This is a genomic window from Gordonia paraffinivorans NBRC 108238 (assembly GCF_000344155.1).
Lineage (GTDB): Bacteria > Actinomycetota > Actinomycetes > Mycobacteriales > Mycobacteriaceae > Gordonia > Gordonia paraffinivorans.
In genome coordinates this window covers 1-81370 of sequence record NZ_BAOQ01000004.1, presented here as the reverse complement: position 1 = coordinate 81370, position 81370 = coordinate 1, and the positions used below count along the sequence as shown (strand labels likewise).

Here is an 81370-nt window from a genome sequence, read left to right as displayed (position 1 = left end):
GCGGCCGCGAGCCGCTGACCACCACGCGCGGACGGCCGGTCCGCGGCCGCGATGCGAGCCCCTCGGTGGGCTCGACGGCGGTGTCGTCGTCGACGTAGGTCACCCCGAGCGCGGGCAGCGCGACGGCACCGGCGACGAGCCCGCCCGACGCGGACCAGAGCGCGACGTGCACGGCCCAGTCGGCTCGGCCCCCGCCGTTCTCGTAGGTCCCGTACTCGCGGGTGCCGTCGACCGGATCGACGATCCAGACGCGTTCGGCGGACAGCCGTGTCTTGTCGTCGGCCGACTCCTCCGACAGCACGGCGTCGCCGGGACGCTCCTCTGCCAGTCGCCGCAGCAGGAACTCGTTGGACCGGAGGTCGCCGGCCTTGCCCAGTTCCTTGCCGACCAGACCGCTGGTCTTGCGGATGTCCAGCAGGAGTTCGCCTGCCGCGGTGGCGAGTTCGCCCGCCAGTGCTCGATCGTCGGTCACGCCTGATCCTCTCTGGCCCGGCAGGTGCCGGGGTCGGCCGGGTCCGTGCTCCTACAGCCCCAGGTTACGGATCACCATGTCAGCGACCTCTGCCGGCGCGCCGTCGGCGGGGGTTATGACCAGCTCGGGGTCCTCCGGCCGCTCGTAGGGCGAGTCGATGCCGGTGAACTGGCCGATCTCCCCGCGCCGCGCCCGGCGGTACAGGCCCTTGGGGTCGCGGCGTTCGCATTCCTCGAGCGGGGTGTCGATGAAGATCTCGTAGAACGGCAGGCCGCGCTCGGCGTGGATCTCGCGGGCGCGTCGCCGTTCCTCGGCGAACGGGCTGATCAGCGAGACGATCGCGACCGCGCCCGAGTCGGCGAACAGCGCGGCGACCTCGCTGGTGCGACGGATGTTCTCGCGCCGGTCGTCGTCGGAGAAGCCGAGGTCGGAGTTGAGGCCGTGCCGCAGGTTGTCGCCGTCCATCAGGTAGGCCGGCCGCCCCTCGGCGACGAATCGCCGCTCCAGTTCCACGGCCAGCGACGACTTGCCCGACCCGGACAGGCCGGTCAGCCAGATTGTGGCGCCGCGGTGCGGGCGGTGTTCCCGCGAGACCTTGGAGGCCTGCCAGACGACGTGGCTGTCGTGACTCACCGGGGCCGTGATCATGCCGGCCGCGACCGTCCGGTTGGTCGCCTCGTCGATGAGGATGAAGCTGCCGGTGTCCCGGTTGCGCCGGTAGGAGTCGAACATCACCGGCTCCTGCGTGTGCAGGGTGATCCGACCGATCTCGTTGAGGGACAATCCGTCCGCCTGCTCGTCGCGATGCAGGGTGTTGACGTCGAGTCGGTAGTTCAGCCCGCTGATCTGCGCACGCGTCAACCGGGTGCCGCACAGCATCTGATAGCGGTTGTGCGGACGCAGTTCGGCGTCCTCGGCGAACCAGCACACCATCGCGTCGATGTCGCGGCCGACGTAGGGACGGTTGTTGGGCCGGGCGAGCATGTCTCCGCGCACGATGTCGATCTCGTCGGCGAGCTCGACCGAGACGGCCATCGAGGCGAACGCCTCATCGACCGTTTGGCCCCCGGGGCCCCAGATCGCCGTGATCGTGGTGCTGAATCCGCTTGGCAGGACCACGATCTCATCACCCTTGGTGAACACGCCGCCGGCGACGGTGCCCGCGTACGCGCGATGGTCGAGGCCGTCGCTGCGCTGCGGGCGGATCACGTACTGCACGGGCAGACGCGCGTCGATCAGGTTGCGGTCGGAGGCGATGTAGACGTTCTCCAGATGGCTGAGCAGCGGTCGGCCCTCGTACCACGGCATGGCAGAGGAGGATTCGACGACGTTGTCGCCGCGCAGGGCCGAGATCGGGATGAACGTCACGTCGGCGACGTTGAGTTTCGCCGCGAATTCGACGAATTCGGCACAGATCTCGTCGAAGCGCTCCTGCGACCAGTCCACCAGGTCCATCTTGTTGACGCACACCGTCAGGTGCGGGATGCCGAGCAACGACGACAGGAAGGCGTGCCGACGGGTCTGTTCGAGGACCCCCTTGCGGGCGTCGATGAGGATGATCGCGAGATCCGCGGTCGACGCCCCGGTCACCATGTTGCGGGTGTACTGGGTGTGGCCCGGGGTGTCGGCGATGATGAACTTCCGCTTGGGCGTGGCGAAGTAGCGGTACGCGACGTCGATGGTGATGCCCTGCTCGCGCTCGGCGCGCAGGCCGTCGGTCAACAGGGCGAGGTCAGCGTACTCGTCGCCGCGGGCCGCGCTGGTGCGTTCGATCGCCTCGAGTTGATCGGCGAAGATCGCCTTCGAGTCGTAGAGCAGCCGCCCGATCAGCGTCGACTTGCCGTCGTCGACCGATCCCGCCGTGGCGAGCCGCAACAGTTCGGTGGCACCCCGGTGATCTCCGTCCATCAGAAGTACCCCTCCTTCTTGCGATCCTCCATGCCGGACTCCGAGATCCGGTCGTCGGCGCGCGTCGCGCCGCGCTCGGTCAGCCGGGTGACCTCGATCTCGGCGATCACCTTCGCCACGTCATCGGCGTCCGACACCACGCACCCGGTGCAGGTCGCGTCGCCGACGGTGCGGAACCGCACGGTCTCCACGCGCACCTCCTCCCCCGGAAGCGGCTGCAGGAAACGCGTTTTCGCCAGCAGCATGCCGTCGCGTGGGATCACCTCGCGTTGATGCGCGTAGTAGATCGAGGGCAGCTCGATGTCCTCCTGCGCGATGTACTGCCAGATGTCGAGTTCGGTCCAGTTCGACAGCGGGAAGACGCGGATGTGCTCGCCCTTGTGGTGGCGCCCGTTGTAGAGCCGCCACAGCTCGGGACGCTGGTCACGCGGATTCCACGCGCCGAACTCGTCGCGGAAGCTGAACACGCGCTCCTTGGCGCGCGCCTTCTCCTCGTCTCGGCGGGCGCCGCCGAACACCGCGTCGAACCGGTTCTCGGAGATCCCGCGCAGAAGCGCCGTGGTCTGCAGGCGGTTGCGGCTCGCACCGGGACCGGTGGGCTCGACGACCCGCCCGGCGTCGATGTCGTCCTGGACCGAGCTCACGATCAGCCGGACGCCCGTCTTCTCGACGATCCGGTCGCGATAGTCGATGACCTCGTCGAAGTTGTGGCCGGTGTCGACGTGCATCAGCGGGAACGGGATCGGCGCCGGCCAGAACGCCTTGCGCGCGATGTGGAACATCACCACCGAGTCCTTGCCCCCGGAGAAGAGCAGGACCGGACGTTCGAATGTCGCCGCGACCTCGCGGAAGATGTGCACCGACTCGGCCTCGAGTTCCGCGAGGTGCGACAGCTCGTAGCCGTGATGTGTCGGCGGGCGCGCAGGACTTCCGTCCTGGTTCCCGGTGTCGGTCGTGCTGGTCACCGCGCGCAACCCCCTTGACATGTCGAATATTCGACACTAAGTGTTGACAATGTGACACCGACGGTAGGTGACCCCTCGCAGACGCGTCAACCGGCGCGCCCCGCGTCGCCCCCGACCGCCCGCGTGGTCCACATCGTCGAACTCCTGGCCGAGTCGGACCGGCAATCGCTGACCCTTGCCGAGATCGTCCGCCACACCTCGCTCTCGCGCGCCACGGCGCACGCGATCGTCTCGGAACTGACCGCACGCGGATGGCTCAGCCGCGATCCGGGGAGCGGGCGCTACGGCATCGGGCCGGACTTCCTCGCACTGGCCCGCAAGGCGGGTGGCGCCGACCACCTGCAGCGATGGGCCGCAACCGAGACCCGGGCGCTCTGCGATCGCTTCGGCATCCCGTTCTTCGTGGCACGACGCTCCTCGTCGGATGTCCTGACCCTCGCCGCGCACGCCTTCCCGCCGCACCTCACCCCCGGGTCCGAACCCCACCCGTGGCTCCGGGACGGGAGCCGCATCCGGATCCGTCCGCCGATCTGCCGCGAGTTCGTCGCCTTCGATCCCCCCGCCGACCGTGAGGCCTGGGTCGCCCGGGCCTCGGAGTCCTCCCGCACCCGGCTCCGCGTCGTGCTCGACGTGGTCGCCGAGCGCGGCTACTCGATCGAGCGCATGACCGACGACCACGTGGCCGTCATCGAGGCCCTCGGATCGCTCGACACCATGCCCGAGACCCTGCGGAACCGCGTGGGCGACCTGCTCACCGAGCTCTCCGTCGTCGACTACCTTCCCGAGGAGCTCGAATCGGCTGCGGCAGAAGAAATCCCGGTTGTCACGATCGGTGCGCCGGTCTTCGGCGAGAACCGGCGGGTGGTCGCGGCCATGGTCGCCTGCCCGAACACGACGCTGCCCCTGCCCGAGCTGCGCACCCTCGCCGAGGCCACCCGGGCCAGCGCCGCCGCGATCTCGACGCATCTGCCCTGAACCGCTCCTTCGCGTCGGCCGATCGTCCGGGTGCCCGTGTTCGGATCCGCCCAACCCGCCACGTCGCGGCAGCACAAGCACGACAATGCAGGAGAGTGCCCGATCCGATGTGAGGAGCTCTGCATGACCCGAAACACGACGTTCGCCAGGCTCGCCGCGGTCGCGCTCTCGGTCGCCGCCGCCACAGGCCTCGGTCTCGCGGGAGCCGGGCACGCCGGCGCCGCCCCCTCCCGGGAATACCCCTTGTCGACGTGCGTCGGGCTGTCCCCCAACGTCGCCGACATCCCGTTCCTGGCCCGACGCGCCATCGTCAGCACCTATGGCGGCAACGCCTACATCGCCACCGACTTCCCGAGCCTCTTTCCCGGCGGCTACCAGTCGACGGCCCGGCTCGACTGGCACAACACCGCCACCAAGAAGCGCGGCAGCAAGGTCAGCAGCACCCGGGTGAACCCGCCCTATCAGGGCGTCCACTACTTCGTGATCCCGCTGAACCAGATCGGCCGGGGCACGGTGAACGTCACCTTCAGCGCGGTCAACCGCAACGCGCTGTGGGCGATCCCGTCCACGAGCTGCACCGGGACCATCCACATCCCCTGAGGCTACCAACCAAGCACTTGCTAGGTTAGGCTCGTGGCATGAGTGATGCCGTGATCCCGCCCGCACTCGGGCCCGACGACCTCGGCCCGGACACCACGCCGGTCGCCTATGAGGTCGGCGGACCCGACTCCGCGGTCGCGTACGTGACGCTGAACCGACCCGAGTACCGCAACGCCCAGAACTCGGTGATGACCTATTCGCTCGACGCCGCCTTCCGCAAGGCCGTCGACGATCCGTCGGTCAAGGTGATCGTGCTGCGCGCCAACGGCAAGCACTTCTCGGCCGGCCACGACATCGGCACCCCCGAACGCGACTTCGACACCTACTACGACAACGTCGCCGTCCTGCACTGGGACCACACCGACAAGACCGGCGCCGACCAGCGTCTCGCCCGCGAGATGGAGGTCTACATGGGGATGTGCCGCCGCTGGCGCGACATCCCCAAGCCGCTGATCGCCCAGGTCCACGGCGCCTGCATCGCCGGCGGCCTGATGCTCGCCTGGATCTGCGACTTCATCGTCGCCTCCGACGACGCCTTCTTCTCCGACCCGGTCGCCCGCATGGGCATCCCCGGTGTCGAGTACTTCGCCCACGCCTACGTGCTCGGCCCGCGCCGAGCCAAGGAGATCCTGTTCACCGGCGAGCGTTTCACCGCCACCCAGGCCGCCGACTGGGGCATGGTCAACCACGTCGTCCCGCGCGACCAGCTGGATACGAAGGTGAACGAGATCGCCGAGAAGGCCGTGGCGATGCCGATGCAGGGCCTGTTCCTCAGCAAGAAGGCCGTGAACATCTGCGAGGACCAGATGGGCATGCGCAATGCCATGGACTCGGTGTTCGGGTGGCACCACTTCGCGCACTCGGCCAACGCCGAGGCCGGTGGCGACTCGCTCGGCGGCATGGACGCCAAGTCGATGAAGGCCGCCGGTTCGTCCGCCTCGTCGAGCCCCCGGGCAGGTGGCTGACATGGACCTTCTCTTCGACTCCGCAGCAGAGGAGTTCCGCGCCGAGGTCCGCGCCTGGCTCGCCGAACACGTGCCGCGCGAACCGCTCCCGTCCATGGACACCGCGGAGGGCTTCGAGGCCCACCGCGAGTGGGAACGCGAGATGGCCGCAGACCGCATGTCCGTCGTCAGCTGGCCGGAGGAGTTCGGCGGGCGCGACGCGCCCCTGCTCCACTGGGTCATCTTCGAGGAGGAGTACTACCGGTCCGGCGCGCCGGGCCGGGTCAGCCAGAACGGCATCTTCCTGCTCGCGCCCACGCTGTTCGAACACGCCCATCCGGCACAACTCGAGCGCATCATGCCGAGAATGGCGCGCGCCGACGACATCTGGGGACAGGCGTGGAGTGAGCCGGAGGCCGGCAGCGACCTGGCCTCGCTGCGCTCGACCGCCACGCGCACCGACGGCGGCTGGCTGCTCAACGGTCAGAAGACCTGGAGCTCCCGGTCGAGTTTCGCCGACCGCGCCTTCGGCCTGTTCCGCACCGACAAGGAGGCCCAGCGCCACAAGGGGCTGACCTACTTCATGTTCGACCTGCGCGCCGAGGGCGTCACGGTCCGACCGATCGCCCAGCTCGACGGCGAACCCGGCTTCGCGGAGCTGTTCCTGGAGAACGTCTTCGTGCCCGACGACCCGGACAATCCCGGTGAGTCCGGGGTGATCGGCAAGGTCAACGACGGCTGGCGGGTGGCGATGAGCACCGCCGCCAACGAACGCGGCCTCTCGCTGCGTGCCCCCGGCCGCTTCCTGGCCACCACCGACCGGCTGGTCGAACTGTGGCGCGCGCGTCGCGACGAGGTGCCGCCGACCGCCAACGTCGACGCACGCGTGGCCGATGCGTGGATCGGTTCACGCGCCTACGAGCTGTCGACCTGGCAGACCGTGAGCCGCCTGGCCTCCGGCGGACAGCTGGGCATGGAGTCGTCGATCAACAAGGTGTTCTGGTCCCAGTGGGACATCGCGGCCCACGAGACCGCGCTCGACCTGCAAGGACCCGACGCCGAGCTCGACGATTCGTGGATGGACGGCTACCTGTTCTCCCTCTCGGGCCCGATCTATGCGGGCACCAACGAGATCCAACGCAATGTCATCGCCGAGCGCCTGCTCGGCCTTCCCCGCGGAGACCGCTGACCTCATGGACTTCCAACTCTCCGACATCCACACCGACCTGGCCGCGACCGTCGACGCCATGCTCGGCAAGGCCGACATGCCGACCGCGGCGCGCGCCTGGGCGGCCGGTGACCGCACGGCCGTCGCCAAGGTGTACTCGCAGCTCGCCGACGCGGGGATCTGCGGCCTGCTCATCGACGAGTCCCACGGCGGCAGCAGCGCCGGCGCCGTGGAGATGGTGGTCGCCGTCGAACAACTCGGCCGCCACTGCGCACCCGGGCCGATCGTCGAAAGCGTTGCGGTGCTGCCGGTCCTCCTCCGCGACGCGGACGTCAACGGACCGCTCAACGACCTCGCCGAGGGGCGGCTGGCGACGGTGGCGATCGGGCCGCTGCAGCCGCTGGCCGCCGATGTCGAGTCCGCCGACGTCTACGTCGTCGTCGACGGGGTCCTCTCCACCGGCCGGGTCATCAGCACCGAGAAGACCGTCGACCCCACCCGCACGCTGTCGCGGGTCGAGCCGGACCGGGAGCTCGCCACCGGGATCGACACATCCGATGCCGCCGACGCCGGCGCGCTCGCCACTGCCGCGGAACTCCTCGGACTGGGTCAGACGATGATGGACATCGCGAGCGAGTACGCCCGGTCCCGCAAGCAGTTCGGTCGCCCGATCGGGTCCTTCCAGGCGGTCAAGCACCACCTGGCCGATGTCGCCATCGCCCTCGAGATGGCGCGTCCGCTCGTCCATGCGGCCGCCCTCGGGATCGACGGGCAGGTGCCCGAGGGGACCAACGTCTCCCGGGATGTCTCCGCCGCGAAGGTCGCCGCCGCCGACGCCGCGCACCTCTCGGCCCGTCGCGCGCTGCAGGTGCTCGGTGCCATCGGATACACCGCCGAGCACGACCTCTCCCTGTACATCACCAAGACGCGCGCGCTCCTGACCGCCTGGGGTTCGCCCGCCGTCCACCGTCAACGCATCCTGGAGACGCTGTGACCACCGATACCCTCCCGATCTCCGCCGAGGAACGCGAGGCGCTCGCCGAGGCCGTGCGAGACCTGCTGCGCCGTCGTGGCGACACCGCAGCGGTCCGCAAGGAGATGGCCTCCGACGGACGCATCGACCGGGGCCTGTGGCAGACGTTGTGCACCGAGATCGGCGTCGCCGCACTGCCCATTCCCGAGGACGCCGGTGGCGCCGGCGCGTCGTGGGCCGAGTCGGCCGCGGTGCTGGAGGAGCTCGGCGCCGCGCTGAGCCCGGTCCCGTCATTCGGGTCCGCGGTGCTGGCGACCGGCGCCCTGCTGCTCGCCCCCGACTCGGAGCCGTCCGCACGACTGCTCCCCGAACTCGCCACCGGCGAGCGCACGGCCGCGCTCTGCTGGGCCGGGGAACGGGGCTGGGACACACCGGGTGTGCAGGCCGACGCCGGACTGCTCTCGGGGACCGCAGGATTCGTGGTCGACGCGGAGACCGCCGACACCCTGGTGGTGCTGGCGTCGGGCCCCGGCGAGCACATCACGGTGCACGAGGTCGCCGCCGATGCCGACGGGGTGACGATCTCGCCGTTGCCGCTGTTGGACCCGACGCGCAGCCTGTCAACGGTGCGGTTCGACGAGGTGGCCTCGAACGTCATCCCGACGCCGGCGGACCTGGTGTCGCGACTGCGCACGCTGGGCTGGGCCCTGTTGTCGGCCGAGCAGGTCGGCGGCGCACAGCGCGCGCTCGACCTCACCGTCGAGTACACGAAGTCGCGCAAGCAGTTCGGCCGCACGATCGGATCGTTCCAGGCGCTCAAGCACCGGATGGCGGACATGTACGTGCTCGTCGAGACGGCCCGGTCGATCTCGCGTGCCGCGGTGGCCGCGGTCGCCGTGGATGCGCCGGACGCCGCGGACCTGGCGCTCGCGGCACACGTATACTGCTCGGACGCCTACCGGACGATCACCGGTGAGGCCATCCAGCTGCACGGCGGCATCGGCATCACCTGGGAACACGACATCCAGCTCTACTTCAAACGCGCCCAGGCGTCGTCGCAGATGTTCGGCGCGCCCCACCGCGCGGTCGCCGAGGTCGCAGCGCGTCTCCGGTAGCCGGCTCAGGCGTCCGTCCCGCGCGCGCGGGCGATCAGCCGTTCGATGGGATCGGTGAGGAAGAGCAGCAACAGCGGCCAGTTGCCGCTTCTCGGGTCGACCAGCGCGACGATCAACGCGACCGCCAGCGCGATGACGGTCCCCCATCCCCCGGACGTCTTGACCCAGACATCGGTCATCTCGTCGTCGACGAGCAGATCACGATGGTGTTTGCCCCACTGCCCGATACCCACCAGTGCGGCCACCGCGGCCGCGAGGACGCCGATGTAGAGCACGCTGCCCCACTCGACCCGGCTGTCGTCGACGATCGCCGTGGCGAACGGCAGCACCACGATGGTGAGCAGCCAGACGAAGTGGAGGTTGATCAGGACCGAGTCGTAGCTGCGGAAGTACTCCATCGTCCGGTGGTGCTGCCGCCACAGGACCCAGATCACCACGAAGCTCACGAAGAAGCTGGTGATCTCCAGCGAGTGGTCGCTCACCACCTCGGCGACCGAGGTCTCGTCGTCCTCGCGTAGGTCGTTGGCGATGTCCACCAACGGGAGGACCAGGAGGGTGAGCGCGATCGCCACGACGGCGTCCGCGAAGGCGATCAGTCGGCCCAGGCCCTCGGACGAGCGCAGGTTCTCCGGTTCTGCCATGGAGAGAATGTAGATCCGCCACAGGCGGTCCGCGCGGCGATCGAGCCTCCGGGCACCGGATTCTCGAGATCGGGGTCTCCTCGCGCAGTCTCCATTCCCGCAATGTCGCCTACTCCCCGCTCATCGGATCCGATCGGCGGGAAGGAAACCGATCCAGCGTGAAGGGAATCGCCGGACGAGGGAGCTCAGTCTCCGAACGCCTCGGCGACCGTCTTCTCGTCGAGCCCGTAGTCGGACAGCTGGTAGCGGTGCTGCGGCTTGCGGGGTCCGGACCTGCTCTCCTCGTCGAGCGCGACCACCGCGGCGCGGGCGGCGTCGGTCATCGGCGTGCCGAGGGCGTCGTAGACGCGCTCGACGGTGCCGAGCGGGTCCGTGCGCAGGTCGTCGAACTCGATGTCGAGGAACTGTGCGGGGTCGTACTTCTGCCGGGCCTGCGAGAACTCGCGCAATCCGCGCGACCACAGCTCGAACTGGTCGCGTCCGATCTGCTCGCCCACGAACGTCGTCGAGTAGCCGCGGGTCGCGTGGTCGGCGAGGCTGCACATCGACGCGATGATCGTCGACGGGGCGCGGTGGGTCTGGATCACCAGCGCGTCCGGGTAGGCCTCCATCAGCGCGTCGAGCGCGAACAGGTGACTCGGGTTCTTCAGCACCCAGCGCTTGCCGGGGTCGTTGAGCCCGATCAGCTGCAGGTTCTTGCGGTGCCGACGGTATGCCGGCGTCCAGTCCTGCTCCGACAGCCACCGCGAGTAGGTCGGGATGTGTGCCAGCGACTCGTAGGAGATCGACATGACCGACTGCCGCAGCAGCTGCCAGCACTCCTCGACCTCGGCGGCGTCCATGTAGTGCAACCCCATGAACTCGGGGTTCTCGACGTGGTGCTGGGCGAAACCGGCCTGGATCTGCGCGAAGACCGGGTTGTCCTCCCAGGTGTCGCGCGGCGGGCGCGGCTGCGGGAACTCCGCGAGCCACATCTCGACGCCCTGATGGTCCGGGTCGGCCGCCAGGAGACGATGCAGGGCGGTGGTGCCGGTGCGCGGCAGGCCGGTCACGAAGATCGGCCGGGTGATCTCCACGTCGGCGTGCTCCGGGTGCGCCTTCCACGATGCCTCGCTCAGCAGCCGCGCGACGAGCGCACCCTTGAGGAAGTACCGGAACATCTTGCTGCCCAGCTCGGTCAGCCCGGCCTCGTTGCGATACGAGTCGAGCAGGATGCCCAGGGGCTCGAGGTAGTCGGTGTCGCCGAAGTCCTCGAGGCCGGTGGCACGGGTGGCCGAGGCGTGCAGGTCCTCGATGGTCCCGACGTCGGTGCGAGCAGCATTAGTCATGGTATTCACCGCAATTCACGTCCAGGGTGTGGCCGGTGATCGCCCGCGCCATCGGCGAGGCGAGGAACACGACCGCATCGGCGATCTCGTCCGGTTCGGGGAGTCGTTTCAGATCGGACTTCGACGCGGTCTGCTCGTAGACCTGTTCCGACGTGATGCCGTACTTCTTGGCGATCTCGCCGAAGTACCACTTGAGCTGGTCGTCCCAGATGTAGCCGGGTGCAACGGAGTTGACGCGGATGCCCTTGTCTCCCAGTTCGGTGGCGAGGGTCTGCGACATCGCGAGCAGCGCCGACTTGGCGATCTTGTAGCTGCCGTAGCGGGGCTCGGAGTGGCGGATCACCATCGAGTTGATGTTGACGATCGAGCCCTTCGACGCGGCCAGCGCGTCGGTGAACGCCTTGATGACCCTCAGCGTCCCGACGACGGTGACCTCCAGGCTCTGGGTGATCTGATCGAAGTCGGTGCGCCCCAACGGCTTCATGGACGGCAGCGCGAAGGCGTTGTTGACCAGGACGTCGACCCGGCCGAACTCCGCGATCGTGGCCGAGACCAGATTCTCCACCGCGGCCTCGTCGGTGATGTCGGTCGGCACGACGAGACTCGTCCCGCCGGCCGCGTCGACCTCGGCGGCGAGCTCCTTCAGCCGCGATTCGGTCCGTGCCGCCAGCACGACCCGCGCACCTTCGGCGGCCGACCGCAGGCAGATCGACCTGCCCAGACCGGGCCCCACCCCGGACACGACCACGACCTGATCCTCGAGCAGGCCGCTGCCGGGCATCGCGCTCATCCGAGCATCCTCTCCGCGAACGCCCGCTGCCGCGCCGCGATCCGCTGCCGCCAACCGGCCTCGTCGATCTTGTTCTGTTCGTAATAGGGCAGGTGTGCGGCCACCTCGTCGACGGGCACGACGACCGCGGTCGGGCCGAGCTCCGGCCCGATCGGCGAATCCACCCGCTGCCAGCGGAACTGCAGGATGCCCTTGCGCCTGCCGGTCGTCTCGATCCAGTTGGCGACGCCCGGGTCGCGGTGGGAGACCACCATCCGGATGACGCCGTCCGGGTCGACCTGCGCCTGTGCCGAATTGAGGCTCGTCTGGTGATTGACGTAGTCGAGCGAGATGTACCACATGCTCCCGAGCTGGAAACCCTGGTACGGCGCATCCGATTTCGGGATGGAGATGACCATCGCGTCATCGGGGCCGAGGTCGTAATGACCGACCGAGGAGAACTGGGTGCTCAGACCGCCCGGGGTCTGCCGCGGCGGGGTGAAGGTGTTCACCGGTTCGTCGAGGTAGAACCACTTGGGGAAGTTGAACCACGTGTTGATGCGGGCGAGCAGCATCTTGCCGGCGGTCGAGTACCGGCGGGCCACCCGCGCGAGGTCGGGCTCGTCCGGCGCGGTGCCGACGGTGTCGACACGCTCGATGGTGATCGACCCCTTGCGTTCGGTCCAGTCCGAGTAGACCTCCCGGACCGCGAGCATCGACGCACCCTCGCCGAGGACGAAGTAGTCGTCCCCGGCGTCGGGGATTGCCGGACCGAAGGTCAGCTCGAACGATCCGTCCTCGGCGATCTGCAACCGCCGGTCGTCGAAGGCGTCCTCGCCGCCGGGAACGGTCGACGGAGTGTAGTCACCGCGCAACACCTGGAAGCTGAGATCGGTTGTGGTGCCACGACGCCCGCGGACGACATAGGTACCGGTCGGCTCGACGTCGGCGTGGTAGTAGAGCGTGTCCGGGTTGTCGAGCCCCATCTTCGTCATCGGCCCGGTCGAGGTGACGAAGTTCGGGTGCGACAAGGACCGCGCCCGCACCAACTGGACGATCGCCGCGATGCTGCCCGCGAGGTAGTCGTACCCCTCCGCGAGATCCTGGTCGGTCTCCGCGAATTCCGCCGAGGCCACGAGCTTCTCGGCCTCCGCGATCGCGTCGGTGAGCGGCGCCGTGATGTCATGCGGTACAGCGGATTCGCGCGGACTCATAGCCAGGTGTCTCCTCCGGTCCAGGTCAGGAAGTGTTCGAGCTCGGCTTGTGCCGGCGTCACCCGCGGATGTTCGGTGGACAGATAGCCACCACGGTAGAACAACAGGGGCCGGTCCTGGAGCACCTCGCCGAGAACCTGCACCCGCCCGATGACGATGTGGTGGTCGCCGCCGTCGGTGACGCGCTCGATGTCGCACTCGACCCAGGTGAGCCCGTGCCGGATCACCGGCAACCCGGCCGGCGACGGGTCCCAGGTGATGTTGCGGAACTTGTCGTCGCCTGGTGCGCCGAACGCGGCGCTGACGTCCTGCTGCCGGTTGGACAGCACGTTGACGACGAATTTCCCCTTGCGCTCGATGGCCTTCCAGCTGCGGGAGGTCTTCATCGGGCAGAAGAGCACCAGGGGCGGGTCGAGCGAGAGCGCGACGAACGACTGGCAGGCGAACCCGACCGGCCGGTCATCGTCGTCGACGGTGGTGATCACCGTGACGCCGGTGCAGAACTGCCCCATCGCGGTACGGAACTGACGAGAATCGAAGTCCTCGGTTCCGTAGGGTGTCTGCGCCATCTCAGTTCTTGAATCCGACGCTGAAGTCGTGCCCCCAGAGACTGACGGCCGTGCTCTCGCGGGCGACCCACTCGTCGTCGTTGACGGTCCGTCCCTCGCAACCGAATTCGACGTCGAACCCACCGGGTGTCTTCATGTAGAACGACAGCATCAGGTCGTTGACGTGCCGGCCGAGCGTGGCCGACATCGGCACCTTCCGGCGCAGGGCGCGGTCGAGACACAGCCCGACGTCGTCGGAGTTCTCCACCTCGACCATGAGGTGGACGATCCCGGTGCTGTTGGGGATCGGCAGGAACGCCAGCGAGTGGTGACGCGGGTTGCAGCCGAGGAAGCGCAGCCACGGGACCTCGTCGCCCTCCTCGCGGCCGACGACCTGCGGGGGCAGCCGCATCGAGTCACGCAGCTTGAAGCCGAGGACGTCGCGGTAGAACTCGAGTGCGGCCTTGTCGTCGGTGCAGGTCAGCACCACGTGGCCGAGACCCTGTTCCTCGGTGACGAACCGGTGACCGTACGGGCTGACCACCCGGCGGTGCTCGAGCGCGGCACCGTGGAAGACCTCGAGGGTGTTGCCGGCCGGGTCGGTGAAGGAGATGAGTTCGGCGACGCGGCGGTCGGCGATCTCCTCGTCCTTGCCCTCCCGGTAGACCACGCCCGCACGGGACAGCCGGTCCCGGACCTCCTGCAGGCCCGCGGCGTTCGCGACCTCCCAGCCGGAGCAGGCCAGCCGGTCGTGCTCGGACGGCACGATCACCAGCCGCGCCGGGAAGTCGTCCATCCGGAGGTACAGCGCTCCCTCGGTGAGCCCCTTGCCCTCGACCATGCCGAGGACCTTCAGTCCGAACTCACGCCATGCGGGGACGTCCGTCGCCTCGATCCTCATGTATCCCAATGATCGGATCGGACAGTCACTCATCTCCACGACTCTCCTCGTGTGGTTGTGGTCAGGGGTCTGCGCATCACACCATCGTGTCGCCGATGGGAATCCCGAACTCGCCGTTGCCGAATGCGACGTAGGCGCGCTCGGGGTCATTGGCGGCGTGGACCCGGCCCGCGTGGGCGTCGCGCCAGAAGCGCTGGATCGGGGTGCCGTTCTCGAGCGCGTGGGCGCCCGAGTTCTCGAAGAGCCGGTCGATGGCCGAGATCGCCCGCCCGGTGGCGCGCACCTGGTCGCGTCGTGCGGCGAGGCGCAGCTCCATCGGGATCTCCTCGCCGGCGAGGATCAGGTCGTACTCGGCCTGCAGGTTGCCCGACAGCTGGCGCCATGCGGCGTCGATGTCGCTGGCGGCCTCGGCGATGCGGACCTTGGCGAACGGGTCGTCCTTGGCCTTCTCGCCGGCGTAGGCGGCGCGGACGCGCTTGCCCTGGTGTTCGACGTGGGCCCGGTAGGCGCCGTAGGCCATGCCGACGATCGGGGTCGAGATGGTGCTGGGATGGATGGTGCCCCAGGGCATCTTGTAGACCGGCGCGGTGTTGACCTCCAGGCCGGGGCTCTGGCCCATCGACATCGTGCGCATGCTCAGCGTGCGGTGACGCGGGACGAAGACGTCCTTGACCTCGAGGGTGTTGGACCCGGTGCCGCGCAGGCCGACCACGTTCCACACGTCCTTGATGGTGTAGTCCTCGCGCGGGATCAGGTAGCTCACGAAGTCGACCGGCCGGCCGTCCTTGATGACCGGACCGCCGACGAACGTCCAGTCCGCGATCTCGCAGCCGGACGACCACGCCCAGGACCCGTTGACCTTGTAGCCGCCGTCGACGACCTCGCCCATGCCCATCGGCGCGTAGGACGACGAGATCCGGACGTTGGGGTCCTTGCCCCACACGTCCACCTGCGCCTGCTGGTCGAAGAGGGCGAGGTGCCAGTTGTGGATACCGATGATGCCCGCAACCCAGCCGGTCGAGCCGCATGCGGACGCGATCCTGCGGACCGCCTCGTAGAAGGTCACCGGATCGACCTGGTGGCCGCCCCACTGTTCGGGCTGCATCAGCTTGAAGAAGCCCGCCGTCTCGAGGCTGGACACGGTCTCGTCGGGGATCCGACGCAGATCCTCGGTGGCCTGGGCACGCTGCTCGATCTCCGGGAGCAGCGCGTTGATCTTCTCCAGGACCTGCTCGGCGGCTTCGCTCCGTTGTGCTGGCATCTCGCCTGCTCCTACCTGTCTCTCCTCGGTCGGACCGGCCGACCGCTTACCCATCGGGTTCGAGATTAGAACACGTTCTCATTTCTGTCGAGCACTGGGACTTTGCGCCCATGTACAGGCCCGATCGTCGATCCGGCACACGATCGCCCCGGAAAATTTGAAACGTGTTCTAGTATCGAGGCAGTGGTTCTTTCGCGACACCAGTCACAGACAGGAGAGGGCATATGTCATCTGCACCCGACACGATGAGCCCGAGCACCCCCGGTTCGCGCGGCGACGAGGCGGGCATCCGGGAGATCGACACCGGCGCGCCGCCCACCCGGTTCGCCCGCGGGTGGCACTGCCTCGGCCTGCTGCGGGAGTTCGACGACGGCAAGCCGCACTCGGTGCAGGTCTTCGGCACCAAGTTGGTCGTCTGGATCGACACCAAGGGCGAGCTCAACATCCTCGACGCCTACTGCCGCCACATGGGCGCGGACCTGTCGCAGGGCAAGCTCGACGGCGACAACGTCGCCTGCCCGTTCCACGGTTGGAAGTGGAAGGGCAACGGCCGCTGCGCCGACGTCCCCTATGCCAAGCGCAACCCGAAGCTGGCCAAGACCCGCTCGTGGCCGTCGATGCTCCGCAACGGCCAGGTCTTCGTCTACAACGACCCGGAGGGCGACCCGCCGCCGGAGGAGATCATCATCCCGGCGCTCGACGAGTACGGCTCCGACGAGTGGACCGACTGGACGTGGAACCGCATCGTCATCGAGGGCTCCAACTGCCGCGAGATCATCGACAACGTCGTCGACATGGCGCATTTCTTCTATGTGCACTTCGCGCTGCCGGACTACTTCAAGAACGTCTTCGAGGGCGAGATCGCCGCGCAATACATGAATTCGCATGGCCGCCCCGACGTCAGTCTCGGCACCAATTACGGCGACAGCCGGCTGGAATCGATCGCGGCGTACTACGGCCCGTCCTACATGCTCAACCCGATGGTCCAGTACTATGGCGGCTACGCGGTCGAGACGATCCTCACCAATTGCCATTACCCGATCGACGAGAACAGCTTCGTCCTCATGTACGGCGTGATGGCGAAGGTGCCCGAGGGACTCACCGCCGAACAGGCATCGAAGATGGCGTACAAGATCAGCAAGGGCGTCGAGGTCGGCTTCCTGCAGGACGTCGAGATCTGGAAGCACAAGACCCGTATCGAGAACCCGCTCCTCGTCGAGGAGGACGGACCGGTCTACCAGCTCCGTCGTTGGTACCAGCAGTTCTACGTCGACAAGGCCGATGTCACCGAGGAGATGACCGGCCGGTTCGAGTACGAGATCGACACCTCCAAGGCCCTCGAGAGCTGGAACGTCGAGATCCAGGAGAACCTGCGCCGCCAGCAGGAGGAGAAGGAGGCCGCCGAGAAGGCCGGCGTCGATTCGACGGAAACAGCGGAGGTCTGACGATGACCCGGGCCGCACCACGGACACGCGGATGGGCCAAGGCGCCGGATTTCAGCAACGATCCGGAGCGTGCGGCCCGGGTACACGCCGCGACGGAACGCGACCGCGAGCACTATCTCCGCGGCGGGATGCGCGAGATCGAGTGCCGCGCCTGTCACGCGTGCGTCCTGGTGAAGAAGACCAGCCCGTCCCACACGACGGTGCAGTGGAACGCCGATGCGCGCCGACGCTGCCACGGCCTCGACCAGATGCGCGCCGGCGGCGACGACGGCAACGGCCCGCTCCTGCCGGGCGCGATGATGCCGACGTGCGTCCGCCTGTCGGCGAGCATCGATCACGCGGTGGCAGAGGGGATCATTCCGGCGGAATCCCCCGAACACGACCCAGACGGCTATTGGTGAACGAGACGAATCGGCGATGATCGTCTGTAGCGATCGTTAATCGCATTAAGAGACATTTGTCCCAAACATCACATCGGTCACGCCTTCATCACACGTCGAAAACCACCGGCGACAGCCGGATGTGAATCCGCCAGTGTTTTCGGCATGTCCGTTTTGCGAACCCGCACAAGGCAGGTCACCTGCGCTGTCGCCCTGTCCGCCGCCTTGTCCGTGGGAGTTCCGTTCATCGGCACGCCGTTCACCGATACCGGGCAGGCCGCTGCTGCCGGCTCGAGCTCCGGTTCGAGCTCGGGCTCCAGTGACACGACCGGATCGGTGCCGATCCACCTCCCCATTCCGACTCCCGAAGGGATCACCGCACTCGGTGCGGCGATGACCCAGATCGGCAAGCCGTACCGCTGGGGCGGAACCGGCCCGCATTCGTGGGACTGCTCCGGTCTGGTCCAATGGGCGTTCTCGGTGGCCGGGGTGAAGCTCCCCCGTACCAGCCAGCAGCAGGCGAAGGTCGGTCACGCGATCCCGTTCTACGCGCTGGCGCCGGGCGACATCATCATCTTCCGGCGCGACGCCGGACACGTCGGGATCTACGCCGGGGCCGGGCGGGTGTTCAACGCCTACGGCACCGGCGTCCCGGTCGGCTTCACCAAGCTCAAGGACTTCGGCTACATCAAGACGATCCGTCGCCTGGGGTGAGTCGCCGCTCCGGCGCTCGCGGCCTGATCATCGACGCGATCGCCGACACGGCGACGACGATCAACCCGGCCGCGACGGCCACGGTCCCGATCAGCCCGTACCCCGGGTCCATCCGCGGCAGCTCGGAATCGAGCGCTCGGGCCACGCGATCGGTGAAGAGGTGGGCCGCCGGATCGGCCAGCACCATGGCCCCGGCCACCAGCGCCACCGCCGACGCCACCCCGATCACACCGATCGCCGCGGGACGGAGGCGCTCCCGCCACCATCCCAGCGCGGCGGCCACCGCGACGACGATGTCGGCGACCAGCACGGTGAGACCGGGACGATCGGTGTTGTCGGCGAAGAAGTAGGCCACGTCCTCGTCGCTCGCCCCCGGCACGGTGACGCGCCCGAGGCCGGTGATGGACGGCTGCACGCCCTCGTCGGTGCTTCCCCACTCCACCTGTGCGAACAGCACCAGGAGGAGTCCACCGGCGAGGGCGGCAGGCCACACCCACCTCCGCAGTCCCTCCACGAACTCCCGTTGCGTCGTCATGGCATCAAGGTTGCCATCCCGGCCCCTCGGCGATGAGTTTGCGAGACGCTCGATGTCTGCACTGTGACAGCACGTCGACATGACCACCGCACATCGAGAGGGACATGACATGGCCGACTACGCAGCACCATCCGGGGCCCCGATCTGGTTCGACCTGATGAGCAGCGACACCGCGAGGGCAGAACGGTTCTACGGCGAGATCTTCGGCTGGGAGGCCGAGGCGCCCGACGAGGAGATGGGCGGATATCGGAACTTCACCAGGAACGGCCGCCGCGTCGCGGGCCTGAGCCCGGTGATGGAGGGCGCGGGCGCACCGTCGGATGTCTGGTCGGTCTACCTGCACACCGAGGACGCCGAGGCCACCGCGCGGGCCGTCGAGGCGGCCGGTGGCAATGTCGTGTTCCCGCCGATGAAGATCGGCGAGGAGGGCACCATGCTGCTCGTCGCCGACGCCGCAGGAGCGGTCGTCGGCTTCTGGCAACCGGATCGGCACACCGGCTACTCCGAGTACGGCGTCCACGGCACGCCCTACTGGTTCGAGACCCATTCCAAGGACTACGCGAAATCGGTCGACTTCTACCGCGCGGTGCTCGGCGCGCGCATCGAGGAGGTGGGCACCGGCGGCGACCCGGACGCGGTGGGTCCCGACCGTTACGGTCAGATCTTCTTCGGCGAGATGTCCTACGCCGGGATCATGGACGCGGCCTCGATGTACCCGGCCGAGGTGCCGTCCTTCTGGCACGTGTACATCACCGTCGACGACGTCGCGGCGACGGTGCGCCAGGTGGAATCACTGGGCGGGGAGGTCGTCATGCCCGGCGAGCAGACGCCCTACGGCACCCTCGCCACCGTCAAGGACCCGATGGGCGCGCTGATCTGTCTGGGGCATCCGCCGGCCGGTATGTGACAAGCGGCAATCGGTAGAAATCGTTGGCGCACAGCGCCATCGATTTCTACCGAATGCCGCGAATGGGCTACTCGTCTACCGGCGGATAGTCGTCCGAGTCGTCGGAGCCGACCGGGATGGACTGTTCGACGAGGTCGGCGGGGTTCACCTCGAGGCCGGGTGTGGGGACCTCCTCGACGACGGGCGCCTCGGGGTCCAGATCGGACGGTTCGACCGGGATCGTCTGCTCGGCGACGTCCGCATCGTTGGCGGCATCGATGGTCCAGGGTTCCTCGGCTGCCATCACGACTCCTTCGGTGTGACTCCCTCGGTGCCGGGGGTCGGCACCATCGACGGCGAACCCGCCGTCCGGTGTGTCATCGATGGTAGGAGGCCCACGGCGGGCGTCAACCGCCTTCCTCTCACCTGCGGGGATCGTCCTCCAGGTCGACGCCGTGAGCGCCGGCGGCGAGGAGCCGGTGCGCCTCGGGGTTCCCGTCCAGCGCTCGGCTCGTGCGTCGCGCGACCTTCCAGCCGTCGTCCGTCCGGACGAACCGCCAGTGGTGTGCGGTGGCGCGCAGGACTCGGAAGCCCTTGCCCTCGGCGGCGAGCACGAGCAGCGAGTGACTGGCGGCGAGGGCCTCGTCACCGTGCAGGTTCACGTGGACCGCGCCCTGCAGGTGGGTGCACCCGCGCCGGATCAACCCCTGATGGGCGTCCGAGCGGACCATCGCGACGATGTCGTCGCGGCCCTGCATGTACAGGCCGTCGACGTCGTAGACGCCGTCGGGCGTCCAGAGCCCGGCGACCGCGTCGGCGTCACCGCTGTCGACGAGGGGGCCGTAGGCGGTGACGAGCCGGGTGATCTCCCGCTCGTCGGCGAGTGTCCGCACGGTCGCCTCGAGCGCGGCGAGTCTCTGCTCGACGGTGTCCACCTCTCACCTCTCCCCGGTCGGTTTCAGCCCGGCCAGGTCGGCGAGCCGTCGCAGCTTGTCGACGTGGTCGCCGGCCGAGTCCGCGCGGATCGTCACGCCGATGATCGTGGCACCCGCCCGCCGCGTCTTCTCGAGCACGGCGGCGGTGGCCTGTTCGTCGGTGGGATCGAGCGGCCCGGCCGGCAACACCACCTCGAAATCGTCGGGCGGCGACACCGAGTCGAGCATCTCGGCCAACTGCCCGCGCCCCAGGCCGAACGGCACCCATCCGTCGCCGAGTTCGACGGCACGTCGCAGCGACCGCCTGGTTCGCCCGCCCACCCAGATCGGCACGTGCGGCTGCACCGCGTGCGGTTCGACGAGCATCCCGCCGTACCGGTACGCGGAACCCTCATATGCGGGCTCGGGCACCGACAACGACGCGCGCAACGCCCGGAGGGCGTCGTCGGCCAGGGCACCGCGACCGGCGAACTCGGCGCCGAGCAACTCGAATTCCTCACGGAGGGAACCGACCCCGACGCCCAGCGTGAGTCGTCCACCGCTGATGGTGTCGAGGGTGCCGTAGCGCTTGGCGATCTCCAGCGGATGGTGGTAGCCGAGCACCAGAACCTGCGTGACGAACCGGATTCGCCGGGTGCGCGCGGCCAGGAAACCGAAGGTCGACAGCGGGTCCCAGTAGGTGCCGCCGCGTTGTGCGGCGACCCCGGTGGGCACGGCGACGTGTTCGCTGCAGGTCAGGTACTCGAAGCCGAGTTCCTCTGCGGCAACCGCGATGTCGGCCAGTTCGGCGATTCCCGCGCTCGCCTCCCAACCGCCGGCGACGCCGGGCAGCCGGGTGACGATCGGGCTGGTGAGGCCGAGGCGCAGAGAACTCAACGAGCAGCGTCCTCCTTCTGCGGGAACAGCTTCGCCATCGCCTCGTGCTGGGCGAGGATCAGGCCCCGGCGGTCGGGGCCGTTGATCTTCTCGGCGCGCCGCGCGTTGCCGCCGGCGATCCAGACCGGACCGTCGGCGAGGTGCGCGAGCCCCTCCCGTGCGACGTCGTCGGGTTCGTCGGCCTTGAACGCTCCGCCGAAGTTCAGCCCGGCACGTTCCATCGCCGGGGTGCGCGTGACGCCGAGGACGAGTTCGAGGACGTCGACCCCGTGCTCCCTCAGTTCCAGCCACAGCGACTCGGCGAAGACCCGCCCGAAGGCCTTGACCCCGCCGTAGACCGACAGGTGACGACCACCGAGGTAGCCGCTCATCGAGCCGACCAGCAGCAGCCCGCCCCGTCCCCGATCCCTCAACCGGCGGCCGAAATGCTGGACGAGCGCGAGTTGCGCGGTGATGTTGAGGTCGATGACCTTCTGGAATCCCGCGAGGTCGCCGTCGACGAAGTCGGCGCCGTAGGTGTTGGCCCCGGCGTTGTAGATCAGGAGACCGACGTCGAGACCCTCGGTCGCCGAGACGATCTCATCGATCGCCGCCAGCTCGGTCAGGTCGAGCGAGAGGGTCACTGCCTGCACTCCCCTGGCCCGTACCGCCTCCGCGGTCTCCTGCAGGGGTCCCGGCTTGCGGGCGAGGAGCACGACGTTGATGCCGGCGTCGGCGAGCTGGTGGGCGAACGACGCACCCACCCCTTCCGAACCGCCGGCGATCACCGCCCACGGGCCGTACCTGCCCGGATCGAACCCCGTCGACTCCCCCGACGTGAGCTCAGACCCCGGCATTCGCGTCTTGCTTCTTCTTCAGCTCGAGCGCGATGTCGATGAGCTGGTCCTCCTGGCCGCCGACCAGCTTGCGGTTGCCGGCCTCGATGAGGATGTCCGCCGCGGAGACGCCGTACCGCTCCGCGTGGCTCTCGGCGTGCTTGAGGAACGAGCTGTAGCAGCCCGCGTAGCCCATCATCATCGACGGACGGTCGACCAGGCACTCGGTCGGCATCGCCGGACGGACGACGTCCTGCGCCGCGTCGGCGATCTTCATGAAGTCGATGCCGGTCTTGATGCCGAGCTTGTCGCACACGCCGACGAGGGCCTCGGTCGGGGTGTTGCCCGCACCGGCGCCGAAGCGGCGGACCGAACCGTCGATCTGCTGGGCGCCCGCGCGGATCGCGTGGATGGAGTTGGCGATCGCGATGTCGAGGTTCTCGTGGCCGTGGAAGCCGATCTGCGCGTCGTCGCCGAGCTCGGCACGCAGCGCCTCCACCCGCAGTGTCACGTCCTCGAGGACGAGGGCGCCCGCGGAGTCGACGACGTAGACGCACTGGCAGCCGGCGTCGGCCATGATGCGGCCCTGCTTGGCGATGACCTCCGGCGGCTGGCTGTGGCTCATCATCAGGAAGCCGACGGTCTCGAGGCCGAGGTCGCGGGCGAGGCCGAAGTGCTGGATCGACACGTCCGCCTCGGTGCAGTGGGTGGCGATGCGGCAGATCTGGCCGCCGTTGTCCTGCGCGGCGCGGATGTCGTCCTTGGTGCCGAGGCCCGGGAGCATGAGGAAGGCGATCTTGGCGCGCTTGGCGGTGTCCGCCGCGGCCGCGATGAGCTGCTGCTCCGGGGTCTTGGAGAAGCCGTAGTTGAACGACGAGCCGCCGAGTCCGTCACCGTGGGTCACCTCGATGACCGGCACGCCGGCCTCGTCGAGGGCGCCGACGATCGCGCGCACCTCTTCCTCGGTGAACTGGTGCCGCTTGTGGTGGCTGCCGTCGCGCAGCGAGGAGTCGGTGACGCGGATGTCGAGTTCGTCGGAGAACTTGCGCGCGTTCGCCATCAGCTTCGGGTCGTGCTGCCTGGGGGCGACGTTGGTGCTCATGCGGGGACTCCCAACTTCTTCTTGGCGAGTTCTTCGCCGACCTTGGTGGCGGCGGCGGTCATGATGTCGAGGTTTCCGGCGTAGGGCGGCAGGAAGTCTCCCGCGCCCTCGACCTCCACGAAGATGGACACGCGGGCGAAACCGCCGTTGATGACGCTCGGCGGGTCGAACTGCGGCTCCTGCAGCAGCCGGTAACCCGGCACGTACTCCTGGATCTCCTTCTCCCGCTTGTGGATCGACTCGGCGATCGCGTCGGTGTCGGCATCCTCGGGGATCGCGCAGAAGATGGTGTCGCGCATGATCATCGGCGGGTCGGCCGGGTTCAGGATGATGATGGCCTTGCCGCGGTCGGCACCGCCGATCGTCTCGATGCCCTTCGACGTGGTGCGGGTGAACTCGTCGATGTTCGCGCGGGTGCCCGGACCCGCCGACACGGATGCGACCGATGCGACGATCTCCGCGTACGGAACCGGGACGACCGAACTGACCGCGTGCACCATCGGGATGGTGGCCTGACCGCCGCACGTGATCATGTTGGTGTTGGGGGCGTCGAGGTGCTCACGCAGGTTCGCCGGCGGGACCACTGCGGGTCCGACCGCGGCCGGGGTGAGGTCGATGGCGGTGATCCCCGCCGCCTCGTACTTGGGCGCGTACTCGCGGTGCACGTAGGCCGAGGTCGCCTCGAAGATGAGGTCGGGCTTCTCCTGCGAGGCGAGGAGTTCGTCCGCGCCGCCGCTCATGGTGATGAGGCCGTGGTCGGCGGCGCGCTTCATCCCCTCGGAGTCGGGATCGATACCGACCATCCATCGCGGATCGATGACCTCCGAACGCTCCAGCTTGTACATCAGATCGGTGCCGATGTTGCCCGATCCGATGATCGCCGCGGTCAGCTTTGCCGCCACGTGAACCCTCCTTGTGCTCGTGAAAAGTCTGGTGAATCAGGTGAAATCGAGAGTGACCGAGCCGAGTCCGGCGAACTCGGCGACGAAGTGGTCCCCGGCGGCGATGTCGATGGCCCGCGTCGCGGTGCCCGGCAGGATGACGTCGCCCTTGCGCAGCCGCACCCCGAAGCCGTCGACCTTGCGCGCCAGCCACGACACCGCGTTGAGCGGATGACCCAGCACCGCCGAGGAGTTGCCATTCGCGACGATCTCGCCGTTGCGGTGCAGCACCGCGTCGATGTCGCCGGTGTCGATCTCGCTGATCGGCACACGCTCCTTACCGAGGATCCAGCCGCACGACGACGCGTTGTCGGCGATCGTGTCGCACAGGGTGATCTTCCAGTCCTTGATGCGCGAGTCGATGAGCTCGATCGCCGGGACCACCCACTCGACCGCCGCGATGACGTCCTCGTTGGTGCACCCCTCGCCCGGCAGGTCCTCGCCGAGGATGTACCCGACCTCGACCTCGACGCGCGGGAAGCACAGCGTCTTCGCGTCGATAGGGGTGTCCTCGAAGTACTGCATCTCGTCGAGGAGGTGCCCGTAGTCGGGCTCGTCGACCCCCATCATCTTCTGCATCGCCTCGGAGGCGAGGCCGACCTTGTGCCCGGCCACCTTCGCGCCGGCGTCGAGCCGCTTGCGGATGTTGATCAGCTGGATCTCGTAAGCGTCGACCACGTCGAGGTCGGGATGGGTGTCGGTGGGACGGTCGATCGCCGTCGCCGTCTGCTCCGCGTTCCACAGATCTGCGGCGATCTGCTCTCGAACCTGCTGGTCAACCGCCATGGATTCCTCGCCTTCCGAAAGTGAACGTGTTCTAGTTTAGAACAGGTTCCAGTATTGCGACACCGGCTGTCCGCCGACCGGGTCGTCGATCCCCCGTGATTGCACTACGACGCCCCCGCACGCCGGGACCGAAAGCCCGGTCGGCCACGCCGTCGAACAACCACCCCTCCTGCTGTCTGCATCCGCCGCCCTACGGCCGGTGCCGATCGCCTTCCGCCGCACAGGAGCGCCGCAGTGATCCCCGGCGAGCGGACCCTTCCAACTCAGCGGGTGACCGATCCCCGCCGGCACGGACGTCCCAGCCAGCGGTCGAATCGGATACGGCCCAGCATCCGCTCTTGTACGTTCGGCGCATGACCACCGAAGGAACAACCAACCCCTCCGCGTCCGGGTCGGGTCCGACCCGGACGACCTCCGCCGAGGCCGACGGTCCGGCCATTCTCACCTCGTTCACCGACGGCGTGGCGCGACTGACCCTGACCAACCCCCGGCGCAAGAACGCGATCAACCTCGAGATGGCCGCGGCCATCGAGGAGTTCTGCGATCGGGTCGCCGACGACGCGAGCGTCGGCGTGGTCGTCGTCGACGCCGCGGGGCAGTACTTCTGCAGTGGGGCCGACACCCGCGACCTGGCCAGCTCGTCGGCCGACCCGGCCTCGCCGGAGGCGGTCGCGCGGACGTCGGCGGTGTACGGCGCATTCGTCCGTGTCGGAAGCCTGCCCGTACCGACCATCTCCGTCGTGATCGGCGGCGCGGTGGGTGCCGGACTGAACCTGGCCATGGCGACCGACATCATGGTGACCACCCCCGACGCCGTGCTCGACAGCGGCTTCCTGACACGCAGCATCCACCCCGGCGGAGGCCATCTCTCCCTGCTCGGACGAGCGGTCGGCTGGTCCGCCACGATCGCGCTGGCGGCGTGCGGGCAGAGCCTGACCGGCGAGCAGGCCGTGGCGCGCGGGCTCGCCTACGCCGCGGCACCGGCGGAGGAGCTGCCGGCACTCGTCGACGGGCTGACCGGACCGGCCGCCCGCGACCCCGAGCTGACCCGGCGGGTCATGACCAGCGCCCGCCTCGAGCTCGGCCCGCCGGCGGTCAGCTGGGCCTCGGCGCTCGAGATCGAGCGCGGCGTGCAGATGTGGTCGATGTCGCGGAAGGGCAAGCAGGCCTGGTCTTCCCGGGGGCCGGAGCGCAGATGACGGGCACCATCACCGAGACCCGGGCCGTCACCCGCGACGACCTGGAGGCATTGCGCGCCGACGTCCGAGCCTTCCTGCGCGACGAGATCGATCGCGGCGCCTTCGAGCCCGATGTCGACAGCTGGATGACCGGTTTCGACCCGGAGTTCAGCCGGAGGCTCGGCGAGCGCGGTTGGCTCGGGATGACCATCCCGCAGGCCTACGGCGGCCGGGGGCGCACCGCGACGGAGCGGTTCGTGATCACCGAGGAGTTGCTCGCCCACGGGGCCCCGGTGGCCGCGCACTGGATCGCCGACCGGCAGATGGCGCCGGGCATCCTCGCCAACGGCACCGAGGAGCAGAAGCAGCGCTATCTGCCCGGGATCGCGGCCGGGACGTCGTTCTTCGCGATCGGCATGAGCGAGCCGGACGCCGGCTCCGACCTCGCCGCGGTCCGGACCCGCGCCGTCGCGGGCGGCGACTCCTGGACGATCAGCGGCACCAAGGTGTGGACGACGGGTGCGCATCTCGCCCACGCGATGGTGCTGCTCGCGCGCACCGACGGTCGCCCGGAGGACCGGCACGAGGGTCTGTCCCAGCTCGTCATCGACCTCCCCCACCCCGACATCGAGATCCGTCCGCTGGAGAGCATCGACGGGCAGGCCCACTTCAACGAGGTCATCTTCCACGACGCGGTCGTCGACTCGTCGGCTCTGCTGGGCGAGCGCGGAAAGGGATGGTCGCAGGTGATGCGCGAGCTGGCCTTCGAGCGTTCCGGACCCGAGCGCTACCTCAGCACGATGCCGTTGCTGCGCGCCTGGGCCGACGAACTGCGCACGCACGGCGCGACGGAGGAACAGCGCGTGACGCTGGGCACGCTCACCGCGCGCGCCTGGGCGCTGCGGTCGATGTCGCTGCAGGTGGCCGACGAGCTGTCGGCCGGGCGGCGCCCCGATGTCCTGGCCGCCATGGTGAAGGACCTGGGCTCGACGTTCGAGGGCGACCTGGTCGACGCGATCCGCAGCTCCTCGGGAGTTGCGGCACGGTGCTCCGGCGGTTCGCGCATGGAGCGTCTGATGGCCCAGAGCGTCCTGCACACACCGGCTTTCACGCTGCGCGGCGGCACCAACGAGATCTTGCGCGGGATCGTGGCGCGCGGCTTGGGGATTCGATGAGCGAGATGTCGGCGGACCTGGTGTCCGCAGTGCGTTCGATGATCGAGCGGATCGAGATCGACACCCGGACACCGGCCGAGCACACCGACGACGCGCTGTGGGAGGCGCTGCGTGAGTCGGGTTTCACCTCGATCGACGTCCCGGAAGCGGCCGGAGGGCACGGCGGCGACACCGCGGACGCGATGTCCGTGCTCACGACGATCACCGAGAGCGGGGCGCTGGTCCCCTACGCCGAACACGCGATGCTGGCCGCGTGGCTGGCCGGCTCCGCCGGCCACGAACTCCCGGACGCGACCGCGACGATCGCGGTCGCCGACGCGGACCTCGCCCTCGATGCCGACGGCGAGCAGGCGTACGTCACCGGCGTCCTGCGCGACGTCGTCCACGTCTCGGCGGCGTCGGTGGTCGTGGCCCTGGTACCCGGCGACGGCGATCGCCCCGCACAGGTGGCGACGCTCCCGCTCGATCACCCCGGTGTGTCGGTGAGCGCCGGGGCCGACCTCCTCGGGGCGTCGATCGGCGACGTGACGCTCGACCGGGTCCCGGCGATCGGGGTCGCCGAGACCCCCGTCGACGCCGAGCGACTGCGCGAGCGGGGCGCCCTCGTCTACGCGGCGGCGCTCGCCGCCGCGGCGCGCGCAGTGTGCGACCGGACGGTGCAGTACGCATCGGAGCGTGTGCAGTTCGGCCGTCCGCTCACCAAGTTCCAGGCCGTGCAGCAGAGACTCGCCACGCTGGCCGCGCTGGCGACCATGATGGAGGTCGCCTCGTCGCGGGCCGTCGCCGCCGGCGACGGCAACCCGGTCCTCGCGGAGGTCTCGACCGCCGTCGCCAAGGTGGTGACCTCGCTCTACGGCCACGCCGTCGCCGCGGCCGGCCATCAGATCCACGGCGCGATCGGGTTCACCTCCGAGCATTCGCTGGGCCGGTTCACCACCGCGCTGTGGACGTGGCGCGACCGCCACGGCACCGAGCGCGAATGGGCCTCCGCCCTTGCCGGACGCATCCTGGACGACGGACTCGACCCGTGGGACCTGATCACCGGCACCGTCGACGACGCGAACCGATCGACGTCATGACCTTCGACGAGGACGGGCTCATCACCTCGATGCGGGCGTTCTGGTCTCCGGCCGACGTCGCGGTGACCCAGGGCGACCGGTGAGGGGCCGCCGCTCGCCGGTACCCATGACCTCCCACCCTGGCGGTCCATTTCTGTAACGTGTTCTAATTCAGGGAGTAGAACACGTTACAGCTGCGTCGCACGAAGGGGACCCCATGGCCGGCTCGACCGATCCACAGCAGACCAGCCCAGAGCAGACCGGCACCGCACCGGAGACCTACGACGTCGTCGTCGTGGGCGCGGGCGGCGCCGGCATGAGCGCCGCGATCACCGCGGCCCGCAAGGGCCTGAAGACCGTCCTGATCGAGAAGTCGCCCTACTGGGGCGGCTCGACCTCGCGCTCGGGCGGCGGTGTGTGGATCCCGAACAACTCGGTGCTGCGCCGCGACGGCGTCGTCGACTCGCCGGAGAAGGCCCGCGAGTACGTGCACGCGATCATCGGCGAGCACGCGCCCGCCGACCGCATCGACGCCTACATCGACCGCGGACCCGAGGCGCTCGATTTCCTGATGAAGTACGCGCCCCTCGACCTCGAGTGGGTCAAGGGCTACTCCGACTACTACCCGGAGGCGCCCGGCGGCCGGCTCGAGGGCCGTTCGGTGGAGCCGCGTCCGTTCGACGCGCGCCGCCTCGGCGACGACCTGAAGACCCTGCACCCGCAGTACACCAAGGCGCCGCTGAACATGGTCGTGCTGCAGTCGGACTACCGCTGGCTCAACACCGGCCTGCGCCACTGGCGCGGCCCGCTGCGCATGGCCAAGGTCGGCGGCAGGTTCTTCTGGGCCCGCAGCCGGGGCAAGAAGCTCATCGCGATGGGCGCCGCGCTCGCCGCCGAACTCCTCATCGGGGTCCGCGAGGCCGGCGTGCCGCTGCGCCTGAACACCGGTCTGGTCGACCTGATCACCGAGGACGACCGGGTGGTCGGCGTGATCGCCGAGTCCGACGGCCGCCAGTTCGAGATCCGCGCCCGCCACGGCGTGATCCTGGCCTGCGGCGGCTTCGAGCACAACGCGGAGATGCGCAAGAAATACCAGCGCGAGCCCATCGGCTCCGAGTGGACCACCGGCGCGCCGAGCAACACCGGCGACGGCATCAACGCCGGCCTCAAGGTCGGCGCCGCGGTCTCGCTCATGGACGACGCCTGGTGGGGTCCGACGATCCCGCTGCCGCGCGGCCCCTGGTTCGCGTTGTCGGAGCGTTCGGTTCCGGGCACGTTCATCGTCAACCTGCGCGGCAAGCGCTACATGAACGAGTCGCTGCCCTACGTGGAGGCGGTGCACCACATGTACGGCGGCGAGTTCGGACACGGCGAGGGCCCCGGCGAGAACGTGCCGTCGTGGCTGATCTTCGACCAGCGGTGCCGCAACCGGTATCTGTTCGCCGGGATCAACGCCCGTCAGCCGTTGCCCAAGAAGTGGTTCGACTCGGGTGTGGTCGTCAAGGCCGGCAGCATCCGCGAGCTCGCGGAGAAGATCGGCGTGCCCGCCGACGAACTCGAGGCGACCACCGAGCGCTTCAACGGCTTCGCCCGCTCTGGCGTCGACGAGGACTTCCACCGCGGCGAGAGCGGCTACGACCACTACTACGGCGACATCACCAACAAGCCGAACCCCAGCCTGGGCGAGGTCTCCAAGCCGCCGTTCTACGCGGTGAAGATGGTGCCGGGCGACCTCGGCACCAAGGGCGGCATCAACGCCGACGCCGCCGGCCGCGCACTGCGCGCCGACGGCTCGGTCATCGAGGGCCTCTACGCCGCAGGCAACACCAGCGCCCCGGTGATGGGCCACACCTACGCCGGCCCGGGCGCGACCATCGGACCCGCGATGGTCTTCGGGTACCTCGCCGCCTCCGACATCGCCGAGAAGGCCACCGCCGGCGACGAGAACCGCACGCCGGCCACGACACCGCAGACAGGAGCCTGAGAATGCCGATCGATCCCGCCGTCGCCGTCGGAGCCGAGCTGCCCGAGGTCTCGTTCGAGTGGTCGGCGTCGGATGTCGCGCTCTACCACCTCGCGGTGGGCGCGGCCGCCGACCCGATGGACGCCAGTGGCCTTGCCTACGTGCACGATTCCGACCCCAAGGTGCTGCCGTCGTTCGCGACGGTGGCCGCGTCGTTCCACGCGACCGAGCCGCCCAAGGTCTCCTTCCCGGGCATCGACATCGACCTGGCGAAGGTCGTCCACGGCAGCCAGCGAATCACCGCTCACCGGCCGCTGCCGCCGAGCGGCAAGGCCACCACGCGGACCCGCATCGCCGAGGTCCAGGACAAGGGCTCGGCGGCGGTGATCATCCAGGAGTCGGTGACCACCGACGACTCCGGACAGACCCTGTGGACCGCGCGATCGTCGATCTTCGCCAAGGGCGAGGGCGGATTCGGCGGCGAGCGAGGGCAGTCGGAGAAGGTCGCCTACCCAGAGCGCGAACCCGACCACCGCCTGACGGTGCCGACCCTGCCGAACCAGGCGCTGCTGTACCGCCTCTGCGGCGACCGCAACCCGCTGCACTCGGATCCCGAGTTCGCGAAGCGGGCCGGGTTCCCGCGACCGATCCTGCACGGCCTGTGCACGTACGGATCGGTGTGCCGCGCGATCGTCGACGAGCTGCTCGACGGCGACGTCACCGCGGTGGCCGACTTCTCGGCGAGCTTCGCCGGGGTCGTCTTCCCGGGCGAGACCCTGCAGGTCGACGTGTGGGAGGACGGATCGCGCCTGCTGGCCACCGCGAGCGTCGTGGAACGGGAGGGCGCGAAGGCCCTCGCCAATGTGGTGTGCGCGCGTAGCTGACGCGCCCGCGGCGGCCGCGTTGCGCGGTCACCGGGGGCCAGTACTCTGTCCACGCGGTCCGGCAATCGGGCCGCGTGGACCACTACGTCGCATATCCCCAAGGAGACCGCATGAGCGATTCGCTGACGCCCCTTCTCGCCGACAACCGCAGCGCCCTGGTGACCGACCTGGTCGGTGTCATCGACGCGGAGGTTGCCGACCAGTCGGGACTGAGCGGCGCCGCTGTGAAGACCGCGTACGCCGCGGTCCAGAAGGTGAAGCCGAACGTGGTGCACAGCGCCACGGATGTGCTGGCCGAGGACTTCCTGACGGCCCTGGCGCCGTTCTGGGACTCGAAGCCGGCGGGGGTCTCCTTCGCCGATCACCTCTCGGCCAACGGCGACGCCGCGGCCGAGGCGCTGCTGGCGGTCACCGACGCCCAGGCCGACACCGCACGTCCGGCACTGGCGAAGGCCTACAACTCGCTGCGCGGCAAGGCCAAGAACTATGTGGTCGCCGCCCTGCCGCGAGTGGGCGCAACCATCGAGAAGCACGCCCTCTGACGTGCGCCGGTCGCGTCGTCGGCGATCAGACCGCCGACGACGCGATCACCACGAGTGCCACGACCACGCCGATGAGCGCCGCGAGCATCGACAGCACTCGCCAGACGTGCACGCGGGCCGGTGACATCTCGACACGGTCCGATGTGGTCGGGGTCGCGCCGGTGCCCGACGCAACCGGACTCGACACCGCAGTGGTGGACGCGACGGAATTCGACGCGATGTGGGGTGAGGCCATGACCTGTCACCACTTTCGATTGTCCGGGGCCGACTTCGACCATTGCGGTCTGCAGTCCAAGGATCGGTTCGATCTGCGATCTCGCACTGGCAGGCGGGATCTGGGCTTCGCCCGGAATTGGTACTGCAGTGACAAATGTGTCACAAGTTACCCCGGATACGAAGTCTCCCGCCGGGCGTGTCGCGACAACGCAACCACGACGAGACGGCCGGCAGGACTGCCTCCCCACGCACTCCTCCCCGAGACCAGGAGCGGATCATGAAACTGCCGATCGGCGTCCGGATGGATTGGCGCTCCTCCTGGTTGGTCCTCATCGCCTGCCTGTCGGTGAGCATGGTGGTCGCCGCGATGGCGGCCCTCAACACGGCGCTGCCGGACATCGCGATCGACACCGGCGCCGACGCCGGCCAGATGACCTGGATCGTGGACGGTTACACCCTCGCGCTCGCCGCGCTGCTGCTCCCCGCGGGCGCGATCGGCGACCGTCTGGGGCGCCGCGAGGTCCTGATCGTCGGGCTCGTGCTGTTCGGCGTCGCGTCGCTGGCCGCGATCTGGGTGAACGGGCCCGAACAACTGATCCTCACGCGCTGCCTGGCCGGTGCGGCCGCCGCGCTGATCATGCCGACGACGTTGTCGCTCATCACCTCCGGCATGCCCGACGGGCAGCGCGCACTCGGCATCAGCATCTGGTCGGCCATCGCCGGCGGCGGCGCGATCGCCGGCTTCCTCGTCACCGGCCTGCTCCTGGAGTTCTTCTCCTGGCACTCGATCTTCATCACCTTCGCCGCCTCGTCGGCGGTGTCGGCGGTTCTCTGCTTCACCATCGGCACGAGCAAGGACAGCGATCCCGGCCGCTTCGACATCCCGGGCAGCCTGTGCTCGGTCCTCGCCGTCACCGGCATCGTCTTCGGCCTGCTCGAGGCCCCCCACCGCGGATGGGACGACGCCCTCGTGCTGATCTGCCTGATCGGCGGAATCCTGCTGGGCGTGTTGTTCGTCGTGGTCGAGCTGCGTTCGGCCTCGCCGCTTTTCGACATCCGCCTGATGCGCAACCGCGCGTTCGGCTCGGGGTCGCTGTCGGTGGCGGTGCAGTTCCTCGCCTCGTTCGGCATGTTCTACCTCGTGCTCCAGCTGCTGCAGCTGGTCTTCGGGTACTCGCCGCTGCAGTCCGCCCTCGCGCTCATGCCGTTCGTCGTCGGGGTCGGCGTCTTCGCGATGCTGTCCAACTGGCTGGCCGTGCGGCTCGACTCGCTGAAGTTCGTGATCGCCGGCGGCGCGCTGTTGTGCGGCATCGGCCTGACCCTTCTCGGCCTCATCCAGGTGGACGGCTACTGGACGCTGGCGGGGATCCTGTCGGTCATCGCCATTGGCATCGGGTTCTCGTCCGCCCCGGCGACCACCGCGATCATGTCCAACACCCCGCTCGACAACCAGGGCGTCGGCTCGGCGGTCAACGACACCGCGCGCGAGATCGGCGCGGCCATCGGCATTGCGATCGCCGGCTCGATGGTGGCCGCCGGGTACAAGGCCCGGATCGGCCCGACCGCCGACCTCGCGCGCGAACAGCTCACCGCCTACGGCCAACAGCAGATCGCGGCCGGCGACGTCGCCGGCGGCGAGGCCACCATCGCGCAGGCACAGCAGGCCGCCACGCACATCGAACGCTCCCTCGCCGAGGCGCGTGTCGTGGTCGACAACCTCTCCGGCCGGTCGCAGGAACTCGCCGACCGGATCGCCGACGGCAGCCAGTCCGCCTTCGACGTCCCGTTCGAGCACGCCTCGCTGATCCTCGGCGGCATCATGCTCGCCAGTGCCGCCGTCCTGTTGTGGCTCACTCCCCGCCGCGTCGTCGAGGGGCCGGTGTACATCGAGCGGTCCTACGTCGAGTCCGACGAGTACGAGTCCGGCGACGACGGGACCGGCGACGACGGGCACAGCGGCCGCGAGCACGATCTCGACGACACCTCGAGTCGAGGACTGTCCACCCGGGACTGACCTCCCCTGACCGGGCAACCCGCGCACTCGCGCGTAATCTGTCTGCGGTGCTCACCACGGACAGCGTCGCAGGATGCCTCGTCGGCGTCGTCGCGCTCCTCGTGGTCATCGCCGCAACTCTTGCCGCGCAGCGGGTCCCGGCCGTCGCGGTGGCCGCACCGGTCGCCGCGCTCCTCGTCGCCCTCGGCCTGACCGACCTCGATTCCGCGGTCGACGAGGTCCTCGCCATGGCACCGACGATCGGCTTCCTGGCCGCGATGCTGGTGATCGCCGAGGTGTGCGCCCGGGAGGGGGTCTTCCGCTGGGTCGGGTCGGTCCTGGCCGGTTGGAGCCGGTCCTCACCACGCCGCCTGCTCCGCATCGTGTTCGTCGTGGCCGCGGTGACCACCGCGATCCTAAGTCTCGACACGACGATCGTGCTGCTGACCCCGGTCGCGGTGGCCACGGCCCGTCACATCGGCGCCCGGGTCACGCCGATCGCGTTCTCGAGTGCGCACCTGGCCAACACCGCGTCGACGCTGATGCCGGTGTCGAACCTGACCAATCTGCTGGCGTTCTCGGCCACCGGCCTGAGTTTTCTCGGCTTCACCGGGCTGATGCTGGCGCCGTGGGTCGTCGGGATCGCCGTCGAATACCTGATCTTCCGGTGGTTCTTCGCCGACGCGCTGCGGGAGGCGGCACCGTCCGACGTCCCGGCGTCCGGGACGCCTGAGGCCGAACCCGCACCGGTCCATCGACCCGGTCTCCTGCTCGTTGCGCTGGGCCTGCTGCTCGTCGCTTTCGTGATCGCCGAGCCGTTCGGCGTGCCGCTCGCAGCGGTCGCCGGCGTCGGCGCGGTGGTGTTCGCGCTGCCCGGGCTGATCCGTTCGCCGCTGCCGGCGCTCCGCGACGCGGCGGTCGCGGCGAACATCCCGTTCCTCGGCTTCGTCGCCGCGTTGAGCGTCGTGATCCTGCCGGTGCGCAACGGCCCGCTCGGCGACTGGATCGGCCGACTGATCCCGTCGTCGTCCACGCTGCTCGGCATTCTCGTCGTCGCCCTGGTGGCCGCGGCACTGGCCAACCTGGTCAACAATCTCCCGGCGACGCTGTTGCTGATCCCGCTCGTCGCCCACGACCCGGGCCTCGTCCTGGCGATGCTTCTCGGGGTGAACATCGGGCCGAACCTGGCCTACTTCGGCTCGCTGGCGAACCTGCTGTGGCGCGAGATCATGCACAAGAACACCGCCGCCCCCACGTCACGGGAGTACCTGCGCCTGGGGGCGCTGACGGTTCCCGTGACGCTGGGGGCGGCGGTGCTCGCGTTGTGGGCGGGGTTGTCGGTCGCTCGCTGAGGAGCGGGCCGGTCAGACCGCCGTGCTCTCCTTCGCCGCCTCGGCCTTCGCCCAGCGGTAGTCGGCCTTGCCGGCCGGGGTGCGCTTGACCTCGTCGACGAAGACCACGGTGCGCGGGACCTTGTAGCGGGCCAGGTCGGCCCGGCAGTGTTCCTGGATGTCCTCCAGCGACGGCTCCTCGGCGCCCTCGGCGAGCGCGATCACCGCGGCGACCCGCTGGCCGTACTTCTCGTCGGGCACCGGGACCACCAGGGCGTCGGCGATGGCCGGGTGTGCGTGCAGGACGGCCTCGACCTCCTCGGCGTAGACCTTCTCGCCGCCGGTGTTGATGCACTGGGAACCGCGGCCCAGGAAGACGATCGAGCCGTCGGCCTCGACGGTGCCCATATCGCCCAGGATCGAGATGCGGGTCCCGTCGGGCAGGGTCGGGAAGGTCTTGGCGGTCTTCTCCGGGTCCTTGTAGTAGCCGAGCGGCACGTTGCCGATGCGGGCGATGTAGCCGACCTCGCCCGAGCCGGGCGCGATCTTGTTGAGCTTCTCGTCAACGACCATCATCTTGTCGGTCGGCGGCACCTTCAGGTGGCCGTTCTCGTCCATCATGATCTCGCCGTCGTTGCCCGACTCCGAGGCGCCGAAGTTGTCGCGCAGCACCAGATCCGGCTTCACCGCGAGCATGCGGTCGCGCACGTGCTGCGACCAGATCGCACCGCCGGAGGTGATGGAGAACATCGACGACAGATCAACCTCGTCCTTGCGCTTCTCCATCTCCTCGACGAGCGGCAGGCCCATGGCGTCGCCGACGATGAGGACGATGTTGACCTTCTCCTTCTCGACCTCGGTGACGATGGCGGCCGGGTCGAAGTCGCGCTGGATCACCAGGCGCCCGCCCAGGGTGAAGAAGGTGAACAGCGAGTACGACGCCGCGCCGTGCATGAGCGGGGCCGCGAGCAGGAAGGCGATCGACGGGAAGTCCTTGACCGCCGTGCCGATCTCCTCGAGGTCCTTGCGCGCCTCGCCGTACGGGTTGCCGCCGGACAGCGGCTTGCGGAAGAAGTCGTCGTGCTGCCACATGACGCCCTTGGGATAACCCGTGGTGCCGCCGGTGTAGAGCAGGTACAGCTCCTCGCCGTTGCGCGGCTCGAAGTCGCGGTGGTCCGGCTTGGCCTCGTAGTCGGAGAACGACACGACCTCGACGAGCCGGCCGCCGGGCAGGTCGGCGACCGCCTGATGCAGCTCGTCGACGATCTCGCCGATCACGAACACCGTCCGGACCGTCGGGACGTCCGCGAGTATCGCGGCGACGCTGCGCTGGTGCTCGGGGAGCTCGACGATGATCGCGCGCGAATCGGAGTTGTCGAAGATGTACTGCAGCTCGGCGTTGGTGTAGCGGTAGTTGACGTTGACCGGCACCGCGCGGATCTTGAGCAGGCCGAGAAGGCTGGTCACGTGCTCGACGCTGTTCTTCAGGAACAGCGCCACGTTGTCGAAGGCGCCGATCCCGTTGTCGGAGAGGAGGTGCGCGACCTGGTTCGAGAGCTTGTCGAGCTCGGCGTAGCTGATCTGGCGACCCTGGTAGCTGAGCGCGATCCGCTCGGGCACCGAATCGGCGACGGTTTCGAAGACGTCGGCGAGGTTGAACTTCATCGTGCGCGCTCCTCGTTTTCAAGAGTGTTCATGGACAGATGTGGCTGGATGGATTCGATGGGGACCGGACGGGCGGACGTGCTCATGCGGTGAGCACCAATCCGCTTGTCGGGACGCCGGTACCGGCGGTGACGACGACCTTCTCGGCGTCGTCGACCTGGTTGACCGAGTCGCCGCGGATCTGGCGGACCGCCTCGGCGATGCCGTTCATCCCGTGGATGTAGGCCTCGCCGAGCTGTCCGCCGTGGGTGTTCAGCGGGAGCCGTCCGCCCACCTCCAGGGCTCCGGGCGCGCGCACGAAGTCCTTGGCCTCCCCGCGGGCGCAGAAGCCGAGCTCCTCGAGCTGGATGAGGGTGTACGGGGTGAAGTGGTCGTAGAGGATCGCCATGTCCATGTCGTCGGGCCCGAGGCCGGACTGCGACCACAGCTGACGACCGACGAGACCCATCTCGGGCAGCGCCGCCAGCTCCTCCCGGTAGTAGCTGGTCATGATGTACTGGTCGGCCGCCGAACCCGCTGCCGCCGCGGCGATCACCGCGGGCTTGTGCGGCAGGTCCTTGGCCCGCTCGGCCGAGGTGATCACCAGTGCGACACCGCCGTCGGATTCCTGGCAGCAGTCGAGGAGGTGGAGCGGCTCGGCGATGTAGCGCGAGTTCTGGTGATCCTCCAGCGTGATCGGCTTGCCGTAGAAGAAGGCATCGGGGTTGTTGGCCGCATGCTTGCGGTCGACGACGGCGATACGGCCGAAGTCCTCGCTGGTGGCGCCGTAGTCGTGCATGTACCGCTGCGCGATCATCGCGACGAACGCCGCCGGCGTCGACAGCCCGTGCGGATAGCTGAAGGCGTTCTCCGTGCCCGAGGAGTTCTCCTGGTTGGCGACCGCCGAATTCACCTGCCCGAACCGGAGTCCCGACCGCTCGTTGAACGCACGGTAGGCGACCACCACGTCGGCGACCCCGGTCGCGACGGCCATCGCCGCCTGCTGGACGGTGGCGCACGCCGCGCCGCCGCCGTAGTGGATGCGCGAGAAATAGGTCAGCTCCGGGATGCCGACGGCACGCGCGACCGAGATCTCGCTGTTGGTGTCCATCGTGAAGGTGACCAGCCCGTCGACGTCGGCCGGCGTGAGGCCCGCGTCGGCGATGGCCGCCTGCACCGCCTCTGCGGCCAGTCGCAGTTCGCTGCGTCCGGAGTCCTTGGAGAACTCGGTGGCGCCGATGCCGACGATCGCCGCCTGTCCCGAGAGCGTGCCCATCACCGACCCTCCCCTTCTGCCGAATCCTGCTCCGTCGAATCGTGCGCGCCGTCGCCGACGGTGAGAGTGACGGTCGAGATCACGTGCTTGCCCAGCGAATTGGTGCCGGTGACCGCGACGGTGACGAGCCCGTCATCGGCGACCTCGGTGACCTCGCCGGCGAACGTGACCGTGTCGTAGGCGTACCAGGGCACGCCGAGCTTGAGCGCGATCGAGCGGATTCGGGCGTACGGGCCGGCCCAGTCGGTGACGAACCGTTCGACCAGCCCGGTGTCGGTCAGGATGTTGACGAAGATGTCCTTGGACCCCTTCGCCTGGGCGAGGTCGCGATCGTGGTGGACGTCCTGGAAGTCGCGGGTGGCCAGCGCGGTGGCCACGACGAAGGTCGGCGTGGCCTCGATCGTCAACGGCGGCAACGTGGTCCCGACCGCGATCGGTGTTGCGGCGATACCGGTCATCGGTCCGTCCCCTCGCTCGATCCGGCCGGCTCCCACGCGTAGAGCGTCCATGCCTCCGTGCCCGCGTCCTCGTCCGCGGGGAAATCGAGGAACGTGACCCGCACCGGCATGCCGATCGACACCTCCTCCGGTTCGACGCCGCGCAGCTCGCCGAGCATCCGCACGCCTTCGTCGAGTTCGACGAGGGCCACGACGAACGGCAGCTGCCGCCCGGGCACCTTGGGTGCCCGGTGGACGACGTAGCTGTATACCGTCCCTGTTCCGGCCGCGACGACGTAATCGGTCTCGGGGACCGTGCCGTCGGGCTGCCGCGGCTTCCACGTCGCCGGGACCGGCGGGTGGCGCAGGGCGCCCTCGCCGTCGCGCTGGATGCGTAACTCGTGGGCCTTGACGCCCTCCCAGAAGAAGGCGGTGTCCCGCGAGACGCTCGGCTTGAGCATCCGCGACGGGTCCAGGTCGTCGGGAACCCGCGCACCCTGTTGTGCGACGGCTGTATTCGACTCGCCGCTCTTGGCCGGGGGCCGGAACTTGAGGATGCGGAACCGCATTTCGGCGACCACCTCGTCTGCGCCGTCTTCTCCGACCACGGACCAGACGTTTCGGGTGGTGAAGAACCAACCCTCACCGAGTGCGGTGTTCTTGGGACCGACGACCTCGACGAGCTCGGCCGACAGCGAGACCTCCTCGCCCGGGCGGGTGTAGCGGTGGTAGACGGTGTCGCAGTTGGTCGCGACGACCGAGGTGAACCCGGCCTCGTCGAACAGCTGCGACGCGCGGCCGAGCGGGTCGTCGGCGGTGCGGACGCCGTGGAGCCCGCGCATGGTCCACACCTGCGCCATCGCCGGCGGTGCGACGATCCCGGGGTGCCCGGCCGCGCGTGCGGCCTCCTCGTCGACGTAGATGGGATTGGTGTCCCCCATCGCCTCGACCCAGTTGTTGATCATCGGCTGGTTGATCGGGTCGCGGCCGCGCACGGGCGCGCTGGGACCTGCGTCCATGATCGCCTGTGCCGCAGCGCGGATCGCGTCGTCGTCGGACAGGCCGGTCGTGTCGGGCGCGGTCACCTCGCCCCTCTCCTGCGTGGTGCTCATCGCTTGGCCCTCGGCAGTCCCAGGCCGGCGGTGGCGATCATGTCGCGCATGACCTCGTTGACGCCGCCGCCGAAGGTGATGACGACGTGGCGCTTCTGCTGGACGTCGAGCCAGTCGACGAGGGCAGCGGTCTCGGGATCGGTGAAATCGCCGTAGCGCCCGACGATCTCGTTGGCCATGCGGCACACCGCCTGGATCCGTTCGGTGGCGAACACCTTCGTCGCCGCGGCGTCGGCCATCGAGATCGCCTCCCCGGTGGACGCGACCTGCCAGTTGAGCAGCTCGTTGATGCGGCCGTAGGCGTCGATGGTGGCCAGCGCGCGACGCACGTCGGGCTGCTTGGCGATGACCGTGCCGTCGGGACCCGGGCGCTGTGCCCACGCACGCAGCCGCGCGGCGAGCCCCTCGATGCGGCCGGCCGGTCCGAGCATCACGCGCTCGTGGTTGAGCTGGGTGGTGATCAGCTTCCAGCCGTCGCCTTCCTCGCCCACGCGCATCGACACCGGGACCTTGACGTCGTTGTAGTAGGTGGCATTGACGTGGTGCGCACCGTCGGCGGTGATGATCGGGGTCCAGCTGAACCCGGGATCGGTGGTGTCGACGATGAGGATCGAGATGCCCTTGTGCTTGGGCGCGTCCTTGTCGGTCCGCACGGCCAGCCAGATGTAGTCGGCGTCGTGGCCGCCGGTGGTGAAGATCTTCTGTCCGTTGACGACGTAGTGGTCGCCCTCGCGGACAGCGGTCGTGGTCAGCGACGCGAGATCGGTGCCCGCCGACGGCTCGGTGTAGCCGATCGCGAAGTGGACGTCTCCGGCGAGGATCGCGGGCAGGAACTTCCGCTTCTGCTCCTCGGTGCCGTGAACCTGCAGGGTCGGGCCGACGGTCTGCAGCGTCACCGACGGCAGGGGCACGTCGGCGCGGACCGCCTCGTTGGTGAAGATCTGCTGTTCGATCTCACCGAATCCCTTGCCGCCGAACTCCTTCGGCCAGCCGACGCCGAGCCAGCCGTCGTCGCCCATGCGCTTGATGATCTTGCGGTAGGTGGGGCCATGCCGCTCGGTGAGCATGACCTTCGCCTCCTCGGGACTGACGAGGTCGGCGAAGTACTCGCGGAGTTCGGCGCGCAGCGCCCGCTGTTCTGGTGTCAGGTCGATGAACATCTCTCACCCCTGTCCGGCCGCCGAGGCAGCGGCCTCGGTGATGTCGGCGAGTTCGTCGAGTCGCACGGCCGATCCGCCCACCAGGCGGGCGAGGTCCTTGGCGACGGAGAAGTAGCGGTGCAGCGGGTAGGTGATGTCGACACCGATCCCGCCGTGCAGGTGGGTCATCGTGCGCAGGGTCGGCGGCACCTCCTCCGCCAACCAGTAGGCGGCGATGCCGAGATCCGTTGCGGCGTCGAGCCCCTCGGAAAGCCGCCAGGCCGCGGCGGTGGTGGACAGCTCGATCGAGCGGCCGACGACGTAGATGTCGGCGAGCTGCTGGCCGACCGCCTGGAACAGCGCGATGGGCTTGCCGAACTGCTCGCGGGTGGAGACATGGTCGGCGGTCAGGCGGGTCGCCCCGGCCACCAGGCCGTCGCCGTAGGCGCAGAGGGCCAGTCGGAAGCGGTCCCGCAGCGGTGCGAGGTCGCGGCCGACGACGTCGGCGTCGTCGATCGCGACGTCGTCGAACGTCACCGTGTACTCGCCCCATCCGCTCGAGGTGGGCGTCCGCGTGAGGGTGACGCCCTCGGCGGCCGGATCGACCGCGACGACGCCCGCGTCGGTCGTGACCAGCAGGACCGACGCCCCGTCGGCGTGCAGGACGCCGACCTTGGTGCCGTTGAGGCGTCCGTCGTGGATGCCGGCCTTCGGCGTCGCGGTCAGGGCGTCGCCGTGCTCGCCGATGGCCACCGCAGCCCAGCGGCCGCCGGTGATCTTCTCACCCCACCGCTGCCAGACCTCGGGCTCGGCCTTCGCCAGGACCAGCGCGGCGGCCAGGGTGCCGAGTGCCGGGGTGACGGCCGCGGACCGGCCCATCCGGCGCAACAGCGGCAGCAGTCCGGCCTCGTCGACCTCGTCGCCGTCGGCCGAGGGCGGAAGCGGGAGCACCAGCAGGCCCGATTCGACGAGCGCCTGCCAGGTCTCGGCGTCGAAGCCGCCCGCCTGATCACTCCCCGGCCGGTCGTCGGACCCTCGTTTGCCGAAGGTCGACTCCCAGTCGGGTTGCCGGCGTGCGAACACCTCGTCGGCGACGTCGCGAACCGCGATCGCCGTAGCGTCCAGGGCAAAGTCCACCCTGCGTCTCCTCCATGTGCGGGCAACAGAACTAGAACTTGTTCTAGTTGTATCAGAGTCCAACCGCCAGGGGGTAGAGATTGCGGTTCATCTGCGCTTTTCGCCCAGAACGGACGTTCATCGGCGCGGCAAACCGAGAATGCGTTCAGCCGCGGCGGTCTTGAGGATCTGGGTGGTGCCGCCGGCGATGGACAGGCACCTGTTCTGCAGCACGGCGTCCGAGGCGTCGTTGAGCGTGAGGCCCTGCGCGCCGAGGAGCCGGAACGCCAGATCCGGCACCGCCTGGCGGTGTCGGACACCGATGAGCTTGCGGACGCTCGACAGGGCGCCGGGATCGAGTCCGGCGAGCTGCTGCGTGGCGGTGCGGGCGTCGATGACCCGGCCCACGTGCGCATCCGCGAACTGGCGGCCGAGCGCGGCGCGCTCGTCGTCGGTCAGATCCCGAGTCATCGCCTCCACCTGACGCAGCAACCCCTCCATCTCCTTGCCGAGACCGGACCCGCCCATCGCCACGCGCTCGTTCGCGAGGGTCGTGCGGGCCAGGCGCCAGCCGTTGTCGACCTCGCCGACCACACAGTCGTCGGGAACGAAGACCCCGTCGAGGAACACCTCGTTGAAGTTGGCACGCCCGGTGAGTTCGCGCAGGGGCCGGATGTCGATGCCGGGCGAGGCCATGTCGACCAGGAAGTAGGTGATGCCCTTGTTCTTCGGCGCCTCGGGATTGGTGCGGGCCAGGCAGATCGCCCACTGCGCGTTGTGCGCCTGGGAGGTCCAGATCTTCTGGCCGGACAGCTTCCAGCCGCCGTCCACGCGTACGGCCTTGGTGCGCAGGGCGGCCAGGTCCGAACCCGCCTCGGGTTCGCTGAACAGCTGACACCAGACGATCTCGCCGGCCAGGGTCGGGGCGACGAACCGCTCACGCTGCGCATCGGTGCCGTGGGCCAGGATCGTCGGGATCGCCCACGCGCCGATGACCAGGTCGGGGCGGACGATTCCGGCGCGGTCGAGTTCGACGTCGATGAGCAGCTGCAGCGCGGGGTCGGCGCCGAGACCATAGGGCTTCGGCCAGTGCGGGGTCAGGTAGCCGGTCTCGGCGAGGAGACGGCGGCGGTCCGCCTCGTCGGCCTCGGCGATGCGGCCGACCGTGGCGCGGACCTCGTCGCGCCGGCCCTCCACCTGCGACAGGTCGAGGGAGAACCGGCGGCGGACGCCGCGGAGTCCGAGGGCGGCGAGCGCAGACGCCGCGCTCCGCCCGCCCTCGAGGACCGCCTGCGCGGCGAGCGCGGAGCGCAGGTAGAGGTGGGCGTCGTGCTCGAAGGTGAAGCCGATGCCGCCGAGCACCTGCACGCAGTCCTTGGCCGTGGCCGCCGGCGCCTCGGCGACGACCACGTCCGCGGCGAGCGCGCTGATCGCCAGTTGCTCACGCGCGGAGTCGAGTTCATCGGCAGACGCCTGCAGCACCTCGTCGACGGCGCGCGCCGCGTCCCATGCCACCGCAGTGACCTCCTCGCAGCGGCAGAGCATCTCGGCAGCGATGTGCTTGATCGCCTGGAAGGAACCGATCGGGACCCCGAACTGCGTGCGGACCTTGGCATACTCGACGGCGGTGTCGAGCGCCCAGCGCGTGACGCCGCTCTGATAGGCGGCCAGCGTCGCCGAGAGCAGTCCCTCGACGAGCACGGCGTCGGGAAGCGCGATCAGGTCGTCGGCCCTCACGCCCGAGACCCGCACCCGGGAGACCGACATGGTGCCGTCCAGCGGCGCCTGCGGCACCGCGTCGACCGCACCGGCCCCCGACGGGAGGAGCCACCAGCGCGTGTCGGAGCCGGGGACGTCGAGCGCCAGGAGGATGGCGGCACCGTCGACATGACCGGCGACGATGCCGAGGTCGAGGGTGTCCGACAACTCGGCCGCCGCGGCTCGCGCATGCCCCGCCGCCGGCGTGACCACCGGCACCGCCCCCGCGGCGACCTGCTCCAGGAGCTCTCCCGCCCGCGGGTCGTCGCTGCCGGCGAGCGCGATCGCGGCCGTGACGGTCGGGACGATCGGACCGGGCACCAACTCGGCGCCGCACTGCTCGACCATGGCCGCCACGTCCACGAAGCCCGCGCCGAGCCCACCCGCCGATTCCGGCAGGGCCGCCGCGAAGACCCCGAAGTCCGCCAACTGCCCGAACATCTGGGTCCACTGGTCGCGCGGCTTGTCGATGTCGGAGCGGACGAGTTCGGTCACCTTCGCCGCGCGCGCCCAGGACTCGATACTGTGGCATACGGCGATTTGCTCGGAAGACGTGGCGATTGTCACGGGTGATCCTCTGCATGTCGGGTTGTGAGGAATAATTAGAACCTGTTCTAATATGCCATGGGTGGAGGTGATCGGGTAGCCACCCGTGATTCCCCGCCTACCCGGTCGCCGATCACGTGAGGATGTTCGTAAACACATGGCCCGCTCTGCACCAGGCAATGCCGCGGTTGACGCGCCCGGTGGTTCCCCGACCCCCGCAGCGTCTCCCGAATCCGGTTCGTCCGCGCAGCGCGAGCGGCGTCGCCGCATCCTCGACGCGACCCTCGCCCTCGCCTCGAAAGGCGGTTACGACGCCGTCCAGATGCGCACCGTCGCCGACAAGGCCGACGTCGCGGTGGGCACGCTCTACCGTTACTTCCCGTCCAAGGTCCACCTGCTGGTGACCGCGCTCGCGCGCGAGTTCGAGCGCGTCGAGTCGAAGGTCGACCGCTCGCAGTTGCGCGGCGACAACGCGATCGACCGACTCCGCCACGTCCTCGACATGATCACGTTCGCGATGCAGCGCGACCCGTTGCTCACCGAGGCGATGACGCGCGCGTTCATGTTCGCCGACGCCTCGGCGACCGCTGAGGTCGACCAGGTCGCGAACATCATCGACCGACTGCTGGCCAACGCCATCGTCGACGAGGGCGAACCGACCGAGGAGGATCTCGCCATCGCGCGCGTGCTCTCGGACGTGTGGATGTCGAACCTCGTCCAGTGGCTCACCCGCCGGGCGTCGGCCACCGACGTCACCAACCGGCTCGAACTGACCGTGCGCCTGCTGCTGAAGGACCGGGTCAAGCAGGACTGAGACTCACGGGCACGGGATCACCGGCCCGGGGGATCACGCCGACACGTCCCGGACGCGCATGTACGCCTCGACGACCGTCCGGAACACCGGCTTGCCGTCGTCGTTGACCAGCTCACCGGTCGAGGTGACCAGGGCCCGGCCGCGGTCGTCGAACTCGACCGCGTCGACGGTCATCGTCCCGGTGAGGGTGTCCCCGGGACGGACCGGACGCAGAAAGACGGTCTCGGCGAGGCGCTTCCCGGCGATCACCGGCAGCCGGCGCAGCACGCCGTCGACGCAGAGACGCTGATAGACGGCCATGGTGTGGATACCGCTGGCGATGAGCCCGCCGTAGGCACGCGCCGCCGCGAGTTCCTTGTCGACGTGGAAGTCCTGGGGGTCCCACGCCCGCGCGAACTCCACGATCTCGGCTTCGGTCACCGTGTGTGAACCCAGCGCGATCACCCGCCCGGGTCGGAGGTCCTCGACCCGGATCCCGTCCTGCCCGGTCACTTCAGATCGGCGGCGATCATCGGCCAGGTGGTCTTGAGGTCGCGTTCCCAGTAACCCCACGAGTGGGTGCCGTCCGGACGGAACAGCACCTTGTGCGGGATCTTCAACGCGCGCAGGCGCTGTGCCATCTGCTTGGTGCACTCGTTGACCGCGGCCTCGATGACGCCGCCGAGGACGACCTGGTTGGCCAGCGTCATCGGGTCACCCGCGATGAGCGGCGCCTCGAGCCGGTCGTACCAGCCGGGCAGGCCGGTGCCGCTGGTCATGTAGACCTTGGTGCCGCGCAGCTTCGCGGCGTTGAGGTACGGATCGTTCGCGCGCCAGCCCGCCGAGTTGACCGGGCCCCACATGTTGTCGAGGTCGGCACCACCTCTGCCGGCGACGACCATCCGGATGTACGTCTGCCCCAACGGATCACTCGTCCGGGCACACCCGCTGTAGGCGGCGACGGACTTGTACAGCCGGGGTGCGGCGATCGCGAGATTGAGCACCGACGTGCCGGCCATCGAGATGCCCGCGACGGAGTTCTTGCCGGTGGTGGCGAATTCCTTGTCCACCAGCGGCGGCAACTCCTTGGTGAGGAACGTCTGCCACTTGTTGCGACCGAGCACGGCGTCGTCGCGCTGCCAGTCGGTGTAATAGGAGAACGCGCCGCCGATCGGGGTCACCACGTTGACGTGCTTGTCGGAGAAGAACTTCGCGTACTGCGTCTTCGCACCCCAGGTGGCGGTGTCCTCGCCGCCGCCCGCGCCGTTCAGCAGATACAGCGTCGGGGCCGGCTTCTTGGTGTTCCGCGGCCGCAGGACGTTGACCGGTATCAGCTTGCGCATCGCCCCCGACCAGACGATCAGCGTCGTCTGCTGGGCGGAACCGTGGATGACGGTGTCGATCCGGGCACGATTCGGGTCAGGTGCCGGTGCCGCGAGCGCCGCCGGCGCCCATCCGGTTGTGGCCACGGCGACAGCACACGCGGCGACGATCAGTCGCTTCTTCCACGAACGCACCAACAGCCCCTTTTGTTGACTCTTTCCCCAGAGGTAACAAAGGTTACCGAGGACCAGGGGCCACCCCAAGCCGAGGCGGACCGTCGTTAGGCGTTCGTGACCAATCGTCTTGCCCGACTCAGCGCGGCTGGAACCGCTGCGCGCCGTCGAGCCGGACGATCTCGCCGTTGATGTAGGTGTTCTCCAAGAGGTGCTGAGCGAGCGCCGCGTACTCGTCGGGCGACCCGAGACGCTTGGGATACGGGACACCCTGCGCGAACTTCGCGAGCGCATCCTCGCCCATCGACTCCATGATCGGGGTGCGCATGGTGCCGGGTGCGATGGTGTTGAGGCGGACCGCGATCGAACCGAGGTCGCGGGCGCCCGACAGGGTGAGGCCCATGACACCCGCCTTCGCGGCCGCGTATGCGGTCTGCCCGATCTGGCCCTCGTAACCGGCGATCGAGCTGGTCATGACGATCGCCCCGCGCTCGCCGTTCTCCTTCGGCTCGCCCGTCGCGAGCTTCGCGGCGGTCAGGCGCAGGACGTTGTAGGTGCCCGTCAGGTACAGGGCGATGGTGTCGACGAAGCCCTTCATCGGATGCGGCGATCCGTCCCGGTTGACCAGTCGCGACGCCACGCCGAACCCGCCGTGGGCGATCACGGCATACCGCAGGGCGCCGAGCCGGCCCGCCTGCGCGAGCGCATCGTTCACCGATTCGTCGTCGAGGACGTCGGTTCGCACGTAGACGACCCGTTCGCCGAGTTCGTCGGCGAGCATCTCGGCCGGATCGTCGGCGACGTCGGCGATGACCACCGACGCACCCGCGGCGTGGAGGCGACGCACGGTCGCCGCACCGAGGCCACCGGCCCCGCCGGTGACGATGGCGACCTCACCCTCAAGCGACATGTGTTCTCCTCAGGTCGATCTCACGTGGACGAGCCGGGCTCAGGCCCCGGTCCACCGCGGCTTGCGCTTCTCCGCGAACGCCTTCGCGCCCTCGAGGGCGTCCTTCGAGGTGAAGACCGGGGCGAGCAGCTCGGCCTGCCGGTCCCACTTCTCGTCGTCGCCCCACGACTCCGACTCGGCGATGATCCGCTTGGTGATGGCGACGGCCAGCGGGCCGTTCCCGGTGATCTTCTCCGCGAGATGGATTGCTCCGTCCAGAGCTCCCCCGTCCTCGGTGAGGATGTTCACCAATCCCCAGCCGGCGGCCTGCTCGGCGGTGAAGTCGTCGCCGGTCAGCGCGAGTTCGAGCGCCTTCTGGTACGGGATCTTCCTCGGCAGCCGCAGCAGCCCGCCGGCACCGGCGACGAGTCCGCGCCTGACCTCGGGAATGCCGAATCTCGCCGACCGAGACGCCACGACGAGATCGGTCGCCAGCACGAGTTCGGTGCCGCCGGCCAGTGCGAATCCCTCGACGGCCGCGATGACGGGTTTACGCGGGGGCTTCTGGGTGAACCCGAGGCCCCGACCCTCGACGGCGACCCGCTCGCCGGCGGCGAAGGCCTTGAGATCCATTCCCGCGCAGAAGTTCCCGCCCGCGCCGGTCAGGATCGCCACCGACAGGTCCGGACTGTCGTCGAGTTCGTCCATCGCGTCGGCAAGCGCCTGACTGACCTCGAGGTTGATCGCGTTGCGCGCCTGCGGACGGTTGATCGTGATGACCAGGATGCGCCCGCGGCGCTCCACCAGAACTGCATCCGACATGTGTCGTCGACCCCTCACCGATGTCGTTCGATCGCGGCGAACAGGAGCACCGATGTATCGGGCGCCGGCCGCTGCTCACGGGTGATGGTAAGCAGAGAGCGCTTCCCGAATGGGGGAGATGAACCAACTGAGTTAAACAAGTGCCGGGCGCCGTTCCGCAGGACCATCCTCGTGCGCAATCCCTTCCCCACATCGCCCGGAGGGTTCACGGAACACGGGTGGGTGTCCCGGTCAGGCGATCTCGTCGACCAGCCCCCACCGCAATGCCTGCCCCGCGTCGAGCTCGGCCCCGGTGACGAAGAGGTACAGCGCGCGCCAGCGGCCGATACGCCGCGGGACGCTCGCCGTGCCGCCGGCCCCGGGGATGAGACCCATCGAGACCTCGGGCAGGCGGATGCGGGTGTCGGGTGCGGCCACGACGCGCCGCGCGAAGGCGGGGATCTCGATGCCCGCGCCCACGCAGTGGCCGTGCAGCCGGACCTCGACCCGATCGGCGAGCTCGGCCACGAGTCGGCCGGCGCCGCCGCGCGTCCGGATCAGGTGGGCGGTCGTCGCGTCGGGCATGTGGCCGAACTCGTCGAGATCCCCTCCGGCACAGAACGAGCTGCCGGCACCGTCGATGACGACGTGCTCGACGGAGTCGTCGAGCACCGCGATGCGCAGCGCCTCGACGAGTGCGTCGCGCAGCGACGTCCCGTAGGCGTTGCGGCGCTCGGGCCGGTTCAGGGTGATCCGCAGGACCTCTCCCTCACGGGCGAGCAGCACCGGCTCGGTGGCCGGGGGCGGCGGCAGCGGACGCCCCAGGGCACGACGCTCTTCCAGCCAGCTCCCGTACTCGGCCCCGCCCTGCAGCGTCGAGTAGCCGAGGGACTCGACGTCGATGGCGGCCACCGGCCCGAGCGGCTCCGCCACCCGGACGACCTGTGCGGCGACCAGGGAGGCCTGCGGGCATCGGGCGAGAGCGTCGACGAACGCCGTGACGAGCGACTCGACGTCGCCGGCGAGGTCGTCGGCGCCGACGACCGAGCGGTGATCGGCCGTGGGCGCGACGGTCAGGTCGAGTGCCTCGGTCAGTGGACGCAACTCCGCCGCGACCGGCCCGGACGAGATCCCGACCAGGACGGTGTCCGCCGACTGCGCGCGGGCGACCGCGCGGTCGAGGACGTCGACCGGCACCCGCGCGTCGAGATCGACCAGCGTCACCGGGATCGACACCGCGGCCCCGGTCCCGAACAGGTCCCCGCCGCCCCCGATGACCGGGTCGGCGGCGAGGTCGGCGATGGAGATACGTCGAACGTGCATGGCGGTGAACCTCCTGAGCATTGTCGTGCGGACGGTAGCATTTCGCCCGTGACCAGCAACGCGTCGTACGACCCGGTACGCGCCTGGGCCGAGAGCGGGGTCCCGCACCTCACCGGACGACCCGACGGCCCTCCTCTCGTCCCGCCCGGTCACGCCGCAGCCCGAGCCCGGGAACTCACCGACTGGATCCGCACGGCGACCTCCGGCTCGGTCGACGTCGACGGCGCGACGATCCTCGCCGAACGCGCGGCGTTCACCGGCCAACGTCGACGGGGGCCGCTGACCCCCGGGGGCGCCGGACGACTCCTACCGGCGGCCGACGGCTGGGTCGCCGTGAGCTGCGCACGTCCCGACGACCCGCTCCTGCTGGGCGCACTGATCGAGCGCGAGGTCGACCACACCACGGTCTGGCCTGCGCTGGCCGATTGGCTACACGAACACACCCGTGCCGAATTCGACGAGCGCGCAACACTGTTGGGCGTGGCCGGGGGCGGCATTCCGGAGAACCGCGCCACGGACGAGATCGAATCCGTCGACGCGCCCCACGCCGACCTGACTCCCCACGGGGACCCCCGGTCGGTGGACGGCCTGCTCGTCGTCGACTTCTCCGCCCTGTGGGCGGGACCGCTGTGCGCCCATCTGCTCGGGCTCGCCGGCGCGCGCGTGGTGAAGGTCGAGACGCCGGCGCGCCCCGACGGTGCCCGCCGAGGCGACGCCGATTTCTACCGCCTCCTGCACGGCGGGCACGAGTCGGTCGTCCTCGACCCCGCGGTGGACCCCGACCGGACCGCTCTGCATCGGCTCGTCGACGCCGCGGACGTCGTCATCGAGGCGTCGCGACCACGCGCGCTGCGTGGATTCGGGCTGAGCAGCGAGGATTTCGTCGCGTCAGGAGGCACCTGGATCTCGATCACCGCCGCCGGACGAGACTTCGACCGGATCGGTTTCGGCGACGACGTCGCCGCCTCGGCCGGACTCGTGGCCCGAGACGACCTCGACCCGGTGTTCGTCGGGGACGCGATCGCCGACCCGCTCGCCGGACTGACCGCGGCGGCACTGGCCATGTCGAGGCCCGCACACGGTCCCGGCGCCCTCTGGGACATCTCTATGCGGGCGACCGTCGCGGCCACCCTCGACGGGACCGCGACCCGCACGCCGCGTCACGACGGCCGGCGGTGGCTGGTCGACACCGATTCCGCCGCCGTCGAACTCGCACCACCGCGGCCCCGTGCCGTGACGGGGGATGCACCCGCCCCGGGCCGCGACACCGACGCCGTTCTCGCCGACCTCGGGATCACCCGATGACGGTCGTGTTCCGGCAGGTCGCACTACCCGAGGGCCACCGTGATGTCCTGATCGACGACGGTGTGATCGCCGGGATCGGCGCCGACCTGCCGATCCCGCGTGACGCCGAGGTCATCGATGCCCGGCACGGCGCGCTCATCCCCGGCCTCCACGACCACCACATCCACCTGCACGCGCTGGCCGCGGCCAGGGCCTCGGTGCACTGCGGCCCGCCCCGAGTCACCGATCCCGACGGACTCCGCGCCGCACTCGCGGCCGCCGACGCCGACAGTGCCGGCTGGGTCCGCGGCATCGGGTACGTGGAAACCGTTGCCGGACTCCTCGATTCGTCAGATCTCGACCGCCTCCACGCCCGGCGCCCCGTTCGCGTCCAGCATCGCAGCGGTGCGGTGTGGTTCCTCAACACGATGGCCTCCGAGGCCGCCGGACTTGCGACGGCCGAGCACCCGGGCGTGGAACGGGACCCCTCGGGAACACCCACCGGACGCGTGTGGCGTGCCGACGACTGGCTGCGCTCACGACTCCCCGACACCGGTCCGCCGGATCTGTCGGAGGTCGGCGCCGAACTCGCACGGTACGGCGTCACCGGCGTCACCGACGCCACCCCGGACCTGTCCCCGGCGACGGTCGACGCCCTCGTCGGGGCACACACGCACGACGCGGTGCCGCAGCGGCTCCATCTCCTGGGCGCGCCGACGGGGACGACCGGGCTCCCCGACACGGTGACCGTGGGTCCGCAGAAGATCGTCCTCGCCGACTCCGACCTCCCCGATCTCGCGTGGCTGTGCGATCGGATTCGCCTCGCGCACAACGTCGGTCGCGGCGTCGCCGTGCACAGCGTGACCCGGGAGTCACTGATCCTGTTGCTCGCGGCCCTCGACGAGGCCGGCCCGCATCCCGACGACCGGATCGAACACGGAGCGATCATCGCGCCCGATACCGTCGACGACCTCCGGCAGCGGAACCTGCCGGTCGTCACCCAACCGGGCTTCATCGCCGACCGCGGGAACGACTTCGTCGATCGACTCGACGCCACCGACGTCGGCGACCTCTACCGCTGCCGCTCGCTCGTCGACCACGGGGTGCCCGTCGGACTGTCCAGCGACGCGCCGTACGGCCCGGTGGACCCGTGGGAGGTCGTCGACGCGGCCGCGACGCGGCTCGCGCCGGACGGGCGGACCGTCGGGGCCGACGAGAGGATCGGCCGCACCACGGCTCTCGGGCGATTCCTGACGTCGGCGCAGCAGCCCGGCGGTCCACCGCGCTCGATCCGCGTCGGCGCACCCGCCGACGTCGTCCTCCTCGATCGCGTACTCGACGAAGCCCTCGCCGCGGGATCGGAAGCCGTGCGCTGCACGATGATCCGCGGGCGGGTCGTCTACCGCCGGGTCGGCTGACGGCCGCCGTCAGCCGACCCCGGGCACCGGCACCTGAGCCCCGGTGACCGCGGCGGAGGCGTCGGAGACCAGGAACGCGATCGTCTCGGCGATCGACTCGGGTGACACCCACCCCTTTCGGGACGAGTCCGGCTGGCTCTCGCGGTTGCCCGGGGTGTCGATCACCGAGGGCAGGATGGCGTTGGCCCGGATGCCGTCGTCCTTGTACTCGGCGGCGAGCGCCGAGATGAACGCCCAGACCGCGGCCTTCGACGTGATGTAGCCGGCCGCACCGGAGAACGGCGCGAACGCCGCCTTGGCCGAGACACCGACCACCGAACCGCCGCCCGCCTCGATCAGCTTCGGGATCGCCGCCGCGGACAGGAGATACAGCGGGCGCAGGTTGAGCTGCAGCAGGCGCTCGAACTCACCGATCGGCGTCGCGTGCACCCGCTCCCCCATCGCGAATCCGCCGACGAGGTTGACCGCGGCCCTCACCGGTGCCGACGTGTCGGCCGCGGCGACCGACACGACCTCGGCGACCGACGACTCGTCGAAGAGGTCGGCCTCGAGCGTCACGAGAGCATCCGATTCGGGCAGCCGTGACAGTTCGGACTCGACGACCCACGGCACCACCACGCGCCAGCCGTCGTCGAGCAGCCTCCTCGTCACCGCCGAGCCGAGTCCGCCCGTACCGCCGGACACGATCACCGTCTGCGCCATCGTCTCGACCTTCCCTCACCCGGTGTAGTGGTCGTCGAAATGTCTATATTGATCTCACCGTATGTACCTCAGCAGCCGATGATCCGCCAGGACCCGTCGGCAGCATGAAGGAGATGCCCATGGGCACGGACGTCGCCGAGGACGCTCCCGACTGGTTCCGGACCGCTGTCGCGATCACTCCCGAGCACTCGTCGACCACGGTCGACGGCGCGCGGATCACCTTTCGCAGCTGGGGCGAGCGCGGTGCGCCGGGCCTGATCCTCGTCCACGGCGGCGCCGCGCACGCGGGCTGGTGGGATCACATCGCACCGAGATACGCGGGGAGTCGGCGCGTCGTCGCCCTCGACCTCTCCGGTCACGGTGACAGCGACTGGCGTGACACCTACCGGATCGCCACCTGGGCCGACGAGGTGGCCGCGGTCGCCGACGTCGCGGGGGCCGCCGACGACGCCGTCCTCGTCGGGCACAGCCTCGGCGGGCTGGTCGGGATCCGGGCGTCGATCGCCCACCCCGACCTGGTCCGGGACCTCGTCCTCGTCGACTCCCGCATCCTCGACGCGGCGGGGCTCGCGGAGATCCAGCGCAACCAGCCGCACGAGGGCATCCCACGCAGAAACAAGACCTACCCGACTCTCGAGGCCGCCCTCGATCGGTTCCGCCTCGTCCCCGACCACGCGAGCCTCGACTACGCACGCGCGTACGTCGCGAGACAGTCGGCGGTCCGCGACGGCGACGGGTGGCGCTGGAAGTTCGACCGTGGCTTCGCCGACGAACTGCGCGACCTCCCGCCCCGGCCGCCGAAGAGCGTCCGGCTCAGCGTCGTCCACGGGGAGCACGGCGTGATGACCCCGGCGATGGTCGAGCAGGTGACGGGCCACCTCGACGAGCCGGCTCGCGTCGTCGAACTCCCCGGTGCCGGTCATCACGTCATGCTCGAGGAGCCGCTCGCCCTGATGGACGTCATCGACGAGGTCCTCGCGGAGCGATCGGCGAGATCGCAGAACCCGGTCGGTTGAATCGGGCAACTAGTATGGACCGCGATGTCCGACGACCGCGCACCCGAGACGAGCGGGGTCGCCGCATCGCCACCCGCACCTGACGCCCCTGTCCGGCAGGGCGTGTTCGCCTCCCTCCGCATCCGCAACTACCGCATCTTCTACGTCGGCATGGCCGTGTCGATGACCGGATCGTGGATGCAGGCCACCGCGCAGGCATGGCTGGTGCTGACGCTGAGCGGTTCGGCGTCGGTCCTCGGGCTCATCGTGGCCCTGCAGGCGCTACCCGTCCTGCTGATCGGCCCCTATGCGGGTGTCATCGCCGACCGGGTCGACCGGCGCCGGTTGCTGACGGTCCTGCAAGCGCTGATGGGCGCGCTCGCCGCGACGCTCGCGGTCCTCACGGTCACCGGCGTGGTCGAGGTGTGGCACGTCGCGATCCTCGCGTTGATGCTCGGACTCGGGCACGCCTTCGAACAACCTGCGCGACAGGCGTTCATCCATCAGATCGTCGGCATGTCGCTGATCCGCAACGCGGTGACGCTGAACTCGGTGATGGTCAACGCCGCTCGCGCCGTCGGTCCCGCGGTGGCCGGCGTCGTGCTCACCCTCGTCGGGGCCGGTTGGTGTTTCGCCATCAACGCCGTGAGCTTCGTCGCCGTCGTGGCCTCCCTGATCGCACTGGACGGATCGAGGATCGCGCAGGAGACCCCGGTTCCGCGCGCGAAGGGGCAACTCCGGGAGGGCCTGCGCTACGTGCGCGGCAATCCGTCGCTGTGGATTCCGCTGGCCACCATGGCACTCGTGGGCACCCTCGCCTACAACTTTCCCGTCACCCTCACGGCTGCGGCCGACTTCGTCTTCGACGGCGGGCCGCAGGCACTCGGGTTCATGACGTCGGCGATGGGCGTGGGCGCGGTCGTCGGCGGCCTCGTCGTCGCCGCCCGCGGAACCATCGGGCTGCGTCCCCTCACGCTCGCCGCCCTGGGCTTCGGCATCACGATCGGCGCCGCGGCCCTCGCCCCCGATCTCCTCACCGCCATCTGCGCGCTCTTCCTCGTCGGCTGGCTCAGCGTGACGTTCATGTCGACCGGGAACGCCACCTTGCAACTCAACTCCGAGCCGCACATGCGCGGTCGGGTGATGGCCCTCTGGTCGGTGGCGTTCATGGGGTCGACGCCCATCGGCGGGCCGCTCATCGGCGCGGTCATCGAGGCCACCAATCCGCGCGTCGGACTCGGCGTCGGGGCGATTGCATGCCTGGTCGCGGCACTGCTGGCGTTTCTCGCGCACCGGCGCAGTCGCGAACGCGCGGCCACCGACCTCTGACCCGGCCCCCGCGGGCTGCACAGGCGTGGCGACCGGGGCGGCCGAGCCACCGACGACCCTCGAAACAGCCCGGTGACCGGCGATTTTCGACGAATCGACCCCACCGTCTCAGCAGCCCCGCTAGCGTGATCGACGTCACGATCGGAGGGGCGATGACGCCAGAACGATTGGAATCGTCGGGGAAGGCGCGGACTCCGCGCAAGACCCGCGCCACAGCACTACGACGCCGGATGCACGCGGCCACCTGCCTCCTCGCCGGCGCGACGCTCGCGTCGACGATGCTGGTCGCCGCCCCCGCGAATGCCGGAAACCACTGGTTCACCGACATCTCGGAGACCGCGGTGCCCAAGGCCGAGTGCGGTCCCGGATCGTTGCCCGAACCGGGACTGCAGGGTGACGTCAGCGCCGAGGACCGCCTGTCGGGCCGCAGCAAGCGCGGCTACCACTGCAACCTGACGAAGCTCGGCAACGTCACCGGCGGCGCGGTGGCATCGTGTCGGCCTCCTTCGAACACTGCAGCTACACCGGCAGTCTCTTCCCCGGCAACAACTTCATGCCGCAACCCGGCGTCGGGATCGTCTCGGCCAAGGACCCGCGCAAGCCGCGGATCGTCGGCTCGCTCACCGACACCGCGATGCGCGCCGGCACCTGGGAGACGCTGAAGGTCAACAAGAAGCGCAAGCTGCTCGCCGCCACCGGTGTGCCCTTCGTCTGGGGCGCAGGCTTTTTCGCGGTGTACGACATCTCCGACTGCGAGCGCCCCAAGCTCCTCAACGCCCGCGGCGGCGGACTCGCCCACCCGATCCCGTTCACCTCGCACGAGGGCGGGTGGTCGCCCGACGGACGAACGTACTGGGCCTCGGGGATCGCGCCGGGCCATCTGAGCGCCATCGACGTCTCCGACCCCCGCAACCCGCGGGTGATCTGGCAGGGCCTGCACAGCTTCCTCGGCCACGGCTTCGGGATCTCCCCCGACGGCAACCGCATGTACCTGTCGAACATGATGGGGATCACGATCCTCGACATCAGCGCGGTGCAGCGCCGGGACCCCTATCCCCAGGTCCGCCACGTCGCCGCCTACCACTGGCCCGACGGGCAGCTCAATCAGCATTCGATCCCGATCACCCACGGCGGCAAGCCGTATGTGATCACCGCCGACGAGGGCGGCTCGGGCGGCGTGAAGATCTTCGACGTCACCCGCGTCGACAAACCGCGCTACGCAGCCCAACTCAAGCTCGAGATCAACCTGCCCGAGCACCTCGACACCCAGTTCCGCTCCTCGATGGGCGGTTCGCTGTTCGGCAGCAACCCGCACTACTGCGCCGTCGACCGGCCGACCGACCCGACGGCCCTGGCCTGTTCGTGGGAGTCCTCGGGGATCCGGGTCTTCGACATCCGCGATCTCGACCGCATCCGCGAGATCGCCTACTACAACCCTCCGGCGCAGAAGGGTGCCACGGTGCTCACCCGCCCGAACTCGCCCCACGTCGTCGCGTCGATCATCGGCGTGCCGGCCATCGAGTTCCTCAGCCTGGGAATGTCTCTCGCGAACGGGCGCGCGAAGCTGAACGAGATGGTCGGCCCCCGCGCGGGAATGGTGGTCGGCGGTGACGTCTCGACCGACTGGTGCTTCTCACCGCCGGAGTTCCGCGGCAACAAGATCTTCGTGACATGTGGCGACGGCGGCTTCTACGCACTCGAACTCAGCAGCCGCGTGTACACGCCGCCCCCGGATCAGGACTCCTACCTGGGATGACCGATTCGCACCGCCCCGCCTGGCTTCCGCTCGCCGGCCTGGCCTCGCTTGCGGTACTCCTGCTGGCGATCGGCATCGTCGTGGGCTCGGTGTGGCGACCGTTCGCGTCGGATGATGCGGGAGCGACATCGCCGAAGTCGCTGAGCGTCACCGACATCGGTTTCGCGCAGGACATGTCGATGCATCACGATCAGGCGATCCTGATGGCGCGCACCGTCCTCGCCGCACCCGACGTCGACCCGGCCATCCGCGGACTGGCCGACCAGATCCTCGTCGCCCAGTCCGCGGAGAACGGCACCATGCGGGGCTGGCTGCAGCTCTTCGGGATCCCGCAGACCTCCGAGACCCCCATGGCCTGGATGTCGCAGGGTGGGGCCCACGCGCATGACGGCGCGACGCCGGGTTCGCCCCGGGACGCGCCGATGCCGGGCCTCGCGAGCGCCGACGAGATGGGCCGGCTGTCGACCCTCCGGGGAGACGAGGCGGAGACACTGTTCCTGCAGCTGATGATCCGCCACCACCGGGCCGGCATCGAGATGGCCCGGGCCGCCTACAACGACCCGCGTTCGGGCCAGGCGACGAAGCAGTTGGCGCTGAGCATGATCGGCGACCAGGGCAACGAACTCGGCCAGATGACCATGGCTCTCCGGGAACGCGGCAAGGAACCGCTGCCGAAGTAGATTCTGAGACCACAGTTGTGATCCGTCTCATTTGATTTGCCAGAGTCAATATCTGTATCGCTATCGTTACCGGCCGGTAATGCCTGGGGGTTGAATGAAGAGTTTCTTGGGGAGCAGGCGCGCACTCGTGCGTCTGTCCAGCTGTGTGGCGGTCGCCTCGACCGTGCTGACCGGCGGGATGTTCGCCGCCACCGCGTCGGCGGCGCCATACGAGGAAACGCCATCCGAGCGAAGGACATTGGCGAAGTTGGATCGGGTGGCGGCGCAGCCGACGCCCAGCGTCGCGAAGCTGAAGGCCGCCAACTCGGACCCGGATGCGCACCTGGTCACCACTCCGCGACCGGATTCGATCCTCAACGGGTACGTGCTGGAGATGTCAAGACCAGCAGCGTCACCAGCCCGTGGGAGCAGTTCACCGGCCTCCTCGGGTACCGGGACTTCTACAAGTAACCCAAGCTGACCGGCAACGAAGCACCGGCACGCTGCTCAAGGTCCAGAAGTTCCCGATGCAGTTCGCGACGACGTTCGTCGCCGGGACCACGCCTGGCGCGATCGACGCGTACATGACCATGTACGTGACCGAGCGTCTCGACGGCTCCAAGAACGTCAGCACCGGCGTCATCATGATCCTGCGGGACGGGATCAAGAACAGCAAACGGAAGCTGATCGCGTATCAGGAGGCCAATGACAGCCTCGGCGCCCGGTGCCACCCATCCACCCAGTGGAGCGGCGGCGTCTTCTCCGAGGCGTCGGCCTGGTCGGCCCTCGGCCCCCTGGCCCAGATGTTCGGCAAGGGCTATGGCGTCGTCATCACCGACATCGGCAACAGCGGGAACCCCGGCCCGAACGGGGTGTCCGAGGTCTTCGCCGGCCGCGTCGCGGGGATGGCGCTGCTCAACGGCCTGCGCGCCGCTTACCAGGTCAAGTCGCTCGGCCTGAACCCGAAGCAGCCGGTCGGCTTCTTCGGCATCGCCGGCGGCGGCAACGGCGCCGGCTACGCCGCCGAGTACCAGCCCTGGTACTACCCCGAGCTCAACGTCGGCGCGGTGGTCCTGCAGAACTTCAACGCCGACCAGAAGCAGTTCGTGAACTTCTCCAACGGCTCGATGGCGTCGGCGTTCGGATTCGCCACCATCGTGGGACTCAACGAGTCCTACCCGTCGATGAATCTCGACAAGCACCTCAACGAGCTCGGCCGAGCACAGGCCGCGGCGTGGAAGACGATGTGCCAGACCTACGGCTACTTCGTCTTCGGTTTCGAGCGGTTCGAGCCCCTGTTCAAGGGCAACCAGAACCCCGCCGAGATCAAGGACTTCCAGTACGCGTACGCCGACAACATCATGGGCACCGACAAGTACGGTCCGCAGGCGCCGACCCTGATCACCTCCTGCGGCGAGGACGGTTCGTTCATGTCCGTGACACCGGCCGCCGACATGCGCAAGCTGGTCCAGCGCTACCGGGACCTGGGCACCAAGGTCACCTACGTCCCCGCGAAATGCGATGACACCGAACTGATCACGAACACCTACCGGTGGACGACCGACCTCTTCGGCATGCAGACCATCGACTGGATCGACGCGAAGCTGAAAAAAGGGGCGTCACCCGCGGCGGCGTTCACCCGCGACTCCCATACGACCTCGAGGCACTGGTCTCCCAGGCCCGCGCACGGGGCCTCGCGCCCAAGCGCTACGCGGCGCTGCTCTACCAGTTGCGTCTCGTCCAGTGCACCAAGGAATCCGGGATCGACCTGGCCACCTGGGACCCCGGCACGACACTGGCCCGGTGCAAGCCCAATATGATCAAGTCGTACAACTACTACCGGAACTTCCAGCTGCGTCACGACGAGCTGCAGTGGGCCGGCATGGGCGGCCTGGTCGGCGCCGACTTCGGCTCGGGCATCGAGGATCTGGAGCTCGGCAAGTTCATCTACGAGCTTCCCGGCATCGCGCAGCTCTCCCGCACCATCATCTCCAACGTCGGACTGCGCTACGGAATCGCCGCGCAGAAGGCCCTGCCGTCCGGCCTGCGCGCAGTGGCGACCCACGCCGACAAGATCACCCCGAACGACCTCGGCTGGTTCGTGCGCAAGGTCCTCGTGATGCAGAAGGCCATCTACCAGGACATGATGACCCAGCACCTCACCTACGTGCGCACCGGACTGACGGGCATCCGCGAGATGCATGCCGCGGAGATCATCGACGACCGGACCATGACCGCGTGGGAGGACGTGGCCTCCGGCGACTCGTCTCGCATCGCGCGCGGCAACGCCGACCTGCTCCGCCGCGAACAGGAATACTGCGTCGGCACCCTGTGGGACCAGTGCCGCGGCTACAAGAACGGCGTCGGCGAGGCGCTGACCTACATGAAGACGCTCGCGGGCTCCCCGTCCGTCGCCGGTGTCCCGGCTCTTCGTGAGTTCCGGCCGGTCAAGTTCACGACCGACGTCGCGGGCGCCGGCAAGACCGAGGTCCAGCTCGGCATCCCCTCGTGGGACTGGTCGATCTTCAGCGAGCGCTGGACCTTCGTCACCAGCGAGCTGCTGCCGCGGTACACCTACCAGGCCAAGCACGACCGCGCGGCCCTCAACCGCCAGCTCACCACTCCGTACGAGCAGCTGTGGAACCAGAGCCGACCGCTCTACAACATCCCGCGCATCCTCGCCTCGACGGTGAACGCCACGAAGGTGAAGCCCGCAGGCTGAACAACTGACGCCGGGGCGGCGGATCAGGCGGTCTTGGGGTGCAGCATGAACATCTCCCAGACCTCTTTCTGGTCCGCCGCCCACGGGTCGTAGACGAACGGGGCATGCCGCAACGCCATGCCCGCCTGCCGCGGGGTCCGGTTCGCCTTGAACCCGTTGCAGGACTTGCATGCCGCCACCTGGTTGCCGAACGTGCTGGGCCCGCCCTGGGACACCGGGACGATGTGGTCGACGGTGTCCGCGGGGCCGTCGCAGTAGGCGCAGATCCACTGATCCCGGCGCAGGATCGTCGCATTGGACGCGTAGGAATCCATGGTCTTGCCGGAGAACGGGCGGTAGGCGTTGTGCTTGATCGCCACCACCTTGTGGATCGGCAGCGACACCGTGGGCGAGTGGACGACACGCACCAGGGGTGTGCCCTCGACGTTGCGCGCGACCTCGGTGGTCAGCAGCACCGCGGCGCGGCGCCAGGTGACGCGGGCGAGGATCTGTAAGCCCGCATTCGTGACGAAGATGGTCATGGATGCTCCTCGATGCGTGGGCGGGTGACTGCGCCGACCATCGAGGCTCATGACCTCAGGAACCGGTGGCGCTCGATGTGACCGGCTCGGGGCGGGTCGGATTCAGGAGCCCTCCCCGGCAACCGGGGTCGGCCATCGGCCACTCGCGGATGAACATCGCCATACCCGTCGACATCTGCGCCACCTCCCTTCGAAACTCGTTCTCCTGGCCTGCTGAGGCACACGATAACCGCGGTCGGGGGACCCTGCCACCGTTTATCGTCCGTGTTCGCCGATGTTCACGTGTTCCATACGCGCTGTTCGCGTCGGCTGTCACCGGCGGTCGATCGGACGCCACGAGACGACGACGCCCCCGTCCGCGACTCGCGGACGGGGGCGGGTGAGCACAAGCGGCATGCTCAGAAGATGTCGGGCAGATCCTTCGACACGGTGTTGGGGTAGGTGGCCGGCCGCTTCTCGAGGAACGACATGACGCCCTCGTAGACGTCGCCGGACTGTCCGCGGTAGAAGATGGCCTTCGAGTCGGCGTGGTGGGCATCGAGCGGGCTGGGGGCGCCGGCCATCCGCCACAGGAGCTGGCGGGTCAGTGCCGCCGAGACCGGCGCGCTGTTGGCGGTCATCTCGCGGGCCACCGCGATCGCGGTCTCGAGGACCTTGTCCTTGGGCACCACCTGCTGGACCAGGCCGCGTTCGAGGGCCTCGTCGACCTGGACCATCTTGGCGCCGATGGTCCACTGCAACGCTGTGGGCAGGCCGACGAGGCGCGGCAGGAACCAGCTCGACGCAGCCTCCGGGACGAGGCCGCGGGCGGCGAAGACGAAGCCGAACTTCGCATCCTCCGAAGCGATCCGAACGTCGGCGGGCAACGTCATCGTCACCCCGACCCCGGCCGACGGGCCGTTGATCGCGGCGACGATCGGCTTCAGCGAGGCGAACATGCGCAGGGTCAGCAGGCCCCCCTCGTCCGGTGGAACCTCGTCGCCGGCGACCTCCGACGACGCGTCGAAGGTCGACCCGCCGGCCTCGAGGTCTGCGCCGGCGCAGAACGCGCGGCCCTCTCCGGTCAGCACCACGGCACGCACCGAGTCGTCGGCGTCGGTCTCGTCGAGGACCGCGCGGATCTCCGCACCCATCTGAAGGGTGAATGCGTTGAGGCGGTCGGGCCGGTTCAGACGGATGATGACGATCTCGCCGTCCCGCTCGACGGAGATGGTGGGCTGCTCCTGCGCGGCCTTGCGGCCTACCGCTGATGTATCGCTCGTCACAAGTAGCGATGCTATCCAGTCGGGTCACGCAGGTTTCGCGCAGGAGCCGGTTTTCCCGAGCGAGCGTTCCGTCGCTCTAGACGAACCGGAGCCTCCCGTGCGCCGACACGACAGCGGCGGCGCCACCCTCTCGGGTGACGCCGCCGCTCATGTGTCAGACGGACTCCGGTCAGCTCGCGTCCGCGCTGCCGTCGCCGGCCTTGGACAGCTCGACCGGGGCGTCGGGAACCTCACGCGGCTTCTCCGACCCGGTGAAGGTGAACTTGGCGTCCTCGCCGTCGCCTTCGCCGTCCCAGCCCTCGACGTCGACCAGAACGATCTGGCCCGGGGTCAGCTCGCCGAAGAGGATCTTCTCCGACAGCTGGTCCTCGATCTCGCGCTGGATCGTGCGACGCAGCGGACGGGCGCCGAGCACCGGATCGAACCCGCGCTTGGCGAGCAGGCTCTTCGCCTTGTCGGTGAGCTCGATGGCCATGTCCTTGTTCTTCAACTGGGTCTCGACCCGGCCGATCATCAGGTCGACCATCTGGATGATCTCGTCCTGCGTCAGCTGGTGGAAGACGATGACGTCGTCGATGCGGTTGAGGAACTCGGGGCGGAAGTGCTTCTTCAGCTCGTCGTTGACCTTCTGCTTCATCCGCTCGTAGCCGGACTTGGTGTCGTCCTTGGACGAGAAGCCCATGCCCACGGCCTTGGAGATGTCGCCCGTACCGAGGTTCGAGGTGAAGATCAGCACGGTGTTCTTGAAGTCGACCGTGCGACCCTGACCGTCGGTGAGACGGCCGTCCTCGAGGACCTGCAGCAGCGTGTTGTAGATCTCCGAGTGCGCCTTCTCGATCTCGTCGAACAGCACCACCGAGAACGGCTTGCGGCGCACCTTCTCGGTGAGCTGGCCGCCCTCTTCGTAGCCGACGTAGCCGGGAGGCGCGCCGAACAGGCGCGACGCGGTGAACCGGTCGTGGAACTCGCCCATGTCGATCTGGATGAGCGCGTCGTCCTCGCCGAACAGGAAGTTCGCCAGCGCCTTGGACAGCTCGGTCTTACCGACGCCGGACGGGCCGGCGAAGATGAACGAGCCCGACGGACGCTTCGGGTCCTTCAGGCCGGCACGGGTGCGGCGGATCGCCTTCGAGACGGCCTTGACCGCGTCCTCCTGGCCGATGATCCGCTTGTGCAGCTCCTCCTCCATGCGGAGCAGACGGGTGGTCTCCTCCTCGGTGAGCTTGAACACCGGGATGCCGGTCCAGTTGCCCAGGACCTCGGCGATCTGCTCGTCGTCGACCTCGGCCACGACGTCCATGTCACCGTTGCGCCACTGCTTCTCGCGCTCGGCGCGCTCGGCGACCAGCTGCTTCTCCTTGTCGCGGAGCGCAGCGGCCTTCTCGAAGTCCTGCGCGTCGATCGCGGACTCCTTCTCCTTGCGCGCCTCGGCGATGCGCTCGTCGAACTCGCGCAGGTCCGGCGGAGCGGTCATCCGGCGGATGCGCATGCGCGCGCCCGCCTCGTCGATGAGGTCGATCGCCTTGTCCGGCAGGAACCGGTCGTTGATGTAGCGATCGGCCAGCGTCGCGGCGGCCACCAGCGCGCCGTCGGTGATCGAGACGCGGTGGTGCGACTCGTAGCGGTCGCGCAGACCCTTGAGGATCTCGATGGTGTGCTCGACCGACGGCTCGCCGACCTGGACCGGCTGGAAGCGGCGCTCGAGCGCGGCGTCCTTCTCGATGTACTTGCGGTACTCGTCGAGGGTCGTCGCACCGATGGTCTGCAGCTCGCCGCGCGCCAGCTTCGGCTTCAGGATGCTCGCGGCGTCGATCGCGCCCTCGGCGGCACCCGCACCGACCAGCGTGTGCAGCTCGTCGATGAACAGGATGATGTCGCCGCGGGTGTTGATCTCCTTGAGCACCTTCTTCAGGCGTTCCTCGAAGTCACCGCGGTAGCGGCTACCCGCGACCAGCGAACCGAGGTCGAGGGTGTAGAGCTGCTTGTCCTTGAGGGTCTCGGGCACCTTGCCGTTGACGATGGCCTGCGCGAGGCCCTCGACGACGGCGGTCTTGCCGACGCCGGGCTCGCCGATCAGAACGGGGTTGTTCTTGGTGCGGCGGCTCAGCACCTGCATGACCCGCTCGATCTCCTTCTCGCGCCCGATGACCGGGTCGAGCTTGCCCTCGGCGGCGGCGGCGGTGAGGTTGCGACCGAACTGGTCGAGGACCAGCGAGGTCGACGGGGTGCCGGACTCGCTGCTGCGACCGCCGGTGCCCGCTTCCTGCGGCTCCTTGCCCTGGTAGCCGCTCAGCAGCTGGATGACCTGCTGGCGGACACGGTTGAGATCGGCGCCCAGCTTGACGAGAACCTGCGCGGCGACACCCTCACCCTCGCGGATGAGGCCGAGCAGGATGTGCTCGGTGCCGATGTAGTTGTGGCCGAGCTGCAGGGCCTCGCGCAGCGAGAGCTCCAGCACCTTCTTGGCGCGCGGGGTGAACGGGATGTGCCCCGAGGGCGCCTGCTGGCCCTGGCCGATGATCTCCTCGACCTGACTGCGGACACCTTCCAGGGAGATCCCGAGCGACTCGAGAGCCTTGGCGGCCACACCCTCGCCCTCGTGGATGAGGCCGAGGAGGATGTGCTCGGTTCCGATGTAATTGTGGTTGAGCATCCGCGCTTCTTCTTGGGCCAGAACCACAACCCGTCGCGCGCGGTCGGTGAACCGTTCGAACATTGTTCTCCCTCACATTGCTAGCGCCCCGGCCGCCGCGAGAACACCTGTCGTGTCCGGCTCGGACACCCGGTGCGGGTAGGCGACGACCAGCCTGTCTCCACTCTAGAGGTCGCCGTGCGTGCACCTGCAGGTAAACCCTGCTCCGGATGCACGAATCCGCCGCTGCGGCGGGGATGTGCACAGTACAACTGCGCAGGCCGGGGCGGTGTTCCCGGATCAATACGCCGAGAGCGAACGGGCCGGGCGGAAAGGCCGGACGCGGCGAACCGTTCGCCAGACGCCGGATGCGGCCACCGACGCGTTGTCTGCGTCACCATCCGTTTGACTCGGTGCGAAGTGGGGCAAAACGCCCGCGTGGCCCGAAATGCCCCGCTACCGTCGGAATCCATGAGTGACGACGCGAGTCCACTTGACCGCTCCACTCCACACCACCCCGACACCGGTCCCCCGCAGCGCCGGACCGGGTCGGTCAACGTCGCGGTGTTCACCGCGTCGGCCGTCATCGTGCTCGCGTTCGCGATCTGGGCGCTCGCGGCGCCCGGCACCGCCGAGAACGTCATCGGCGAGGTCCGCGACTTCATCACCCGCTGGTTCGGCTGGTGGTACTTCATCCTCGCGACCGCGATCGTGGGCCTCGTCGTGTTCCTCGGCCTGTCCAAGTACGGGCGCTACCGGCTGGGCCCGGAGGAGTCGAGGCCGGAGTACAGCCTCTTCACCTGGACGTCGATGCTCTTCGCCGCCGGCATCGGCATCGACCTCATGTTCTTCTCCGTCGCCGAGCCGGTCACCCACTTCCTGATGCCGCCCACGGGCGACCCGGAGACCAACTCCGCCGCCCGGGAGGCCGTCACGTGGACCGTCTTCCACTACGGCGTCACCGGGTGGGCGATGTATGCGCTCATGGGCGGCGCGCTGGCCTACTTCGCCTTCCGCCACAACCTCCCGCTCACGATCCGCGCCGCGCTCTACCCGATCTTCGGCAAGCGCATCGAGGGCCGGTGGGGCGATGCCATCGACGTCGCCGCGGTGCTCGGCACGATCTTCGGCATCGCGACCTCGCTCGGCATCGGCGTGGTGCAGCTCAACTTCGGCCTGAGCGAGATCTTCGGCATCTCCCAGGGCAAGGCGGCCCAGATCGGCCTCATCGTGCTGTCGGTCGTGATCGCGACCGCGTCGGCGATCTCGGGCGTCGACAAGGGCATCCGTCGGCTGTCGGAGATCAACGTCATCCTCGCGATCTTCCTGCTGATCTACATCACGGTGGCCCGAGACGCCGACTTCCTGCTCAACGGTCTGGTCCAGAACGCCGGCGACTACGTGGCCACGTTCGCCGACCGCACCCTGAACACGTTCGCGTGGGATCAGGTCGATCCGTCCCCCGGCAACGACGCGCGCGCCTTCGTCGACGGCTGGACCCTGTTCTTCTGGGCCTGGTGGGTGGCGTGGGCGCCGTTCGTCGGCCTGTTCCTCGCCCGCATCTCCCGCGGGCGGACGCTGCGACAGTTCGTCTTCGGCGTGCTCGTGGTGCCGTTCAGCTTCATCCTGTTGTGGATCTCGATCTTCGGCAACAGCGCCCTCGCGGTGGCCCGGGGCGACAAGGACTTCGCCGAGACCACCGCGTCGGCACCCGAGGCCGGCTTCTACTCGCTTCTCGACCAGTACCCGGGCGCGACGCTGCTCATCGGCGTCGCGACCATCACGGGCCTGCTGTTCTACGTGACGAGCGCCGACTCGGGCTCGCTGGTGATGGGCAACTTCACCAGCAGGCTCGACGGACCGATGACCGACTGCTCCCGGCCGGTGCGCATCTTCTGGTCGGTCGCCATCGGCCTGCTGACCCTGTCGATGCTCTTCGCCGGCGGCGGGGACGGATCGATCCTGACCCTGCAGGCCGCCACCGTGATCATGGGCCTGCCGTTCTCGTTCGTGCTCGGCATGATCGGGTACTCGCTGCTGAAGGCGGTGCGTACCGAGTCGATGAAACTCGACAGCTTCCGCACGACCCTGCCCAAGGTCATCGCGGTGGGGCGCGGACCCACCGAGCAGAGCAGCTGGCGACAACGCCTCATCGGAACCCTGCGCTTCCCCGGACGCGTGGCCACCCGCAGGTTCCTGACGGCGACGGTGATCCCCGCGATGCACGAGGTGGCCGAGCAGTTCAGCGGCGAGGGGATACCCGCGTCGGTCGACGAGAGCGAGCAGAACGAGGGACTCCCGTCGCCGAGACTCATCGTCGAACTGGCCGATGCCCCGCGGTTCGAGTACTGCGTGTGGCCCGTGTCGGCGCCCACGCCCTCCTTCGCGGTCCGCTCCCAGCGCTCCGACGACCGCTACTTCCGCTGCGAGGTGTACCTCACCGAGGGATCGCAGGGTTATTCGCTGTCGGGGTACACGCGCGAGCAGATCATCGGCGACATCCTCGACCAGTACGAACGTCATCTCGGATACCTGCACCTCCGTGACGCCGCGGCGGACACGCACGACCACTCGCCCGACCCGGTCCCGGCGGACGACGCGGGCACCGGATCATCCGCCGCCTCCTCCACCGAGACCGCCGACACCGACCCGGAAGGGGCGCCTGCTCCATGAGTGACACCCTCTACATCGACGGCCAGTGGCGCCCGGCCGCCTCCCGCGAGACACGCGAGATCCGTTGTCCCGCCGACAACTCCGTGGTGGGTGTGGTCGCCGAGGCGTCCGCCGCCGACACCGAGGCGGCGATCGCCGCCGCACGCCGGGCGTTCGACGACGGCAAGTGGAGCTCGACACCCGCCGCCGAGCGCGGCGATCTGCTCCTCCGGATCGCCGACCGCATCGACGCCCGCCGCGACCAGTTCGTCAACGCCGAGACCCTCGACACCGGCAAACGGCCGTACGAGTCGGACATCGACATGACCGACATCGCCAACTGCTTCCGATACTTCGGCAAGCTCGCCGCCCAGGACGCGGGACGGGTCGTCGACGCCGGTTCCGCCGACGTGGACTCGCGGATCGTCTACGAGCCGGTCGGCGTCTGCGGACTCATCACCCCGTGGAACTATCCGCTGCTGCAGGCGGCGTGGAAGGTCGCCCCGGCGCTGGCGGCCGGCAACACCTTCGTCCTCAAGCCTGCAGAACTGACGCCGCACACCTCGATCCTGCTCTTCGAGGTGCTCCACGAACTCGGCCTGCCGGCGGGCGTGGCCAATCTCGTCCTCGGACCCGGCGCGGACGCCGGCGCCCCGCTGTCCTCGCATCCCGACGTCGACCTCGTGTCGTTCACCGGCGGCCTCGTCACCGGCCGCGTCATCGCCCGCGAGGCGGCCGCGACGGTGAAGAAGGTCGCGCTCGAACTCGGCGGCAAGAACCCCAACGTCGTGTTCGCCGACGTGGGCGTCACCGACGAGTTCTTCGACGCCGCGGTCGACAACGCGCTCAACGCCGCGTTCCTGCACTCCGGGCAGGTCTGCTCCGCCGGCGCGCGGCTCATCGTCGAGGAGTCCCTGCACGACCGGTTCGTCGACGAACTGGTCCGCCGCGCCGAGCAGATCCGGCTCGGGCTGCCATTCGCCGACGGCACCGAAACCGGCCCGCTCATCTCGCAGGCCCACCGCGACAAGGTGCACGCCTACGTCGAGCAGGCGCGCGCCGACGGCGCCGAGATCCGTTGCGGCGGCGCGTTCGCCACCGGCGACCAGGGCTCCGGGAAGCTCGACGACGGGTGGTTCTACCTGCCGACGGTCATCGACCGCGCCGACCGCTCGATGGCGTGCGTGCACGACGAGGCGTTCGGACCGACCGTCACCGTGGAGACGTTCACGACCGAGGACGAGGCCGTGCGCCTGGCCAACGACACCGTCTACGGGCTCGCCGGGGCGGTGTGGTCGTCCGACGCGGCCCGCGCGCGCCGGATCGCGGGCAGGATTCGCGCGGGCACGGTGTGGGTCAACGACTTCGGGCCCTATCTCCCCCAGGCGGAATGGGGTGGCTTCGGACAGTCCGGCTTCGGCCGCGAGCTCGGCCCGTCCGGCCTCGCGGAGTACCGCGAGGCCAAGCATGTCTACGAGAACCTCCGGCCGGGTGTGACCGGCTGGTTCGAGAACCGGAAGGGGTAGCGGTGACCGAGACCTACGACTACGTGGTCGTCGGCGGCGGTTCGGCGGGCGCGGCGGTGGCGGCGCGGCTGTCGGAGAACCCGTCGGTGACGGTCTGCCTGCTCGAGGCCGGCCCGTCGGATGTCGGCGACGAGGCCATCCTGCGTCTCGACCGGTGGATGGAGCTCCTCGAATCCGGTTACGACTGGGACTATCCCGTCGAACCGCAGGAGAACGGCAACAGCTTCATGCGGCACGCGCGCGCCAAGGTGCTGGGCGGCTGCAGTTCCCACAACAGCTGCATCGCCTTCTGGGCGCCGCGCGAGGACCTCGATTCCTGGGAACGCGATTTCGGCTGCGCGGGCTGGGGTTCGGAGGAGGTGTACCGGCTCTTCACGAAGATCGAGACCAACGACGCCCCGGGCGACCACCACGGCCGCAACGGCCCGGTCCACATCATGACGATCCCGCCCCGCGACCCCTGCGGCGTGGCCGTGCTCGACGCCTGCGAGGCCGTGGGCATCCCGCGCGCCGAGTTCAACAGCGGCACGACGGTGGTCAACGGCGCCAACTTCTTCCAGATCAACCGCCGGCCGGACGGCGTGCGCGCGTCGTCGTCGGTGAGCTACCTGCACCCGAACCTCGACCGGCCCAACCTCACGGTCCGGACCGGGTCGTGGGCCAAGAAGATCGCGGTGGAGGAGGTCGACGGCGACCTACGCGCGGTCGGCGTCGACATCACCGACAACGCCTTCGGCCGGACGACGCGGATCGAGGCACGGCGCGAGGTGATCGTGTCCGCGGGCGCGATCGACACCCCGAAGCTGCTGATGCTCTCCGGGATCGGCCCGGCCGACCACCTCGTCGAGCACGGCATCGACGTCCTCGTCGACTCCCCCGGCGTCGGCGAGCACCTCCAGGACCATCCCGAGGGCGTGATCGGCTTCGAGACCAAGAGGCCGATGGTGCGGGAGTCGACCCAGTGGTGGGAGGCGGGCATCTTCACCACCGTCGACGACCACCTCGACCGGCCGGACCTGATGATGCACTACGGCAGCGTGCCGTTCGACATGCACACGCTCCGGCAGGGATACCCGACCAGCGATAACACCTTCTGCCTCACGCCGAACGTCACCCACGCCCGCTCCCGCGGCACGGTGCGGCTCCGCTCGTGCGACTTCCGCGACAAGCCCCGCGTCGACCCGAGGTATTTCACCGACTCCGAGGGCTACGACATGCGCATCATGATCGCGGGCCTGCGCAAGGCGCGCGAGATCGCCGCCGCCGCACCGCTGGCCGATTGGGTTGCGCGCGAACTGTATCCGGGTCCGGGGGCGACCACCGACGAGGAACTCGCCGACTACATCCGGCGCACCCACAACACCGTCTACCACCCGGTCGGCACGGTGCGGATGGGACCGCCGGACGACGACATGTCGCCCCTCGACCCCGAGTTGCGCGTCAAGGGCGTCGCGGGTCTCCGGGTCGCCGACGCCTCGGTGTTCCCGGAGCACACCACCGTCAACCCGAACATCACCGTGATGCTCGTCGGCGAACGGTGCGCGGAACTGGTGGCGACCACCTAGGAGCGGATTCGCGATGGGAACCACGCCGACTGCACTGCACACCGTCGGACTTCCCTCCGGCACGCTCGAGTACGCCACATACGGCCCGGAGGGGTCCCGGTACCCGCCCGTGTTGTTCGTGCACGGCGCGGTCGTCGACCACCGGCTCTGGGAGCCTGTCGCCGACCTGCTCGCAGATCGCGGGATCCGGTCGGTGATCCCGCTCCTGCCACTCGGTGCCCACCGAATCCCGTTGGGATCGGGCGCGGATCGCTCACCCCGTGGAGTGAGCAGACTGTTGCGGGAATTCGCCGGACACCTCGGCCTCTCGTCGGCGACCCTGGTGGCCAACGACACCGGCGGGGCGATCACCCAGTTCGCCCTCGACGAGGACCCGGGCTTCGTCGGGCGGCTGGTGTTCACCAACTGTGACGCCTTCGACCTCTTCCCGCCGCAACCGTTCGGGCTGTACTTCGCGCTGATGAAACGGCGTGCACTGCTGAGGCCGCTCGCCGAGGCCATGCGCTGGCGGCGCCTGCGGCACTCACCGCTCGGTGTCGGGCTGTTGCTGAACGATCCCGATCCGGACCTCACCGCCTCGGTCTTCGAACCCCTCCGGTCCGACGCGCGCATCCGCGACGACTTCCGCGCGTTCCTGAAAGGCATCCGACCGTCGGAGCTCTTCGCCGTCACCCAGCGGATGTCGCAGGTCGACCTGCCCGTCCGCTTCGTGTGGGGTCGCGACGACCGGTGCTTCACGCTCACCCACGGCCGTCGGTTCGCCCTGCTCTTCGGCGGCGAGGCGGTGCCGTTCGTCGAGGTCCCGGGTGCCCGGACCTTCGTCTCCCTCGACCAGCCACGGGCGGTCGCCGACGAGATCGCGGCGTTCACCGTGGAGGCGCGGACACCGGAAGAGAAGAAAGTCACCGGAGAGGCGTCGGATTCCGGCTCCGGGCCACGACAGTAGAGATGTGAGCGGCGACCATCCGGTTTCTCCGCCGGCAGGACCCGAGGGACTGCTGGCGGTGTACGACGAGGCGCTGCCCGCCGTGTACGGCTACGTCATCCACCGATGCGCCGACCGGCGGGTCGCCGAGGACGTCACGTCGGAGACCTTCCTGGCCGCGATGGACTCCGTCCGGAAGCACCGGGACACCGAACCGACGACACCCTGGCTGATCGGGATCGCGAGACACAAACTCGCCGACCACTGGCGACGCGCCCAACGGACACCGGAGCCCATGGAGGAACTCCCGGAGCCCCCGGACGATCCATGGGATGCCGAGGTCGACCGCATGGTCGCCCACCACGTCCTCGGACAACTGTCGCCGGTTCACCGTGCGGTCCTGACCCTGCGCTACGTCGACGATCTCCCCGTCGGCGACTGCGCCGAGATCCTCGGCCGGACGGTCGGCGCCACCGAGGCGCTGCTCACCCGCGCGAAGCGAGCCTTCCGCGCGGCCTATCCACAGACCCACCCCCAGCGAAGCGCGAGAGGAGGTCACGCATGAGTACCCGGAACGGCACGCGCTCCAGCGACGCCCGGGACCCGCTGCACGTCCTGCGCGCGGCCGACGCCCCCGGCTTCGACGAGCCGGTGATGCCCGACGCGGCGTTCGCCGCCGCCCTGCGTGACCGTCTCGAACGCGGGGCGACACTACCGCAAGGAGTCATCATGTCCGGCACGGCCACCGACACCGCACCGCGATCCGACGAGACGGTCGTCGAGAGCGACACCACCACCACGAGCCCGTCCGTCGAACGACCCGGCGCACTCCCCTACCTCGTGGTCGCCGATCCACGGCGGGCGATCGACTGGTACACCTCCACCCTCGGCGCCGTGTTGCGCGGCGAACCGCTCGTCATGGACGACGGCCGCATCGGCCACGCCGAGCTCGAGATGGGCGGCGGGGTCATCTACCTCGCCGCCGAGTTCCCGGACCTGGGCCTGCGGGCCCCCGAACCCGGCAAGGTCTCGGTGAGCCTGATGCTCCCCGTGGCCGACACCGACGCCGTCGTCGCAGCCGCCGCCCGCGCCGGAGCCGCGGTCACCCGCGAGCCGTACGAGGCGCACGGAACCCGCACCGGCGTCGTCGTCGACCCGTTCGGCCATCGCTGGATGCTGACCGGTCCGTCCGGGAACAAGGTCGTCGACGCCATCCATCAGGGCGACATCGGCTACATGGCGCTGAGCACGCCGGACGCCGCGCGTGCCCGCAGGTTCTACGCGACGGTGCTCGGCTGGGAATTCGACGCCGACGGCCGCCGGGTCACCAACGCGGGGCACCGGCTCGGCATCCACGAGACCGACGGTCCGCCGACCGTGTTCTGCGCGTACGCCGTTCACGATCTCGAGGCCGCCCATGCGCGGATCGTCGCGGCCGGCGGCCACGGCGAGTTCGGATCGAGTCAGGACGGTCGCCGCGTCGTCGACGCCGTCGACGATCAGGGAGTGCGATTCGCCGTCTATCAGATCGAACCCGGTGACACCCGCCCCGAGCAGCACCCGCGCACCCGGGGTGCGATGACGTACCTGACCGTGTACACACCCGACAGCGCACGTCTCCGCGACTTCTACGGGTCGGTGCTCGACTGGACCTTGCACGCCGGACGCATCGAGGACGGCTGGGAGGTCGACGACGTGCGGCCCCAGGTCGGGATCGCCGGCGGCGCAGACCGGTCCGTGGCGGTGCCCATGTGGGTCACCGACGACGTCGAGGCAGCCGTCGGGCGTGTGCGCGCCGCCGGCGGCACCGTGCTCGACGAGCCGCGCACCGCCCCGTACGGGGTGTCCGCGCGGTGCGCCGACGACCAGGGCGCGGAGTTCTACCTGGGGCAGCTGTTCTGAGGAGCCGCCGTCCTCAGGTCACCAGCAATCCCACGACCAGCACCGCAACCCGTGGTCACGACGGTGAGCATCACCAGCCCATCACGCAGGACGTCCATGAGGCCACTGTGCACCGGCCTCCGGCCGTGAGGGGCCGGATTCGTCATGGTTCACTCTTAGCCATGTCCTCACGCTCCCGCGCCCGGGCCCTCTCCGCGCGTCTGCCGTTCGGCATCGGGACGGTCGTACTCATCTGCTGCGCATCCATGCTCGCGACCGCCGGTGTGGTGCTGTTCGGAGGCGATCCGAGGGTCGATGACACCGATTACGCATACGGCGAGCTGCGCGACTACGAGCGGCAACCGGAACCGGCCTGGACGATCGTCGGCCACCGGGATCTGCCCGACCACCGCGACGGCGTCCCCATCGAGGTCGCCGACGCCGCCGGGGACAAGTGGCTGATCTCCTACCCGTCCGGCCTCGGCCGCTCCTTCACGCTGATCGAGCGCCGCAACGGCCGTATCCTCTGGGACACCCCGATCAACGCCGGTCAGGGCGATTGCGCGTTCAACGCGGCCGGACAGGTCGGCTGCGCCGTCGAACTCGGCAGCCCGCTCCCCGACGGCTTCTACCTCATCGACGAGACGGGCACCCCGACCCGCACAGCCCGCTACCTCGACACCCGCAAGGTCGTGGGACTGGGCACCAATTTCCTGCGCGTCAACAAGTTCGGACACCAGCTCTCGCTCAACACGCCCGCGGGCCGGACCATCTGGGGCCGCACCTTCGCGGCGCCGGTTGTCGATCTCGAGGTCGCCGGCGACATCGTGATCGTCAAGACCGCCGACGCCAGTCAGTACGTGATCAACCCGGCCACCGGCGACAACCGCCTCGCCTGCGACCAGTGCACCATCGACCTCTACCCCACGGGCATCACCGTCGAGCACCAGCAGTACGGCGAGGAGAAGGTGGACACCCATGCGATCGTCAACGGGCGGGTGAACCCCGAGCCGGTCGCCGAGGCGCCCGGCCTCCAGGTCGAGTCCGGCCCGTCGATCCTGCCGGTGCTGACCGCGTCCAACCGGATCTTCGCCGACGGCGGGCAGTACGAGATCCGCGACCCGGCCCGGCGCTCGGCGGTCTGGCGGATCGCCGACCGCGAGCTGTCCAAGTCGGGCGTCATCGCCTGTGGCGCGCTGGTCAACTTCGGCCTGCTCGACGGCTCGCGGACGACCTATGCCCTGTCCGACGGGCGGCACATCGGCAGCGGTCCCCCGCCGGGCCCGACCACGCCGACCCTCGCCAACCCTGCGTGCGTGGGGTCCACGGGCGACACCATGATCCTGCTCAACCAGGGCCAGCTCACCGCATTGCGCCCCGACAACACCGTCGCCTGGGAGCAGCCCATGGGGTCGGGCAGGGTCGATGTCGTGGACGGATATCTCGTTCTCGGCGAGGGTGACACGCTGTCCGTTTTGCGCCCGAACTGACCCACACTGTGGCGGGACTCACACCCGTGCCCGGTCGGCAGGGCTACCTGCTAGGACAGACGTTGCTACATTTGTCCAGCCCAGCGATGGTCACAGAAAAGTAACGCTTTGCTCACGACCGCGTGTACGGTCGGCCCGGTTCCAGAAGCACGAACCACAAGCAGTACACGCGAGGTCGATTTAGTTTTGGGTAAACGCTCCAAGCCACGGAAGAACACACGCACCAAGCTGTGGGCCACGGCCCTGCTCCCGGTGGGAGTCTTGGCGGGCGCGGCGACCGCAGGCGCAGAGCTCTCCCAGCCGAGCGCGGCGCCGCAGACCGCCCACTTCGACGAGGGCGCAGTCGACGCCACCGCGGCGCCCCCGGCGCTGACGCCCGCGGCCAACGCACATCCGGTCGCTCCCGAGCCGGCGCCGGCCCCCGCTCCGGTCATCCGCCCGGCCAGCGTGACCTCCGGCGAGGTCCCCGAGACGAACTTCGACGCCTACCAGAACGCGGCCATCAAGATCGCCGAGACCAAGTCTCGCTGCGGCATCGACTGGAAGGTCATCGCCGGCATCGGCAAGGTCGAGTCCCACCATGCCGACCGGGGCAACGTGAACCCCGACGGCGTGCTGCGCAGCGCGATCTTCGGCCCGCTCCTCGACGGATCGCTCGGCGGCAACGAGGTCATCGGCGACACCGACGGCGGCGAGCTCGACGGCGACGCGACCTACGACCGCGCGGTCGGTCCGATGCAGTTCCTGCCGTCGACGTGGAAGGCATACGCCAAGGACGGCAACGGCGACGGCAAGTCCGACCCGCAGAACATCTTCGACGCCGCGCTGACCACCGCGAACTACCTGTGCGACGAAGACCTGGACCTGCGCGATCCCTCGTCGCTGGTCACCGCGATCCTGCGGTACAACAACTCGATGGAGTACGTGAACAACGTCCTCGGGTTCGCCCGCAGCTACTGAGCGGACACCGATCCGGCGTCGGGTCCCCGACTACTCCTGCGACAGGAACGCCTGCAGCGCAGCGGAATACATCGGCACATCGGCAGCGCCCATGAGTTCGCGTGCGGAATGCATCGCGAGCTGCGGAGCACCGACGTCGATGGTCGTGAGCCCGGTGCGGGTGGCGGTGATCGGACCGATCGTCGATCCGCAGGGCAGATCCGCGCGATGGACGTAGCGCTGCATCGGAACCCCCGCGGTGTCACATGCGAGCGCGAAGATGGCCTCCCCCACGGCATCTGACGCATACCGCAGGTTCTGGTTCACCTTGAGCACCGGCCCGCCGCCGATCGAGATGTGGTGGCCGGGCTCGTGCCGCTCGGGGTGGTTCGGGTGCGTCGCGTGCGCCATGTCGCCGGACAGGCACACGCTCGCCGCCATCGCCTGGAGGTAGTCGGCGCGAGAACCGCCGCGCGTCAACACGATCCGTTCGCAGACCGACGCCAGGAAGTCCGATGCGGCGCCGCGCTCGGAGCCGCTGCCGACCTCTTCGTGGTCGAAGAGCGCGAGAACGCGGGTGTGCGCCGACGACGCCCCGTCGAGAAGCGCCCGTAACCCGGCGTAGCAGGTGCCCTGATTGTCCAGGCGCGGTGCCGACAGCAGGTTCTCGTCGGCGCCGATCACCGCGGACGGCGCGACGTCGTGGGTCATCAGCTCCCAGCCGAGGAGCGAATCGGGATCGATGCCGGCATATTCGGCGACCCAGGCGAGGACTCCGGGCGCGGAGTCGTTGAGCCCCCATATCCCGTTGACGTGCCGTTGCGGATCGGGCGAGACGCCCTTGCGGTCCTCGGACAGGTGGATCGCCAGCTGCGGCACCCGCAGAACCGGCTCGGTGACGTGGACGAGCGTGCGCGCCACGCCGTCCCCCGACCGGTAGGCCAGGCGCCCGGACAGCCCCAGGTCGCGGTCGAGCCAGGAGTTCAGCCACGCGCCGCCATACGGTTCGAGCGCCACCATCGCCACCCCCGCCGAGATCCGGTCGGGGTGCTGCTTCACGCGGAGATTCGGGCTGTCGGTGTGTCCGCCGACGATGCGGAACGCCGGTCCGTCACCCGACTCCCAGGCGATGATCGATCCGCCGCGGATGACGTAGAACTTCGACGACGGCGTGCTCACCGCGGCCGGCCACGCCTCGTCCTCGAACAGTCTCGTGTACCCGGCGCTCTCGAGCTCGCGGGCGACCGTCGCGCACACGTGGAACGGCGACGGCGACGCGTCGACGAAGGCGCCGAGCCCGGACGCGGTGGCGCTGGTCGGGATCTTCGGACCGGTCATCGGAGGGTCACACCGAGGCGAGGACCGAGTCGATCACCGAGTAGAAGAGGCCGAGCCCGTCGTCGCTGGGACCGGTGAGGGCCTCCGTGGCGTGCTCGGGATGCGGCATCAGGCCGACGACCCTGCCGTTCTCGCTGCAGATGCCGGCGATGTCGAGGGCCGAGCCGTTGGGGTTGCGCTCCGGGTAGGTGAAGACGATGCGTCCCTCGCCCTCGAGGACCTCGAGCACCTCCTGCGACGCCACGTAGCGTCCCTCGCCCGACTTCAGCGGGATGAGGATCTCGGCGCCGCGCTCGAAGCGGGTCGTCCACGCCGTGGTGTTGTTCTCCACGCGCAGCCACTCGTCGCGGCAGATGAAGTGCAGGCCCTCGTTGCGCGTCAGCGCGCCCGGCAACAGCCCGGCCTCGCACAGCACCTGGAAACCGTTGCAGATGCCCAGGACCGGCATGCCCTTGAACGCGGCGTCGACGACCGAGCCCATGACCGACGCGAAGCGCGCGATGGCGCCTGCGCGGAGGTAGTCACCGTAGGAGAAGCCGCCCGGGACGATGACCGCGTCGACGCCCTTCAGGTCTGCGTCGCCGTGCCACAGGGACACGGGCTCGGCGCCGGCCAGGCGCACCGCGCGCGCGGCGTCGACGTCGTCGAGGGTTCCGGGGAAGGTGATGACACCGATTCGTGCGGTCATGCCCGATTACTCCGCGACCCGGGAGACGTTGTAGTTCTCGATCACGGTGTTGGTCAGCAACTCCTCGGCGATCCGCTCCAGGGTTGCGTCATCGACCGAGTCGTCGACCTCGAGCTCGAAGCGCTTGCCCTGACGGACGTCGACGATCCCGGTGAACCCGAGACGGCCGAGCGCGCCGACGATGGCCTGCCCCTGCGGATCGAGAATCTCGGCCTTGGGCATCACGTCGACCACCACTCGCGCCATGGCACCGCTCCTCAATATCGGATGATCAGTTCTCGCCTGGTCAGCTTACCGGGTGCCCCAAATCGTCACCGCGTACCCCGAACCGGGCGCACAGCGGTCGAAGTCCGGCGTCAGAGCAGGGATTCGATCGCGGAGACGACCGCAGGGTCGGTGGGCTCGGTGCGCGGGCGGAACCGGTTGACGACGCGGCCGTCGGCGTCGACGAGGAACTTCTCGAAGTTCCACTGGATGTCGCCGGCCTCGCCGTCGGCGTCGGGATGCTGCGTCAGCTCGGCGTACAGCGGATGCCGCGCGTCGCCGTTGACGTCGGTCTTCTCCAGGAGGGGGAAGGTCACGCCGTAGGTGGTCGAGCAGAAGGTCGCGATCTCCTCCGGGGTGCCGGGCTCCTGCCCCATGAACTGGTTGCACGGCACGCCGACGACGGTCAGGCCCTTCTCCCCGTAGGTCTTCGCGAGTTGTTCGAGACCCTCGTACTGCGGGGTGAGGCCGCACTTGCTGGCGACATTGACCACCAGCAGCGGACCGGAGAAGTCCTTCAGCGAGAGCTCGGAACCGTCGAGAGCCTTGACCGGGATGTCCTTGATGTTGCCCATGTCACGACACTAGACGCCAAGTCGCCCGAACAGGACACGCGACCTGAGACCGTCGTCACACGGGCGCACGGGGTATGCGCGATCTCACCGGATATTGCGTTCTCGCAATAGTTGCATCGGCCTTAGTATTTTCGTCGTGTCCGAGGAAAACCAGCGCCCGAGCGGCGCCGACCAGTCGATCGAGTCCGCATCCGCGGCACTCGTCGCGTTCCTCGACCGACTCCTCGACCTCGGCCGTCCCGAGACCATGGAGAACCTTGCCGCCACCGACATCACCTTCTCCCAGCTGCGGGTGCTCTGCACGCTCGGCAGCCACGGGGGCCCGATGCCGGTGAACGCCATCGCCGAGCAGGTGCAACTGTCGCTCGCCGCCGCCGGCCGCACGGTCGACAAGCTGGTGTGCGCCGGATTCGTCGACCGGCGCGAGGACCCGGACGACCGTCGCATCAAACGGGTCTCGCTGACCGACGACGGCACTCGCTACCTGGAGACACACCTGGCGCTGCAACACGACACCGTCCGACGGTTCGTGGCCGGACTGCCCGCGGAGATGCGCGACAACCTCTGCGCAGCCCTGCAGCCCATCGTCTACGACTCCGTCGATCACTTCCTCCTCGAGCCCGAACCCGGGCGCAAGGTGTCGTGGCCGCATCGGGCGCCGACGGCCAATCTCCGCGGCCGGTGCCCACGAACACCTTCGGACACCGACGTCCATCCGCATGAAGTAGATCGGGACCGCGCCACCTCTGCGATCTCGAGAGACCGATAGGAAGAACACCGCATGACATCCTCCACCGGAGGCCACCTCCACGAAGGTCCGCCAGACACCAAGCTGGACAAGAACGTCCTGCTGGTCGCCGGTGTGGTCGTGCTCGGCGCGATCATGTCGATCCTCGACGTCACCGTCGTCGGCGTCGCGCAGAACACCTTCCAGCAGGAGTTCAGCACCGACGCCGCGGGCGCCGCCTGGACCGCGACCGGCTACACCCTGGCCCTCGCCGCGGTCATCCCGCTCGCGAGCTGGGCCGCCTCGCGCTTCGGCACCAAGAAGGTCTACCTGTTCTCGCTGGTGCTGTTCACCCTCGGTTCAGCGCTGTGCGCGCTCGCCACCAGCATCGGGATGCTCGTGGCGTTCCGCGTGATCCAGGGTCTCGGCGGCGGCCTGCTCATGCCCATCGGCATGATGATGCTGACCAAGGCGGCCGGCCCCGAGCGCGTGGGCTCGGTCATGGCCGTCCTCGGTATCCCCATGCTGCTCGGCCCCATCTCCGGCCCGATCCTGGGCGGCGTGCTCATCGAGAACCTGAGCTGGCACTGGATCTTCCTGATCAACGTGCCGGTCGGCGTGGTCGCGTTCGTCTACGCCGCCATCGTCCTGCGCGACGACGCCGAGCCCTCGCCGGCGTCGATCGACTGGATCGGCCTGCTGCTGCTGTCCCCGGGTCTCGCGCTGTTCCTGTACGGCATCTCCACCAGCGCCGAGCACCGCACCTTCATGGCGAAGGGCGTGCTGATCCCCGCGATCATCGGCCTGCTGCTGATCATCGGGTTCGTCGCCCACGCGCTGCGCGCCAAGAAGCCGCTTCTCGACCTGCGCCTGTTCAAGAACAAGACGCTGTCGATCGCGGTCACCACGATGGTGTTGTTCATGGTCGCCTTCTTCGGCGCGGCCCTGCTGTTCCCGCAGTACTTCATCGGCGTGCGCGGCGAGTCGACCCTGACCGCCGGCCTGCTGCTCGCCCCGCAGGGCCTCGGCGCCATGCTGACGATGCCGATCGCCGGCCGCCTCACCGACAAGATGGGCCCGGGCAAGTTCGTGCTGGGCGGCATCGTGCTGATCCTCATCGGCATGTCCACCTTCACCATGCTGGGCGCGAACACCTCGTACTGGCTGATCTGCGGTTCGCTGTTCGTCCAGGGTCTGGGCATGGGCATGACGATGATGCCGATCATGTCGGCGGCGCTGGCCACCCTGTCCAACACCCAGGTGCCCGACGGCTCGACGCTGATGAACGTCATCCAGCAGTCGGCGACCTCGGTCGGCACCGCGGTGATCTCGGTGGTCCTGGCCAGCAGCCTGGCCGCGAAGCCGGAGGCGGGCCTGGCGATCTTCGCCAACACCTCCGACAAGCCGCTGCCCCCGGGCGTCCCGGACCCGCTGCCGGAGTCGTTCTTCGACACCGCCGCCGACGTGTTCTCCAACACCTTCCTGATCTCGGTCGTGCTGATCGCCTGCACCCTGATCCCGGCGTTCTTCCTGCCGCGCAAGAAGATCGCCTCGCCGCTGGTCGAGGAGGACCTCGAGCGCGGCCCGATCGTGATGCACTGATCCGGTCCGACGGAGTCCGTCGATACGAGAAGAGCCCCACCGACCTTC

General features: G+C 69.1%; 74 protein-coding genes and 3 pseudogenes. 38 read left to right on the top strand and 39 right to left on the bottom strand.

Translation table 11 applies throughout. The annotated features are described in order from the left end of the window. From GP2_RS03035 to cysD, 3 genes are all read right to left on the bottom strand, one after another. Positions 1-472 (bottom strand): inositol monophosphatase family protein (locus GP2_RS03035; RefSeq protein ID WP_006898995.1); only part of this gene is annotated, 472 nt, incomplete at its 3' end. Positions 473-523: 51 nt separating this feature from the next. After that, the gene (cysC, locus tag GP2_RS03030; RefSeq protein WP_006898994.1) at positions 524-2380 is read right to left on the bottom strand and encodes an adenylyl-sulfate kinase; all 1857 of its coding nucleotides are present in this window, start codon (positions 2378-2380) and stop codon (positions 524-526) included. After that, entirely contained in the window at positions 2380-3345 is a 966-nt protein-coding gene (gene cysD / locus GP2_RS03025) for a sulfate adenylyltransferase subunit CysD (protein WP_006898993.1), read from the bottom strand. Before cysD ends, cysC begins: the two co-directional genes overlap by 1 nt. Positions 3346-3396: 51 nt before the next feature. Here cysD and GP2_RS03020 point away from each other — a divergent pair, with 51 nt between their 5' ends. From GP2_RS03020 to GP2_RS02995, 6 genes are all read left to right on the top strand, one after another. Beyond that, positions 3397-4320, top strand: a complete 924-nt coding sequence (locus GP2_RS03020; RefSeq protein WP_040526291.1) for a helix-turn-helix domain-containing protein — start codon at positions 3397-3399, stop codon at positions 4318-4320. A 123-nt stretch (positions 4321-4443) separates the two neighbouring features. Further along, complete coding sequence (locus GP2_RS03015) at positions 4444-4920, top strand: hypothetical protein (RefSeq protein ID WP_006898991.1); 477 nt, start codon at positions 4444-4446, stop codon at positions 4918-4920. A gap of 38 nt (positions 4921-4958) precedes the next feature. Beyond that, on the top strand, positions 4959-5885 hold the full coding sequence (locus GP2_RS03010) for an enoyl-CoA hydratase (protein ID WP_006898990.1): 927 nt from the start codon (positions 4959-4961) through the stop codon (positions 5883-5885). 1 nt (position 5886) lies between these two features. After that, positions 5887-7053 carry an acyl-CoA dehydrogenase family protein gene (locus GP2_RS03005; protein ID WP_006898989.1) on the top strand — a complete coding sequence of 389 codons (1167 nt, stop codon included), beginning with the start codon at positions 5887-5889 and terminating at the stop codon, positions 7051-7053. Between the two features lie 4 nt (positions 7054-7057). Continuing rightward, positions 7058-8026: an acyl-CoA dehydrogenase family protein gene (locus GP2_RS03000; RefSeq protein ID WP_006898988.1), complete on the top strand. Its 969-nt coding sequence runs from the start codon at positions 7058-7060 to the stop codon at positions 8024-8026. Continuing rightward, the gene (locus GP2_RS02995) at positions 8023-9120 is read left to right on the top strand and encodes an acyl-CoA dehydrogenase family protein (RefSeq protein WP_006898987.1); all 1098 of its coding nucleotides are present in this window, start codon (positions 8023-8025) and stop codon (positions 9118-9120) included. Before GP2_RS03000 ends, GP2_RS02995 begins: the two co-directional genes overlap by 4 nt. 5 nt (positions 9121-9125) lie before the next feature. Here GP2_RS02995 and GP2_RS02990 read toward each other — a convergent pair whose 3' ends face one another. The 7 genes from GP2_RS02990 to hsaA form a co-directional block, all read right to left on the bottom strand. Then, the gene (locus GP2_RS02990) at positions 9126-9761 is read right to left on the bottom strand and encodes a TMEM175 family protein (protein WP_006898986.1); all 636 of its coding nucleotides are present in this window, start codon (positions 9759-9761) and stop codon (positions 9126-9128) included. 185 nt (positions 9762-9946) lie between these two features. Continuing rightward, the gene (locus tag GP2_RS02985; protein ID WP_006898985.1) at positions 9947-11089 is read right to left on the bottom strand and encodes a sulfotransferase family protein; all 1143 of its coding nucleotides are present in this window, start codon (positions 11087-11089) and stop codon (positions 9947-9949) included. Beyond that, complete coding sequence (locus tag GP2_RS02980; RefSeq protein ID WP_040526290.1) at positions 11082-11879, bottom strand: SDR family oxidoreductase; 798 nt, start codon at positions 11877-11879, stop codon at positions 11082-11084. Before GP2_RS02980 ends, GP2_RS02985 begins: the two co-directional genes overlap by 8 nt. Then, positions 11876-13072, bottom strand: coding sequence for a hypothetical protein (locus GP2_RS02975; protein ID WP_006898983.1), 1197 nt, complete (start codon positions 13070-13072; stop codon positions 11876-11878). Before GP2_RS02975 ends, GP2_RS02980 begins: the two co-directional genes overlap by 4 nt. After that, positions 13069-13641, bottom strand: a complete 573-nt coding sequence (gene hsaB, locus GP2_RS02970; RefSeq protein ID WP_006898982.1) for a 3-hydroxy-9,10-secoandrosta-1,3,5(10)-triene-9,17-dione monooxygenase reductase subunit — start codon at positions 13639-13641, stop codon at positions 13069-13071. Before hsaB ends, GP2_RS02975 begins: the two co-directional genes overlap by 4 nt. A gap of 1 nt (position 13642) precedes the next feature. Beyond that, the gene (gene hsaC / locus GP2_RS02965; RefSeq protein WP_006898981.1) at positions 13643-14554 is read right to left on the bottom strand and encodes an iron-dependent extradiol dioxygenase HsaC; all 912 of its coding nucleotides are present in this window, start codon (positions 14552-14554) and stop codon (positions 13643-13645) included. Between the two features lie 43 nt (positions 14555-14597). Next, a complete protein-coding gene (gene hsaA / locus GP2_RS02960) occupies positions 14598-15782 on the bottom strand; it encodes a 3-hydroxy-9,10-secoandrosta-1,3,5(10)-triene-9,17-dione monooxygenase oxygenase subunit (protein ID WP_006898980.1) in 1185 nt (394 codons plus the stop codon). A 224-nt stretch (positions 15783-16006) separates the two neighbouring features. Here hsaA and GP2_RS02955 point away from each other — a divergent pair, with 224 nt between their 5' ends. From GP2_RS02955 to GP2_RS02945, 3 genes are all read left to right on the top strand, one after another. Then, a complete protein-coding gene (locus tag GP2_RS02955) occupies positions 16007-17227 on the top strand; it encodes a 3-ketosteroid-9-alpha-monooxygenase, oxygenase component (RefSeq protein ID WP_006898979.1) in 1221 nt (406 codons plus the stop codon). Positions 17228-17229: 2 nt separating this feature from the next. Beyond that, positions 17230-17628, top strand: a complete 399-nt coding sequence (locus GP2_RS02950) for a hypothetical protein (RefSeq protein WP_006898977.1) — start codon at positions 17230-17232, stop codon at positions 17626-17628. Positions 17629-17772: 144 nt separating this feature from the next. Next, a complete protein-coding gene (locus tag GP2_RS02945) occupies positions 17773-18321 on the top strand; it encodes a C40 family peptidase (protein ID WP_006898976.1) in 549 nt (182 codons plus the stop codon). On the opposite strand, the gene GP2_RS02940 is transcribed toward GP2_RS02945, so the two are convergent. Then, positions 18296-18856, bottom strand: a complete 561-nt coding sequence (locus tag GP2_RS02940) for a hypothetical protein (RefSeq protein ID WP_040526289.1) — start codon at positions 18854-18856, stop codon at positions 18296-18298. The genes GP2_RS02945 and GP2_RS02940 overlap by 26 nt on opposite strands. A 109-nt stretch (positions 18857-18965) precedes the next feature. On the opposite strand from GP2_RS02940, the gene GP2_RS02935 reads away from it, so the two are divergent. Further along, positions 18966-19763 carry a VOC family protein gene (locus tag GP2_RS02935; protein WP_006898974.1) on the top strand — a complete coding sequence of 266 codons (798 nt, stop codon included), beginning with the start codon at positions 18966-18968 and terminating at the stop codon, positions 19761-19763. 67 nt (positions 19764-19830) lie between these two features. Here the strand turns inward: GP2_RS02935 and GP2_RS02930 are convergent, their stop codons facing one another. The 7 genes from GP2_RS02930 to GP2_RS02900 form a co-directional block, all read right to left on the bottom strand. Then, the gene (locus tag GP2_RS02930) at positions 19831-20046 is read right to left on the bottom strand and encodes an Rv3202a family protein (protein ID WP_040526288.1); all 216 of its coding nucleotides are present in this window, start codon (positions 20044-20046) and stop codon (positions 19831-19833) included. A gap of 118 nt (positions 20047-20164) precedes the next feature. Continuing rightward, on the bottom strand, positions 20165-20677 hold the full coding sequence (locus GP2_RS02925; RefSeq protein WP_006898973.1) for a nuclear transport factor 2 family protein: 513 nt from the start codon (positions 20675-20677) through the stop codon (positions 20165-20167). A gap of 3 nt (positions 20678-20680) precedes the next feature. Beyond that, positions 20681-21544 carry an LLM class F420-dependent oxidoreductase gene (locus GP2_RS02920; protein ID WP_040526296.1) on the bottom strand — a complete coding sequence of 288 codons (864 nt, stop codon included), beginning with the start codon at positions 21542-21544 and terminating at the stop codon, positions 20681-20683. 5 nt (positions 21545-21549) lie between these two features. Then, positions 21550-22389 carry an SDR family NAD(P)-dependent oxidoreductase gene (locus GP2_RS02915; RefSeq protein WP_006898971.1) on the bottom strand — a complete coding sequence of 280 codons (840 nt, stop codon included), beginning with the start codon at positions 22387-22389 and terminating at the stop codon, positions 21550-21552. Further along, a complete protein-coding gene (gene dmpG / locus GP2_RS02910; protein WP_006898970.1) occupies positions 22376-23470 on the bottom strand; it encodes a 4-hydroxy-2-oxovalerate aldolase in 1095 nt (364 codons plus the stop codon). The genes GP2_RS02915 and dmpG overlap by 14 nt, the downstream gene beginning before the upstream one ends. Then, complete coding sequence (locus GP2_RS02905; RefSeq protein ID WP_006898969.1) at positions 23467-24372, bottom strand: acetaldehyde dehydrogenase (acetylating); 906 nt, start codon at positions 24370-24372, stop codon at positions 23467-23469. Before GP2_RS02905 ends, dmpG begins: the two co-directional genes overlap by 4 nt. A 36-nt stretch (positions 24373-24408) precedes the next feature. Then, on the bottom strand, positions 24409-25197 hold the full coding sequence (locus GP2_RS02900) for a 2-keto-4-pentenoate hydratase (RefSeq protein ID WP_006898968.1): 789 nt from the start codon (positions 25195-25197) through the stop codon (positions 24409-24411). Positions 25198-25550: 353 nt separating this feature from the next. Here GP2_RS02900 and GP2_RS02895 point away from each other — a divergent pair, with 353 nt between their 5' ends. From GP2_RS02895 to GP2_RS02870, 7 genes and pseudogenes are all read left to right on the top strand, one after another. Further along, on the top strand, positions 25551-26396 hold the full coding sequence (locus GP2_RS02895; RefSeq protein WP_006898967.1) for an enoyl-CoA hydratase-related protein: 846 nt from the start codon (positions 25551-25553) through the stop codon (positions 26394-26396). Next, positions 26393-27550 (top strand): acyl-CoA dehydrogenase family protein, encoded by a 1158-nt coding sequence (locus GP2_RS02890; RefSeq protein ID WP_006898966.1) that lies wholly within the window; start codon positions 26393-26395, stop codon positions 27548-27550. The genes GP2_RS02895 and GP2_RS02890 overlap by 4 nt, the downstream gene beginning before the upstream one ends. After that, a complete protein-coding gene (locus GP2_RS02885; protein WP_006898965.1) occupies positions 27547-28629 on the top strand; it encodes an acyl-CoA dehydrogenase family protein in 1083 nt (360 codons plus the stop codon). Before GP2_RS02890 ends, GP2_RS02885 begins: the two co-directional genes overlap by 4 nt. Beyond that, positions 28611-28712: pseudogene (locus GP2_RS22040) on the top strand (steroid delta-isomerase); the annotation flags it as partial. The gene GP2_RS02885 and the pseudogene GP2_RS22040, both read left to right, overlap by 19 nt. A 113-nt stretch (positions 28713-28825) precedes the next feature. After that, positions 28826-30592 carry a 3-oxosteroid 1-dehydrogenase gene (kstD, locus tag GP2_RS02880; protein WP_006898964.1) on the top strand — a complete coding sequence of 589 codons (1767 nt, stop codon included), beginning with the start codon at positions 28826-28828 and terminating at the stop codon, positions 30590-30592. A 2-nt stretch (positions 30593-30594) separates the two neighbouring features. Then, positions 30595-31455, top strand: coding sequence for an enoyl-CoA hydratase ChsH3 (gene chsH3 / locus GP2_RS02875; RefSeq protein WP_006898963.1), 861 nt, complete (start codon positions 30595-30597; stop codon positions 31453-31455). 110 nt (positions 31456-31565) lie between these two features. Beyond that, the gene (locus tag GP2_RS02870) at positions 31566-31997 is read left to right on the top strand and encodes a DUF6918 family protein (RefSeq protein ID WP_006898962.1); all 432 of its coding nucleotides are present in this window, start codon (positions 31566-31568) and stop codon (positions 31995-31997) included. A 25-nt stretch (positions 31998-32022) separates the two neighbouring features. Here the strand turns inward: GP2_RS02870 and GP2_RS02865 are convergent, their stop codons facing one another. After that, positions 32023-32232: a hypothetical protein gene (locus GP2_RS02865; protein ID WP_006898961.1), complete on the bottom strand. Its 210-nt coding sequence runs from the start codon at positions 32230-32232 to the stop codon at positions 32023-32025. A 258-nt stretch (positions 32233-32490) separates the two neighbouring features. Between GP2_RS02865 and GP2_RS02860 the strand changes: the two genes are divergently transcribed. Beyond that, the gene (locus tag GP2_RS02860; RefSeq protein WP_006898960.1) at positions 32491-34227 is read left to right on the top strand and encodes an MFS transporter; all 1737 of its coding nucleotides are present in this window, start codon (positions 32491-32493) and stop codon (positions 34225-34227) included. A gap of 47 nt (positions 34228-34274) precedes the next feature. After that, on the top strand, positions 34275-35558 hold the full coding sequence (locus GP2_RS02855) for an SLC13 family permease (protein WP_006898959.1): 1284 nt from the start codon (positions 34275-34277) through the stop codon (positions 35556-35558). Positions 35559-35570: 12 nt separating this feature from the next. Here GP2_RS02855 and GP2_RS02850 read toward each other — a convergent pair whose 3' ends face one another. From GP2_RS02850 to GP2_RS02820, 7 genes are all read right to left on the bottom strand, one after another. Further along, positions 35571-37202 carry an acyl-CoA synthetase gene (locus GP2_RS02850; RefSeq protein ID WP_006898958.1) on the bottom strand — a complete coding sequence of 544 codons (1632 nt, stop codon included), beginning with the start codon at positions 37200-37202 and terminating at the stop codon, positions 35571-35573. 82 nt (positions 37203-37284) lie between these two features. Continuing rightward, positions 37285-38457 (bottom strand): lipid-transfer protein, encoded by a 1173-nt coding sequence (locus tag GP2_RS02845; RefSeq protein ID WP_040526287.1) that lies wholly within the window; start codon positions 38455-38457, stop codon positions 37285-37287. Further along, complete coding sequence (locus GP2_RS02840; protein WP_006898956.1) at positions 38457-38915, bottom strand: MaoC family dehydratase; 459 nt, start codon at positions 38913-38915, stop codon at positions 38457-38459. The genes GP2_RS02845 and GP2_RS02840 overlap by 1 nt, the downstream gene beginning before the upstream one ends. Further along, the gene (locus GP2_RS02835; RefSeq protein ID WP_169333992.1) at positions 38912-40006 is read right to left on the bottom strand and encodes a bifunctional MaoC family dehydratase N-terminal/OB-fold nucleic acid binding domain-containing protein; all 1095 of its coding nucleotides are present in this window, start codon (positions 40004-40006) and stop codon (positions 38912-38914) included. Before GP2_RS02835 ends, GP2_RS02840 begins: the two co-directional genes overlap by 4 nt. Beyond that, a complete protein-coding gene (locus GP2_RS02830; RefSeq protein ID WP_006898954.1) occupies positions 40003-41166 on the bottom strand; it encodes an acyl-CoA dehydrogenase family protein in 1164 nt (387 codons plus the stop codon). The genes GP2_RS02835 and GP2_RS02830 overlap by 4 nt, the downstream gene beginning before the upstream one ends. A 3-nt stretch (positions 41167-41169) precedes the next feature. Next, a complete protein-coding gene (locus GP2_RS02825; RefSeq protein WP_006898953.1) occupies positions 41170-42282 on the bottom strand; it encodes an acyl-CoA dehydrogenase family protein in 1113 nt (370 codons plus the stop codon). A gap of 117 nt (positions 42283-42399) precedes the next feature. Then, a complete protein-coding gene (locus GP2_RS02820) occupies positions 42400-44586 on the bottom strand; it encodes an acyl-CoA dehydrogenase family protein (RefSeq protein WP_006898952.1) in 2187 nt (728 codons plus the stop codon). 136 nt (positions 44587-44722) lie between these two features. Between GP2_RS02820 and kstR the strand changes: the two genes are divergently transcribed. Next, entirely contained in the window at positions 44723-45379 is a 657-nt protein-coding gene (kstR, locus tag GP2_RS02815) for a cholesterol catabolism transcriptional regulator KstR (RefSeq protein ID WP_006898951.1), read from the top strand. A gap of 33 nt (positions 45380-45412) precedes the next feature. Here kstR and GP2_RS02810 read toward each other — a convergent pair whose 3' ends face one another. From GP2_RS02810 to GP2_RS02790, 5 genes are all read right to left on the bottom strand, one after another. Next, complete coding sequence (locus GP2_RS02810; protein ID WP_006898950.1) at positions 45413-45871, bottom strand: MaoC/PaaZ C-terminal domain-containing protein; 459 nt, start codon at positions 45869-45871, stop codon at positions 45413-45415. Beyond that, positions 45868-46878 carry an alpha/beta hydrolase gene (locus GP2_RS02805; protein WP_085950494.1) on the bottom strand — a complete coding sequence of 337 codons (1011 nt, stop codon included), beginning with the start codon at positions 46876-46878 and terminating at the stop codon, positions 45868-45870. Before GP2_RS02805 ends, GP2_RS02810 begins: the two co-directional genes overlap by 4 nt. A 115-nt stretch (positions 46879-46993) precedes the next feature. Beyond that, complete coding sequence (locus GP2_RS02800; protein ID WP_006898948.1) at positions 46994-47764, bottom strand: SDR family NAD(P)-dependent oxidoreductase; 771 nt, start codon at positions 47762-47764, stop codon at positions 46994-46996. Positions 47765-47803: 39 nt separating this feature from the next. Then, a complete protein-coding gene (locus GP2_RS02795; RefSeq protein ID WP_006898947.1) occupies positions 47804-48565 on the bottom strand; it encodes a crotonase/enoyl-CoA hydratase family protein in 762 nt (253 codons plus the stop codon). A gap of 231 nt (positions 48566-48796) precedes the next feature. Then, entirely contained in the window at positions 48797-49867 is a 1071-nt protein-coding gene (locus tag GP2_RS02790; protein WP_006898946.1) for an enoyl-CoA hydratase/isomerase family protein, read from the bottom strand. 48 nt (positions 49868-49915) lie between these two features. On the opposite strand from GP2_RS02790, the gene GP2_RS02785 reads away from it, so the two are divergent. Beyond that, the gene (locus GP2_RS02785) at positions 49916-51172 is read left to right on the top strand and encodes a CoA transferase (protein WP_006898945.1); all 1257 of its coding nucleotides are present in this window, start codon (positions 49916-49918) and stop codon (positions 51170-51172) included. Next, positions 51169-52569 (top strand): amidohydrolase family protein, encoded by a 1401-nt coding sequence (locus GP2_RS02780; protein ID WP_006898944.1) that lies wholly within the window; start codon positions 51169-51171, stop codon positions 52567-52569. Before GP2_RS02785 ends, GP2_RS02780 begins: the two co-directional genes overlap by 4 nt. 9 nt (positions 52570-52578) lie before the next feature. Here the strand turns inward: GP2_RS02780 and GP2_RS02775 are convergent, their stop codons facing one another. Next, complete coding sequence (locus tag GP2_RS02775; protein WP_006898943.1) at positions 52579-53271, bottom strand: SDR family NAD(P)-dependent oxidoreductase; 693 nt, start codon at positions 53269-53271, stop codon at positions 52579-52581. Positions 53272-53390: 119 nt separating this feature from the next. On the opposite strand from GP2_RS02775, the gene GP2_RS02770 reads away from it, so the two are divergent. From GP2_RS02770 to GP2_RS02745, 6 genes and pseudogenes are all read left to right on the top strand, one after another. Next, positions 53391-54287 (top strand): alpha/beta fold hydrolase, encoded by an 897-nt coding sequence (locus tag GP2_RS02770; protein WP_040526293.1) that lies wholly within the window; start codon positions 53391-53393, stop codon positions 54285-54287. A 24-nt stretch (positions 54288-54311) separates the two neighbouring features. Beyond that, positions 54312-55595, top strand: coding sequence for an MFS transporter (locus GP2_RS02765; protein ID WP_006898941.1), 1284 nt, complete (start codon positions 54312-54314; stop codon positions 55593-55595). Between the two features lie 278 nt (positions 55596-55873). Beyond that, positions 55874-57351 (top strand): annotated as a pseudogene (locus GP2_RS02760) (LVIVD repeat-containing protein). Beyond that, positions 57348-58031, top strand: a complete 684-nt coding sequence (locus tag GP2_RS02755; RefSeq protein WP_006898938.1) for a DUF305 domain-containing protein — start codon at positions 57348-57350, stop codon at positions 58029-58031. The pseudogene GP2_RS02760 and the gene GP2_RS02755 overlap by 4 nt, the downstream one beginning before the upstream one ends. A 506-nt stretch (positions 58032-58537) precedes the next feature. Further along, positions 58538-59830, top strand: a complete 1293-nt coding sequence (locus GP2_RS21095; RefSeq protein ID WP_157211636.1) for a lipase family protein — start codon at positions 58538-58540, stop codon at positions 59828-59830. Continuing rightward, positions 59827-60732, top strand: a complete 906-nt coding sequence (locus tag GP2_RS02745) for a hypothetical protein (RefSeq protein WP_083900177.1) — start codon at positions 59827-59829, stop codon at positions 60730-60732. Before GP2_RS21095 ends, GP2_RS02745 begins: the two co-directional genes overlap by 4 nt. 23 nt (positions 60733-60755) lie before the next feature. On the opposite strand, the gene GP2_RS02740 is transcribed toward GP2_RS02745, so the two are convergent. The 3 genes from GP2_RS02740 to GP2_RS02730 form a co-directional block, all read right to left on the bottom strand. Continuing rightward, positions 60756-61253: an HNH endonuclease gene (locus GP2_RS02740; protein ID WP_006898934.1), complete on the bottom strand. Its 498-nt coding sequence runs from the start codon at positions 61251-61253 to the stop codon at positions 60756-60758. Positions 61254-61651: 398 nt separating this feature from the next. Continuing rightward, positions 61652-62518 (bottom strand): enoyl-CoA hydratase-related protein, encoded by an 867-nt coding sequence (locus tag GP2_RS02735; protein ID WP_006898933.1) that lies wholly within the window; start codon positions 62516-62518, stop codon positions 61652-61654. 169 nt (positions 62519-62687) lie between these two features. Next, the gene (locus GP2_RS02730; protein ID WP_040526284.1) at positions 62688-65234 is read right to left on the bottom strand and encodes an ATP-dependent Clp protease ATP-binding subunit; all 2547 of its coding nucleotides are present in this window, start codon (positions 65232-65234) and stop codon (positions 62688-62690) included. A 387-nt stretch (positions 65235-65621) separates the two neighbouring features. Here GP2_RS02730 and betT point away from each other — a divergent pair, with 387 nt between their 5' ends. The 8 genes from betT (at position 65622) to GP2_RS02690 (ending at position 76149) form a co-directional block, all read left to right on the top strand. Then, positions 65622-67823 (top strand): choline BCCT transporter BetT, encoded by a 2202-nt coding sequence (gene betT, locus GP2_RS02725; protein WP_006898931.1) that lies wholly within the window; start codon positions 65622-65624, stop codon positions 67821-67823. Further along, entirely contained in the window at positions 67820-69328 is a 1509-nt protein-coding gene (locus GP2_RS02720; RefSeq protein WP_006898930.1) for an aldehyde dehydrogenase family protein, read from the top strand. Before betT ends, GP2_RS02720 begins: the two co-directional genes overlap by 4 nt. A gap of 2 nt (positions 69329-69330) precedes the next feature. Continuing rightward, a complete protein-coding gene (locus GP2_RS02715; RefSeq protein ID WP_006898929.1) occupies positions 69331-70893 on the top strand; it encodes a GMC family oxidoreductase in 1563 nt (520 codons plus the stop codon). 13 nt (positions 70894-70906) lie between these two features. Further along, positions 70907-71839 carry an alpha/beta fold hydrolase gene (locus GP2_RS02710; protein ID WP_006898928.1) on the top strand — a complete coding sequence of 311 codons (933 nt, stop codon included), beginning with the start codon at positions 70907-70909 and terminating at the stop codon, positions 71837-71839. Between the two features lie 4 nt (positions 71840-71843). Beyond that, positions 71844-72383: an RNA polymerase sigma factor gene (locus GP2_RS02705; RefSeq protein ID WP_006898927.1), complete on the top strand. Its 540-nt coding sequence runs from the start codon at positions 71844-71846 to the stop codon at positions 72381-72383. Continuing rightward, positions 72380-73720, top strand: a complete 1341-nt coding sequence (locus GP2_RS02700; protein ID WP_006898926.1) for a VOC family protein — start codon at positions 72380-72382, stop codon at positions 73718-73720. Before GP2_RS02705 ends, GP2_RS02700 begins: the two co-directional genes overlap by 4 nt. Before the next feature lie 161 nt (positions 73721-73881). Beyond that, positions 73882-75189 carry a hypothetical protein gene (locus tag GP2_RS02695; RefSeq protein ID WP_006898925.1) on the top strand — a complete coding sequence of 436 codons (1308 nt, stop codon included), beginning with the start codon at positions 73882-73884 and terminating at the stop codon, positions 75187-75189. Positions 75190-75375: 186 nt separating this feature from the next. Further along, positions 75376-76149 (top strand): lytic transglycosylase domain-containing protein, encoded by a 774-nt coding sequence (locus GP2_RS02690; protein ID WP_006898924.1) that lies wholly within the window; start codon positions 75376-75378, stop codon positions 76147-76149. A gap of 30 nt (positions 76150-76179) precedes the next feature. On the opposite strand, the gene GP2_RS02685 is transcribed toward GP2_RS02690, so the two are convergent. The 4 genes from GP2_RS02685 to GP2_RS02670 all read right to left on the bottom strand — a co-directional run bounded on the left by GP2_RS02685 (position 76180) and on the right by GP2_RS02670 (position 78993). Continuing rightward, the gene (locus GP2_RS02685; protein ID WP_006898923.1) at positions 76180-77466 is read right to left on the bottom strand and encodes a M18 family aminopeptidase; all 1287 of its coding nucleotides are present in this window, start codon (positions 77464-77466) and stop codon (positions 76180-76182) included. Between the two features lie 7 nt (positions 77467-77473). Continuing rightward, on the bottom strand, positions 77474-78154 hold the full coding sequence (gene purQ / locus GP2_RS02680; RefSeq protein ID WP_006898922.1) for a phosphoribosylformylglycinamidine synthase subunit PurQ: 681 nt from the start codon (positions 78152-78154) through the stop codon (positions 77474-77476). A gap of 6 nt (positions 78155-78160) precedes the next feature. Next, positions 78161-78400, bottom strand: a complete 240-nt coding sequence (gene purS / locus GP2_RS02675) for a phosphoribosylformylglycinamidine synthase subunit PurS (protein WP_006898921.1) — start codon at positions 78398-78400, stop codon at positions 78161-78163. A gap of 110 nt (positions 78401-78510) precedes the next feature. Further along, positions 78511-78993 carry a glutathione peroxidase gene (locus GP2_RS02670; protein WP_006898920.1) on the bottom strand — a complete coding sequence of 161 codons (483 nt, stop codon included), beginning with the start codon at positions 78991-78993 and terminating at the stop codon, positions 78511-78513. Positions 78994-79171: 178 nt separating this feature from the next. Here GP2_RS02670 and GP2_RS02665 point away from each other — a divergent pair. After that, positions 79172-79603: pseudogene (locus tag GP2_RS02665) on the top strand (MarR family transcriptional regulator); the annotation flags it as partial. Between the two features lie 171 nt (positions 79604-79774). Then, positions 79775-81322 carry a DHA2 family efflux MFS transporter permease subunit gene (locus GP2_RS02660; protein ID WP_006898918.1) on the top strand — a complete coding sequence of 516 codons (1548 nt, stop codon included), beginning with the start codon at positions 79775-79777 and terminating at the stop codon, positions 81320-81322. Positions 81323-81370: the final 48 nt, after the last annotated feature.

Coding starts and splice junctions, on each gene's coding strand:
- cysC (WP_006898994.1), bottom strand. CDS start 2,380: ATGGACGGAGATCACCGGGGTGCCACCGAACTGTTGCGGCTCGCCACG.
- GP2_RS03015 (WP_006898991.1), top strand. CDS start 4,444: ATGACCCGAAACACGACGTTCGCCAGGCTCGCCGCGGTCGCGCTCTCG.
- GP2_RS03010 (WP_006898990.1), top strand. CDS start 4,959: ATGAGTGATGCCGTGATCCCGCCCGCACTCGGGCCCGACGACCTCGGC.
- GP2_RS03005 (WP_006898989.1), top strand. CDS start 5,887: ATGGACCTTCTCTTCGACTCCGCAGCAGAGGAGTTCCGCGCCGAGGTC.
- GP2_RS03000 (WP_006898988.1), top strand. CDS start 7,058: ATGGACTTCCAACTCTCCGACATCCACACCGACCTGGCCGCGACCGTC.
- GP2_RS02990 (WP_006898986.1), bottom strand. CDS start 9,761: ATGGCAGAACCGGAGAACCTGCGCTCGTCCGAGGGCCTGGGCCGACTG.
- GP2_RS02985 (WP_006898985.1), bottom strand. CDS start 11,089: ATGACTAATGCTGCTCGCACCGACGTCGGGACCATCGAGGACCTGCAC.
- GP2_RS02980 (WP_040526290.1), bottom strand. CDS start 11,879: ATGAGCGCGATGCCCGGCAGCGGCCTGCTCGAGGATCAGGTCGTGGTC.
- GP2_RS02975 (WP_006898983.1), bottom strand. CDS start 13,072: ATGAGTCCGCGCGAATCCGCTGTACCGCATGACATCACGGCGCCGCTC.
- hsaB (WP_006898982.1), bottom strand. CDS start 13,641: ATGGCGCAGACACCCTACGGAACCGAGGACTTCGATTCTCGTCAGTTC.
- hsaC (WP_006898981.1), bottom strand. CDS start 14,554: ATGAGTGACTGTCCGATCCGATCATTGGGATACATGAGGATCGAGGCG.
- hsaA (WP_006898980.1), bottom strand. CDS start 15,782: ATGCCAGCACAACGGAGCGAAGCCGCCGAGCAGGTCCTGGAGAAGATC.
- GP2_RS02955 (WP_006898979.1), top strand. CDS start 16,007: ATGTCATCTGCACCCGACACGATGAGCCCGAGCACCCCCGGTTCGCGC.
- GP2_RS02950 (WP_006898977.1), top strand. CDS start 17,230: ATGACCCGGGCCGCACCACGGACACGCGGATGGGCCAAGGCGCCGGAT.
- GP2_RS02945 (WP_006898976.1), top strand. CDS start 17,773: ATGTCCGTTTTGCGAACCCGCACAAGGCAGGTCACCTGCGCTGTCGCC.
- GP2_RS02940 (WP_040526289.1), bottom strand. CDS start 18,856: ATGACGACGCAACGGGAGTTCGTGGAGGGACTGCGGAGGTGGGTGTGG.
- GP2_RS02935 (WP_006898974.1), top strand. CDS start 18,966: ATGGCCGACTACGCAGCACCATCCGGGGCCCCGATCTGGTTCGACCTG.
- GP2_RS02930 (WP_040526288.1), bottom strand. CDS start 20,046: ATGGCAGCCGAGGAACCCTGGACCATCGATGCCGCCAACGATGCGGAC.
- GP2_RS02915 (WP_006898971.1), bottom strand. CDS start 22,389: ATGCCGGGGTCTGAGCTCACGTCGGGGGAGTCGACGGGGTTCGATCCG.
- dmpG (WP_006898970.1), bottom strand. CDS start 23,470: ATGAGCACCAACGTCGCCCCCAGGCAGCACGACCCGAAGCTGATGGCG.
- GP2_RS02900 (WP_006898968.1), bottom strand. CDS start 25,197: ATGGCGGTTGACCAGCAGGTTCGAGAGCAGATCGCCGCAGATCTGTGG.
- GP2_RS02895 (WP_006898967.1), top strand. CDS start 25,551: ATGACCACCGAAGGAACAACCAACCCCTCCGCGTCCGGGTCGGGTCCG.
- GP2_RS02890 (WP_006898966.1), top strand. CDS start 26,393: ATGACGGGCACCATCACCGAGACCCGGGCCGTCACCCGCGACGACCTG.
- GP2_RS02885 (WP_006898965.1), top strand. CDS start 27,547: ATGAGCGAGATGTCGGCGGACCTGGTGTCCGCAGTGCGTTCGATGATC.
- kstD (WP_006898964.1), top strand. CDS start 28,826: ATGGCCGGCTCGACCGATCCACAGCAGACCAGCCCAGAGCAGACCGGC.
- chsH3 (WP_006898963.1), top strand. CDS start 30,595: ATGCCGATCGATCCCGCCGTCGCCGTCGGAGCCGAGCTGCCCGAGGTC.
- GP2_RS02870 (WP_006898962.1), top strand. CDS start 31,566: ATGAGCGATTCGCTGACGCCCCTTCTCGCCGACAACCGCAGCGCCCTG.
- GP2_RS02865 (WP_006898961.1), bottom strand. CDS start 32,232: ATGGCCTCACCCCACATCGCGTCGAATTCCGTCGCGTCCACCACTGCG.
- GP2_RS02860 (WP_006898960.1), top strand. CDS start 32,491: ATGAAACTGCCGATCGGCGTCCGGATGGATTGGCGCTCCTCCTGGTTG.
- GP2_RS02850 (WP_006898958.1), bottom strand. CDS start 37,202: ATGAAGTTCAACCTCGCCGACGTCTTCGAAACCGTCGCCGATTCGGTG.
- GP2_RS02845 (WP_040526287.1), bottom strand. CDS start 38,457: ATGGGCACGCTCTCGGGACAGGCGGCGATCGTCGGCATCGGCGCCACC.
- GP2_RS02840 (WP_006898956.1), bottom strand. CDS start 38,915: ATGACCGGTATCGCCGCAACACCGATCGCGGTCGGGACCACGTTGCCG.
- GP2_RS02835 (WP_169333992.1), bottom strand. CDS start 40,006: ATGAGCACCACGCAGGAGAGGGGCGAGGTGACCGCGCCCGACACGACC.
- GP2_RS02830 (WP_006898954.1), bottom strand. CDS start 41,166: ATGTTCATCGACCTGACACCAGAACAGCGGGCGCTGCGCGCCGAACTC.
- kstR (WP_006898951.1), top strand. CDS start 44,723: ATGGCCCGCTCTGCACCAGGCAATGCCGCGGTTGACGCGCCCGGTGGT.
- GP2_RS02800 (WP_006898948.1), bottom strand. CDS start 47,764: ATGTCGCTTGAGGGTGAGGTCGCCATCGTCACCGGCGGGGCCGGTGGC.
- GP2_RS02795 (WP_006898947.1), bottom strand. CDS start 48,565: ATGTCGGATGCAGTTCTGGTGGAGCGCCGCGGGCGCATCCTGGTCATC.
- GP2_RS02790 (WP_006898946.1), bottom strand. CDS start 49,867: ATGCACGTTCGACGTATCTCCATCGCCGACCTCGCCGCCGACCCGGTC.
- GP2_RS02780 (WP_006898944.1), top strand. CDS start 51,169: ATGACGGTCGTGTTCCGGCAGGTCGCACTACCCGAGGGCCACCGTGAT.
- GP2_RS02775 (WP_006898943.1), bottom strand. CDS start 53,271: ATGGCGCAGACGGTGATCGTGTCCGGCGGTACGGGCGGACTCGGCTCG.
- GP2_RS02770 (WP_040526293.1), top strand. CDS start 53,391: ATGGGCACGGACGTCGCCGAGGACGCTCCCGACTGGTTCCGGACCGCT.
- GP2_RS02765 (WP_006898941.1), top strand. CDS start 54,312: ATGTCCGACGACCGCGCACCCGAGACGAGCGGGGTCGCCGCATCGCCA.
- GP2_RS02755 (WP_006898938.1), top strand. CDS start 57,348: ATGACCGATTCGCACCGCCCCGCCTGGCTTCCGCTCGCCGGCCTGGCC.
- GP2_RS21095 (WP_157211636.1), top strand. CDS start 58,538: ATGCAGTTCGCGACGACGTTCGTCGCCGGGACCACGCCTGGCGCGATC.
- GP2_RS02745 (WP_083900177.1), top strand. CDS start 59,827: ATGATCAAGTCGTACAACTACTACCGGAACTTCCAGCTGCGTCACGAC.
- GP2_RS02740 (WP_006898934.1), bottom strand. CDS start 61,253: ATGACCATCTTCGTCACGAATGCGGGCTTACAGATCCTCGCCCGCGTC.
- GP2_RS02730 (WP_040526284.1), bottom strand. CDS start 65,234: ATGTTCGAACGGTTCACCGACCGCGCGCGACGGGTTGTGGTTCTGGCC.
- betT (WP_006898931.1), top strand. CDS start 65,622: ATGAGTGACGACGCGAGTCCACTTGACCGCTCCACTCCACACCACCCC.
- GP2_RS02720 (WP_006898930.1), top strand. CDS start 67,820: ATGAGTGACACCCTCTACATCGACGGCCAGTGGCGCCCGGCCGCCTCC.
- GP2_RS02710 (WP_006898928.1), top strand. CDS start 70,907: ATGGGAACCACGCCGACTGCACTGCACACCGTCGGACTTCCCTCCGGC.
- GP2_RS02700 (WP_006898926.1), top strand. CDS start 72,380: ATGAGTACCCGGAACGGCACGCGCTCCAGCGACGCCCGGGACCCGCTG.
- GP2_RS02695 (WP_006898925.1), top strand. CDS start 73,882: ATGTCCTCACGCTCCCGCGCCCGGGCCCTCTCCGCGCGTCTGCCGTTC.
- GP2_RS02685 (WP_006898923.1), bottom strand. CDS start 77,466: ATGACCGGTCCGAAGATCCCGACCAGCGCCACCGCGTCCGGGCTCGGC.
- purQ (WP_006898922.1), bottom strand. CDS start 78,154: ATGACCGCACGAATCGGTGTCATCACCTTCCCCGGAACCCTCGACGAC.
- purS (WP_006898921.1), bottom strand. CDS start 78,400: ATGGCGCGAGTGGTGGTCGACGTGATGCCCAAGGCCGAGATTCTCGAT.
- GP2_RS02670 (WP_006898920.1), bottom strand. CDS start 78,993: ATGGGCAACATCAAGGACATCCCGGTCAAGGCTCTCGACGGTTCCGAG.
- GP2_RS02660 (WP_006898918.1), top strand. CDS start 79,775: ATGACATCCTCCACCGGAGGCCACCTCCACGAAGGTCCGCCAGACACC.